Raw genomic sequence first — 114,280 nt, forward strand, 5'->3', positions numbered from 1 at the left:
GCGCTACATCGCCCGAGACCTCTACCGACGCCTCGAAAACCCACCCCAACCACTTGACGCACCATAGGAGCGTCCCGCCGCCGGGGGTGCAGGTCTTCACCGGCTACGGCATCAGCTCGATCCCGCAGATCGCGCTGATCAATGCTCAGAACCAGGCCCGCAACCTGGCCTACGCCGCGGGCTATCCGGAGCCGTTCATCCAGTGCTCCAACGGGGCGTCCTGGGTGAGCCAGTCGATGCCCAACTTCTACTCGGCGCAGGCCCAGATCATCTGCGCCGCCTGAAAGCTCCGCCGGGTGGCCGGGCTGAAGAGTTGATCGGCCCGGCGGTGATGTCGGAGCTCCCGTTGCTCTGGTGGCCCTCGGTGGCATGATCGGGAATTGGTTACGGCTGGTCGACCTTTCATGGCTGAAATTCCGGATTCGCCGCTGGTCTTGATCCGCGGGTTCGGGGTTCGAGTCCTGACGGCGCACCAACGAGCAAGGCCCTGGCCTGGCGGTTCACGCCGGGTCGGGGCCTTCTTCGCGTCCGGACGCTGGATGTGGTGCTTGCCTGTGCAGTGTCGCGGTTGGCCGCTCGCCACCCGCGATGAGAATCAATGCATTGTCAAGCATCGATGGGTTGACTGGATATAGACGAACGGTAATATATTTGTGAGTTCGGTCCGCCCCGGGCTGATCGGCGGCGGGAGTCTCTGATGGGTGTGCAACGACGGCGCAAGCCACGTCCGACCACGGCGGTCGGTGTGGCCGGATCACTCGTGGTGGGGTTGTTGGCCACCCCGGCGGTCGCCGGTCCGGCGTCAGCCGCCGACGGGCTCACCCTGGCCGTGGACGCGTCCGCCGCGCGGCACGCGATCAGCCCCGACATCTACGGCATGAACGGCGGCGACCCCGCGCTCGTCGCGGAACTCCGCACGCCGGTGGCCCGCTGGGGTGGTAACGCGAGCAGCCGCTACAACTTCAAGAACCACACCTACAACACCGGCAGCGACTGGTACTTCGAGAACATCGTGGCCGGGCCGGACAACACGGTTGAGGCGTTCGTCCAGCGAAACCGGGACCAGGGGACGAAGCAGGTGGTCGCCGTGCCGTTGATCGGATGGGTGGCGAAGGACTCGCCCTCGTCGCACCCGTTCGCCTGCGGCTTCCCGGCCACCCGTTTCCCGGAGCAGGACTCGTTCGACCAGTGGGACCCCAACTGTGGCAACGGCCGGCACGCCGACGCGAACCTGGTCGGGGCGGTCCCCTCGGACACCTCGATCCCGGCCGACGCGTCGTTCGCGGGCGAGATGGTGTCCCATCTCGTGAACCAGTTCGGCCCGGCCGCACGGGGCGGCGTGCCGATCTACGAACTCGACAACGAGCCGGTGTTGTGGAGCTCCACCCACCGCGACGTGCATCCCGATCCGGTGAGCTACGACGAGTTGGGCGGCAAGGGCACGGCGACCGCCGCGGCCGTCAAGGCCGCCGACCCGCGGGCGGCGGTGCTCGGGCCGTCCGGCTGGGGCTACTGCGAATGGGTGGCGTCCGGCGTGGACGGATGCGCGCCGGGTGCGGACGCGGCGGCGCACGGCGGGCTCAACCTCTCCCAGTGGTATCTGAAGAACATGAAGGACTTCAGCGACGCCCATGGCGGGAAGCGCTTCCTCGACTACTTCGACCAGCACTACTATCCGCAGATCAGCGGCGGTACGGACCCGGATGCCAACGCGCTGCGGCTGCGCTCCACCCGGTCGTTGTGGGATCCGACGTACGTGGACGAGTCGTGGATCGGTCCCGGCGGGGTGAACGCACCGCCGTTGCAGTTCATCCGCCAGATGAAGGCGTGGGTCGCGCAGTACTACCCCGGTACGAAGGTCGCCATCACCGAATACAACTGGGGCGCGCTGGACGACATCAACGGCGCGCTCGCGCAGGCCGACGTGCTCGGCATCTTCGGGCGTGAGGGTCTGGACCTGGCCACCATCTGGGGCGAGCCGAAGCCGACCGACCCCGGTGCGTACGCGTTCCGGATGTATCGCAACTACGACGGTGCCGGGAGCAGATTCGGGGACGTGAGCGTGTCGGCGGTCAGCAGCGACCAGGGGAAGCTCGCGGTCTACGCCGCGCAACGCTCGTCCGACAAGGCGCTCACCCTGATGGTGGTCAACAAGACGGGCGACGATCTCACGTCACGGCTGGCGATCGCCGGATTCCACGGCAGGGACAAGGCGCAGCGGTTCAGCTACGGTCCGGCCGATCTCACCTCGATCGTCCGGGGTGAGGATCTCCGGGTGACCCGTGGCGGCGTCAGCGCGACGTATCCGGCGAACTCCGTGACGCTGCTCGTCCTGCCGCAGCGCCGACACTGAACCCGGCGGACCGATGCCGGTGGATCCTCGGGTACCGACTCCGGGATCGTGAGATGCCGGTTCGGTGACCCGAGGACTCCGGATCCGAGCGAGGTGTGCAATCCGTAGGGGCGGGCCCGTTGCCGGGCCCGCCTCGAACGTGTCGTCCTGCGCTACCAGGTCAGCGGCAGGGTGCCGATGAACCGGGTGAGCGCGCCGGCGATCAATTGGTCGTCGCGCCGCGACGGGTGCCAGTCGCAGCCCAACTTGTCCAGGCCGAGCGCGTTGTCGTCGTAGTAGAGCGAGCGGACCCGGGTGTCGCCCGCGTCCGTCCGGGTCCGGACGACCTGCTGCACGGAACTGGCGAGCGGCGTGCCGGACAGGTCCGGGTAGGTCAGCACGATGAACGTGTCGGGGCCGTACCGGGCCCGCAGCTTGTCGAGGAAGCCCAGGTACGCGGTCCGGAAGTCGGCGGCGAGCTGGTCGGGGGTGCTCCACCGCTCACCGGCGTGCAGGGCGGTGGAGAAGTCGTTGATGCCCAGGCCGACCACGACCAGTTGCGGTTGCCAGGTGGCCGGCTTCTGCCACACGGTGCTGTTCCAGAGCGCCTGGAGGTCGGTCTCGTAGTAGGTGCGGAAGTTGTCGGTGCCCCCGCCGTTGTAGTTGCGCACCATGCCCAGGCCGGACCAGGCGATGAGCTGGAAGTCGGCGTCCAGGCTCTGTGCGGTGAGCGCGCCGAACGTGACGTCGGCGTTGGAGTTGCGGGTGACGCCGCCGTTGGCGGAGCAGTCCCGGGTCGTCGACATGTTGCCGTAGCCGGCGGTCCACGAGTCACCGATGAACTCGATCTGTCGGCTGCGGGTGGCGGGCCTGGCCAGGATCACGCCACCGGGTTCGGCGACGAGACCACCGAACTCGCCGGCGGCCCACGGGCTCTCGGTGCGTTTGACGAGCCGTACGGTGTGGACGGCGTCGGTGAGGTTCCGGACCCAGTAGGTGGTCTGCCCGGGGGTGACCAGGGTGGCGACGGTCGTGCCGTCGATCTGGACGGCGTAGTCGTTCTGGCTGTCGTTGAGCACGATCCCGACGCTGGTGCCCCGGAACCGCCCTTCGAAGTAGGTGCCGGGCCAGGTGTACTGGACGCTGCTCCCGACCGTCCGGACGCGCCCCACCGTGTTCGTCTGCGCGGCCGACGGCGGCGGCGGGCTGGTGGGCGGCGGGGTAGGCGTGGTGGTGGGTGGCCAGTGGGTCTCTGGCGGGCCGGTGGGCGGTGGCGGGTCGGTGGTCGGCGCCGGGGTGGTCGGTGCCGGCGTGGTGGGGGTCGGGCTTCCGGTGCACGGCACGCCGTTGAGCGCGAAGTCGGTCGGCGCCGGGTTCGCCGAGTTGTTCCACGAACCGCTGAAGCCGAACTGCGCGCCGGCGTCGGTGCCGAGGTTGCCGTTCCAGCCGGTGTTGGTCACGGTGACCCGGCCGCCGGACTGGGCCACCGTGCCGTTCCACAGTTGCCCGACCACCTGCCCGGCGGTGAACGACCAGGTCAACCGCCAGGTGGTGAGCGGATCGCCGAGGTTGGTGAGGTTGACGTTCGCGCCGAAGCCGCCCGGCCACTGGCTGGTGACGGTGTAGGCGACCCGGCAGCCGGCGGCGGCCTGCGCGGAGACGGTGGTGGTGAGTGCGGCGGTGACGGCGACGGTGACGGCGGTGGACACCGCCACCGCCGACCGGAGCCGGGTACGGGTGGGTGGCATCTGTGCTCCTCCGGGCGACGGGGTGACGGGCGCGCTACGCGCCGGAGCAGGTGATTCCGCTCGGGGCGGGGGAACTGCTGCCGTTGGCGAGGAAGCCGAAGCTCGTCGACCCGCCGGCGTTCAGGGACCCGTTGTAGGCGGCGTTGCGCACGCTGACCGGGCCGCTGGCGCCGGTGGCCACGCCGTTCCACACGTTGCTGATGCTCTGTCCACCGGCCAGGGTCATCCGCACCGTCCAGCCGCTGATGGCCGCCGTGCTGCTCACCGTCACCTCGCCCTGGAAGCCGCCGGTCCAACTGCTCACCAGGCGGTAGGTGGCGGTGCAGACACCCGAGGGGTCCGGCGGCGGCGTGGTCGGCGGCGGCGTGCTGGGCGGCGGCGTGCTGGGCGGCGGCGTGCTGGGCGGCGGGGTGCTGGGCGGCGGGGTGGCGCCGTCCGGGGCGACCGCTCGGCCGGTGGCCGGCGAGATCATGCCGGCGCACAGGCCGCGGTTGGCGAGATCGCTGACGATCCGCGGGATGGCCGCGATCGTGTTCGCCGGCCAGTCGTGCATCAGGATGGACCCGCCGGCCTGGAGCCGGCTGGCGTTCTGCACGATCTGGTCGGTGCTGGCGTTGTTCCAGTCCTGGGAGTCCACGTCGGCGTTGATCTCGGTCAGCCCGAACTGGGCCTCGACCGCCCGCAGCGTGGCGTTGGACTCCAGATAGGGCGGCCGGAACAGCTTCGGGGCCGTGCCGGTGGCCTGCTGGATCGCCTGCTGCGTCTGGGAGATCTCCGAGGCCATCTGCGCCTGGCTGAGCTGGGTCATGTGCGGGTGCGTCCAGCTGTGGTTCCCGATCCACATGCCGGCGTCCCGCTGCGCCCGGACCAGCGCCGGGTTGCTCTGCGCGTTCTGGCCGACGTTGAAGAACGTCGCCCGTACGCCGGCCGCCCTGAGCGTGTTGATCAGTGTGGTGGTGTTGCCCGGGGTGGGCCCGTCGTCGAAGGTCAGGGCCACGTAGCCGGTGCAGGCGGCGGCCATCGAGGGCGCGGCGGTGACGGCCAGTCCGGACGTCACGGCGGCCAGCAGCGCGGCGGTGGCCGCCGCCACCAGCGCCGGGCGACGCGCGGATCGGGTGGGGGCAGCCGTCGGTCCGGCCGGGAAGGGTGTCATCGGTTTCTCCCGCTGGCGTTCGAGGTGCTGCTCGGCGCCGTCACGGATCGCTCCACGGGAGTCGGTCCGCGACGTGGCTCAGCGGCCCGCAGGCAGCGACGTCGGGTGGGTGCCCACGGTTCGCCCGCATCGGCGCACCGTGAGGTTCGGCCTGTGGCCAGCCCGGCTCCGGTGGAGATTATGCCGCTATGCTTCGACGATCGTCAATTCCTGGAGGCTCCTCGAATGAAGATCGTTGCGTTGTCCTGCACCCAGAAGCGCCTGCCGTCGGTGACCGACGCGCTGCTGGAGGCAGCGATCAGCGGCGTCGTCCGGGAGGTCGACGGCGCGGAGATCCAGCGGATCCGGTTGATCGACCATTCCATCGCCATGTGCGAGGGCGAGGACACCTGTCTCGATCCCGAGGTGGGCCGGTGCCCGATCGACGACGACTTCGCGCACGTCGTCGAGCTGGCCGAGGGTGCGCAGGCGATGCTGCTCGCCATGCCGGTGTACGCGGGGAACGTGCCCGCCGTGCTGAAGATCTTCCAGGAGCGCCTGAAGAGCTTCATGAACGCCCGGCAGCGACCGTTCGGCAACCTGCTGGTCGGGACCATCGTGCATTCGCGCACCATGCTGACCGAACCGGCGCTGGGCGCGTTGTTCCCGTGGTACCTGCGGCTGCGGAACAGGAATGTGGCGTCGGCCTGCTTCACCCGTAACGATCATCAGGACCTGACCCGCACCGCGGCGTTCGACATGTGTGTGGCGGTGGGCCGGCAGCTCGGCATGACGCTCGCCGGCAGCGGGTCGCCGGCCGACGAGCGCACGTTGCTGCCGGTGGTTCAGCCGCCGGCTCGTCCGCGCTGCGGCGACCCGTCCGTCTCCTCGCCCGGGACGTGAGACTCCGCGCGCCAGGTGCACCCGTCGCCGGCCCGCACGCACGACACCCTGACGTCCGGTTCCAGGTAGCGGGCGGCGATGGTCTCGTGGAGGGGCTGGCAGTACGTGCACGGTGAGGAGAGCGTCAGCACGACGCCGGCGCGGGCGGCCTTTCTGCGGTAACGCAGGATCCCGCAGTCGGTGTTGCGCAGGACGGTGCCCGAGGGCTGACGCTCGCTGGTCACCGCCGAGTCGTACAGCAGCAACTGACGTTGCAGCCGGGTCATGAAGTGGTCGGTGGCGGACACCCCGGCGGGCCGCTGTGCCCGGAGCAGCGCCGCGGTGATGCGGGAGTTCGCCCGGATCCACGCGGTCAGGCCCGCTTCGCCGTGCTCGCCCAGCACGAACTCCTCGGCGGCGGCCTGGGCCTCGAAGAACCGCTGGCGCCACAGGTCGACCTTCTCGTCCGGGTCGAGCGGGGACGGCTGACCGGTCACGCGGCCCTCCCGGTGGCGTCGTCCAGTTCGGCGAAGACCTCCTGGGCCACGCGCAGCCCGTTGTTGGCGACCGGCCAGCCACCGTAGTACGCGAGCTGGATGATGACTTCGACGATCTTCTCCCGCGACATCCCGAGGTGCAGGGCGGCACCGATGTGGCCGCGCAGCTCCCAGTCGGTCCGGGCCAGCGCGACAGCGGTCAGCGCGACCAGTTCGCGCTCCTCGACGCTCAGGTGCGGGCGTGTCCAGATCTCCCCGAACAGGTGGTCGACCGTGATCCGCAGGAACTCCGGGTAGGAGCCCGGGCGCGGCTCACGTCCGAAGACCTGCTGGAACATGGCCTCACCCCGCTCGTGGCGGTCAGCCGGCTGATCCATCGTCAACTCCTTCGGGTCGGACGAACGGTGGTCAACGTGCCCGACGCCACGAAGGCGACGGCCAGCAGCGCGGCCCCGCTGGCGAAGGCGGCCGGAACGTTCACCCGCTCGGCGACGAGCCCCACGACGACCGGTCCGGCCACGGCGCCGATGTCGGTGCACATCGAGAAGCCGGCGACGCCGCTGCCGGCCCGGCCGGCCACGACGTCACCGACCAGCGCGGCCGGCGCGGCGTTGAGCAGCGCCGATCCCGCGGCGTACCCGCAGAGCAGCGCGACGAGCCAGGCGTACCGGTCGACGAACGCCAGGGCGGTGACGGAGGCCGCCGCCACACCGGTGCCGGTGATCATGGCGGCCCGGCGGCCGGCCCGATCGACCATCCGGCCGGCCGGCATGATCAGCAGCGCCTGGACGGCGGCGGACAGGGTGAACGCCCATCCCACCCATGACACGTCGTGTCGCCACGCCACCACGACCAGCGTGGGGACCAGTGCGCTGCGCAGTCCGAACAGGACCCAGCCCTGCGCCAGCGCGGCGAGGCAGGCCACCACGTAGCGTCGGTCCCGCAGCAGCGCCGGTAGTCCGATCACCGGACGGCCGGGCTCCGCGCCGGCGGTCCGGCCGGTGCGCAGCAGCGCCGGCGTCAGCACCGCGGCGGCCAGCAACATCGTGGCGTACGCCAGGAACGGCGTGGCGAGGGTGACGAGCGCGAGGAGCCCGCCCAGGGCCGGTCCGCAGATTCCGCCGAGCAGGAAGCCCGCCTCGAACACGGCGCTGGCCCGCCCCCGCCGGTCCGCCGGCGCGACCGCCAGGAGCATCGCCAGCGCGGACACCGAGAACAGCACCGAGCCGACGCCGCCGAGCCCCCGGAACACGAGCAGTTGCCCGTAGGACGAGGCGTTCGCCGTCAGCGCCGAGGAGACCGCACAGAGCAGCAGGCCGGCGACCAGGACCCGCCGCTCCCCGAACCGCACGCCGAGCCGGCCGCAGAACGGGCTGGCGACCAGCCGCATCAACGCGAACAGGGCGACGAGCGCGCCGATCCGGGTCGGCCCGGCCCCGAACGTCGCCGCATACACCGGGAGCACCGGGAGCACCAGCCCCAGGCCCAACATGACGCATCCGCCGACGACGCTGAGGACGTAGACCTCGCGCGGGAGACCCGGTCGGACGGCGGCGACCGGTGGGACGCTGCCCGGAACGACTGTCTTCACGGCCCGGTCACAGGATGATGCTGAGCTTTCCGTGCTCGACCAGCGTCTCGTGGTCCAGCACCACGACCCGGCGCCGGGCCCGGAACGACCCGCCCTCGGCGACCAGCTCGAACCGGTACTTCCCGACGTAGGCGTCGGAGCGCCCGTGCCCGAACCGGTGGACGACGACATTCGCCGCCACGTCGAGGTGGGTGCCCCGGTCGGTCAGGATCTCCACGTTGCCGACCAGCCGGTTCGTCCGCGATCGTGGGTTCTCGCACCACACCTCGCCGGTGAGGAGCTGGTCGATGCGCTGGCGCAGGCGGGCCGCGTCGTCGTCGATGAGCCCGATGACGTTGGCCCCCTCGTCGCGGACGTCGGTGGCCGGCACCCGGTAGCGGATGTCGTCGGTCAGCATCTCGTCGTACCACTCGCGCAGGCGCCACTCGTCGAGCAGCCGCGCCTCCCGGAAGAGGAACTGGTTCACCCGGTGCCACAACCGCACCTGGGCCGATTCGTCGACGGTCAGCTCGATGGTCATCGCGGTTCCGCCCCCTGCCGCTCCGCCGGCCGAGCGATCTCGTGGTGATCGTCGTCGCCGTGCATCAGCCGATCCCACCGGCGCCAGAACTCGCGGGCGGGAAGCTCGTCCGTCGTCTCCGGTACGGCCCTGTTCATGCCGCGTGACAGGTCCGAGTAGCGGACCGACCGGTTGAGGTAACCCCGCTGGCACGACTCGATGATCTCGATGTCGTCGGGGGTGGCGAAGCCGGCGGGACCGAGGAACGTCAGGTAGTGGCTCTTGCGGAGCTCCCGGATGTCCGGATCCTCGTCCTTCGGGGCCAGCGCGACCGAGGTGATGGCCATCCGGTCGGGGGCGATCGGGTCGATCTTGCGGATCGTGATCGCGATCGCGTCGATGATCATCAGGTTGGGAAAGATCAGCAACGCGCGGTTGGTGCCGGTGATCCGCTCGGCGCGTTCGGCGCCGAACCGGTCGACGAACCGGGCGGCCGTCGCCTCGATCCGCGGCCGGACCTCCGGGCTGAACATCGGCGTCCAGTACGCGAGCGGGCGGGCCGCCGCCGGTGGCAGCTCGTTGGCGCCGTGTCCCAGCCCGAGGGCGCAGCCGAAGCCGCCTCGCCGTCGTGGTGGCACCGACCCCAGCGACTCCATGTAGCCGACGTAACGCTTGTGCAGGGCCCGGAAGTGGTAGATGTCGACGCTGTTCTCCATCATGAGCTTCCAGTTGGCCCGCGCGCCGTGGAGCTGCGCGCCCTGGATCACCTCCATCCCGACCTCGGACTGGTCGTCGATCAGATCGAGGTACTCCGTCGCGCCCGCCAGGTACTCGGTCAGGGTGCGCCGCTGTCCCGGGTCGAAGGTGACGAACACGAATCCGCGGTAGGCGTCACCACGGTGCTGCGTGAGGCCGTGGTCCGCCTTCCGGAAGCCCGGTCCGTACCCGTCCGGGATCGGGACCCCGACCAGGTCGCCCCGGTTGGAGAAGGTCCAGTCGTGGTAGGGGCACCGGAACGACCTGGCCTGCCCGGCCGGCTCCGCGCAGATCAGCGCCCCGCGGTGCGGGCAGCTGTTCGCGAACACCCGGATCACCCCGTCGGATCCGCGCGCCATGACCACCGGCCGCCCGCCGACGTCACGTGCCACGTAGGAGCCCGGTCCGGGCACCTCCGACTCGTGTCCGACGTACAGCCAGCAGCGGTCGAAGATCCTGGTCATCTCCTGGGCGGCCAGCTCACCGTCGGTGTACGCGCGGCGGTCCACCAGGAAGGAGTCGCGCTCCCGGTCGTCGATCACGATCGGGTCGCCCGCCGGTCGCCGCGGCGCGGTCGTCACCGCTTCTCCTCGCGCCGTGGCGTCCCGGCCGTGTCGAGGACCAGCTCCGCCGTCCGCGCGGCGGAGTCGCCGCACTCCGGTTGTGCGGCGCGCAGCCGGGCCCGGTGGTCCCGGGTCGGGTCGAGCAGGTCGGTGACGGCGTCGGTGACCGCCTGCGCGGTGACGTCGGCCGGCGCCAACGCGGTCCCGAAGCCCGCGCTGCCCACGAAGTGCGCCTGCACCGGCTGATCCACCGCCAGCGGGATCACCAGCATCGGTGTCGCCGCGCGGATCGACTCGGCCACGGAGTTGTACCCGCCGTGGGTGACGAACACGTCGGCGCGTTCGAGCACCTCACGTTGCGGCAGGTACGGGGCGGTGAGCACGTCGTCGGGCAACGCGAGGTCCTCGGCGAGGTCGCCGACCGCGGCGATCACCTGGGCGCCGGTGGCCGCCGCGCCGGTGATGACCGTGCGCAGCAGGTCGGGTCGCCGGTAGAAGATCGTGCCGAAGGAGACGTACACCACCGGGCGGCCCGGCTCGATCCGGTCGAGGCCGGCGAAGGCGACCTCGTCGCCGCGGGTCCCCGCCGCGCCCGGCAGCCCGATCAGCTGCCCGCCGTCGTCGGTCACGCCGTCGTTTCCGACGAGCGCGGGAATCGTCGGCATCAGATTGAGAATCGGCGATCGCGCCGAATGGGTCCGGGCCGACCACCGCACCCCGTGCCGGGTCAGATAGTCGCCGACCTGCTCGTCGTAGGCCCAGCGTCCCCGTCGGTGTTCGCGCGGGCAGACGCCACCCAGGTTGGCCCAGATCATCCCGTACGGAATGCCGGAGGCCTCGGCGCCGACCATGGCCGACGCGGTGACCGGCAGCGAGTCGACGAGCACGAAGTCCGGTGCCGTCGCGCGCAGCGCGTCGATCGTCTGGTCCGCCACCGGGGACGCCTGGAGCATCGCGCCGATCTTCGCCGGATCGTCGCTCCACGGCGCCATCTCGACCTTCCCGATCAGATGGACCGGCGTGGTGCCGAGGGCCTGGCGACGCTTGTCGTCGAGCATGCCTCCGTCCGCTGACAACAGCAGCAGCGTGACGTCGCCGCCGGCGGCGCGGAGCGCGTTGACCACCGGAACGTACGGGTTCAGATGACCGTGCTGCGTCGTGGTCAGGAGGGCGACGCGCATCAGATCTCCGATCCGTCGGGAGAGCGGTATCAAATCGTCCTCAAGCACGCGGAAAAGGTGCGTCAGCGAAAGGAAAAGCTGAAATGCGGCCCGTTTTCCGGCGTTCCGCAAAGCCTGCCGGGACAAAGGATCGATGTCAATGCCTTGTGTCTGTCACCCGTCGTGGGTCGACGCGTACAAACGTCGTCGGGGCTTCGGATAATCGGCACTTGAGTGTTTCGGCCGAGTCTGAGCAGTTGGACGCATTTGGTCGACAAAAGGCAATGCCGGGCGCGCTCTCGCCGATGCCTTTGGCGACCCCGCCACCTCGCCGACCCGGAGGGCAATCTGATCGGCCTCGCCGCCCTGCCGGGACGCGTCCGCCGGGCGCCCGTCCGCCGCTGAGCGACCGGTCCCCGACAGAGCACGGGCATCGTGGCGTCGCGCCCCTACAGTCCCCTCCATGAAGTGGACGGTGCGTTTCACGACCGGGCTCGCCGTACTGGTGACGGCCCTGGTGGCCGGGGCGGTGAGCGCCGCCGCGGCGCCCGCCGACGGCGGCCTCGGCCTGGCCCTGCGCCCACCGACGGCGGACTACCGCGCCGGCGACCAGGTCCGCCTGGATCTCACCGTCACGAACACCACCGCAGCGGCGTGCGCGCTGCCCACCCAGGCCGCCGGCACCGTCCAGGTGACCGGGGTACGCCGGGACGGGCGCGACCTCACGCCGGTGCTCGCCCGCAGCTTCCACGACGACGGGATCGCCGCCGCCGCCACCGCCGGCCTGACCACGGTCGAGCCGGGCGCGACCGCGACCGTGACGCTCACCGGCGTCCGGGTGCACGACGGCGACGCGCCTGGCGACGTGGTGCTCCGGTCGGTGGCCGCCACTGCGGACGGCGGCGGCCTGGACTCGCTCTGGCCGGTCGGCGCAACCGGCCGGTACGAGGTCACGGCCGGCTACGTGACGCTGCCGGTCACCGGTGCGGCGAACCCCTGCCCGGGCGCGACGGAACTGCGGACCACCACGTTCACGATCGGCGACGGCGGCGCGCCCGTCCGCCGCTGGCTCTGGCCGGCCGCCGGGGCATTGCTGCTGGTGCTCCTCGTCGCCGCGCTGGTGGTCCTGCTGTGGGTACGCCGTCACCGTCGGCCGGCCGCCGCCGGCGTGGCACTGCTGCTCGTCGCGGTCGGCGCGCTGGTCGGCGGCGGGTCGCGGCCCGCCCGGGCCGACTACTCGGTCGACCCGACCGCCGGCGTGCCGGTCAGCGGCGTCGACTTCCAGGCCGCGGTCGACGGCTGCCTGGCCGCGTTCGCGCTGCCCGGCGGCGACCCGGCCGGCCTGCTGCCCCGGTTGAAGGACAAGAAGAGCCCCAAGGTGCGGATCATCCCCACCCCGGGCGGCTCGGGCGCGTTCGAGACGCCGGAGAGCGCCGACGGCAAGGGCTCGTCCACGGTCACCTGGAATCCGGCGTCCACCGACCCATATGAAGACGGGGTGGCCCGGAACCCCTGCGCCGCGCTCTACCACGAGCTGAACCACGCCGACGACATCTCCCGCGACGCGGTCCCGGCGGGCCAGTGCGGGAGCACCGGAATCCCCACCGCGGAGGTGAAGGCGACGCTCGCGGAGAACCGCTACCGGGCGGCGAAGGGCCTGCCGCCGCGCACCCAGTACAAGGGAAACCCGCTGCCGAAGAGCCTCGACGAGTGCAAGAAGCCGGCGAAGAAGACGCCCCCGCCGAAGGGCCCGGTCAAGCTCTGCGAGGACGGAGCCGACTGCGGCGGCAGCAACGGCGACCCCCATCTGGTCACCTTCGATCGGGTCTACTACGACTTCCAGGCCGTCGGCGAGTTCACGCTGGTCGCCGCCGTCGGCGGTGACCCGCTGGAGGTGCAGGTCCGGCAGGCGCCGATGGCCGGCACCCGCACCGCCTCGGTCAACTCCGCGGTCGCGTTCCGGGTCGGTGCCCACCGGCTGGCGCTCACCCTCACCGACGGCGCCACCCGGGTCCACGTCGACGGCGCGCCGCTCGCCGCGCCGCCGGAGCGGACCGACCTGGCCGGCGGCGGCAGCCTCACCCGCCGTCCCTCCGACACCGGACCGACCGACGGGTACGACGTCACCTGGCCGGACGGCTCCGCCGCCGCGGTCGACCAGATCGGCCGGTACGGCTACCGCGTGCTGGTCCGGCTCGCCGACGGTCGGGCCGGAAAGGTGCGTGGACTGCTCGGCGACTTCGACGGCGACCCCGCCGACGACATCGCGCCCGCCTCCGGCCCCGCCCTCACCCAGCCGGCGCCGTTCGCGAAGCTCTACCCGGCGTACGCGGACAGTTGGCGGATCACCGCGGACCGGTCGCTGTTCCCCTACGGCGACGGGGAGGACACCGGCACGTTCACCGACCGGAGCTTCCCCGAGCGGCAGGTGACCGCCGGTGACCTCGACCCGGCCCGCCGCGCCACTGCCGAACAGGTCTGCCGGTGGGCCGGCGTCACCGCCCCCGGCCCGCTCGCCGAGTGCGTCTTCGACGTCGCGGTCAGCGGGCGCCCCGAGTTCGCCGTCGCCGTCGCCACCACCGAACGCGTCGCCCCGCCGGCCGCCGCGCCGATCACCGCCGTACCGGTGGCCACCGCCAGCCTGACGCCGGGCGGTGCGCCGCTGACGTTCGCCGGCCGGGCCGGGGACGCCGTCTTCGTCGACGCCACCGCCCCCGGCATCGACGACCGCTGCTCGCCGTACCTGCTCGTCGACCCCGGTGGGCGGGAGATCGCGAGCGGCTGCAACATCAACGGCGCCGGTTACGTCGACCGCGTCGACCTCCCCACCACCGGCACGTACGCGATCCGGGTCGCCGCCGTCCCCGGCGACGCCGGCCGTGCCGCCGTCCGGGTCTACCTGGCCCGGGACAGCGGCGGCACGCTTCAACCGAACGGCCCGGCCGTGACCGCGACCGTCGAACAGCCCGGTGCCCGGGCGCAGTACCGGTTCACCGGCCGCAAGGGGGAGCGGGTCTTCGTCGAGGTGCCCGAGAGCACGCTGCCCGACCAGTGCTCCCCGCTGGAGTTGCGGGACGCCGAAGGGCAGTTGCTGCGCAGCGGCTGTGTGATCAACGGCATCGGCGAGGTCGACGGCACGCTCCTGCCCGCCGACGGGACGTACACGGTGCTTGTCGACCCGGTCGAGCGCGGCACCGGCACGGCCACGCTGCGCGTGGTCACCGGCCGGGACCGGGACGCGACGATCATGGTCGGCGGGCCGCCGGTCGTCGCCGGGATCGACCGGCCCGGGGCGGTCACCGGCTACCGGTTCACCGCCGCCGCCGGCACGTCGGTGACGGTCACCGCGACCGCCGCGACGCTGCCCGACCAGTGCGGCACGCTGGTGCTGAGCGCCCCGGACGGCAGCACGCTCGCCACCGGGTGCGTGATCAACGGGGCCGGCGGGATCGACTCGACCACGCTGCCGGCGGCCGGGGAGTACACGCTGTCGGTGGATCCGTCGGGGGCCGCGACCGGGGAGGTCACGCTGGCGGTGCGATGAGGTGGCCCTGCCGTCGAGGGCCGGCGCGGAGGCTGCTAACGTTCCGTCCCGTTGTCGGTGAGCGCCGCTAGCTCAACTGGCAGAGCAGCGGACTCTTAATCCGCGGGTTCGGGGTTCGAGTCCCTGGCGGCGCACCAACGATCAAAGCCCTGACCTGGCAGTTCCACAGGTCAGGGCTTTCTTCGTACCCACCGCGGCAAGACCGCCGGGCTGACCGCGCCTCGGTCACTCCCCGGTGTTCTCCGGGGGTCCGTCGCGCCCGCGCCCGGAGGGCTCCTCGTCAACGACGTTGCTGGTCCTCGTGCCGACGAGCGACGGGTCCACGTCCTCGGGTTCGATGAGCCCGGCGACGTGGCCGGAGGCACGCACGACCTCTCCACCGGCGACGAAGCTCCGCATGCCCGTCTCGCCGGTGGTACGGAGCGGAACGGCGAGGGTGCCCGATCGGCGCCCGCTCCGCCAGTCGAGCTCCAGCCGCCACCGCACGTCGCTGTTCTCGGTCACCGCCCGCACCACAAGCGTCCTCGGCACGGTGACAGCTTCGAAGGCGGGCCACACCAGCGGCTGATCGAAGTCGAGGAGCAGATTGACCATCGGCCGCAGCCGGCCCCCGGCGTCCGCCGGGGCGGACGATTCGGGGCCGCACATGAGGGAATCGACGGAGCCGCGGTGATGAGGTTCTCGGGACTCCACGACCGCGCGGACTGCGGTGATCTCTCCGGCGGGTGCGGTGAGGTCGACCGAGACGACGTGCAGGTTGGTCGGCAGGAGGACCGGCTGGGCGGCGCGCCCGGACTCCGGCGGAAGCAGTAGGGCGGTGTCGATGTGGGTGAGGGCGTGGCCCTTGACGGGCTCGTGCCACGCGGCGGCGACGACGGAGAACGTCTCGTCGAGATAGATCTTGCCGGTGGGCGCTGTCACGGTGGGGCTGATCCGGAACGGGTGCCGGCTTGCGAGGGCCGTCGCCGCTCCGGGCACGCGCCGCAGCATGGGTCCGGAACCCGGCGGCCAGCCCGACCAGGGCACGGGCCGGGACGGGACGCCGGGTCGTGCCGCCAGACACGCTCCGAGCGCGTTGAGCATGCCCGGCAGTTCGGCATGGCGGACGTCGGCCCGGAACTCCATCCGGCGGACGCACCAGATGGCGAACTCGGTCGCCTGTTCGCGTGCCGCGACATCGCCGTGCCGGTGGAAGCGGCGGAGCAGGGAGGCCACCACGTCCTGGGCGACCGGCGCGAGACCCGGCGGCATCCCGGCGGACGGCATGCGGGTGAGGGAGGACAGGAGCGCGCGGACCGCGTCCCGATCCGCATCCCGCCCCTCCGCCTCGTAGGCCAGCACCCGGGACAGGAGCAGCAGGATCGTCCGATCCCCGGCGGACGGGTCGTCAGGTCGCTCGTGCATCGCCATCTCGCAGGCCCGCGCGGCCCGTCTCGCGAGCCCGGCGTCCCGCTCCATGCCCGCCAGGAAGGGCAGCACCCGGGCGGCGTGATCCCAGTGCCGGCCGGCGGCCGGCGAGCCGGACGGGGACAGCGTCGCGGCGCGCTCGTTGGCCTGCCCGAAGGAGTGCATCAATTCGACGCCGGTGTCGTCGTCCACATCGAGCAGGCCTCTCAACGCGAGAGCGAGGTTGCTCCAGATCATGAAGTGGTCGCCCGGTACCCGGTGGAGTAGTTGCCGGTGCAACTGCACGTACCACTGCATGTCCGCCGGTGAGGTGTGGTCGATCGTGCCCAGCAGGGACTGCGCGACGGAGATGAGCCGGTCGCCGACGTCGGCCTGGTCCGGATCGCGCACCGCCGCCTCCACCAGCAGCCCGTACGCCTCGCCGAGGGCTTCCCGGTCGCGGGTCCACCGGTAGCGGGCGACGTGCACATGCGACAGGTTGAACAGCAGGCCGGGCAGGGCCGGGAAGCCACCTGCGCGGGCCCGCGCGACTGCTCGCTCCGCCAGCGCGCGCGCCTCGTCGAAGTCGGCCTGGCGACCACTGTGCAGATAGCGCTCGTAGGGAACCGCGAACGAGTTGGCCAGGGCTGCTGTTTCCGGGTCCAGGGGTGCGGTCATCGGTCGTCCGCCAGACCGGCGGTGGAGAAGGGCTCGCCGTCGAGGTCGATCGGCGCGACCCCGTGCCGACCGTCGCAGGTCCAGTGCAGGTCCAGCCGCCAACGCACGAGTTCGCCGGAGGCATGCGCGATCAGGGCGAAGACCTCCGGATCGTCAGCGGTCACCTTGAAGGGAAAACCGGACGGGCCCTCGGCGAGCAACCGCGGCGGATCCGCACTCAGCCACAGGTGGAAACGGCGAACCGGCAGCTGGCCCAGATGGTGCACCGGACGTGCCTCCGGAAGGGGTTGCCGGGACAGCACGACGGGTTCCATCCGACGCAGGATGACCGCCTGCGACCCGCTGGTCTCGATGGTGATGTCGACGGCATGACCGCTACGCGGCACGATCAGCGAGCCGACGTCCTCGCGGATCCTGAGATAGTTCCCCACGTCCAGGCGGGCGCTGACGGTCAACGGCGGACCCTGCACCGTCCTGACCGGATCGTCGGCCACCGGTCCGGTTGCCGGTTCGGCCGCCGACCGTCGCCACAGCCACGCCAGCGCCGACACCACCACCGCAGCCGCGGCCGTCCCGCCGAAAATGGTGCTGGACCACTGATCGGCCTTGTCCCGGCCCTCACGGACCAGGAACCAGCTCAGCCCGACGGCCGCCACCAGGGTCACCGCGACGACGAGCGGAAACCAGAAGCTACGACGCCTCCACACCGGCACGGTGCCATCATCCCTGTCCGGGAGAGCGTCCTCAACCGGCTACGAGGTCACCCGCGCACCGGCGGTAGCCACCGGTCTGTCCGGTAGCCGACGGAGCCGTACCCGTCGAGGTCTCGTCGGCTGCTCCCGGGTGACGGCCTGGAATGCTTCGGCCATGCCTTCCTTTCCACCCACCTTCGCCGACCGGGTCGTCGCGTTGCCGGCCGGCGCCCAGTTCGAGGCGTTCCTCGACGAGCACCGGGACGCGCTCAACGGCTGCCTGGACGGGTTGACCGAGGCCCAGGCCCGCCGGTCGCTGGTGGCTTCCCGGACCACGTTGCTGGGTCTGGTGAAGCACGCGACCTTCGTGGAGAAGGTCTGGTTCGACGAGGCCGTCACCGGCCGGTCGCGCGCCGAGATCGGCATCCCGGAGCGGTCGGAGGAGTCGTTCGTCCTCGACGACGACGACACGATCGCCACGGTGCGGCAGGCGCACCGCGACGCCTGCGCGGCGTCCCGCCGTGCCACGTCGTCCCTCGGCCTGGACGACGTCCTGCGTGGACATCGCCGGGGCCCGCTGCCGCTGCGCTGGGTGTACCTGCACGTGCTGCGTGAACTCGCCCAGCACTGCGGGCACGCGGACATCCTCCGTGAGCAGCTCCTCGACGGCTGACCTCCCGCGCGGGCCCGGTCGCGCCGCGGCTCGAGCTGAAGCTCAACGCGGTCGCCAAGGCGTGCGGCATCGGGCAGGGGACGTTGTACCGGCACTTCCCGACCCGGGAGGACCTGTTGGCCGAGGTCTACCGCCAGGAGGTCGACGAGCTGGTCGCTGCCGCCCCGCGACTGCTGGCCCGACACCAGCCGGTGGGCGCGCTCGCGGCCTGGTTCGACCGGGTGGCCGCGTACGCCCGGGTCAAGCGCGACGTGTTCGCGGCCACCTGGCGCGGCCTGGCCGCGCACAGCCTGGGCCCGATCGGCGAGGCGGTCGAGCTGCTGCTCGCCGCCGGCCGTGCGGCGGGCGCCATCCGCCCCGACGCGGACGCCCGCGACGTCATCGTGCTCATCAGCTGGCTGTCGCGTCTGGACGACGCCGAACTCGACGCCCGCGGGTCCCGGCTGCTCGCCATCCTGGTCGACGGGCTCCGGGCGGGCCCCGCCTGAGCCGGTGCCCCGCCGGGGTGTCCGTCCGGCGACCGCACGGTGCGGGCCGGCCGGGACCGGACGCTTCGGCGCGTCAGGCCGGCTGCGGCGTGAAGAAGCGGACGAGGTCCTCGGCCGCGGTGGGCGACAGCATCATCGCGTGCACCCGGGCGGACATCTCGGCGATCGGCTGGATCCTGCGGAACATCGCCTCCTCGTAGGCCCGGATCGCCGCGTCCGGGTCGGCGGGGGCGTCGACGAGCGCGGCGGCGAGTTCCGCCCCGTCGAGCATGGCCTGGTTGGCGCCCTCGCCGACCGGCGGCATGAGGTGGGCGGCGTCGCCGACGAGGGTGACGCCGGGCCGGTGCGTCCAGCGGGTGCCGGCGGGCATGGCCTGGATCCGGCGGAGGATCGGCGGCCCGTCGCCGGCTTCGACGAGTGCGGTCAGGCGAGGGCTCCAGCCGTCGAAGAGGGCCAGCAGGTCGTGCTTGGTACGGCAGGTGTCCGGGTGCCGGTCGTCCGCGGGCAGGGAGATCCCGACCCGGATGCTGCCGTCGCCGAGGCGTTGCGCGGACAGGATCTGGCGTACCCCGACGCCCCAGAGGTTGCCGGGGCCGACCAGCTCGGCGATCTCCGGGTGGCGCCGGTCCGCGTCGTCGATGCGGAGCTCCACCGCGGTGGACACGGCGGCGAGGGGAGCGTCGGTGAGCAGCGACCGGACGACCGAGCGGGCGCCGTCCGCGCCGACGAGGAGATCGCAGTCGTCGCGGTGGCCGCCGTCGAACGTCAGCCGGAAACCGCCGTCGGGCCGGGGCGCCGCCGCGACGAGCCGGTGCCGCCACCTGACCGTGTCGGCGGGCAGCGAGTCGAGCAGCAGGTCCCGCAGTGCGGCGCGGTCGATCTCGGGGCGACCGTCGAACGAGCCGGGCTGCGGCACGTGGTGCAGGAGGGTCCGGCCGGCCGGGTCGAGGATGCGGTGTTCCTCGCCCTCCGGCCGCGCCTCGGACCGGAACCGGCCGGTGAGGCCCGCCTCGTCCAGGGCCCGCTGGCCGGACTCGGGGTGCAGGTCCAGCATCCCGCCCGGGGAACGCGTCGTGCGGTCGGCCTCGCGCTCGTGGACCACCGCGTCGATGCCGTGCCGGTGCAGGATCCGGGCCAGCGTCAGGCCGCCCAGGCCACCGCCGGCGATCGCGATTCGCATCGCCACCTCCTTTAACGTACGATGTATTTCATGGATACACCGTACGGTAGCGTACCGTTGCCGGTCTGGGAACGCCCCGAGCCGCAGCCGCGGGCGGCGCCCGTGCCGTTGAGCCGGGCGAAGATCGCCGCCGTCGCGATCCGGCTCGCCGACGCCGACGGCCTCGACGGGGTGTCGATCCGCAAGCTCGCCAAGGCGCTCGACGTCGGCCCGATGCGGCTCTACGACTACGTGCTCAACCGGTCCGAGCTGCTCGACCTGATGGTCGACGCGGTGTACGCCGAGATCGCCGAGGCCGACCGGCACGACGGGTGGCGCGACACGGTGCTGGCCGTCATGCACCGGACCCGCGAGGCCGCGCTCGCGCACGAGTGGTTCGTCGACCTGCTCGGCGCGCGTCCCCACCTGGGACCGCACGCGCTCGCCGTGGGCGAGGCGACCGCGGCGGCGCTCGCCCGGGCCCCCGCCGTGCGTGGGATCGACGATCTGCAACGGGCCCTGGGCGCGCTCAACGCGTTCGTCGTCGGGGCGCTCCGCCGGGAGATCACCGAGCGACGCACCGCCCGGTCGACCGGCACCGACGTGGCCGCCTGGCAGAGCGCCCTCGGGCCCTACCTGACCCGCATGCTCGACACCGGTCGTTATCCGACAGTCGCCCGGCTCGTCGTCGAGGGCGCCCACCTCGACGCCGCGGAAACGTTCCACCACAACCTGGTCACCGTGCTGGACGGCATCACCGGCCGGCCGTGACGGCTGCCGGGCGGGGTCAGGTGGACCGCTTCGGGAGCAGCAGCTCCTCGTGGTCGAGTTCGCGCTCCAGCACGCGGAGTTCCTCGTCGGGCAGCCGGCCGGAGTCCCGCCAGCGGACCAGCTCCTCGCGTTGCGCGTCGATGGTCGCCCGGCGGACCCGCAGCGCCGTCTCGTACGCCGGTGAGGTGGGCATCTCGGACGAGCCGCTCTGCTCGATCAGGTCGAGCCGGCCCCGGTAGCGGGCCAGGCGGGTCAACAGTTGGGCCCGGATGGTGTTGACGGCGACGCCGCTCTCCGGATCCTCGGCGGCGACCGCGTCGAGGCGGGCCAGGGCGGCCTCCACCGCGGCGGAGCGGGCCTCGTTGCGTACCCGGGCCTGGTCGGCCTCGTTGGCGCGCAGGCCGAGCCGGCGCACCAGCGGCGCGAACGTCAGGCCCTGCCCGACAAGCGTCACCAGGACGACCACGAACGTGCAGAACAGCAGCAGGTCACGGTCCGGGAACGGGGCGCCGCCGTCGGTGGTGAGCGGCAGCGTGAAGATCGCGGCCAGGCTGATCACGCCGCGCGTACCGGACCAGCTCAGCGCCGCCACCTCCCGGGCGGTCAGCCGGTCGGCGTTGCGGTCGGCGCGGGCGACCTGCCGGGCGCTCGCCGGCTCGTCGGCGTCGTCCGGCTCGGCGATGCCACCGAGCCGGGTGTGCAGCGACCGGGGGAGCGACTGGGTCAGGACCAGCCAGGCGGGACGCAGCAGCAACACCACGCCGACGGACACCGCGACGGCGGTGACGATGGTCGAGGTGTCGTACTGGCGCAGGTTCTTGACGACCTCGGGGAGCTGCTGGCCGATCAGCAGGAAGACGAACCCCTCCAGGAGGAAGTCGACCAGCCGCCACACCGCGTTGGTCTGGAGCCGGGCCGCGCCGGACCCGAACTGGGGCGTCTGGTGGCCGACGATCAGCCCGGCGACCACCACCGCGAGCACGCCGGAGACGTGCAGCTCCTCGCCGATCAGGTAGGCGACGAACGGGGTCGCGAGCGAGATCGCGTTGGACAGCAACGGGTCCGCGGTGAGCGGTCGGGCCAGCCGCTTCGCCCAGGCGACGGCCGCGCCCACGGCGACGCCGCCGACCGCCGCGACGACGAACTGCGCGACGGCGCCGGGGAAGGAGAACTTTCCGCCGACGGCGGCGGCCACCGCGACGCTGAGCATGGTCAGCGCGGTGGCGTCGTTCAGCAGCCCCTCACCCTGGATGATCGTGACCATCTTGGGCGGCAGGTTGACCCGGCGGCCGACCGCCAGGGCCGCCACCGGGTCGGGCGGCGCGACGGCGGCGCCGACCGCGATCCCGGCGGCCAGCGTCGCGCCGGCGACGAACAGGTGGAACCCGATGCCGACGAGCAGCCCGGTGAGGAGCACCAGCACCACGGAGAGGCTGACCACGATGCGCAGGTTGCGGCGCAGGTCGAGCAGGGAGGAGTCCAGCGCCGCGCTGTAGAGCAACGGCGGCAGCACGACCATCAGGACGAGGTCGGGGTCGAGGCCGATGTTGGGGCCGGGGAGCAGCGCGTACGCGATGCCGATGAGCGGCAGGAGCGCCGCCGCCGGCAGACCGGTGCGGGCCGCCACCCACCGTACGGCGACGATGACCGCGACGGCGGCGAGCACGAACAACAACGTCGAGTGGATGCTCACCTCGACCGACCCTACCCACGCCTGCGATCATCATGCGATGCGGGGAGCGGCATGAGCATCACGTCGGTGATCAACTACAAGGGCGGGGTCGGCAAGACCACCATCACCGCGAACCTCGGCGCCGAGCTGGCCGCCCGTGGCCGCCGGGTCCTGCTGATCGACCTCGACCCGCAGGCCAGCCTCACCTTCTCGTTCTATCCGGCGGACGAGTGGGAGAAGGACCTCGCGTACGAGAAGACGATCCTGCAGTGGTTCGGCTCGGTGCTGGCCGAGGAGCCCACCGGCCCGCTGCACCCGTACGTGATCACGCCGGAACCGGCCAACGCGTTGCTGCCCGACGAGGGCCGGCTCGACCTCGTCGCCTCCCACCTGGGCCTGGTCGACGTCGACCTGGACCTCGCCGCGGCGCTCGGCGGGTCGCGCTTCCAGCACGGCAGCCCGCACTTCCTGCCGCTGCACCGGGCGTTGGCCGACGCGCTCGCCGCCGAGGAGTTCGCCGGGTACGACGACATCCTCATCGACTGCGCGCCGAACTTCACCATGGTCACCCGGACCGGCATCGTGGCCAGCGAGCACATCCTCACCCCGGCCCGGCCCGACTACCTGTCCACGCTCGGCATCGACTACCTGCGCAGCAAGGTCTCCGAGCTGGTCCGGGACTTCAACCGGGTCGCCGCGCCCGGACCGACCATCGACCCGCAGTACCTGGGCGTGGTGTTCACTATGATCCAGTACGCCGCGGGCGGGCCGATCAACGCGTCCCGCAACTACATGCGGCACACCGACAGCCTGGAGGTCCCGGTGTTCCGGCAGACCGTCCGGGAGAACAAGACCCTGTTCGGCACCGCCGGTGAACGGCGGCTGCCCGCCGTGCTGGTGCCGAACGCCAACGAGACGGTGCAGCACGAGCTGCGGCAGCTGGCCAGCGAGTTCCTGGCCCGCACCCGCCTGTAGAAGGAGACTCCCGGTGTCCAACCCCGCCGACCTCGCCCACGCCGTCCTGCTGCGGGTGGCGGAGTTCGTCCGCGCGCTCCCCGCCGACCAGCTCACCGCGTTGGCCGACGGCACCGCGAAGCTGGCCGTGGTCGACCGGACCCGGGCCGCCGCCCGGCCGGCCACCACCGCGTCGGCGGGCGTGGACACCGACCGGGTCCGGGCCGACCTCGCCGCGATCGGGGACCGCGCGGCCGGCGTCCGCTACCTCGCCGACCTGAAGCTCACCGTGGCGAAGCTGCGGGCGCTCGCCGGCGAGCTGGGCATCGCGGTGCCCGGCAAGGCCCGGAAGGCCGACATCGAGCACGACATCGTGCAGTGGACGGTGGGGCGACGGCTGGACTCGGCCGCCGTCAGCCGTCCGCCGGCCGCTCGGGGCTGACCGCGCCCCCCGGCCGTTCGGGGCTGCCTCCGGCCTCCGGCTGTTCGGGGCTGCCTGCGGTCTCCGGCAGCAGCGTCCGCACCTCGGCGAGCACCTCGGCCCAGAACGCGGCCGGGGCGGCGCTGCGCACCTGCCCGGCCAGGTGTTCGGCGAGCCGCCGCGCCTCCCGCCTGCTGAACGGCGCGTCCGTCGGGCCGCCCACCCGCTGCCGGGGCCGGGCCGGCGCGTCCAGCGGCACCGGGTCGCCGGTGCAGACGATGTCGAGGTGCCCGGTGGTGCGCGTCAGCGCCACGTAGAGCAGCCGGTGACCGCGTTCGTCGCCGGCCACGATCTCCTCCGGCTCGACCACCACCACCGCGTCGAACTCCAGGCCCTTGGCCTCCTGCGGACTGACCAGGTTGACCGCGCCGCCCAGCTCGCCCCGGTCGGCGCTGCTCCAGGCCATGTCGTTCGCCGCCAGCGCCGCCTCGACCGGGCGTCGCTGCCGGGGCGGGCAGACGATGCCGACGAACCGGCCGGCCTCGGCGTGCTCCCGCGCCACCGCCACCGCCCGGGCGGCCAGCTCGGCCAGGCCGACCCGGTGCACGCCGGTGTCGGCCGGGCCGTCCCGGACCACCTCCACCGGCGGCACGCCCGGCGCGGCCACCGGCAGCAGCGCCGCCGCCGTCGCGTACGCCTGTCGGGGTACGCGGTAGCCGTACCGCAGTGGGGCGATCCGGGCCGGGTGCACGGTCGGCAGGTGCGCGAGCACCTCGTCCCACGAGTCGCGCGCCCACCTGCCGGTGGACTGGGCGAGGTCGCCGACCACCGTCAGCGACCCGGTGGCGCTGCGTCGGGCCACCGCGCGCAACTGCATCGGGGACAGGTCCTGTGCCTCGTCGACCACCACGTGCGCGTACCGTCGGCCCGGCCCGTCGATGAGGAACGCCAGCTCGTCCAGCAGCGGCAGGTCGGCCGCCGACCAGGTCTCCCGGGACAGCCGGTCGGCGCCACGCCGGTGCAGCGCCGCCACCTCGGCCGGGGCGAACGCGTCCCCGGCGGCGGCCCGCAGCCGGGCGGTGGAGCCGAGCAGGTCGCGCAGCAGCCCGGTCGGCGTCTGCTGTGGCCAGAGCCGCTCGACGAGGTTGCCGACCGCGTCGGACCGGGCCGGGTCGACGCCGGTGCGGGCCGCCACCAGGGCGGCGAGCCGGTCACCGAGCAGCCGGCGCCGGCCGGCGTACGGCAGGGCGGCAGCCCTAGCCACGGCGAGCGCCTCGGCCACCTCGGCGCCGGGCAGCGTGACGAACCGACCGCCGACCAGCAGCCGCTCGGCCGGGTCGGGGACGCCGACCCGGGCGTCCAGCGCGCGGGCCAGCAGGTCGGCCATCCGGGCCTCGCCCTTGATCCGGGCGACCGCGTCGGACTCGGTCCGCCCGCGTGGCACGTCCGGGGCGAGCCGGTCGACGTCGCGCAGCTCCACCCCGTCGTCGCCGAGGGCGGGCAGGAGCTGGCCGATGTAGCGCACGAAGGTCGGGTGCGGCCCGACCACCAGCACGTCCGCGGCGGAGAACTCGGTGCGGTGCTGGAACAGCAGCCAGGACACCCGGTGCAGCGCCACGGCGCTCTTGCCGGTGCCGGGACATCCCTCGATCACCAGCACCTGGTCACGCGGGGCGCGGATCAGCGCGAACTGGGCGGCCTGGATGGTGGCCACGATGTCCCGCATGGTGCCGGTACGGCCCCGGCTCAGCTCGGCCAGCAGGTGCGCGTCCACCGCCTCGGCGATCTCGGCCAGGATGGTGTCGGTCAGGTCGTCGATGGTGTTGCCGGTGCAGGTGAAGGCGCGCTTGCGGCGGATCCCGGCGGGATTCTCCGGGGTGGCCTCGAACCAGCCGGCGGCGGCCGGGGCCTGCCAGTTGACCACCAGCACCTCGCCGTCGGCGTCCCGGATCAGGTGTCGCCCGACGTACCGGGTCCCGCCGGCCTCGTCGTCGATCCGGCCGAACGCCACCGCCTCGTCGGCCGCGCCGAGCGCCCGGCCGGCGGCGTCGGCGTAGCGGCGCAGGTGGGCCGCGGCGGTGGCGTGGGCGGCGGCGGACGGCAGCCGGGCGAGGTGGTCGCGGCGCTGGTCGCGGCGCTCGGCCGCGGTGTCGAAGTATTTCTGCTCGGCGGCGATGTCGGCTTCCCTGGACGCCACGCAGCCCTCCTTCACGCCGGTGTGGACCGGTCCGGCCGACGGGACTCGGTCGGGGCTCACCGTACCGGCTCGGTCCGACGTCACGGGCACCTCACCCGCCGGCAACAGCATTGACATACTTCACTGCTCGGCCTAGGGTCTGGTCGAATCGATTCGAGTCGCGCTGTGGCGTTCCCGCGGCGACGGCGGGCGGTTCGGGTCGCGATCGGGCACGTGCGGTGCGGGTGCCGCCGCCGACGCGACGGCCGGCTGGTCGCGCACCGGGCATGCGGACCAGGGGCGAAGTCCGGGACAGCTACGCCGCGCGCGGCGGACCCCGTCGTGCGCGTTCTCCCCGTGCCGGCCGGCGGAGTGGCGGTACGGGGGTCGTCGTCGATCCCCGTACCGGACAGGTTCCCACCAAGTGGCGAAGGAGCCGCGTCATGAGATTACGCAGCACCGTCTTCGGGCCCCTCGCGGCCGTGGCGGTCCTGGTCGTGGTGGCCGCGACGACAGTGGCGGGCGGCCCGGGCGGCTCCGCCTCGGCCGCGGCGTCCGGCGCGCTCGCCGGGACCGCCGGCTGTGGCCGGGCGCCCACGCTGACGAGTGGTCCCCGGACCATCCAGAGCAGTGGCCAGAACCGCAGCTTCATCCTGCGGATCCCCGACAACTACGACCGGAACCACGCCTACCGGCTGATCTTCGGATTCCACTGGAACGGCGGCACCGCGAACGACGTCGACTCCGGCGGGGCGGACCGGGAGGCCTGGTCCTACTACGGCCTGCGACAGCAGGCGAACAACAGCACCATCTTCGTCGCGCCCCAGGGCAACGGCAACGGCTGGGCCAACCCCGGCGGTCAGGACGTCACCTTCGTCGACGACATGATCAGGCTGATCGAGGGGGACCTGTGCGTCGACACGACGCAACTCTTCGCGCTCGGCTTCAGTTACGGCGGCGGCATGAGCTATTCGCTGGCCTGTTCCCGGGCGGGCGTGTTCCGCGCCGTCGCGGTCTACTCCGGCGGCCAACTCAGCGGGTGCGCCGGCGGCACACAGCCGATCGCGTACCTGGGGATCCACGGCATCGGTGACCCGGTGCTCAACATCTCCGCCGGACGCTCGTTGCGGGACACGTTCGTGCGCAACAACGGCTGCACCCCGCAGAGCCCGCCGGAGCCGAGGGCGGGCAGCCTGACGCACATCACCACCACCTACGCCGGCTGCCGGGCCGGCTATCCGGTGGTGTGGGCCGCGTTCGACGGCGGGCACACCCCCGGCCCGGTGGACGGCGGCGGGGACAGCGGCGCCCGGACCTGGACGAAGACCGAGGTGTGGCGGTTCTTCACCCAGTTCGGCGGCACCGACCCGACGCCCACCCCGACGCCCACCCCGACGGTCAGCCCGACCACTCCGCCGCCGGGCGGCACGTCGATCGTCCGCAACGCCGCCGCCGGTCGGTGCCTGGACGTCAACGGCGGCTCGCAGGCCAACGGCGCGGCGGCGATCATCTGGGACTGCCACGGCCAGAGCAACCAGTCCTGGACCTCGACGGCGGCCCAGGAGCTGCGGGTCTTCGGCGGCAAGTGTCTCGACGTCAACGGCGCCGGCACCGCCAACGGCAGCTCCGTGATCATCTGGGACTGCAACGGCCAGTCCAACCAGCAGTGGCGGCTCAACGCGGACGGCACCATCACCGGGGTCGGATCGGGCCGGTGCCTGGACCTGGTCGGCGCCGGCACGGCCAACGGCACGCGGACCGAGATCCGGGACTGCACCGGCGCGGCCAGCCAGCGGTGGAGCCGCGCCTGAGCCGTTGACCGACACCTGTGTGAACGCTAACATATGACGTCTTATAGATTGACACTGATCGATTAAGTGGGACCGGGAGGCGGATCGGATGTTCAGCACAGTGAGTCGTCCACGGAGATCGTGGCGGGCGGTGATGTCGGCGGCGGCGGCATCGGTCCTCGCGGCGGCGGCCGTTCTGACCGCGTCCGCCTCCCCGGCCCAGGCGGCCACCGCCATCACCATCAACGGGTCGTCCGGCGGGCGGACGCTCGACGGCGTCGGCGCGGTCAGCGGCGGCGGCGGAAACAGCAGACTGCTGATCGACTACCCCGAACCGCAGCGCAGCGACATCCTCGACTACCTGTTCAAGCCCGGCTACGGCGCCGCGATGCAACTGCTCAAGGCGGAGATCGGCGGCGACACCAACTCCACCTCCGGCGCCGAGCCCAGCCACGAGCACACCCGGGGCAGCGTGAACTGCAACCGGGGCTACGAGTGGTGGCTGATGGAGCAGGCCAGGCAACGCAATCCCAACATCGCGCTGGCCGGCCTGGCCTGGGGTGCGCCGGGCTGGATCGGCAACGGCAACTTCTGGTCCACCGACTCGATCAACTACCTGGTGGGTTGGCTGGACTGCGCGGCGACGCACGGGCTGACCATCAACTACCTGGGCGGATGGAACGAGAAGGGCTGGAACACCACCTGGTACAAGAACCTGCGGTCCACGCTCAACGCCCGCGGCTACGGCAGCGTGAAGATCGTCGCCTCGGACGACTGGGGGTGGGGCGCCGCCGACGACTCGCTGCGTGACCCGGCGTTCGCCGCCGCGGTGCAGGTCTTCGGCAGCCACTACGTCTGCGGCTACCGCGGCGCCCAGAGCAGCTGCCCCAGCTCCGCCAACGCCATCTCGACCGGCAAGCCGCTGTGGGCCAGCGAGAACGGCTCCGACGACTACAACGCCGGCGCGCCGGCGCTCGCCCGGGGCATCAACCGGGGCTACCTCGACGGCAAGATGACCGGCTACATCAACTGGCCGGTGATCGCCGCCATCACCCCGAACATCCCCTGGGCGACCACCGGCGTCGCGGTGGCCCAGCAGCCCTGGTCCGGGGCGTACTCCATCGGCAAGAGCACCTGGGTGATGGCACACACCACGCAGTTCGCCGCCCCGGGTTGGCGCTACCTCGACGCGTCGAGCGGCTATCTCGGCGGCAACCGCAACAACGGCAGCTACGTCTCGCTCAAGTCCACCAACAACAGCGACTACAGCACCATCATCGAGACGCAGGACGCCGGCGCGGCCCAGCAGCTCGACTTCACCGTCACCGGCGGGCTCTCCACCGGCACCGTGCGCGTCTGGGCGACGAACGTCAGGTCCAACAACAGCGCCGACCACTTCGTCCGGGGCAGCGACATCACCCCGAACGGCGGGCGCTTCTCGCTCACCGTCCAGCCCGGCTACGTCTACAGCATCACCACCACCTCCGGGCAGGGCAAGGGCACCGCGGTCAGCCCGGCGCAGGGCAACCTGAAGCTGCCGTACAGCGACAACTTCGACAGCTACGCCACCGGTCGCGAGGCCAAGTACCTGATGGACCAGCAGGGCTCGTTCGAGATCGCCGGGTGCGCCGCCGGGCGGACCGGCCAGTGCGTCCGCCAGATGTCCGAGCAGGCGCCGATCTACTGGACGACCGGCCAGGCCGAACCGTACGCCCTGCTGGGCGACCTGACCTGGCGCAACTACACGGTCTCCTCGGACGTGCTGCTGGAGAAGCCCGGTTACGTCCAGCTCATCGGGCGCGGCAACACCTACAACCACCAGGGCCCGCAGAACATGAACGGCTACTACTTCCGGGTCACCGACGGCGGCGCCTGGTCCATCCGGAGCAACAACACCAGCGGCAACTGGCGCACCCTGGCCAGCGGCAACACCTCGGCGCTGGGCACCGGACGCTGGCACAACCTGTCGTTGAAGCTCAACGGCAGCACCCTCACCGCGGCGGTCGACGGCACCACCGTCGGCACCGTGTCGGACTCCGCCTGGGTCGCCGGCCAGATCGGGTACGGCACCGGCCAGGGTGTCACCGCCCAGTTCGACAACCTCTCCATCACGCCGGGCGACGGTTCCAGCAGCCCGACCGGAGAGATCCGCAGCGCCAACGCCAACCGCTGCCTGGACGTCAACGGCGCCAGCCAGGCCGACGGCGCGGTGGTGCAGATCTGGGACTGCAACGGCGGCGCCAACCAGCAGTGGACGGTCGGCACGAACAACCAGCTCACCGTGTACGGCAACAAGTGCCTCGACGTGGCGGGCACCGCCTCCGGCAGCCGGGCGCGGATCATGACCTGCACCGGCGGCAGCAACCAGCAGTGGCGACTCAACGCCGACGGCACCATCGTCGGCGTCGGCTCGGGGCTCTGCCTGGACGTCAACGGCGCGGGCACCGCCAACGGCACCGCGGTCCAGATCTGGACCTGCAACGGCGGCAGCAACCAGCAGTGGGTACGCGGCTGACCCCGCCACCCCTCGCCGACCCGGCCGTCCCGTCACGGGGCGGTCGGGTTGGCGCGTCCCTCCTACGATGACGGTCATGGATGTCGCCGCGGTGACGAACGTGGTCGTGGCCGCGATCTCGGTGCTCACCGTCGTCGTCTCGGCGTTCTTCGCGCTCCGGCAGCTCCGGCTGGCGCAGGGCGCGAACCACACCCTGGTCGCGATCGAGCTGCTCACCCGGGACCGGATGAGCGACACGTTCCTGGACAGCCAGCAGTTCGTGCTCACCGAGCTGCGGACCGCCTGCCCGCGCGGCGTGCCGGTCAGCGAACTGCCCGCCGACGCCCGCAAGCACGTGAACCGGATCGCGCTCTACTACAACGGGCTGGGCCAGATGCTGGCCTTCAAGGTGGTCGAGCCGGCGTTGCTGCTCGGCACCGGTGGATACCGCGCCCGGGAGGCGTGGGCCGTGCTGGAGCCGTACATCCTCGCCGAGCGGGCGGAGCGCGGTGAGTCGTACCTGTCCAACTTCGAGCATCTCGCGGTGCTGGCGACCGAGACGCCGTGGCCGGTCGCGGTGCGCAAGCTGGGCCTGCGCCGGTTCGACCACTACCCGGCGGATGTGGGTCGGGTGCCCCGACCGGCCGACGGACCGGAAACCTGAGCGTCTCCTCGCCCCGGGCCGACTACCATCCGCGCGGCCGACGCCAGCAACGTCGATCATGAGGTTGGCGGCCCGATTGGAGATCGACATCGCCGCCAACCTCATGATCGACGCGATCCGGGAGGGCGAGTTGCGTCAACCGGGGGTTGACGGGGGTCGGGCGTCAACCTATGGTTGACGCATGGACGAGACCGAACCGCTCAAGATGAGCCACCCGGTGCGCCTCGACGACCTGATCGAGGGCATCAAGAAAGCCCGCCCCGACGCACTCGACCAACTGGCCGACGCGGTCCTCCTCGCCGACCACCTCGGCGACGTCGCCGACCACCTGATCGGGCACTTCGTCGACCAGGCGCGTCGCTCGGGCGCCTCGTGGACGGAGATCGGCCGCAGCATGGGGGTGAGCAAGCAGGCCGCCCAGAAGCGTTCCGCCGCCAAGGCCGAGACCGCCGCCGCGCTCGACCCGAACGCCGGGTTCGGCCGGTTCACGCCGCGCGCCCGCAACGTGGTGCTGGCCTCGCAGGAGGAGGCACGGGCCGCCGGCCACGCCGAGATCACCCCGGAACACGTGGCGCTGGGGCTGCTCGCCGAACCGGACGGGCTGGCCGCCGCGTTGGTCAAGGCGAAGGGCGTACCCCTGGAGATGTTCCGGGAGGCCGTGGCCGCGACCCTGCCGGCGAAGGTCGACCAGGTTCCGGACCTGATTCCCTACGACGCGCGCGCCAAGAAGGTCCTGGAGCTGACGTTCCGGGAGGCGCTGCGGATGGGGCACAACTACGTCGGGACCGAGCACATCCTGCTGGCCCTGCTGGAGGAGGAGGGGGCCGACGGCGTGCTCGGTGGCCTCGGCCTGACGAAGGAGGCGATGGAGTCCGCGGTGGAGGGCGCGCTGGCGGAGCTGGCCCGTAAGCGGGCCTGAACCGCGTCGGGGGCCCGGCCCCCGCGGCGGGGGGCCCCCGCCGCCGCCCCCCCCCCCCGCGCCCGCCCCCCCGGCCGCCCCGCGCCGGGGCCCGCCCCCCCCCCACGTCCGGGTGTCAGTCGGCGGCGGGGAATCCGTAGCGGGCGGCGTGCTCCGGGTCGGCCGGGTCGACCTGGCGGATGCCGGCGTCGGCGAGAAGCTTGTTCACCTCGTCGAGCCGGTCCCGGACCAGCCGGGCCTCCTCCTCGGTGACCCGGCCGCGGTGCGGCCGGCCGGCGTGCTCGATGGTGCCGTAGTCGATCTTCTCGGCGGTGCGCCGCGCCTTCGGCGGCCGGACCCGCTCGGCGGTCCGCAGCAACCGCGCCATCGGCACGTCGGTCGCCATCGCGTCGAACTCGCTGGCGGTCAGCACCACCCGGCGCGGCTCACCGCCGCCGTGCCGGTCGTGGATCTCCACCACGGCCACGTCCAGCGCCGCGTCGTCGATGCTCTCCACGTCGACCGGGGTGGCGTCCAGTTGCACGGGCCCGGCGACCAGGTCCGGGTGCTCCAGCACGACGACCCGGACCACCTCGTCGTCGGGGGACAGCACCTGGCCGGTGAAGTCGGAGACGTGGATCGTCTTCTTGCCCATGCGCGGAGCTTCTCCTGTCGTAGGCCGGAAATCGGACCACAAGACGCTACCGCACAGGCGTACGAAGGCCGGTACGACCGCCGCCCGGTGTGTCGCCGCCCGCGTCGCTCAGAGACTGCCCCGCGGCGCCACCCACTCGGTGGGTTGGCCGGTCAGCGCGGCGATCCGGTCGTAGTCGGCGTCGTAGTGCAGCACCACCGCGCCGTGGAGTTCGGCGGTGGCCGCGATGACGAGGTCGGGCAGGCGGAAGTGGCGGTGCTGGCTGTCGGCCGCCAGGAGGCGATGGACCGACAGGGCGCGGTCCATCGCCTCCGTGGTGACGTCCAGCCAGCGGTGCCCGCGCAGTGCCTGCCAGAGGATCTCGTAGCCCTTGGGGCTGGGCGCGTTGTTCAGGTACTCCAGGGAGGTCATCTGGCACGCCGCCAGCCGTCCTTCCGCCAGCAGCGTCTCGAAGCGCTTCCGAACCGAGGGGTGGCGGCCCTGGAGCACGTACACCGAGGTGTCGGCCAGATAGATCCGACCGGCCATCAGGCCGCGGCCTCGCCCTCTCGCGCGTGTTCGGCCAGCCGGCTCAGATCGCGACCTCCGCCGTGCCGCCACGCCTGTTCCGACCTGGTGAAGTCCATCTCGACCTGGTCGAAGGCCGCGACGATCTCCTTGGCCTGTCGCCGGACCGCGAACGCGTGGAGCGCGGCGTTGATGGTGGCGACCTTGGTGTCCGTGCCCAGAGCCTCCCGGGCCGCCTCGAGCCACTCGTCGTTCACGTCCACGGTGATGCGCGTCATGCCGCCGACCATACACCGGAAAAGTCGCACAGGACGCACCAAGGAATCAGGTGTCGTGGTGCGTCACGTCGTCGTGAGGCCGCGCCAGGCGGGGGTGCCGGCCGGCTGCGCGTTCAGCTCGGCCCAGCAGGGCCCCCGGTGTCGGGCCTCGCGGTAGGCCGGCTGCGCCGGGAAGCGGCCGGGCGCGTCGGCGGCCCGCCAGCTCCGCGCCGGGTCCTGCTGGAATCGGTCATTCGGCTTCTGAGGCATGACCACTACCGTCCCAGAGAAACTTGTCCATGTATGAAAGTGAATATGACGCGGGGTCGAGGCGTTCGGTTCCGCCGAAGCGTCAGATTCCGGCGGCCGGCAGGCGGACCACGAATCGGCATCCGTCGCTGACGTTCTGGACCTCTACCCGCCCGCCGTGCGCCTCAACCAACCCGCGCACGATCGCCAGCCCGAGCCCGCCGGACCCGCTCGGCTCCACCGCCGCCGGCGTACGGGCCGGCTCGCCACGGAACGCCACGTCGAAGACGCGGGGCAGATCGTCCGCCGGAATGCCGCCGCAGGTGTCCGCGACCGCCAGCCAGGCGGTGTCGACGTCCCGCCCCGCGTCCACCGTCACCGTGCCGTCGGCCGGCGTGTAGCGGATCGCGTTGAGCAGCAGGTTGCCCACCACCCGCGCCAGCTCCCGCTCGCTGGCCGTCACCGCCGGCCAGCCCGACTCGGGGGCGACCAGCCGGATCCGGCGGGCGGCGGCCAGCGGCGCCGCGCCGGCCAACGCGTCGGAGACCACGTCGCCGAGCGCCACCGTGGACAGCGACAACCGGAGCGCGCCGGCGTTGATCCGGGACAGCTCGAACAGGTCGTCCACCAGCCGGGTCATCCGGTCGGTCTCGATCCGGATCCGGCGGTGGTACTCGGCCACCGTCACCGGCTCGTCGACCACCCCGTCCTCGAGCGCCTCGGCCATCGCCCGCAACCCGGCCAGCGGGGTCCGCAGATCGTGCGAGACCCAGGCGACCAGGTCGCGGCGTCCCTTCTCGATGAGGCGTTCCCGGGCCCGGGCCTGGTCCGCCCAGACCGCGGCGGCGGCCAGCCGGCGGCCGAACAGCCAGCCCACCGCCAGGCTCACCACCGCGGCGGCGGCGAGCGTGGTCAGCACCACCTGGAGGTCGTGCGGGGAGAGGAACATGGCCTGGGCGACCACCGCCACCCCGGCGGCCACCGCGCCGACGGTCGTGGCCAGCAGCACCGAGATGTGCACGGTGATCGACCGGCCGCGCAGCACCCGCAGCGCCACCGCGCCGGCCAGCCCGACCGCGAGCGCCGCGGCCAGCGACGCACCGAAGATCAGCGCGAGGTCACCCATCGGCCGGCTCGTACCGGTAGCCGACACCCCAGACGGTGACGATGCGTCGGGGACTGGCCGGGTCGGCCTCGATCTTCTCCCGCAGCCGCCGCACGTGCACGGTCACCGTCGACTGGTCGCCGAAGCTCCAGCCCCAGACCCGCTCCAGCAGCTCGGCCCGGCGGAACGCCCGCGCGGGATGCCGCATCAGGTGCGCCAGCAGGTCGAACTCGCGCAGCGTGAGGGCCAGCTCCCGGCCGTGCAGGCGGGCCACCCGGGGCCCGGTCTCCACCTCCAGGCCGCCGTCCGTGAGCAGCTCCGGCGGCACGCCGGCCGGCTCGCCGCCGGCCCGGCGCAGCACCGAGCGCACCCGCAGCACCAGCTCGCGCGGGGAGAACGGCTTACCCAGGTAGTCGTCCGCGCCCAGTTGCAGGCCGAGGATCCGGTCCGCCTCGTCGCCGCGCGCGGTCAGCATGACGATGGGTACGCCGTCCGGCCGCTCCCGCAGCCGCCGGCACACCTCCAACCCGTCGAGCACGGGGAGCATCAGGTCCAGCACCACCAGGTGCGGCGGGCGGCGGGACACGGCGTCCAGGGCCGCCGCCCCGTCCCCGGCGTGCTCGACCTCGTAGCCGGCGTGCTCCAGGTAGCGGCAGACCACGTCGGCGACCGTCCGGTCGTCGTCGACCACCAGCACCCGCTGCCCCACGGTGCACCTCCTGCCGACCGGGAGGTCAGCGTAGCCACGGGCGGGCGCGTGATCCATTGCCAGGTTCTTACGGTCGGCGGCGACCGGGCGGGCCCGGTGGGCGTACCGTGATCATGTGCTCGACCGACGGCTCTTCCTGCACCTGGCGACCTGGTTGGGGCAGTGGCCGGCGGGGCCCGGGTTGCACGTGGTCCGGTCCTGGCGCCGCGCCCGCCCGGCCTGGGACGGGCGGCTGCGCCCGGCGATCGGGGTCGCGGCGGGCGGCAGCGCGATCCTGTCGGTGGCGCCGGCCCGGGTCGAGGCGGTCCGCTCGCTGGTCGCCGGGCGGCCGATCGAGGAGTGGCTGCCCGCGCTGCCGGCGACGGTCGGCACCCCGGAACTCACCACGAACCGGGGCGTGTTCCGCTGGTGCACCGACCCGGCGCCGCTGCCCGACGTGGGGGAGTGGTTGCCGCCGACGGTGCCCGGCGCGCCGCCCTGGCTGGGCCTGTTCGACACCGACGTGCTGGTGGTCCGGGACGACGCCGGCGCGTACCTGGCCGGCGTGGGCATCAAGCGACACGACGCGTACGGGCACGAGCTGGCGGTGGGCACGGTGCCGGCGGCCCGGGGGCGTGGGCTGGCCCGGCGGCTGGTCGCGCAGGCGGCCCGGCGCGTGCTGGCCGAGGGCGCGATCCCCACCTACCTGCACGACCCGGGCAACCGGGCGTCCGCCCGGGTGGCCGAGGCGGCCGGGTTCCCGGACCGGGGCTTCACCTCGTTCGGCGTCTTCCCGCACTGACCGTTGACGTGGGCGCGGACCGTGGATCCCGGGCCGGATCCACGGTCCGCTGCCTCTCCCCCCGGCCCCGACACTGGTAACGCTAGGTGAACGAATGTGTCCGGACAAGACGCGGACCTTGTCCGGTTGTGGACTTGACCTGCGGAATCGTTGCTACCGTCGGGTGGTGGATCAGTGACGCAGTGTGTTGATGAGTGTGACTGCCTGGCGGGTGACCGGACGCAGCACCCGAAGGCGTGACAGCGCCACGAGCCGGTCGACCAACGGGACCACGCCGTCGATGAGCTGCCGGGTCTTGGCCTGGCCGGGCGAGCGGTCGTGCACCCAGTAGAGCACCACGCCCAGGTAGCCGAGCCAGAGCAGTTCCGGCAGGGCCGCCCGCAGCTCCTCGTCCAGTTTCGCGGTGGAGCCCGCGAGCACCTCGCGGAAGAGCGCCATCGACGCCTCGCGGGGCGCCGACGACTCGGCGGAGAACGGGCTGAGCGGCGAGGTCGGCTCCGCCGCCGTCTTGAAGAAGGTGCCGGCGAACGAGTGGTACGGGCTCAGCACGTCCACGCCGGCGTGCAGCACGCCGGCCAGCCGCGGCGCGAGGTCCCGCTCCCGGGCGAGCACCGGCGCGGCGGCGGTCCGGTGCTCACGCTGGGTGTCCGCGTAGAACTCCTGGATCAGGTGTTCCTTCGAGCCGAAGTAGTAGTAGGCGTTGCCCACCGCCACGCCGGCCTCCTGGGCGACGGCCCGCATGGTGGTGCGCGCGTACCCCCGTTCGCGGAACAGCCGCATCGCGGTGTCCAGGATCAGCCGGCGGGTCTGCTCACCCCGGGCGGTCGCCCCACCGCTCGGGCCACCCGCACCGCTCGTCGGCGCACTCTGCTCGGTCATCGTCGTCACCGTATCCCGGTTCCCGGACGCGTTCGCGGACCGCGGCGGCGGCCGCCACCACCCGCCGGGCCAACGGCAGCAGGTGCGGGCGGGCCAGCCGTTCGGCGGTGGCCCGGTGCCCGGCGAGCGCCCAGAGGCAGGCGAACCAGGCACCGTCGCCGGTCCAGACCGCGCCGGTGTCGGCGACCACTGTCAGTTCCCGCAGCGTGGCGTCGTGGTCCAGCCCGGGGAAGTGCTGCCGGGCCCGCGTCGACCCGGCCGCCACGAACGTCAGCGGTACGAGTTGGTCGCGTGCGGCGAGCCACCGCCGGGCGGACCGGCACAGCGGGCAGCCCGCGTCGTAGAGGACGGTGAACCCGCGGATTCCACCGGCCCCGTGCCCGGTGGAATCCGACGAGTGCCCGCCGGGGGTGGACGTCACCGGGCCGGCGGGTTCGGGCCGGCGGGCTGGACCGGTCGCGGGCCGCCCTGCGGCGGGTGCGCGGCGCCCTGCGGCGGGAAGACCACGCCGGGCGGCGGGAGCATGCCGGCCGGCGGGAGCGGCGGGTGGCTCGCCTGGTGGCGCAGCCGGCCACGCCGGTAGCGGCCGAGGGCGAACACGTTGAAGAAGTGCAGGGCGCCCAGGACCAGGAGCACCATCCCCACCTTCAGGGACAGTTGCTCCAGCGCCTGACTGGCGTCCCCGATCGGGTCGGACTCCTTCATGGCCACCGTGACGTAGCCGAGGTTGAGCAGGTAGAAGCCGACCACCAGCAGGCTGTTGACCGCCTCGGCCAGCCGGCTGTCGGGGAACACGTCCCGCAGGAAGACCAACCCGTTGCGGGAGAGCGTCCGCGCCACCCAGACGGTCAGCCCGATGCTGACCGCGAGGTACGCCAGGTACATCCAGACCTTCGCATCCATCCCCGTCGCCTTTCTTGAACGCGTTCAAATTTGCGTCGCGCTGAGCGTACGACGTCTTTTGAACGTGTTCAAGTCGACGGTGCCCGAAACGCGCGCCGGCCCGCCGTCGGTGGACGGCGGGCCGGCGGGAACGGACGGATCAGTCGGTCAGGCCGAGCACCCGGGCGGCGGCCCGGCCGTTGGCGTGGCTCGCGCCGTAGGTGGCGACGAACGCGCGCGCCCCGGCCGGCCGCCAGGCCCCCGGCCAGCCCATCTCCACCACGGTCACCGGATGCGTGGCGGCCAGCGCCTCGACCAGCTCCCGCGCCCCGGGCAGCCGGTGCAGGTGCCGCCCGACCAGCACCACCGGCCGTTCGCCGGCGAGCCGGCCCAGCTCGCCCGGGTCGGTCTCGCCGGCCACCGCGCGCGCCTGCTCGACGCCGGCGGCCAGGTGCGGACCCAGCCCCCACGGCACCCGCCCCTCGGCGATCGTGGCGGCGGCGTGCACCTGCACCACCAGCGGGGCGCCCGGACCGGGCAGGTCGCCCTCGACGCGCACCGCCCGCAGCGCGGCGGCGTAGCCGAGGCCGTCGGCGGCCGGGGCCGGGGCGTCGGCCGGCCCGGCCCGGCCGGCGAGCGCGGCGGTCCGGCCGGCGGCCTCCTCCACCCGGGCGCGGTCCAGCCGGCCGTCCCCGAGCGCGGCGACGATCTCGGCGGCGACGCGTTCCACCAGGGCGGCGTCGACCTGGGCGCCGATGCAGAGCAGGTCGGCGCCGGCGGCCAGCGCGCGGACCGCGGCCGGACCCACCCCGCCGGCGGCCAGCGCCGCGCCCTTCATCTCCAGCGCGTCGGTGATCACCGCGCCGGTGAAGCCGTACTCGCCGCGCAGCAGGTCGTGCAGGACCGCCCGGCTGAACGTGGCCGGGCCGTCGCCGGTCAACGCCGGCACCCGGATGTGCGCGGTCATCACCGCGCGGACGCCGGCGTCGACCACCGCGGCGAACGGCGGCAGGTCCCGCTCCCGCAGCACGGCCGGCGGCACGTCGACAGTGGGCAGCTCGTGGTGGGAGTCGGCGACCGTCGCGCCGTGCCCGGGGAAGTGCTTGGCGCAGGCGGCCACGCCGACCGACTGGAGGCCGGCGACCGCGGCGGCCGAGTGCACCGCCACCCGCTTCGGGTCCGCGCCGAACGAGCGGGTGCCGATCACCGGGTTCTCGTCGGCGGTGTTCACGTCGACCGTGGGGGCCAGGTCGAGCGTGAGGCCGAGCGCGGCCAGCTCCGCGCCGATCGCCGCGTACACCGCCCGGGTGAGGTCCGGGTCGTCGACCGCGCCGAGCGCGGCGTTGCCCGGGTACGGGCTGCCGGTGGCGTGGGCCAGCCGGGTGACGTCGCCGCCCTCCTCGTCGATCGCGACGATCACGTCCGGGCGGCCGGCGCGCAGCGCCGCCGTGGACGCCGCCACCTGGGCCGGGTCGTGCACGTTCGTGCCGAACAGGGTGTGCCCGGCGAGCCCGTCGGCGAGCAGGTCGACCGCCCAGCCCGGCGGCACCGGGCCCGGGTACGCGGCCAGCAACGTGCCCAGCGCGAGCCGACGGAGTCCTGGATCCAGCCCCACTGTCGTTCCCCTTTCCCTGCCGGGTCGTCCGACCTCCGTCGGACGGGGTGGCCGATACGCTAACGGGCACCCTTCGGCAGGCGTTTTATGGTTAGCAACCTTACGAAAAAAATTGAGGACGTTGGCATGAGTGCGACCCGGCTGCCCGGCACCCCCCGACTGTTGCGGGCGCTCAACGACCGTGCGGCGCTGGAGCTGCTGCTCGAACGTGGTCCGCTGACCCGGGCCCGGATCGGCGAGCTGACCGGGCTGTCCAAGGTGACCGCCTCCCAGCTGGTCGAGCGGCTGGAGGAGCGCGGCCTGGTCGCCCGGGTCGGCGAGCAGGCCGGCGGGCGGGGCCCGAACGCCCAGCTCTACGCGGTGCGTCCGGGCAGCGCGTACGTGGTCGGCGTGGACGTCGGCGCGGAGCGGGTGGTGGCGGCCTGCGCCGACATCACCGGCACCGTCGCCGGCCGGGTCGAGCAGTCCACCAAGGACACCGACGACCCGGTCGGGGTGGTGCACAACGCCGTGGTGCAGGCCGCCAGCAGCGCCGGCGCGGAGCTGTCCGCGGTCCGGCGCGTCGTGCTGGGCACCCCCGGCCTGGTCGATCCGCAGACCGGCGACATCACGTTCGCGTTCAACCTGCCGCGCTGGCACAGCGGCCTGCTCGCCGCGCTCCGGGAGGACCTGGACACCCCGGTCGTGTTCGAGAACGACGTGAACCTCGCCGCGGTGGCCGAGGCGCAGTCCGGCGCCGCCCGGGGCACCGCCGACTTCGTGCTGGTCTGGGTGGACGCGGGCGTCGGCCTGGCGATCATGCTGGGCGGCCGGCTGCACCACGGCAGCAGTGGCGCGGCCGGTGAGATCGGCTACCTGCCGGTGCCCGGGGTGCCCATCCCGCGCGACGTGTCGCGGCGGGCCAAGCCGGCGTTCCAGCAGCTCGCGGGTGCCGACGCGGTGCGCGCCGTGGCGGCCGAGCACGGCTTCGCCACGCCGGACGCGGCCGAGCAGGGCGTCGCGGCGGCGCGGGCGGCCGAGGCGGTGCAGGCCGCCATCGCCGCCGGCGAGGCCGGTGGCCCGGTGCTTGACGAGCTGGCCCGCCGGCTGGCGCTCGGCGTGGCGAGCACCTGCGTGGTGCTCGACCCGCCGTTGGTGGTGCTCGCCGGCGCGGTCGGTCGGGCGGGCGGGGCCGCGCTGGCCGAGCGGGTGCAGCAGGAGGTCGCGGCGATCACGCTGGTCCGCCCCCGGGTGGTGAGCACCGGGCTGACCGAGGAGCCGATCCTGCGCGGCGCGTTGCGTACCGCGCTCGACGCGGTCCGGGACGAGGTGTTCGGCTCGACGGTCGGCTGACCGCCGACCTGTCACCGCACCGGCCGCCATGTGAAGGAATTCTTCACGCCGTAGGCAAAGTCTGCAAGGAGTTGCCGGCGATCTCCGGTCGACTCGCGTCGGCGCGGCCCGGCCGGACCGGGCCGCGCCGACGTGCTCAGATCAGGTCACGGCGCCGGAACACCGCGAACGCGGCGGCCACCAGCGCGGCGGTGAGCCCGAGCAGGACCACCAGGCCCGCCGGCCAACCCAGCGTGTACGAGCCGTCGCAGAAGCCGGAGATCCCGGTGCTGCACGCGTTGTCGTCCCAGAACCGCACCTGACCGGCGAGCCACGCCCCCAGGTAACTGGAGAGCATGAACCGGTCCGGTCGGCCGACCTGGAGGATCTGGAATACCAGCCGCGCGCCCAGCTCCCACACCACCACGTACGCGGCCACCGTGCCGAGCGCCGCCGAGGTGTGCCGGCCCAGCGTGGCGACGGCGAACCCGAGCGCCGCGGCGAGCAGCACCAGCACCACGCCCCGCGCCCAGACCGCGCCGAGCCCGGCCCAGAACTCGCCGCTCATCCGGCCGGTCAGCCCCGACGCCTGACCGATCAGCCAGAACGCCCCGAGGTACGCCACCGACGCCAGCACGGAGAGCCCGAGCAGGCCACCCAGCAGCGTGCCGAGCTTCGCGGCGAACACGGTCGGCCGGCGGGGCCGCCACAGCAGCAGGTTGACCACGCCGCCGGAGTTCAGGTCCGCCCCGATGTAGGAGGCGCCGACCAGGAACCCGAACAGCGCCAGGAACGCGATCAGGAAGTAGAGCAGCGGCTTCGCCTCCTTGGCGAAGACGAACACGCCGCTGAGGTAGTCGGACGCGGTCGGCAACTGCTCGGACTGCGCCGGGTCGATCTGGGCGCAGTCACGCGGCAGGTAGTCGTTCTCGTCCGGGGCGAGCGTGCCCGCCTTGATCCGCAGGCACCGGTCGTGCGCCAACTCCAGCCGGCGCACCTCGTCCGTCGCCTGCGACTGGGCCCGGCTCAGCTCCACCTCGGTCGGCCGGTGCGAGCCGCCCAGCGTGGTCACCACCGTCACCGCGAACGCGACCGCCAGCAACACCACCATGAGCTGCACGAAGCGCCGGGCGGCGAGCCGCTCCAGCTCGGCACGGACCAGGTTCACGCGTCCACCTCCCGGCTGCCCCGGACGTCGAGATCGATCACACCGTCGTACGCCGGCGCGCCGTCCACCTGGCGCGGCACCGCCACGTGCTCGTCGCCGCCGGTCAACTCCAGGAAGACGCTCTCCAGGTCGGGTCGGAGCGGAACCAGCTCCCGCACCCACATGCCCTGCTCACCCAGCGTGCGGCTGATCACCTCGGGGTCCTCCACGCCGGTCACCACCAGATGGTCGGCGTGCCCGGCCACCGACAGGCCGGCCCGGCCCAGCAGCAGCGCGGCCGGCTCGGGCTCGGCCACCCGGACCCGCCACTGGTGCTTGTCGAAACCGGCAAGCACCTCGTCGACCCGGCCGGACGCGACCCGCCGCCCCCGGCTGACGATCGTCACGTGGTCACAGATCAACTGGATCTCGGCGAGGATGTGGCTGGACAGCAGCACGGTCACCCCGGACGCGGCGAGCGACCGGGTCAGGTCGCGCATCTCCCGGATGCCGGCCGGGTCGAGCCCGTTCGCCGGCTCGTCGAGGATCAGCAGCTCCGGGCGCTTGAGCAGGGCCGAGGCCACCGCCAGCCGCTGCTTCATGCCGAGCGAGTAGCCCTTGACCCGCTCCTCGCCCCGGTCCCGCAGGCCGACCTGCTCCAGCACCTCGTCCACCCGGGAGGTGGGCACGCCGCCGGCGAGCGCCAGCAGCCGCAGCGTGCGGTGCGCGGTGAAGTTGCCGAAGAACTGCGGACTCTCCACGATGGCGCCGACCCGCCCGGCCACGTCCGGCAGCCGCTCCGGGGAGCGGGCGCCCAACACGCGCATCTGGCCGGCATCCGGCCGGACCAACCCGAGCAGGGCCCGCAGCGTGGTCGTCTTGCCCGAGCCGTTCGGCCCGAGGAAGCCGTGCACCTGGCCCGCCTCGACCAGCATGTGGAAGTCGTCGACGGCGACCCGGCGCCCATGACGCAGCGTGCGGAACGTCTTGCGGAGACCGGCGATCTCGATGACCGCGCTCATCCGCCTGCCTCCCGGCAGCGGTCGGGCATGAGTCGTCCTTCCTCAGGCGGTGACCAACGACACGGCGCCCCACCCTATGGCGGCGGCGCCGCCCGTGGGGGGCGCCGGGCCGGGTGCGTGGTTGGATGGGGCGGTGACTGGTGACCTGATCCCCGGCGCCGTGGGCGCCCCCGCCCCCTCGACCGTGGACGCGGATCTGGTGGTCAGCCTCGACGGGGTCGGCGTCACGCGCTCCGGCACCGCGCTGGTGCGCGACGTCGACTGGCGGGTCGAGCTGGACGAACGGTGGGTGCTGCTCGGCCCGAACGGCGCCGGCAAGACCACCCTGCTCAACCTGGCCGCCGGCCGGCTGCACCCGAGCAGCGGCGTCGCCCACGTGCTCGGCGAGCGCATCGGCCGCACCGACGTCAACGAGCTGCGTACCCGGATCGGCCTCTCCACCGCCACCCTCGCCGAGCGGATCCCCGCCGACGAACGGGTCGTCGACGTGGTGGTGACCGCGGCCTGGTCCGTGGTCGGCCGCTGGCGGGAGAGCTACGACCGCACCGACGAGGCGCGGGCCGCCGCGCTGCTGAGCCAGCTCGGCGTCGGCCACCTCGCCGAGCGCGGCTACGGCACGCTCTCCGAGGGCGAGCGCAAGCGGGTGCAGATCGCCCGCGCCCTGATGACCGACCCGGAGCTGCTGCTGCTCGACGAGCCCGCCGCCGGGCTCGACCTGGGCGGTCGGGAGGACCTGGTGGCCCGGCTCGCCGAGCTGGCGTACGACCCGGACGCGCCGGCCATGGTGCTGGTCACCCACCACGTCGAGGAGATCCCGCCCGGCTTCACCCACGCGCTGCTGCTGCGCGAGGGCGGCGTGGTGGCGCAGGGCCTGCTCGCCGACGTGCTCACCGCCGACAACCTGTCCAAGACCTTCGGCCTGCCGTTGGTCGTCTCGCGGACCGGCGACCGCTGGACCGCCCGCGCCGCCTGACCGACGGGAACCCACCGTGCCACAGACCCGGATCGCCGTCGTCGGCAGCGCCAACATGGACCTGGTCGGCACCGCCGCCGCGCTGCCCCGGCCGGGGGAGACGGTGCTCGGCAGCGACTTCGTGATGCTGCCCGGCGGCAAGGGCGCCAACCAGGCGGTCGCCGCGGTCCGCGCCGGCGCGTCCTGCGTCTTTCTCGGCGCGATCGGCTCGGACGCGTTCGGCGTCACCCTCCGGGCCCGGATCACCGCGGCCGGCGTCGACACCGGCCACCTCCGGGTGACGTACGGGCCGTCCGGTGTCGCCCTGGTCATGGTCGGCGGCGCGGGGGAGAACGCGATCCTGGTCACCCCGGGCGCGAACGAGGCGTTCACCGGGCCGACCGAGGACGAGCTGGCCGCCATACGCGAGGCGGACGTGCTTGTCGCGCAGCTTGAGGTGCCGGTCGAGACGGTGACCGAGGCGGCGCTGGCGGCCCGGTCCGCCGGCACCCGGGTGGTGCTCAACGCGGCGCCGGCCCGGCCCTTGCCGCCCGAGCTGCTGGCCGCGACCGACCTGCTGGTGGTCAACGAACCCGAGGCGCAGGCGTTGACCGGCCGCGGTCGGGACGAGCCGGCGGCGCTGCTCGACCTGGTGCCCCGCGCGGTGCTCACGCTCGGCGGCGACGGCGCCTGGTACGTCGACCGGGACCGTCCGGCGTTGCACGTGCCGGCGCTACCGGTGGACGTGGTCGACTCCACCGCGGCCGGGGACGCCTTCACCGCCGCGCTGGCGGTGGCCTGGGGCGAGGGGCGTGACCTGGTCGAGGCGGTGCGCTGGGCGGCGGCGGCCGGGGCGGCCTGCGTCCGCAAGCTCGGCGCCTCGGTGGCCCTGCCCCACCGCGCGGAGATCGACGCGCTGTTCGGCGGGCGTCAAGGAGGGGCCCCCGCTTAACGCTTCCGGTATAGGCGGGGCCCCTTCCTAACCCTCGGCGCGCTCGCCGCGGCGGCGGAGCATGCCGAGGCCGGGGATGCCGGCCACCGCGAGCTTCAGGTCCCGGGTGACGTCCAGCAGGTCGTGCAGGTCGGGGCCGACCCGGTCCAGCGTGGCCAGGATCGGCAGCACGTCCGAGGTCAGGTGCTCCTTCAACTTCGGCAGTTCGTCGACGAGCCGGATCGCAGCGGTCACCTCCTCCGGGCTGAGCTGTTCCACGAACCGGGCCGCCATCGGCGCGGCCCGGCGCAGCGTCGCCTCGTACGCGGCCAGCAGCTCGGTCGCGGTGCCGGCGGCCTGCTCGGCGGTGGCCACCGTGCCGGCGGCCCGGGTCGCCACCGTGTCCGCCTCGGCCACCACGCCGGCGGCGGCCCGCGCCACCCGGTCCGCCTCGCCGACCACCGTGGCGGCGGCGGCCGAGACGCGTTCGGCCCCGCCGACCACCACCGCCGCCGCGGCGGCCACCTCGGTCGCGGTGTCGATCGCGGTGGTGGCGGCGGCGCTGATCACGGCCACCTCACGCACCGCGCCCTCGGCGTCGGTGAGCACCCGGTCGGTGCGGTCGAGCGTGCCCTCGATCCGGTCGACCACCCCGTTGATCCGCCGCACCAGCGCCTCCACCTCGTCGAGCACGGCGAAGGCGCGGGCCGGCACGCCGGCGAACGCGGCGGCCGAGCCGAGCGCCTGGTCCAGGGCGGAGCGGGTGAGGCCGACGACGGCGCCGGGCCGGGGAAGTGGGATCGCCATGCCGACAAGTGTGCGTCGCGCCGGCCAGCGCCGCCCGCCGGCCGCCGGGCGGCGGCCGCCGGGCGGCGTCCGTGTCAGGTGGCACGCGGGCAACGAGGCATCCGGGTGCGGAGACCCGGAGCAACGCCGGCTCTCCCGCAGCGCGGGCGTGCCGCGTAGGGTGCCGGCATGCCCGCCCCCGGCCCGGCCCCGCGGCGACTCCTCGTGCTCGGCGCGCTCGCCCTGCTCGCCGTCGTGCTCGGCATGCTGCTGCTGGTCCGCGCGGACGCCGGACTGAGCACGCGGCGGGCCACCGTCGCCGGGGTGCCACTCACCGAGGTTCGCCAGTCCGGGACGGGCGGCGACCGTCGACCGGGGGTGGTGATCGCGCACGGGTTCGCCGGCTCCGCCCGGCTGATGCGCCCGCTGGCCGACTCGGTGGCCCGGCACGGCGCGGTCGCGGTGCTGCTCGACTTCGCCGGGCACGGCGCCAACCCGGTCGGGCTGCCCGGTGCGGGTCGGGACGACGAGCGGGCCCGGGCGGTCCTGCGGCACGACCTGGACGTCGCGTTGGCCTGGCTGCGGAGCCGGCCGGACGTCGACCCGGACCGGATCGTCCTGGTCGGCCACTCGATGGGCGCCGGGGCGGTCACCCGATACGCGGTCGACCACCCGGAGATCACCCGGACCGTGGCGATCTCGCTGCCCGACGCGGACGACGTGCCGCCCGGCTGGGCGGGCCGCCTCACGGTGGTGGTGGGCGGGCTGGAGTTTCCCGACTTCGGCCGGGCGGCCGAGGCGGCGGCGGCCGGCGGGCCACCGGGGGCGCGGGAGCGGGTGGTGGCACCCGGCACCGAGCACATCTCGGTGCTCTTCGCGCCGCGTACCCACGCCGCGACGCTGGCCGCCATCCCGGGTCGCCCGGGCGGTCCGCCGCCGGCCCCGCTGACCCGCCTGGCCGGCGGCGGGCTGCTCCTGCTCGGCCTGGGCCTCGGCTTCGTACCGCTGGCCTCGCTGCTGCTGCGCGGCCCGCCGCCCGCCGCGTCGCCCGGCGGACCACGCTCCCGGCCGGGTCGGTGGCTCGCGGTGGCGGTGCCGGCGGCCGGGCTCGGCGCGGTCCTCGCCGCGCCGCTGCCGACCGACCGGCTGCCGCTCGCGGTCGGCGGGCACGTGGCCGTGTTCCTGCTGCTCACCGGCGTGCTGCTGGTCGCGGCGCACCTGAGGTTCCGGCCACGTCGGCGGCCGGCAAGCCACGCCCGCCGGCCGACGCGCGCCGCCGGAGTGGCGGCGGTGCTTCTCGGGTACGCGGTGCTCGCCGTCGCGTTGCCGCTGCACCTGGGGTTCACGTCGACGGCACCGGTCGGCGCCCGCTGGTGGCTGCTGCCCCTGGTGACGCTCTGTTGCCTGGCCTTCCTGCTCGGCGCCGAGCTGGTCACCGAGGGCCGGGGCGTGGCCTACGCGGCGGTCGGCGGGCTCGCGGTGGTGGTCCTGGCCGCAGCGGCGGTGACCGGCCTGGCGCCCGGGTTCGTGCTGCTGGTGGTGCCGCTCTTCGCGGCGCTGGTGGCCTGGCAGGCGGCGTGGGCCGGGGTGCTGCGCCGGCGCGGCGCGCCGTGGTGGCTGCCGGCGGCGGTCGGTGCGGTGGTGCTCGCCTGGCCGATCGCCACCACGCTGCCGCTGACCTGAGCCGGGAGGGGGTCAGCGCGTCGGCCGGGCCACCCGCAGCGCCCACCAGATCAGCGGCACCTGCATCGGCACCCGGCCGTAGGCGACCGCCCGCCTCACCGGCCGTCGCCGTCGCCAGTCCCAGGCCATCTGCGCGTTGGCCGGCAGCACCGCGACGAACAACGCCGCCGCGGCCAGCCCGCCCCGTCGTCGGGTCGCCGGATGCGCCACCGCCGCCGCCACGGCCAGCTCCGCGACCCCCGAGGCGTACGTCCAGAAGCGGGCCGGCCCGGGCAGGACGCGCGGGACGATCGGGTCGTAGAAACCGGGGCGGGCGAAGTGGGTGACGCCCGCGGCGGCGAGCAGCCCGGCGAGCGCGACGGCCTCGCCGCGACGGTGGGTCATCGTCGGTCTCCCTGCTGTTCGACGGCGCGCTGCACGGCCCGGTAGATCTGCCCGAACCGTAGCGCGTCGGGCGTACGGACCAGCATCGTCTCCCGCCCGTGGACCTGCACCCACAGCTCGTGCACCCGGTTGCCCCGCTCGTAGGAGCGGTCCAGCCAGCCCAGCGGCACCTCCAGGAACGGGGTGAGCACGAGCCCCACCACCACGAACGCGGCCAGGATGATCAGGGCGAGCTTCCAGTCGCCCCGGTCCTGCGCGGCCCAGGCCAGCGACAGCACGCAGACCAACGCCACCAGCGGCGGCAGCGACAGCAGCAGGACCAGCACGCCCCGGCCCAGGACCCGGCCCCGGACCGCCATCGTGGTGGTGCCGCGGGCGTGCCAGACGTACGTGATGTCGGCGAGCGCGACGACCTGCCCGCCGGCGTGGATGGTCTGCGAGGTGACCTGTACCGCGTCGTCCCGGTAATAGAGGGTCATAAATCAGCGTAACCACTCGCGGGCGGCGGTCAGTCGTTCGTGCCATCAGCTCGAAAGGCGGCGTGCGGGTCACCTCCGACCGGCGGCCCGCGTCGGCCTACGGCCTGCTGCGCGGGCTGGGCCTGGTGCCGGACGACCCGATCACGTTCTGAGCGGCGCCGGCACCGGGACCGGCACCGGGACCCGAGGGCACGCGCTCCATGGCCCGCTGCACCGCCCGGTAGATCTGGCCGAAGCGCAGCGCGTCGCCGGTGTGCAGCAGCCGCACCGGCTGGCCCCGCCAGGTGGCCCACATCTCCAGCTCGCGGCTGCCCCGCACGTACGAGCGGTCCAGATGTTCGAAGAGCACGTCGGCGAGCGGCCCGACCGCGAGGCCGACCAGCACGGAGGCCCCGACGATGGCGATGGTGACGGTGAGCGAGCGGTGCAGCCAGACCGCCAGCGCGATGCCCAGCAGCGCGGCCACCAGCGGCCCGGCGAGCGCCGCGCCGATCGCGCCGCGCCCGGCCAGCACCCGCCAGGAGCGGCTGCCCCGGCGGTGCCACACCATGGTCAGCTCGGCCAGCGGGTAGCTCTGCTCGTCCACCCGCAGCGTGGTGGACGTGACCCGGACCGACCGGTCGTCGTAGTAGGTGGTCATGGCGTCACTCCCGGTGTCCGGCGGCTACCGCACTGTCTACCCCAACGACGTGGGTCGTAAGGTTGGCACGCTACTTCGACGAGGAAGTGAGGGCGGCGTGGGCGAGTTCGTCAGGCTGGAAGTGAAGGACGGCATCGGGACCATCCGGCTGGAGCGGCCACCGATGAACGCGCTCAACACGCAGGTGCAGGAGGAGTTGCGCGCCGCCGCCACGGCGGCCACCGCCGACGCCGAGGTCCGCGCCGTCATCGTGTACGGCGGGGAGAAGGTCTTCGCGGCCGGCGCGGACATCAAGGAGATGGCCGACATGTCCTACGTGGACATGGCGGAGCGGGCGGCCGACCTGTCCAGCGCGCTGGGCGCGATCGCGCGCATCCCCAAGCCGGTGGTCGCCGCGATCACCGGGTACGCGCTCGGCGGCGGGTGCGAGCTGGCGCTGGCCTGCGACTGGCGGATCGTGGCCGCCGACGCGAAGCTCGGCCAGCCGGAGATCAAGCTCGGCATCATTCCGGGCGCCGGTGGCACCCAGCGGCTGGCCCGCCTGGTGGGCCCGGCCCGCGCCAAGGATCTGATCATGACGGGCCGGATGGTCGACGCCGACGAGGCGCTGCGCATCGGCCTGGCCGACCGGGTGGTGCCGGCCGCCGAGGTGTACGACGCCGCGGTGGCGTACGTGAAGCCGTTCCTGACCGGGCCGGTGCAGGCGCTGCGGGCGGCGAAGGTGGCGGTCGACGGCGGTCTGGACATGGACCTCACCTCCGGTCTGGCCTGGGAGAGCCAGCTCTTCGCTGCGCTGTTCGCCACCGACGACCGGCGCGAGGGCATGGCCGCGTTCGTGGAGAAGCGCAAGCCGGGCTTCACCGGCCGCTGACGCGAAGGTTGTTCACATCCGGTCTACCGGCCAGTAGCGTGTGACTCCGGTCGCGCGACGAAGGGGAGTGGCATGACGGAACGCCTCGAGGGGCACGGCGGCGAGCTGGCGCTGGCGGCGCTGCGGGCGCACGGCGTACGGGAGATGTTCACGCTCTCCGGCGGGCACGTCTTCCCGCTCTACGACGCCGCGCACAAGTCCGGCTTCCCGCTCTACGACGTGCGGCACGAGCAGTCCGCCGTGTTCGCCGCCGAGGCGGTGGCCAAGCTCCAGCGCCGTCCCGGCCTGGCCGTGCTCACCGCCGGCCCCGGCGTCACCAACGGCGTCTCCGGCCTGACCAGCGCGTTCTTCAACGCCTCGCCGGTGCTGGTGCTGGGCGGGCGCGCGCCGCAGTTCCGCTGGGGCTCCGGCAGCCTCCAGGAGATGGACCACCTCCCGCTTGTCGCGCCGGTGACCAAGCACGCCGAGACGGTGTTCAGCGCCGACGACATCCCGCGCGCGGTGTCGGCGGCGTTGACCACCGCGCTCACCCCGCACCGGGGCCCGGTCTTCCTGGACTTCCCGCTGGAGGCGGTCTTCTCGGTCGGCGACGCCGACCTGCCGGCGGTCACCCCGCCCGCACCGATCGAGCCCGACCCGGACGAGGTGGCGAAGGCGGCCGGCCTGATCGCCGGCGCGTCCCGGCCGGTGATCATCGCCGGCTCCGACGTGTACGCCGGCGACGCGGTCGACGCGCTGCGTGCCGCTGCCGAGGCGTTGCAGGTGCCGGTGTTCACCAACGGGATGGGCCGGGGCGCGCTGCCGCCGACCCACCCGCTGGCGTTCGCCAAGGCCCGCCGGGTCGCGCTGAAGGGCGCCGACGTGGTCGTGGTCATCGGCACGCCGCTGGACTTCCGGCTCTCCTTCGGCGACTTCGGCGACGCCACGGTGGTGCACGTGGTGGACGCGCCCAGCCAGCGCGCCGGGCACGTGCAGCCGGCCGCCGCGCCCGCCGGTGACCTGCGGCTGATCCTCGGCGGGTTCGCCGAGCACAGCGGCGACCGGGCCGACCACGCCGACTGGATCGCCGAGCTGCGGACCGCCGAGGACGCGGCGAAGGCCCGTGACGCCGAGGAGATGGGCGCCGAGACCGACCCGATCCGGCCGGCCCGGGTCTACGGCGAGCTGCGCAAGGTGCTCGCCCCGGACGCCATCACCATCGGCGACGGCGGCGACTTCGTCTCGTACGCCGGGAAGTACCTGGAACCCGCGCAGCCCGGCACCTGGCTCGACCCCGGCCCGTACGGCTGCCTCGGCACCGGCCTGGGCTACGCGATGGGCGCCCGGGTCAGCCACCCGGACCGGCAGATCTGCGTGCTGATGGGCGACGGCGCGGCCGGCTTCTCGCTGATGGACGTGGAGTCGCTGGCCCGGCAGAAGCTGCCGGTGGTGATCGTGGTCGGCAACAACGGCATCTGGGGGCTGGAGAAGCACCCGATGCGCGCCATGTACGGCTACGACGTCGCCGCCGACCTCCAGCCCGGCCTGCGCTACGACAAGGTGGTCGAGGCGCTCGGCGGCGCGGGCGAGACGGTGGAGAAGGCCGCCGACCTCGGCCCGGCGCTGGGTCGCGCGTTCGACGCCGGCGTGCCGTACCTGGTCAACGTGCTGACCGACCCGGCGGACGCGTACCCCCGCTCGTCGAACCTGGCCTGACCACGACCGTGACCGCCGCCGCCGGGTGACCGGCGGCGGCGCGTGGCGTGTCAGACCTCCGGGCGGTCCCGGTCGTCGGGGCGGTCCCGCAGCTCCGCCTCGCGGCGGCGCAGGTCCTCCTCCCAGCGGCGGAGGCGTTCCTGGTCCTCGTCGCGGGAGCGCTTGTCGAGCGAGGCGAGGAAGTCGGGGTCGTCGTCCGGGGCGAGCGGCCCGCGGACCGGCGCGGCGGGTCCCCCGAACCCGGTGCCGCCGGCCGGGCCGGTCGGGCGCTCGCGACCGGCCACGAACCAGGCGATCGAGCCGACCACCGGGAAGAACAGGATGACCAGCACCCAGATCATCCGGGGCAGCGCCTTGACCTGCCCGTCCTCGGCGGAGAGGCAGCTGATCAGCGCGCACACGGCGAGCACGACCTGGACCAGGAAGAGCAGTACGTAGAGGCGGGCCATGCCCCATGATGGCCCACCCGACGGGGTCAGTGCACCCGGCCCAGCACGTGCACCACGCCGAGCAGGGCCAGCGCGGCGGCGCCGAGCGCGGTCAGCGGCATGGACAGGCGGCCGAGCCGGCGCGGGCCGGTGCCGGTGGCGCGCCGCCAGTCGACCACCAGCACGGCCAGCCAGACCGCGACCGCCGCCCCGGCCGGCACCGCGTCCCGGACGCGGCCGGTGAACGCCGGCCGGAGCTGGAGCAGCAGCACGACGGTCAGCGTGAGCAGCGTCCGCCGCCAGGCCAGCCGGGTGCGTTCGACCGGGAGACCGGCGTCGGCCGGGCGGTGCTGGCTGGGCATGCCCTCACGGCCCTCGCTTCGCTCGGTGCGTTCGCTCATGCCGGGGCACCCCGGAGCAGCACGGCGGCCACCAGCAGCAGCGCGCCGACCGCGACGATCAGCGCCAGCACGGCGGGGAAGCGGGACGCCGGCAGCTCCTCGCCCAGCCGGATGGCGCGTTCGGTGCGGGCCCAGTGGTCCACCGCCCGGATCGACACGGTGGCGCCGAGCAGCAGCAGCCCGACGGCGAGCACCTCGCGCAGGTGGGCCAGCGGGAGCGGCGGGAGGAACTGCGCGGCGGCCAGCCCGCCCGCGACCAGCGCCAGCCCGGTCCGCAGCCAGGCCAGGAACGTCCGCTCGTTGGCCAGCGAGAAGCGGTAGTCCGGCGTGCTGCCGACCGAACGCAGCTCCCGCGGGTCGAACCAGCGCTTGATCGACTCCCACACGGCACCGATTATCCGCTTTGCCACCGGCCTAGCCTGAACCGATGACCGATCTTGACGCACGCGCCCTGCGCGACGCCTACGACACGCAGGTCCGTCCGGAGCTGCCGGACCCGGTGCCCGCCGGGGTGACCATCGAGCGGGACGGCCCGCTGTTCCGCGTGCTCGGGCTGGACCAGCGCGGCTTCCTCACCTACCGGACGCTCGACGGCCTGGCCGGCGCCGAACTGGACGCGTTGATCGCCCGGCAGGTCGAGCTCTTCCGGGCCCGTGGCGAGGCGGTCGAGTGGAAGCTCGCCGGCCACGACGAGCCGGCCGACCTGGGCGACCGGTTGCGCGCCGCCGGCTTCGTCCCGGAGGACGAGGAGACCGTCGTGGTCGGCCCGGTGGCGCCGCTGGCCGCCGCCGTCCCGGTCCTCCCCGAGGGGGTACGCCTGCGCGAGGTCACCGGTCACCCCGACCTGGAGCGGATCGCCGCCATGGAGGAGGAGGTCTGGCACGACGACCGCGGTCACCTGGTGCACGGGCTGGCCCGGGAGATCGAGGCGGACCCGCAGTCGATCACGATCGTGGTGGCGGAGGCGGGGGAGACGGTGATCAGCGCCGGTTGGATCCGCTACCAGGCCGGTACCGGGTTCGCCAGTCTCTGGGGCGGCTCGACGCTGCCGCGGTGGCGTCGGAAGGGCGTGTACCGGGCGCTGGTGGCGTACCGGGCGCGGCTGGCGCAGCAGCGCGGCCGGACGTTGGTGCAGGTGGACTGCTCGCCGGACAGCCGGCCCATCCTGGAGCGGCTGGGGCTCGTTGCGGTCACCACCACCACGCCGTACGTCTACACTCCGTGATCATGGACCGGTTGACGGAGGACGAGCAGCTCACCCTGAAGACCGGCGCGTTCGGGGCGGTGTTCCTGGTCTCCAACGCGGTGCCCGGGGTGCTGGCCATGGTGCGCGAGAGCATCGCCGCCTCCGGTGCGCTGGCCGACGTCGGTGGCGTGGTCAAGGAGGCGCTCACCACCGGCCCGCTGCCGCAGTTGCCCCGCGACTCCGCGCTGGAGATCGAGTCGGTGGTGCTGCCCGCGCTGGGCCGGGCGGTGGAGATCCTGCGGGCCAAGTCGCCGGGCGACGTCGAGGCGTACCGGTCGGTGGTGCTGGCGGCGGCGGACCAGGTGGCGGCGGCGCACCGGGGCGTGGCGCCGGCCGAGGCGGCGGCCATCGACAAGATCCGGGTGGCGCTGACCGAGGTGGCGTGACCACCACAGGTTACGGTGAGTTGCGTCACTCCGGGCTCCCGGGGAGTCGATGCTACTTGCGGGTAACATTGCCCCGTGGGCAAGTGCACAGCGGCCTGCGGTTGACCGAGCGTTAAGTCACGCGGCAGGCTGCGCCCGTGACCGGGCGAGTGATCGCTACACCAAACAGGAGGGTCGTCGAAGCGCGATGAACATCGTCGTACTCGTCAAGCAGGTGCCCGATTCGGGCGCGGACCGCAACCTGCGTCCTGACGACAACACCGTCGACCGCGGCTCGGCGAACAACGTCATCAACGAGATGGACGAGTACGCCATCGAAGAGGCGTTGAAGATCAAGGAAGCGCACGGCGGTGAGGTCACCATCCTGACCATGGGTCCGGACCGGGCGACCGAGTCGATCCGCAAGGCGCTCTCCATGGGGCCGGACAAGGCCGTCCACGTCGTCGACGACGCGCTGCACGGCTCCTGCGCGGTGGCCACCTCGAAGGTGCTCGCCGCCGCCCTCGGGCAGCTCAACGCCGACCTGGTCATCTGCGGCGCCGAGTCCACCGACGGTCGGGTGCAGGTCATGCCGCACATGATCGCCGAGCGGCTGGGCGTGGCCGCCCTGACCGGCGCGCGCAAGCTCACCGTCGACGGCTCGACGCTGACCGCCGAGCGGCAGACCGAGGAGGGCTACGAGGTGGTCACCGCCTCGACGCCGGCCGTGGTCTCCGTCTGGGACACCATCAACGAGCCGCGCTACCCGTCCTTCAAGGGCATCATGGCCGCGAAGAAGAAGCCGGTGCAGACGCTCTCCCTGGGCGACCTGGGCGTGGCCCCGGCCGAGGTGGGCCTCGACGGCGCCACCAGCGCCGTGCTGGAGCACACCAAGCGCCCGCCGCGCTCCGGCGGCGAGAAGATCACCGACGAGGGCGAGGGCGGCGTCAAGCTGGTCGAGTTCCTCGCCACCGAGAAGTTCGTGTGAGAGGTCTGGACATGTCTGAGGTTCTCGTCGTCGTCGAAGCCACGAAGGAATTCGGCGTCAAGAAGGTCACCCTGGAGATGCTCACCCTCGCCCGCGAGCTGGGCACCCCGAGCGCGGTCGTGCTCGGCGGCGCCGGCGCCGCCGAGGCGCTGAGCGCCAAGCTGGGCGAGTACGGCGCGGAGAAGATCTACGCCGCCGAGGGCGAGGAGATCGACGGCTACCTGGTGGCCCCGAAGGCCACCGTGGTCGCCGAGCTGGTCAAGCGGGTGCAGCCGGTCGCCGTGCTGCTCGCCTCGTCGCAGGAGGGCAAGGAGATCGCCGCCCGCCTGGCGGTCAAGCTGGACAACGGCATCCTGACCGACGTGGTCGCCCTGGCCGCCGACGGCACCGCCACCCAGGTCGCGTTCGCCGGCTCCACCATCGTCAAGTCCAAGGTCACCAAGGGCCTGCCGCTGGTCACCGTCCGGCCGAACTCGCTCAACCCGACCCCGGCCGCGGCCACCCCGGCCGTCGAGCAGCTCACCGTGTCGGTCACCGACGCGGACAAGCTGGCCAAGGTCGTCGAGCGGGTCGCCGAGCAGAAGGGCTCCCGCCCCGAGCTGACCGAGGCGTCGATCGTCGTCTCCGGCGGTCGCGGCGTCGGCAACGCCGACAACTTCAAGCTGGTGGAGGAGCTGGCCGACCTGCTCGGCGGCGCGGTCGGCGCGTCCCGCGCGGCGGTCGACTCCGGCTTCTACCCGCACCAGTTCCAGGTCGGCCAGACCGGCAAGACGGTCTCCCCGCAGCTCTACGTCGCGCTCGGTATCTCCGGCGCGATCCAGCACCGGGCCGGCATGCAGACGTCGAAGACCATCGTCGCGGTGAACAAGGACGGCGAGGCGCCGATCTTCGAGCTGGCCGACTACGGCGTGGTCGGCGATCTGTTCAAGATCGTCCCGCAGGCCGCCGAGGAGATCCGCAAGCGCAAGTGACCCGGCGTTCCCCGGGGGCGCCTCGTGGCACCCCCGGGCTCGCAAGGCGCAGATACACGGAAAGAGTGGCCATTCCGCGAAGGATGGCCACTCTTTCCGTGTATCTGCGCGTCATTCGCTCGCTCGGGCGGAGCGTGCGTCGCGCCGTAGGGAGCTGATCGGCGGGCCGGGGAGCTGAGCCGGCCCGCCGATCAGCCCGTCAGGGTGCCCCTCAACAGGCTGTCGCCGGAGTGGCGGGTGTTGTTGTCGTACTGCTCGGCGCTGATGTCGACGACGGTGAAGGTGCTCAGGTCGACGTTGCGGGGGATCGGCAGCAACGCGTCCCCCGACCCGTTGCTCAACGTGCCCACCGAGAACATCTCCATCGTCTTCGGATCGATCAGCCAGACCTCGTAGTACCCCGGAACGCTCGGGAGATTCGCCACGTGCAGATGCAATTGGTTGTCCCCGAGCACCCGGGCGTCGCCCGAGGCGTCCTTCGGCGTCGCGCCGAACGCGGCCAGCGGCGCACTGGCCAGCACCGTCGGCTGCGGCGCCGGATCGTCGCCGCCGGTGCCGAGCACCGCGACGGTGCCCGCGACACCGATCACCGCGGCGGCGGTGGCGGTGACCGCGGTGCTCGCCCACCTCGGCCAGCGGCGGCCACGGCGTGGGCGGACGACGGTCGTCGACCGGTCGCCGACGGCGGCCGGATCGCCGAGGTCGGCGGGATCGCCGGTACGCGGCGGCCGGCGGCCGTTCAACGTGGGCAGTTCCTCGGCGGCCCGGATCTCGGCGACGATGCCCTGCCAGACGTGCTCCGGCGGATCGGGCAGCTCGGTCAGGCCCTGGGTGCCGGCGCCGAGCCCGGCGACGTGCCGGAGCGTCTCCAACTCGCCCCGGCAGTGCCCGCACGCGACGAGGTGGGTGGATTCTCCGTCGGCCGCCTCGCTCTCACCGAGCGCCAGAAAGACCAGCCGGTCGTGGTCCAGGTGCTGCACCGTCCACCTCCCATCTGCGTTTCAGGCTCTGCATGCCGCGCCGGATGTGACTCTTGACCGTGCCGAGCGGCACTCCGGTCACGGTCGAGATCTGCTGGTGTGTCAGGTCGTCGTAGAACGCCAGCTCCAGCATCCGCCGTTGCTCGTCGGGGAGCCGGGCCAGCTCGTCGGCGACCACCAGCCGGTCGACCACCGTGTCCGGGTCGGGGCCGGTGTCCACCGGCTCGGGCAGTTGCTTCACCGTCTCGACCACCCGGGTCTCCCGGGCCGCGGCGCGGATCCGGTCGACCACCTTGCGTCGCCCGATGCCGAGCAGCCAGCCGATCAGTGATCCCTTCGCCGGGTCGAACGTCTCCCGGCCGAGCCAGGCGGCGACGAACGTCGCCTGCGTCACGTCCTCGGCGTCACTGCGGTTGACCAGCGTCGTGGTGGCCAGGTGCAGCACCGCTCGGCCGAATCTGTCGTACGCCTCGCGCAGGGCAGCCTCGTCGCCGTCGCGGAACCGCGTCGCGAGATCGTCCTCGACCGGCGGCTCGGGGCCCTGCCTCGCCGCCGTCACCGGGCGGCTCGCCATCCGTGGGGCATGCCGAACTGTAACTCCCACCGCCCCCGCCCCACTCCCGGTGTGTCCGACACGACGCTCATCACCTCCTCCTTCGTCGGCGAGGGGCCCGACGGATGCGTCCGCGGCCGGAAAAAGAAAACGGATCCGGCGCGCATCCGGGAACGGCGGGGCCGGCGTAACCCGTTCTGCAAGCCAGGCCTGACGAATCAGCACCAACCACCAGGAGGCACTCAAATGCAGCACGCCATGTTCCGTCGGGTCGCCGCGGGCGGCGCGGTGGCCGCCCTCACCTTCGCCGGCGTCGGCGCCGCCACCATGAGCCCGGCCTACGCCGCCTCGTCGAAGGTCTCCGTGGTCCACGGCATCCCGGACACCCCGGTCGACGTCTACGTCAACGGCAAGAAGACGCTCGACAACTTCAAGCCCGGCGACGTGGCCGGCCCGCTCACCCTGCCCGAGGGCGAGTACGACATCGCCCTGACCAAGCCCGGTGAGGCGGTCGACAAGGCCATCCTGAAGGTCGACGACGCCGAGGTGCCGGGCGGGGCGAACATCAGCCTCGCCGCCCACCTGAGCGCCGACGGCAAGCCGCAGATCACCCCGTTCGTCAACGACGTGTCCAAGGTGGGCGCCGGCAAGGCCCGGCTGATCGTCCGGCACACCGCCGCCGCGCCGGCGGTGGACGTGCGGGCCGGCGGCAAGCCGGTCTTCGAGGGGCTGACCAACCCGAAGGAGGCCAAGGCCGACGTGGCCGCCGGCACCGTCAAGGCGGACGTGGTGCTCGCCGGCACCGACACCGTCGCCATCGGCCCGGCCGACCTGAACCTGAAGGAGGGCACCGCCACCATCGTCTACGCGATCGGCTCCGCCGAGGCCAAGAACCTCGACCTGGTCGCGCAGACCATCAGCGGCCTGCACTCCGCGCCGGGCGGCGTGCCCAGCGGCACCGGCGGCCAGGCCGGCACCGGCGTGGACACCTGGTGGTACGTGCTGGCCGGCGCCGGCGTGCTGCTCCTGGTCGGCGGCGGCGCGCGGGTGGCCACCGCCCGGGCCGGTCGCCGGTGACGGTGCGCAACCGCGGGGCGCTGGCGGCGATGGCCGCCGGCGTCGCCGCGCTCACCGTGGCGACGCTTGTGGCGTGCGGGTCGCAGCCCGCCGAGGACGTCGGCGCCGACGAGGCAGCGGCGCTGGCCAGCGCCACCCCCAGCGCGACGCCGGCGGCGACACCGACCGGGGACGCGTCGGTGCCGGTGAACGCCGGCACGCTGCCGGCGGACGGCAAGGCCGTGCCACCGGTACGGCTGAGCATCCCGCCGATCAAGGTCACCGCCTCGGTCAACCCGGTCGGCATCAACGAGCGCACCAACGAGTTCGAGGTGCCGCCCAGCGTGGACCAGGTCGGCTGGTACCGCTACGGCCCGGGGCTGGAGGCCGACGCCGGCTCGGTGGTCATCGCCGGGCACGTGGACAGCGCCGAGCAGGGCAAGGGGGCGTTCTTCCGGCTCCGGGAGCTGGACCGGGGGGACACCTTCACCGCCACCGGCGCGGACGGGAAGGACCGTCGCTACCGGGTGGTGGCCCGGGAGGAGTACACCAAGACGAAGATCCCGCTGGCGCGGTACTTCGCCCGCGACGGCAGCCCGCGACTCACGTTGATCACCTGCGGCGGCCCGTTCGACCCGAAGACCCGGCACTACCGCGACAACATCGTCGTCACCGCGGTTCCCGCGTGAGCGCGAGGAGTGAGCCGTTCTTGCGAGCCCCGCAGTCGCGAACGAAGAGCGGCCCCGCATGAGCGTCCGGACCGCCCGTCCCGCCTCCGCACGGGACGGGCGGTCCGGCCAGCGGTGGCCCGCCCACCGGCCGTTAGGCTGAACGGTGATGGCATACCTGGATCACGCGGCGACGACCCCGATGCTCGACGAGGCACTCGAGGCGTACGTCGCCACCGCCCGCGAGGTGGGCAACGCGTCGTCGCTGCACGCGGCCGGCCGCCGTGCCCGGCGGCGGGTGGAGGAGTCCCGCGAGCGGGTGGCCGCCGCGCTCGGTGCGCGCCCCTCCGAGGTGATCTTCACCGGCGGAGGCACGGAGAGTGACAACCTCGCCGTGAAGGGCATCTTCTGGGCCCGCCGCGACGCCCGGCCCGAGCGGGTCCGGGTGGTCTCCAGCGCGGTCGAGCACCACGCCGTGCTGGACGCGGTGGACTGGCTCGTCGGGCACGAGGGCGCGGAGGCCGGCTGGCTGCCGGTCGACGCGACCGGCCGGCTCGACCCGGAGCGGCTCCGCGCCGAGCTGGCCGAGCACGGCGACCGGGTGGCGATGGTCACCGCGATGTGGGCCAACAACGAGGTCGGCACCGTCCAGCCGGTGGCCGGGCTGGCCGCGGTCGCCGCCGAGCACGGGGTGCCGTTCCACACCGACGCGATCCAGGCGGTCGGTCAGGTGCCCGTCGACTTCGCCACGACCGGGGTGTCCGCGCTCACCGTGACCGGGCACAAGCTCGGCGGCCCGACCGGCGTCGGCGCGCTGCTGCTGGCCCGCGACGTCGCGGCCGTCCCGCTGTTGCACGGTGGTGGCCAGGAGCGCGACGTCCGCTCCGGGACGCTGGACACGGCCGGCATCGTCGCGTTCGCGGTCGCCGTCGAGGCTGCGGTGAAGGGCCAGCAGGAGTACGCGGCCCGGGTCGCCGCGCTCCGCGACGAGCTGGTCGAGCGGGTCCGTCGGGCGGTGCCCGAGGTGGTCTTCAACGGTGACCCGGCGGACCGCCTCCCCGGCAACGCGCACTTCTCCTTCCCCGGCTGCGAGGGGGACGCGCTGCTGCTGCTCCTCGACGCCCAGGGCATCGCCTGCTCGACCGGGTCGGCCTGCTCGGCCGGCGTGGCCCAGCCCTCGCACGTGTTGCTGGCCATGGGCGCCGACGACGACCGGGCCCGCTCCTCGTTGCGTTTCACGCTCGGTCACACCAGCAGCGGCGCGGACGTGGACACGCTCATCGCCGCGTTGCCGGCCGCCGTCGAGCGGGCCCGCCGCGCGGCCGCCCTCCGTACCCCCCGCTGACCCGGATACCCTCGGTACGGACGAGGGGAGTGGGCCGGTGAGGGTTCTGGCGGCGATGTCGGGCGGGGTGGACTCCGCCGTGGCGGCGGCGCGTGCGGTGGAGGCGGGGCACGACGTGACCGGCGTGCACCTGGCGCTGGCCCGTAACCCGCAGACCTACCGCACCGGCGCCCGGGGCTGCTGCACGCTGGAGGACTCCCGGGACGCCCGGCGGGCCGCCGACGTGCTGGGTATTCCGTTCTACGTGTGGGACATGGCGGACCGGTTCCACGACGACGTGGTCGACGACTTCGTCGCCGAGTACGCGGCCGGCCGTACCCCGAACCCGTGCCTGCGCTGCAACGAGAAGATCAAGTTCGCCGCGGTGCTGGACCGGGCCGTGGCCCTGGGCTTCGACGCCGTGGTGACCGGCCACCACGCCCGGCTCGGCCCGGACGGCCTGCTGCGGCGCAGCGTCGACGCGGCCAAGGACCAGTCGTACGTCCTCGCGGTGCTGACCCGCGCGCAGCTCGACCGGTCGGTCTTCCCGCTCGGTGACTCGACCAAGGCCGAGGTGCGCGCGGAGGCCGCCCGGCGCGGCCTCGCCGTGGCCGACAAGCCGGACTCGCACGACATCTGCTTCATCGCCGACGGCGACACCCGCGGCTTCCTGGCCGAGCGGCTCGGCGAGGCCCCGGGCCAGGTGGTGGACGCGCTCACCGGCGCGGTCGTCGGCAACCACAGCGGCGCCTACCAGTACACCGTCGGGCAGCGACGCGGGCTGCACCTGGACCGCCCCGCGCCGGACGGCCGGCCCCGCTACGTGCTCTCCATCACCCCGAAGACCAACACGGTGACGGTCGGCCCGGCCGAGGCGCTGGAGGTCTCCGCGGTGCGCGCGGTCCGCCCGGTCTGGACCGGCGGCCCGCGCCCGGACGGGCCGGTCGAGTGCGAGGTGCAGCTCCGGGCGCACGGAGACGTGGTCCCGGCCGCCGTCTCGGTCGACGCCGACGGCCTGCACGCCGCGCTGCGCCGACCGCTGCGCGGGGTCGCCGCCGGCCAGGCGATCGTGGCCTACCGGCCGGACCCGGCCGGCGACGTGGTCCTCGGCTCCGCCACCATCGCCGCCTGACAGATCGCCGCCCGGCTGCCCGCCCCGGCGGGCTGTCCTCGTGACGGGTCCGGCACCTCCGGCGACGCGATGCCGTTGACCAGGCGGATCACCCGTTGACCAGGCGGATCACCCGGCACCGACGAAGCCGGCGCGGAGCCTGCCGCCACCCCTGCAAACTTGATGGCGTCGATGAGTCGCCCTCGACCCGCGCTCGGCCCGGCTCTTCGATGACGCGGTTCGGCCGCTGTCCGGCGCGCTGACCCATCCGTGCCATCAAGTTTGTAGGCACTTCGTCAGTGACCGCCGGACGCTCCGGTGGCTATCCGCGCCCGTCCGGCGCCCCGACTCGCCGCGACTGTGCGCCCCGACTGTGCACCCCGGCTGTGCACCCCGGCTGTGCACCCCGGCTGTGCACCTTCGGCCGTCCGGCCGCTGCCGTGGCCCGGTCCCGGCCCGCGCTGTCCGCCGGGGGCGGCCCAGTCGATAGGCTTCGGCGGTGACTGATCAGCAGTGGCCCTGGCCGGCCGGAGCGGCGACCGGAATCGGTTCGCTGCCCGGCACCGACATCGCCGAGGCGCAGCGGATCGTGCTCGGCGAGCTGCCCGCGTTGCCGCATCTGCCGGAGCTGCCCGCCCGGGGCCCGGGCGCGGATCTCGTGGGCCGCACCGCCGGGCTGCTCGTCGAGCTTCCGGTCGAGCTGTACGCGGCCCGCTGGCGGATCGCACTGCGCCCCGGCCGGGACCTGCGCCGCGCCCGTGACCTGATGGAACGCGACCTCGACCAGCTCGCCGAGCAGGCCGAGGAGTACGCCGGCCCGGTCAAGGTCCAGGCCGCCGGCCCGTTCACCCTGGCCGCCACGCTGGAGCTGCCGCTCGGCGGCCGGGTCCTGCGCGACCCGGGCGCGGTGCGGGACCTCGCCGGCTCGCTGGGCGAAGGGCTGCGCGGCCACCTGGCGGCGGTGAGCCGACGGCTGCCCCGCGCCACGGTGCTGCTCCAGCTCGACGAGCCATCCCTGCCGGCGGTGCTGGCCGGGCGGGTGCCCACCGAGAGCGGCCTCGGCACCCACCGGCCGATGGAGGCCGAGGTGGCCCGCGCGCTGCTGCGCGGCGTGCTCGACGCGGCCGGCGTCCCGACGCTGGTGCACTGCTGCGCGCCGGACGTGCCGCTGGAGCTGATCCGTTCCGCCGGCGCGGTCGGCGTCGCCCTCGACCTGTCCCTGGTCAAAGACCTGGACCCGCTCGGCGAGGCGCTCGACGCCGGGTTCGGGCTGCTGGCCGGTGCCGCGCCGACGCTGCCGCCGTCGTCCGGCCGGGCGCCCACGTCCGCCGAGGTCGCCGACCGGGTCCGCCGGCTCTGGGACCAGCTCGGCTTCCCCCGTCGGCGGCTGGCCGAACAGGTGGTGGTCACGCCCGCGTGCGGGCTGGCCGGCGCCACCCCGGCGTACGCGCGGGCCGTGCTGGCCGCCTGTCGCGACGCCGGCCGGCGGCTCGCCGAGGAGTGACGTTTCCTGTCGTACGCCGGGGGCAGGATGGCCGGCATGATCGGACGACTGCGTTCCACCGTGATCGACTGTCCCGACCCGCGTGCGCTGGCCGGCTTCTACGCGGAGCTGCTCGGTCTCCCGCTGATCGAGGACAATTCCGACGGCGACGACTGGGTGGTCCTCGGCGGCGCGCCCGGGCACCAGCCGCGGCTCGCCTTCCAGAAGGCGCTCGACCTGCGGGCACCCGACTGGCCCGACCCGGAGCGGCCGCAGCAGTTCCACCTGGACGTGACGGTGGACGACATCGAGGCGGCCGAGAAGGCGGCGCTGGCCCTCGGCGCGCGGCGGCTGCCCGGCGAGGGGGAGGGCTTCCGGGTCTACGCCGACCCGGCCGGCCACCCGTTCTGCCTCTGCTGGGACTGACCGCACGGGGCTTGCGCGGCCGGTGCATGATCACCACCGTGACCGCCTCCACCGACCGACGCGCCGCCGGCTCGCTCTTCGGCCTGGCCTACGGCGACGCCCTCGGCAAGCCGACCGAGTTCCTCACCGTCACCGAGATCGTCCGGCGCTACGGCCCGGCCGGTCCCCGCGAGCTGGAAGGTGACCCGGCACTGGTCACCGACGACACCCAGATGGCGCTGGCCGTGGCGTGGGCGTTGCACGACGCGCCCGCGTACACGGCGGAGGCGGTGGAGCCGCTGCTGCGGCAGCGCTTCCTCGACTGGGCGGCCAGCCCGGAGAACAACCGCGCACCGGGCATGACCTGCCTGCGGGCCTGCGCCGAGCTGAGCCGGGGCACCCGCTGGCAACAGGCCACGGTCGCCGGTTCGAAGGGCTGTGGCGCGAACATGCGGGTCACTCCGGTCGGGTTGCTCGACGTCGACCTCGACACGCTGGCCGGGCTGGCCCAGCTCCAGGCCGGCCTCACCCACGGGCACCCGACCGGGCTGGCGGCCAGCGAGCTGACCGCGTACGCGGTCCGGCTGCTGCGCGACGGCGCGGCGCTGCCGGCGCTGCCCGGCCTGCTCACCGAGCGGGCCCGCGAGCAGCGCACGGTCTACCGGGGCGAGTGGCTCGGCGACCTGTGGCAGCGTCCGGGCGTCACCGACCCGGTGGAGTTCATCGCCCGCGGCTGGGACGACTGCCTGCGGGTGCTCGGCCGGCTGGAGGCGGCACTGGCCCGCCCCGACGACGGCGGTGACCCGTGCCGGCTCACCGGCGAGGGGTGGATCGCGGAGGAGGCGCTCGCGACCGCGCTGCTCTGTGCGCTGCGGCACCCGGACGAACCGGTCGCCGCGCTGGCCCGGGGCGCCACCACCGCCGGCGACTCGGACTCCATCGCCGCGCTGGCCGGGGCGTTCCTCGGGGCCGCGTACGGGATGGCCGCCTGGCCGGCCGGCTGGTCCGCCCGCATCGAGTACGCGGACCAGCTCACCGCCCTGGCCGACCCGCTGGACTGACCGGCGTCCCGCGCTACGCGGTGAGGTGGGGCAGGCGGCGGACGCCGCGCCACACCTCGGGGTCGCAGTCACCGGCGCGGTCCGCGAACGCGTCGAGCGGCACCCGGATCGGTTCGCTGACGTCGAGGAAGCTGTCGTGGTCCGCGCCCGGGTCCCAGGTGCGGGTCGGGATCCGCACGTGGTCGTCCCGGTCCGACTTGTCCTGGCTGGTGATCTTCAGCACCCCGGCCGCCCGGCCGTCCACCCGCAGCACCAGGCAGGGGCGCACCTTCGAACCGGTGCCGTCGGCGTACGGCACGTCGGCCCACCAGATCTCCCCGGGCCGTGGCCGGTCCCCGGCCGGACGGTCACCGCCACGCGGCTTCGGCGGGGCGGCCACCCGCCCACCACCGGGCCGGCTGCCCCGACCGCGTCCGGGCCGGTTGTCCCGTCCGCCACCGGGCCGGCTGCTCCGCCCGTCGGCGGCGCGGCGGCGCCACTCGCTCCACAGCCAGCCCGCCGCCACACAGGCCACGATCACCAGTGCCCAGATCAGCGCGTCGCGCATCCGTGCCCGCCTTCCGTCCGCTTCGGCTTCCGTCCGCTTCGGCCCAGCGATCGTCGCACGGTTGCGGCCCGTCCGCTCCGCGGCGCGGCACGCGTCTCCCTGGCGGCGGGTCGCCCTGCTCAGCGCGGGTGGGCGGACGGTTGTCACAGCCGACCGTTACGGTTCGGGGGTAGCACGAGCACGGGAGGTCGACAGCGTGTCCGATGGTGGCGGCGTGTCCGAAGAAGCGGTTCCCCCGACGGTCGACGCCGCCCAGAAGGCGGCGGCCGGCGTCGAGCCGACCCCGGAGGCCCGGGAGCGGCACGCCACGCTGAGCCAGGAGCTCACCGAGCACCAGTACCGCTACTACGTGCTGGACGCGCCGACGATCACCGACGCCGAGTTCGACAGGCAACTGCGCGAGCTGGAGGCGCTGGAGGCGGAGTTCCCGGCGTTGCGCACCCCCGACTCGCCCACCCAGCGGGTCGGCGGCACGTTCTCCACCGACTTCACCCCGGTCACGCACGCCGAGCGGATGCTCTCGCTCGACAACGCGTTCGCCGACGAGGAGCTGGCCGCCTGGGCCGAGCGGGTCGAGCGCGACGCCGGTGGCCCGGTGCCCTACCTCTGCGAGCTGAAGGTCGACGGCCTGGCCATCAACCTGACCTATGAGAAGGGCCGGTTGGTCCGGGCGGCCACCCGCGGCGACGGCCGCACCGGTGAGGACGTCACCGCCAACGTCCGCAGCATCAAGGGCGTGCCGGCCCGGCTGACCCCGTCCGACGACTTCCCCGACGTGCCCGAGCTGATCGAGGTGCGCGGCGAGATCTACTTCCCGGTGGCCGGGTTCGCCGACCTCAACGCGAGCCTGGTCGAGCAGGGCAAGGCGCCGTTCGCCAACCCGCGCAACGCCGCCGCCGGCAGCCTCCGGCAGAAGGACCCGCGGGTCACCGCCGGTCGGCCGCTGCGCCTGATCGTGCACGGCATCGGCGCCCGCAAGGGCTACCGGCCGTCCGCGCAGTCCGAGTCGTACGCCGCGCTCAAGGCGTGGGGGCTGCCCACCAGCGACCGCTGGAAGGTGGTGGCCGACCTGGCCGGCGTCGCGGAATACATCGCCTGGTACGGCAAGCACCGGCACGACGTCGAGCACGAGATCGACGGCGTGGTGGTCAAGGTCGACCCGGTCTCCATCCAGGGTCGCCTCGGCTCGACCAGCCGCGCGCCGCGCTGGGCGATCGCCTTCAAGTACCCGCCGGAGGAGGTCAACACCACGCTGCTCGACATCGACGTCAACGTCGGGCGCACCGGCCGGGTCACCCCGTTCGCCGTGCTCCAGCCGGTCCTGGTGGCCGGCTCCACGGTCGCGCTGGCCACCCTGCACAACGCTCGCGAGGTCGAACGCAAGGGTGTGCTCATCGGTGACACGGTGGTGCTGCGCAAGGCCGGCGACGTCATCCCCGAGATCCTCGGCCCGGTGGTCGACCTGCGGCCGGCCGACGCCCGCCCGTTCGTCATGCCGACCACCTGCCCGGCCTGCGGCACGCCGCTCGCGCCGGCCAAGGAGAGCGACGTCGACATCCGCTGCCCCAACGGGCGGACCTGTCCGGGGCAGATCCGCGAGCGGGTCTTCTACCTGGCCAGCCGCAGGGTGCTCGACATCGAGGCGCTCGGCGAGAAGGGCGCGGCGGCGCTGCTGGACGCGCAGATCATCACCAACGAGGGCGACCTGTTCCAGCTCGACGCCGAGCAACTCGCCCGCTCGCCGTTCTTCGTGAACAAGGACGGCAGCCTCGGCACCAACGCCACCAAGCTGCTGGAGAACCTGGCCGAGGCCAAGGAACGGGACCTGTGGCGGGTGCTGGTGGCGTTCTCCATCCGGCACGTCGGCCCGACCGCGGCGCAGGCGCTCGCCCGGCACTTCCGCTCCGTCACCGCGATCGAGGAGGCGTCCGAGGAGGAGCTGTCCTCGGTGGACGGCGTCGGCCCGACCATCGCCGCGAGCCTCAAGGAGTGGTTCGCCGTCGACTGGCACCGCGACGTGGTGCGCAAGTGGGCCGCGGCCGGCGTCCGCATGGCCGAGGAGTCCGCCGACGAGGGGCCGCGCCCGCTCGACGGGGTCACCGTGGTGGTCACCGGCACGCTTGCCGGGTTCAGCCGCGACGAGGCCGCCGAGGCGATCCAGAGCCGGGGCGGAAAGGTGACCGGCTCGGTCTCCAAGAAGACCGGCTTCGTGGTGGTCGGCGACAACCCCGGCACCAAGGCCGACAAGGCGGCCACGCTGAAGCTGCCGATCCTCGACGAGGACGGGTTCCGGGTGCTGCTGGAGTCCGGTCCGGAGGCGGCCCGGGCGGTGGCCCGGGTGGAGGAGTGACCGCCGCCGGGGTGACCGCCCGGCGGCGTATACCAACTTAATTACGACTAGCACCGATTCGTGACTGTCGTGTCGGGGAAAACGGTCCGTAGGGCGTTTCATTGGCGTACGGCGCGTGACGGCGCGCGCCAGGACCGTGCCCGGGAGGTGCGATGGCGACCGACGACCCGCGCAACTCCGTCCCGCCGGGGCGGACCGGGCCGTTCTTCGGCTTCGTCGGTGCGGTAGGCCTCGTCGCCCTGCTCGTCTCGGTCGGGCCGCTTGCCGCGCTGCCCGGCCGGCTGACCGAGCTGCCGGTCGCGTTCTGGACGATGGCGGCGCTCGCCGTCGTCTGCGACGCCCGCCCGTTCGTCCCGCCCGGCCGGCGGCAGACCTCGGCGGTCTTCCCGTCCACCTGCTTCACCTTCGCCATCCTGCTCGGCTGGGGGCTCGGCCCGGCGGTGGCGGTGCAGGCCGTGGCGGTGGCCGTCTCCGGCTGGCGTCTCGGGTACGCCGCCTGGCGCACCGGCTTCAACGCGGCCCAGTACGCGTGCGCGCTGGCCGCCGCGTACGCGGTCACCAGGTTCGGTCCGGGCGAGCTGTTCGGCGGCGGCCGGCTGCACTGGACGGACGTGGCAGCGGTGGGCGGCGCCACGGTGGCCTGGTTCGCGGTCAACTACGGGCTGGTCAACTCCGCCATCCGGCTGCGCTTCGGGGACCGGTGGTGGCCCAACGTCCGGCTCGGGCTGGCCTACGAGCTGCTCTCCACCGGCTCGCTGCTGCTGCTCGCGCCGGTGCTGGTGGCCGCCGCGCGGGCCAGCGCGGCGCTGATCCCGCTGGTGCTGGTGCCACTCTTCGCGGTCTACCGGATGGCCCGGCTCTCCGCCGAGCGGGAACAGCTCGCCGACGTCGACCCGCTGACCGGGCTGCCCAACCGCAAGGCGTTGCTCAGCGAGGTGGTCGAGCAGGTGCACCTGCACGCCGAGCGGGCCGCCCGGGGCGAGCCGGACGCCCACGTGGCCCTGCTGCTGCTCGACCTGGACCGGTTCAAGCACGTCAACGACGCGCTCGGCCACGCGGTCGGGGACCGGTTGCTGGTCGAGGTGAGCGCCCGGCTGATCGACGTGGTCGGCGAGCACGAGATGGTGGCGCGGCTCGGCGGCGACGAGTTCGCCATCGTCGTGCCGGGGCTGACCGGCGTCGAGGAGGCCCGGGAGCGGGCCGACCGGGTGGTCGCCGCGCTGGCCGAGCCGGTGCCGTTGGACGGGCTGCCACTGGACGTGGGCGGCTCGATCGGCGTCGCGCTCTTCCCCGAGCACGGCGAGGACTTCGCCACCCTGATGCGGCACGCCGACGTGGCCATGTACGACGCCAAGCACCGCACCGACACGGTCGCGGTCTACGCGCCGGAGTCCGATCACAACTCGGCCGAGCGGTTGAGCCTCCTGGCGGACCTGCGCCGGGTGTTGGAGTCCTCGCCGTCGTCCTCCGGTGAGCCGGTGGGCGTACGCGGCGGGGACGGCGCGGCGCTGACGCCGGGGCTGCCCGCCGCCCGGCCGGCGCATCCGGGTCGGCCGGACGGCGGGCACCCGGTCCACGACGCGCGGCCGGCTCGTGAGGGCCGGTCGGGGCAGGAGGGCCGGCCGGTCCACGCGGACGGTCGGGGCGCGGAACGGCCCGGCGTCGTCCCGGCCCGCCGACGGCTCCGGTGGCGTCGGGAGCGTGTCGAGGCGCGCTCCGACGACGACCTGATCGAGCGGATCCTGACCGGCGCCGACCCGACCCGCCGCCGGGCCGACCGGGTCCCCGACCCGGTTCGTTCCGGCGCTGACCCGGCGTCGGCCGCGGCGGCCCCACCGGCGTCGGCCGCGGCGGCCCCACCGGCGTCGGCGGAGGTGGCGCCGGCTGTGTCGACCGCGTCGGCCCCGGCCGGCGGACCCGCCGTGGAGGCCGCCCCGGCCGCCCCGGCCGCCCCGGCCGCGCGGCTCGCGGAGACCACGGCCGCGTCGGCCGCGGAGGCCGGCGAGATCACCATGTACTACCAACCGCAGATCGCCATCGCCACCGGCGAGGTGGTCGGTGTGGAGGCGCTGCTGCGCTGGCGGCACCCGCGCCGGGGCATGGTCGACCCGGGGGAGCTGATCCAGGTCGCCGAGCAGAGCGCGGTCATGCGGCTGCTCACCCGCCGGGTGGTGGACGACGTGGTGGAGCAGCTCGCGAAGTGGTCCGCGGCCGGGCTCACGTTGCGGGCCGCGCTCAACGTCAGCGTCCGGGACCTGCACACCGGCGAGATCGCCGACCAGATCGCCGACCGGCTGACCCGGTACGGCGTCCCGCCCGAGCGGCTCCAGGTGGAGATCACCGAGGGTGCGCTGATGGCCGACCCCCGTCGGGTGCTGGCCAGCATCACCCACCTGCACCGGATCGGCGTCGGGATCGCGCTCGACGACTTCGGCACCGGATACTCCTCCCTCCAGCACCTGCGCCGGCTGCCACTGTCCGAGGTGAAGGTGGACCGGTCGTTCGTGCTGGGCATGGCCGACGACCCGGACGACGCGGCGATCGTCCGCTCGATGATCGAGCTGGCCGGCGCGCTCGGCCTGCGGGTGGTCGCCGAGGGCGTGGAGGACGAGCGCACCTGGCGGCTGCTGCACGCCGCCGGCTGCGACGTGGCGCAGGGCTGGTTCCACGCCCGGCCGATGCCGGCCGAGGACCTGATCGCCTGGCTGTCGCGTTACCGCCCGGTCCGCCCGACCGCGGTGGACGGCGACGGGCGGGGCGGGCCGGCGGCGGAGGGGGAGTCGAAGGCGTCGTCGTGACGGCGGGACAATAGACTCGCTCCGGTCACCGCGCGTCATCGTGCTCCGTCAGGCGCGCGGCCGGCACACGCAGACGTCTGAAGGACAGCCACGAAGGGGGCACCCGATGGCCGCCATCTCCCGCGAGGAGGTCGCGCACCTCGCGCGACTGTCGCGGCTCGCCGTCACCGAGGAGGAGCTGGACATGTTCGCCGGCCAGCTGGACGTGATCCTCCAGTCGGTCGCGCAGGTCGGCGAGGTCGCCGCGGCGGACATCCCGCCGACCTCCCACTCGGTGCCGCTGACCAACGTGCTCCGCGAGGACGTGGTGACGCCGAGCCTGACCCCGCAGGAGGTGCTGTCGGGTGCGCCCGACGCCGAGGAGCAGCGGTTCCGCGTTCCGCGGATCCTGGACGAGGATGTGGCATCGTGACCGACCTGACCAGGCTCAACGCCGTCGACCTCGCCGGCCTCGTCGCCAACGGTGACGCCTCGGCGGTCGAGGTCACCCGCGCCCACCTGGACCGGATCGGTGCCGTCGACGACCGGGTGCACGCGTTCCTGCACGTCGACAGCGACGGCGCGTTGGCCGCCGCGCGGGCCGTGGACGAGCGCCGCGCCGCCGGCGAGGAGCTGGGCCCGCTGGCCGGCGTCCCGGTCGCGGTCAAGGACGTGCTGACCACCAAGGGCGTGCCGACCACCGTCGGGTCGAAGATCCTGGAGGGCTGGCGTCCGCCGTACGACTCGACGATCGTCGAGCGGCTGCGCGCCGCCGGCACGGTGATGCTCGGCAAGACGAACATGGACGAGTTCGCGATGGGCTCGTCCACGGAGTACTCCGCGTACGGGCCGACCCGGAACCCGTGGGACACCGAGCGCATCCCGGGCGGCTCCGGCGGCGGCAGCGCGGCGGCGCTGGCCGCGTACGAGGCGCCGCTGGCGATCGGCTCGGACACCGGCGGCTCGATCCGTCAGCCCGGCGCGGTCACCGGCACCGTCGGCGCGAAGCCCACCTACGGCGGCACCTCCCGGTACGGCCTGGTGGCGTTCTCCTCGTCGCTGGACACGCCCGGCCCGTGCGCGCGTACCGTGCTCGACGCCGCGCTGCTGCACCAGGTGATCGGCGGCCACGACCCGCGCGACTCCACCTCGATCCCGGCCCCGGTGCCGGACGTGGTGGGCGCGGCGAAGCTCGGCGCGAGCGGTGACCTGACCGGCGTCAAGCTGGGCGTGGTCACCGAGTTCACCGGCGAGGGCGCCGAGCCGGGCGTGATGGCGGCGTTCCGCGAGTCGGTCGAGGCGCTGGCCAAGCTGGGCGCCGAGATCGTCGAGATCTCCTGCCCGCACTTCAAGTACGCGCTGCCGGCCTACTACCTGATCGCGCCGAGCGAGTGCTCCTCCAACCTGGCCCGCTTCGACGGCGTCCGGTTCGGCCTGCGGGTCGGCGACGACGGCAACCGGTCGCTGGAGGAGGTCATGTCGCTGACCCGCGAGGCCGGCTTCGGTCCCGAGGTGAAGCGGCGCATCATGATCGGCACGTACGCCCTCTCGTCGGGCTACTACGACGCCTACTACGGCCAGGCGCAGAAGGTGCGCACGCTTATCACGCGCGACTTCACCAGCGCGTTCGATCAGGTGGACGCGCTGATCTCGCCGACCACGCCGTTCGTGGCGTTCCCGATCGGCGCGCGCACCTCGGACCCGTACCAGATGTACCTGGCGGACCTGTTCACCATCCCGACGAACCTCTACGGCGGTCCGGCCATCTCGGTGCCGTGCGGGTTGTCCGACGGGCTCCCGGTGGGTCTGCAGATCATGGCGCCGACCATGGCCGACGACCGGATGTACCGGGTGGCCGCCGCGTTGGAGTCCAGCGTCGGCGCGTTCACCCCGCCGGCCCTGTAGCACCACCGCCGATCGGCGTCGACGGGTTCCCGTCGGCGCCGGTCGGCGTTCCCGGCTGCACCGGTGCCGCGTCGAGGTAGCGGCGGGCCTCCCGGATGCCGCGCCAGCGCCACCAACCCGTGCCCGCCCAGAGCAGGACGAGGACCGCGGCGGTCACCCGGGTCGAGGGGCCGGCGTCGCCGAGCAGCACGATCCCCTGGGCCGCGATGCCCAGCGCGCAGAGCCAGAGGTACCAACGCTGGTCGATGCGGCGGTCGGCCTCCCGCCGGGCGGCGGCGTCGACCCCTGGATCGGTGGCCCGGCCCGCGCGCAGCGCGGCCCGCACCGCGGCGGTGGGGCTTCCGACAGGGGTACGCATCCGCGGCACCAGCCGCCGGCCGAGCAGCAGCGCCAGCCCCGCGCCGACGAACGCGGGCACGGCGGTGAGGACGAACAGCGCCACCACGTCCTGGAAGTCGTACTCGCCGTCGGTCGCCCAGATGGCGATCGCCAGTGCGGGGATGCCGAACGCCACCGCGCCGGCCACCAGCACCACCCGGGTCGTCGCCGGCCCGTTGCGCACCGGTCCGGCCCGATCGGCGTCCGGCCCGGTCACCGCCGCCCGCGCCCGCGACGGGTCAGCACCAGCGCGACGGCGACCGCCACCAGCCCGGGGAGCACGGTGGCGGCCAGCATCAGGGCCACGTTGTCGGGATTGCGGTCGTCGCTGGACAACCACTGCGCCCAACTGACCAGAACGGCCAGCAGCCACACCGCGGCGACGGCCAGCAGCACCGTCCTGGCTCGCGTGCCGCGTGCCGTCGAGACGTTCCCCGTATTCGTCATGGTCGACACGTACCCCGGTGTCGGTTTTCGCATGCCGGCGTGGCGGGCCCCCGCGCGGCGATCTCGAAGCCCGGCAGCGGGGTGGCCGGCCCAGCCGATTAGGCTGGACCGGTTCTGTCCGGATCGCGCCTGGAGCTCAGATGACGACGACACTGCCCGCGTACGACGAGGTCGTCGCGCGCTACGAACCGGTGATCGGCCTGGAGACCCACGTCGAGCTGGGCACGAACACCAAGATGTGGTGCGGCTGCCCGACCGACTTCGGCGGCGAGCCGAACACCCGGGTCTGCCCGGTCTGCCTGGGCCTGCCCGGTTCGCTGCCGGTGGCCAACAAGGCGGCCATCGAGGCGACCATCCGGATCGGCCTGGCGCTGAACTGCTCGATCGCCGAGTGGTGCCGGTTCGCCCGGAAGAACTACTTCTACCCGGACATGCCGAAGAACTTCCAGATCAGCCAGTACGACGAGCCGCTCTGCTTCGACGGCCACCTGGACGTCGACGTCGACGGCGAGCTGGTGCGCATCGGCATCGAGCGGGTGCACCTGGAGGAGGACACCGGCAAGACGCTGCACGTCGGTGGTGCCACCGGCCGCATCCACGGCGCCACCGAGTCGCTCGTCGACTACAACCGGGCCGGCATCCCGCTGGTCGAGATCGTCACCAAGCCGATCCCCGGCACCGGCGCGCTCGCCCCGGAGATCGCCCGCGCGTACGTCGCCGAGCTGCGCGACGTGATCCGCTCGCTTGGTGTCTCCGACGTGCGGATGGAGGAGGGCTCGCTGCGCTGCGACGTCAACACGTCGTTGAACCTGCCCGGCGCGGAGTGGGGCACGCGGACCGAGACCAAGAACGTCAACTCGCTGCGCTCGGTCGAGCGGGCGGTCCGGTCGGAGATGCTGCGCCAGGCGTCGGTGCTGGACGCGGGCGGCCGGATCGTCCAGGAGACGCGCCACTTCCACGAGGACACCGGCGACACCACGTCGGGCCGGTCCAAGGAGACCGCCACCGACTACCGGTACTTCCCGGAGCCGGACCTGGTGCCGCTCGCGCCGGACACCGCCTGGGTGGCCGAGCTGAAGGCCGCCCTGCCGGAGCTGCCGCGGCTGCGCCGCAAGCGGATCCAGCAGGACTGGGGCCTCTCCGACCTGGACATGCAGTCGGTGGTCAACGCCGGCGCGGTCGAGCTGATCGAGGCCACCGTGGCGGCCGGCGCCACCCCGGCGGCGGCCCGCAAGTGGTGGCTCGGTGAGCTGTCCCGGCGGGCCAACGAGACCGGCGTGGAGCTGGCCGACATCGGGGCGACCCCGGCGCAGGTGGCCGAGCTTCAGGGCCTGGTCGACGCCGGCAAGCTCAACGACAAGCTGGCCCGCACCGTGCTGGAGGGCGTGGTGGCCGGCGAGGGCTCGCCGACCGAGATCATGACCGCCCGCAACCTGGAGGTCGTCTCGGACACCGGCGCGCTCACCGCCGCCGTGGACGAGGCGATCGCCGCCAACCCGGCCATCGCCGACAAGATCCGCAGCGGCAAGGTGGCGGCGGCCGGCGCCCTGGTCGGCGCCGTCATGAAGACCACCCGCGGCCAGGCGGACGCCAAGACCGTCCGCGAGCTGATCCTGGAGCGTCTCGGCGCTGCCTGACACGTGTTAAAAGGGGCCCCCGCCTATGCAGAATGCGTTAAGCGGGGGCCCCTCCTTACCCCCCACCCCGCAGAGGGCGTCAACGGCGACGCCCGGATGGAGCAAGCGTGAACACCGACGTCCTCGACGAGATCCAGCGCCGGGTGCTCTGGCTCGCCACCCGCATCGTCGACGCGGCCAACCATGACCGGGACACCGGCGACGGGGTGAAGGTCGGCGGCCACCAGGCGTCGAGCGCGTCGCTGGTGACCGCGATGACCGCGCTCTGGTTCCAGCACCTGGACGCCGAGGACCGGGTCGCGGTGAAGCCGCACGCCTCCCCGGTGTTCCACGCCATCCAGTACCTGCTCGGCAACCTGGACCGGTCCTACCTGCCGAAGCTGCGCGCCCGGGGCGGGCTCCAGTCGTATCCGTCGCGGACCAAGGACCCGGACGAGGTGGACTTCTCCACCGGCTCGGTCGGCCTGGGCGCCGCCGCGCCGCTGTTCGCCGCCGTCACCCGCCGCTACGTCGACGCGCACTTCGGCGCGCGCCCGCACTCCCGTTTCATCGCGCTGATCGGCGACGCGGAGCTGGACGAGGGCAACATCTGGGAGGCGGTCGCCGACCCGGCCACCACCGGCCTGGGCAACGTGATGTGGCTGGTCGACTTCAACCGCCAGTCGCTGGACCGGGTCGTCCCCGGCATCCGGATCAACCAGTGGCGCGGCCAGTTCGAGGCCGCCGGCTGGCACGTCATCGAGGTCAAGTACGGCCGCCGGCTCGCCGAGGCGTACGCCCGGCCGGGCGGCGCGGCGCTGCGCGACTGGATCGACCGGATGCCGAACGAGCAGTACCAGTCGCTGTTCGGGCTGGCCGGGCCGGTCCTGCGCAAGCAGTTCCTGGACGGCGCGCCGGACGAGGTGACCGCGTTCGTCGCCGACGTCCCGGACGACGAGCTGGGCCCGCTCGTCACCGACCTGGGCGGGCACGACGCGCAGGCGCTGCTCGACGCGTACGCCCAGTGCGACGCGGTCACCGACCGGCCCAGCGTGGTGTTCGCGTACACGGTGAAGGGCTGGGGGCTGCCGATCGCCGGCAACCCGCGCAACCACTCGGCGCTGCTGAGCACCGAACAGGTGGCCGCGCTGCGGACGGCGCACGGCCTGACCGCGGAGACCGAGTGGGACCGCCTCGACCCGGCGTCCCCGGCCGGCATCTGGGCCGGCGAACGCCGGGAGGCGCTGTCCCGCGCGCCGCGCGAGCGGGCGCTGGGCGTCACCGTGCCGGAGTCGACCCGGGTACGCGCGAACAAGCCGGTCTCCACCCAGGAGGTGTTCGGCCGGGTGCTCGTCGACCTGGCCCGTGACCCGCAGGTGGCGCCCTACCTGGTGACCACCGCGCCGGACGTGGCCACCTCGACCAACCTGGCCGGTTTCATCAACAAGACAAGTGTGTTCGCCCCGACCGAGCAGCGTTCGTGGACCGAGGACCGGATGCTGCGCTGGACGGAGAGCCCCGCCGGGCAGCACATCGAGCTGGGCATCTCCGAGATGAACCTGTTCCTGCTGCTGGGCCAGCTCGGCCTGTCGTGGGACCTGTCCGGCCAGCCGCTGCTGCCGGTCGGCACGGTCTACGACCCGTTCGTGCTGCGCGGGCTCGACGCGTTCCTGTACGGCACCTACTCGGGTTCCCGGTTCGTGGTGGCCGGCACCCCGTCCGGCATCACGCTGGCGCCCGAGGGCGGCGCGCACCAGTCCACCATCACCGCGTCGGTGGGCCTGGAGCTGCCCGGGGTGACGTTCCTGGAACCCGCGTACGCCGGCAGCCTGGACTGGCTGCTCTGCGACGCGCTCGGGCAGATCGCCGGCGGCGCCGCGCCGGCCGTCACCGCCGCGCCGGCCGAGGACGGGGCGTACTACTTCCGGCTCAGCACCCGCCCGATCGACCAGGCGCCGTTCGAGGCGGCGCGGGCCCGGCTCGGTGACGCGGTGCTGCGCCGGCAGGTGGTGGCCGGGGCGTACCGGCTCGTCGACGCGCACCAGGCGTACCCGGATCTGGCGGACGCCCCGGTCGTGCAGCTCGCCGCCTCCGGCGCGGTGCTGCCGGAGGTGCTGGCCGCCGCCGCGGAGCTGGCGGAGGAGGGCGTGGCGGCGCACGTGGTGGACGTGACCAGCCTGGACCGGCTCTACCGCGCGTGGCAGCGGACGCTGCGTCAGGGCGTGCGGACCGCCACCGTGCCGAGCGTGCCCGGCGCGCTGCGGTCGGCGTTCGCCGACCGGGTGCCGGTGGTGACCGTGCAGGACGCGGCCTCGCACGCGATGGCCTGGCTCGGTTCGGCGGTCGGCGCCCCGGCGGTGCCGCTCGGGGTGGACGAGTTCGGTCAGTCCGGCACCGTCCGGGAGCTGTACGAGCTGCACGACCTGCTGCCCGGCAGCATCGTCAACGCGGCGCTGGCCGCGCTCGCGTTGCGCTGACCCGGCCGGACGGTTGCGCGGCGCCGGCGACACGGCGCCGTGGTGAGGAGTGAGCGGGCCGCGCGGTGGCGGAGCGTGAGCGGCGGGCGTCGTCGCGCAGCGTGCTGGCCGAGCGGAGCGATTGTGGGACCGCGCACGGCCTTTGCTCTGCAGCCATATCCGCAGCACGGCCCTGACCTGCGTGCAGGTCGGGGCCGTCGCGCGCTGCCGGTCGCCGGCCCGGTGACACTCGGTGCCTGCTGCGTCGATGGCTGCAGAGCAAAGGGGGCGCAGGCCGACACCCGTCCCGATGCCGCCGTCACCAAAAGTAACGGGTCGGTGCGGTCAGCTGGGGGTCGGTGCCGGGGTCGCGCTCGGCGACCCTGATTCCGGGGCGCCGCGGGTCGGTGTCGGGGTGACCGGCACCTCGTCCCCCTTGGCCGGATCCCTGATGACGTGCCGTTCCAGGTTGACCTGCGACTGCCCGGTGCCGCCCACGGTGATCTCGTCGTACGCCTGGAGCAGCTTCTGCTGGTCGAAGTAGAGCACCGTCATGGCCAGCGGCGTCGGCTTCTCGCCCTCCAGCCCGCGCAGCCCGGCCCCACCGGTCGAGCCCTCCACCATCAGCGTCGTCGGCTGCTCGCCCGGCACCTGCGGCAGCTTCGACACCTGGCGGGCGTGGGTGTGCCCGGAGAGCACCAGCGGGCAGGTGCCGGAGAGCGGCCCGGCCGATGCCGGGTCGTGCACCAGCGCCACGTCCACCTTCCGCGGTGACTTCTCCACCGTGGCGGCGAGCTGCTCGCCGGCGCCGATCACCTGGTCGGCCACCGCCGACGTGAGTCCGCTGCCGGCCGGCGAGGTCTCCTTGTCCGGGGTGAACCGCGGGTCGCCGATGCCGGCGATGGTCAGCCCGGCCACGGTCGTGGTCGAGTTGTTCAGCACCACGGCGTTCGGCTGCTGGGCCACCGCCGCGGCGGTCCGCGGCGAGTCGTGGTTGCCGCGGATGTAGACGTAGGGCTTCTTGAGCAGGCCGATCGAGCCGACGTAGGACGCCTCCGGCTCGCTGCCCCAGTCGGTGAGGTCGCCGGTGTCGATCACGACGTCGATGCCGAACTGCTCGACCACCGTGCGGATCAACTGCCACCCGGTCGGGTTGAGGTGCATGTCCGAGACGTGCAGCACCCGGGTGGTGCCCGGGGACGGCTGCACCACCGGCAGCGCCGAGACCGTGGTGTAGAGCTTGCTGACGTTGCCGACCAGCCGCTGGAGCTGCTCCGCGTACTTGGTGTAGTCGTTGGCGATCCGCCGCGCGTCACCCACGATCGCGGGCGCGTTGACCAGCAGCCCCTCGTACCGCGGTTCCTCGATCGCCTGTGGCCGCAGGGTGGCCGCGCCCAGGCCGAGACTGCCGGCGGTGATGACCAGCGCCAACCCGCCGGCCCAGGCGGTCCGCCGCACGTCGCGGAAGACCAGCCCGGCCAGGAGCAGGGTGGCCAGCACCGCCGCGGCGAGCGTCCGCAGGCCGAGCCGCATCACGCCGTCCCGGACGTCCTGCACCGCCGACTGGCTGGCCCGGCTGATGCTCGCCGGATCGTCGATGAGTGCCTCGGTGCGCCGCTGGTCCAGGGAGCCCACCTCGACGGTCAGGTACGCCGGCCCGTCGTGGCTGTCCAGCAGCAACGCGCCCAACGGCGGGATGTCGACGGTGGTGCCGCCGCTCAGCGACGGGCTGAGCTTCAGCTCCGCCCGGAACGGGCCGATGTCGGTGCCGACGTGGCCGCCGGCGTACGTGCCGACCACGATGCCGCCGAGCGTGACCGCGAGCAGCGCCAGCGCCACGCCGACCCGGCGCAGCCGGTGGCCCGGCCGCCAGGCCGCGAGGCGGCGGGCGCGTCCGGTCACCGGGGACGTCGGGTTCCCGGCGCGCTGCTCTTCGTTCTCCTGGCCGTCCATGCTGAAATCCTGACCTGCCCAGTGCGTGATCTTGGCAAACCTGTCCGAAGCGGCTCAGCTCCGGCCGGCGCCGCCGTCCGCGAGGACGAGCCGCAGGATCCGGTCGTCCTCGGCGGCCGGCCGGCCCCGGCCGTCCCGGTTCGAGGTGCTCACCCAGATCGAGCCGTCCGGCGCCACGGCGGCGGCACGCAGCCGACCGTACCTGCCGGTGAGCAGCTCGCGCGGCTGGCCCAGGACGGTCCCGTTGCCGGCCAGCTCGACCAGCCACAGCCGCTGCCCGCGCAGGCACGCGGCGACCAGCAGCCGCTCCACGGCGGCCAGGCCGGAGCAGGACGCGTCGCCGGTGCGCCACTGCACGACCGGGTCCACGTAGCGGTTGTCGTCGCCGCGCCCCTCGACCTGCGGCCAGCCGTAGTTGCCGCCCTGGTTGATCTGGTTGATCTCGTCCCAGGTGTTCTGGCCGAACTCCACCGCGTACATCCGCTTGTCCGGCATCCAGGCGAAGCCCTGCACGTTGCGGTGACCCGAGGACCACACCGGCGAACCGGCGGTCGGGTTGCCCGGGGCCGGCTTGCCGTCCGGGGTGATCCGGAGGATCTTGCCGCCGAGGCTCTTCGGGTCCTGCGCGTTCGCGGTGCGCCCGGCGTCCCCGGTGCTCACGTAGAGGAAGCCGTCCGGGCCGAAACCCAGGCCGCCGCCGTCGTGGTTGCCGGCCTTCGGGATGCCGGTGAGGATCGGCGTCGGCGTCTGACCCAGCCGCAGCTTCGCGACCCGGTTGTCGGCCTCGGCCGTGTAGTAGACGAAGATCATCCGGTCCTGCGCGTACTTCGGGGAGACGGCGATGCCGAGCAGACCGCCCTCACCGCCGGCCGCCACGCCGGGCACCGTCTGCACCGGCCGGACCGCCAGCCCGTCCGGCCCCGACTCCGGGCCGACCTGGACGATCCGGCCGCTGTCCCGCTCGGTGACCAGCGCCGCGCCGTCGGGCAGGAACGCGATCGCCCACGGCACCGCCAGCCCCTTCGCCAGCACCGTGGCCACCACCTGCTGGCTCGCCCCGCCCGGGCTGGCCGTGCTCGACGGCGTCGGCAGGTTGGGCGGCTCGCCGGCCGGATCCGGCTCGGGCTCGCCGAGCGCGCAGCCGGCGGTGCCCAGCAGCAGCGCCGCGCAGGACGCCGCCAGCGCCGTCCGGAGGCGGCGGGCGCGGGGGTACGGGAGTCGCGGGCTCACCCGGCCCAGCCTAGCCGGACGTGGCGGCGAACCGGGCCGGACGACGCGGTGCGGGCCGGACGCTCATCCGGCGCGCAGGGCGAGCACGGCGACGTCGTCCTCGCGGCGGTGCGCGGCGGCCAGCAGCCGGTCGCAGAGCACGGCCAGCGGCACGTCGGGACCGTCGGCGGCGAGCCGGTCGAGCAGCTCCGCCTGCCCCTCGTCGATCGGCTGGTCCCGGCGTTCGATCAGGCCGTCGGTGTGCAGCAGCAGCGTGTCGCCCGGCGCGAGCGTCAGCGTCCGGCCGGTGCGCCGGGGCGGACGGACCAGACCGAGCAGCGGACCGCGTCCCTGCGCCACCGACACCGTGCCGTCGGCGCGGATCAGCAGCGGCGGCGGGTGCCCGGCGTTGCACCAGCGGACCCGGAGCCCACCGTCGCCGGGGCGGACCCGGGCCAGCACGGCGGTGGCGACCGTCGGCACCCGGAGCCCACCGATGGCCCGGTCGAGGTTGGCCACCAGCTCCTCCACCGGATCGTCGCGCCCGTACGCGTTGCCCCGGACCAGGTTCCGCAACTGGCCCATGGTGGCGGCGGCCTCGATGTCGTGGCCGGCGACGTCACCGATGGCGGCGATCAGCTCGCCGTCGGGCTGGACGAACGCGTCGTACCAGTCGCCGCCGACCTCGACCCGGTCCGCCGCCGGCAGGTAACGGGCGGCCAGCTCCATCCCGGACACGGTCGGCAGCACCGGCAGCATGCTGTGCTGGAGCACCTCGGCCACGTGCCGCTGCTCGCCGTAGAGCCGGCTGTTGCCGACCGCCTGGCCGGCGCGTACCCCGATGTCCTGCGCGGTCCGCAGGTCGCTCGCGTCGAACCCGCGCCGGCCGGCGCGGTTGACAAGCGTGACGGTGCCGATCACCCGGTCGCCGACGGCGGTGATGGGCACCGTCAGGTGCGAGCCGATGCCGAGCCGTTCGGCCAGCGGCACCAGCTCCGGACGGGTGGTGCCGCGCGCCACGTCCCCGATGCCGGCGGCGCCGCGCATCACCGGCCGACCGGAGCGCAGCACCGAACGGATCAGCGACTCCGGGCCGAGCCCGGTGGTCAGCAGCGTGGCGAAGCGGGCCAGGTCGGCGCGGCGGTCCCCGTCCCGGTGCACGCCGGAGACGCTGCGCGGCCGGCCCGCCGGGTCGACCAGCGTGATCAGGCACCAGTCGGCCAGCAGCGGCACCATGGCGTGCGCCAGGCGGTCGACCGCGGTGGCCACGTCGAGCGTGCCGCCGAGCATCTCGCTCATCCCGGCCAGCATCGCGAGCCGGTCGTGGGCCTCCTCCGCCCGGCGGCGGGCCTGTTCGGCGCTGCGGACCGCGATCCGCAGCCGCAACTCCGACGAGCAGGCGGCGGCCAGGTCGGCGAGCGTACGCAACTGCTCCCTGGTCCAGGCGCGGGGCTTGCTGTCGATGGCGCAGAGCGAGCCGAGCACCCGCCCCTCCAGGTCGGTCAGCGGCATGCCCGCGTACGCCACCACGCCGAGGTCCTCGATGGCGAGGTTCAGCCGCACCCGTGGGTAGAGCCGGGCGTCGGGCAGCACCATCGGCACCTCGATGTCGACGACGTGCTGGCAGAACGAGTGGCTGAGCGGGGTCTCCCGGCGGTCCGCCCAGGGCTGCGGCAGCCCGGTCGCGCCGGGGAAGAACTGGCGGTCCGCGTCGACCAGGGAGACCAGCGCGACCGGCACGTCGAGCAGGTCGCCGACCAGCCGTGCGAAGCGGTCGAACGCCTCGTCCGGCACCGCGTCGAGGCGCGTCTCGTCGAGGGACCGCAGCCGGTCGGGATCGGTCAGCGCCGGAATCGGCGCCGCCTTCCGCTCCGGGTCGTCCTCGCTCATCGCCCCCCTGTCGTGCGCACCGTGACGCCGGCCGGCGTCCCGCCCCCGATTAAACCCTGTCGCACGTGTGTCCGACCCCCGGCGGGGCGTTCGTCACGGCCGCCGCGGCGTCGACCTGCGGGTACGGATATCGTCGGCGGTCGTGAAGGCATGGATTCCGCACCCCGACGGTCGTCGCCTGCTCGGCGAACTGCCGCCCGCCGTCACCGTGGAGGTGCTGACCGATCCGGCCCGGCTCCCGTCGTCCCCGGCCGGGGTGCGGTTCTGGGTGCCGCCGTTCCTGGCCGGCCCGGACGCCGGCGCGCTCCTGGCCGACCTGCCGGACGTCGAGGTGGTGCAGTTGCTCTCCGCCGGCGCGGACGCGTGGGCGGGCCGGATGCCGGCCGGCGTGACGCTCTGCGACGCCCGCGGCGTGCACGACTCGGCCACCGCCGAGTGGGTGGTCGGCGCGATCCTGTCCGCGCTGCGCGGGTTCGCGCCGCTGGCCCGCGCCCAGGCCCGCCGGGAATGGGCGTACGACGAGGTCGCCCCGACCGACGAGCTGGCCGGCAAGCGGGTGCTGATCGTCGGCGCCGGCTCGATCGGCGCGGCGGTACGCGCCCGGCTCGCCCCGTTCGAGGTGAGCTTCACGCTTGTCGCCCGTACCGCCCGCCCGGACGAGGACGTGCACGGGGTGGCCGACCTGCCCGCCCTGCTGCCCGCCGCGGACGTGGTGGTGCTGCTGGTGCCGCTGACCGGGCAGACCCGGGGTCTGGTCGAGGAGCGGTTCCTCGCCGCGATGCCGGACGGCGCGTTGCTGGTGAACGCCGCGCGGGGGCCGGTGGCCCGGACGCCGGCGCTGCTCGCCGAGCTGGCGTCGGGGCGGCTCCGGGCCGCGCTGGACGTCACCGACCCGGAGCCGCTGCCGGCCGACCATCCGCTGTGGGAGCTGCCGAACGTGCTGCTCACCCCGCACGTCGCCGGCTCGGTGCGCGGTCTGCTGCCGCGCGCGTACCGGCTGGTGGGGGCGCAGTTGCGCCGCTTCGTGGCCGGGGAGGAGCTGACGAACCGGGTGGTGGACGGCTACTGACCGGCGTCGTCGTCGGGCTGCTCCCGACCGGTGCCGTCGTCGGGCTGCTCCCGACCGGTGCCGTCGTCGAGCCGTCCCCGGCCGGTGGTGCCGTCGGGAAGGCGCTGCCCGGTGGCGGCGACCAGCCGGGGGAGGTCGGCGGCGCGTACCGCGGGCAGCACGAGCACCTGCCCGTCGTCGAGCCGGACGACGGCCCGGCCGCGGGCGTCGCCGGCCAACTCGGCGACCCGGTCCCAGGGCACCCGTCGCTGCCCGACGAGCGCCCGCAGCCGTAGCTCCCGGGCGTCGGCGTCGGTGCCGGACCGCCACGCCCACAGCCCGATCCCGAGCGGCACCAGCAGCACCCAGAGCAGCCACCACCGGGCGGTGGCCAGCGGCAGCGCGCCGATCAAGGCGACGATGGCGGCCACCAGGATGGCCTGGTTGGGACGGAAACGGACGGTGTCGGCGCGACTCACGCCCCGATGATCGCATCCGCCCAGCTCACCCCCCGCCCCTGCCCCCTGCCCCCCGCCCTGCCCCCCGCCCTGCCCCCCGCCCTGCCCCCCGCCCTGCTCCCCGCCCTGCCCCTCGCCCCGTGATCATGAAGTTGGCGGCAACCTCCGTCCGTTTTGTCGCCGTCAACTTCATGATCGACCGAGCGGGGCGCTCGTCGGTCCGGTGGCTGGGGGCGGCGTTCGTGGGGTGGGGCGGGGGGCTTGGTGGGGAGATGCGCCTCTGGTGCTTGCGGGCCTAGATTGGTGGGGGTGTTGGATGTGACGCGCGTCACTATGAACGTGCCGTCACCGGCCACTTCCGGGATCGTTCTTAGGCATGGCCGCAGTGGTCCCCGCCGATGCGACCGCGCCCGACCCCGCACGCCGCACCGCAACAGCACCGCCCCGTGCCCCCTCACGAAGGCGACCGCCGTGCCCGTCATCCCCTCCGCCGGACCCCGCCGGCGGCCACCGCTGCCCGACCTGACCGTGTCGCTCATCGGAATGTCCTTCCTGCTGGCGGGCGTCGCTGGGCTCGTGCCCGGTCCGGCCGCCGCAGCGCTCGCCGTTGCCGGCGCCTCCGCCCTCGCCTGTGTCCGGCTCGCCTGGCTGGCGGGCGTCCCGCCCACACCGGCGCCGACTCGTCACGCCGTCCCGGCGCACAGCCCGCTGCCCTCGGCCCGGACGCGTCGCCGTGCAGCAGGCGCCGAACCCCTGACGCCGGCGCGGCACGCCGCCCCGGGCTCCGCCGATCCGGCATGGGGGCAGCGCGCCGTTCCGCACGTTGACGGCCCGGCGTCGGGGCAGCGCGCCGTTCCGCAGGTTGACGGCCCGGCGTCGGGGCAGCACGCCGTTCCGCAGGTCGACGGCCCGGCGTCGGGGCAGCACGCCCGTCCGCGCGTCGACGGCCCGGCGCAGTACGCCCTTCCGCATATCGCCGATCCGGCGTCGGCCTGGCTGGTCCGGGGCGTGTCGGGCGCCGACCCGTCGGCGTCGGCACCTCACGCCGTGGCGGGCGCCGGCCATCCGACGTCGGCGCCGCGCGCCGTTCCGGGTCGGCCGAAGACCTGCCTCGGCGTACCGGGGGCGGGCGGCTCCGGGCCGCCGGAGCGGGCCGCCGCCCCGGGCCGGGCCGAGGCGACCGGCCGGGCGGGCCCACCCGGTCCGGGCGCCGCGACCGGGCGGCAGGCCCGCCGGGTAGCGCTGTCCCGGCGGGTCGCCGCGATTCTCGACGCGGCCGTCCTGGTCGCCGGGCTCACCGTCGCGGTGCTGCCGCTGAGCGACCCGGCGCACCGGCTGCCGGTGGCGCTGGTCGGGCTCGGCCTCACCGCGCCGCTGCACGCCGCCGCGCTGCTCCGCCTGCCGGGTCGGTCCCGGCTCCCCGCCCGGGAACGGCTGCGCCGCACCGTCGACGTGCTCGCGCTCGGCGTCAGCCTGGTCTTCGCCGGCTGGATGTTGCTGCCCGCCGGCCCGGTGCCGCCGGTCGCGTGGGTCGCCACCGGTGGCGGGTCGGTGGCGTTGGCCGTGCTCGCCATGGCGGCGGTCTCCGAACGCCGGCGTCGGCCGGGCGCCGCGTGCTGCCACGCCGGCGCCGGGCTCACGCTGGGCGGGTTGGCGCTGCTGGTGGTGCTGCTCGCGTACGACGCCCCGGATCGCGCGCTGTCGGCAGTCGCGCCGCCGGTGCTGGCCGGTGCGCTGCTGATCGCCGCCGGCGCCCGGCGTACCTCGGCGGGGGAGCGACCGCACCACGGGGCCGCGCCGGCCGCGTGGCCCCGGCTCACCGCGCCGGCCGGCATCGCCGCGCTCGCGGCCGGCGTGCACCTGGGCACGGCGGGCGAGTTCACCCCGGCGGCGATGGCCCTGGGCCTGGCGGTCATCCCGCCGATCATGGTGGGTGAGCTGCTGGCCGCCGCCGACCAACGCCGCCGGGTGGAACGGCTCGCGGCCAGCGAGGCGTGGCTGCGGCGGCTGGTCGGCGTGGGCGACGACGGCGGTGAGCCGGCGTTGTTGACCCGGGCCGAGCTGGTGCGGGCGCTGTCCCTGCGCAGCGGCGGCGCGCTGCTCCTGGTGGACGTGCACGGCGACGAGGCGGCCCCGCCGGACGGGCCGGCGCTGGCCGAGGTGGGGCGCCGGCTGCGCGCCGGCTGCGGTCCGCACGACCTGGTCGCCCACGTCGGCGACACCGGGTTCGCCGTGCTCACCGACCTCGGGCCGGTGCCCGCGTACGCGCTGGGCACGCGGCTGCTGACGGCGCTCGCCGAGCCGTACCCCCGGCCGGAGGGCGGCACCCCGCTCCGGGTCAGCGTCGGGCTGGCCGAGACCACCGGTGGCGACCCGGAGGACGTGCTGCGCCAGGCCGACCTGGCCCGGCGGCGGGCGGCGCAGCTCGGCCGGGAGCGGATCGAGTGGTACGACGCCTACCTGGAGGAGCAACTGGTCCGCCGGCTCGACCTGGAACGGGAACTGCCCGGCGCGGTGGCCCGGGGCGAGCTGGACCTGGTCTACCAGCCGGTGGTGGCGCTGGCCGACCGGATGCCGGTCGGCACCGAGGCGCTGCTGCGCTGGCGCAGCCCGGCGCTGGGCACGGTGCTGCCGGCGGAGCTGCTGCCGGTGGCGGCCGACCTGGACCTGCTCGGTGAGGTCGGGTGGTGGGTGGTGGACCGGGCCTGCCGGCAGCTCGCCGCCTGGTCGGAGGGGGGCCGCGAGCTGTGGATGGCGGTCAACGTCACGCCCCGGGAGCTGGCCGCGACGGACTTTGTGGCGCGGACCGCGACCGCGTTGGCGGCGTACGACGTGCCGCCGGAACGGCTGGTGGTGGAGGTGGCTGAGCCGGCGGTGGGGGCGGAGTTGCCCACCGTGACGGCGCGGCTGGCCGGCCTGCGGTCGCTCGGGGTGCGCACCGCGCTCGACGACTTCCGCGCCGAGCACGCCTCGCTCGCCCAGCTCCGCCGGTTGCCGATCGACCTGCTCAAGGTGGGCCCGCACCTGGTGGCGCCGGGCGGGGACGGGCAGCGTCCACTGATCGACGTGGTGGCGAACCTCGGCGACCGGCTCGGCGTGGAGGTCGTGGTGGAGGGGCTGGAGTCGGACGGTCAGGTGGCCGGCGCCCGCCGGGCCGGCTGCCGGTACGGCCAGGGCTTCGCGCTGGCCCGGCCGGCGACCGCGGAGCGGGTGGAGGCGTGGTTCGAGGAGTTCCCCTCGGCGTCGCGATGAGGAGCTGACTTAACCGGTTCAGCGCTGGCGTGGCGGGGCGGTGCTGCCGCGCGGCGTCAGGTGGGCGGTCTCGTCCTGCAACTCGGTCACCGGCTCCCCGGCGATCACGGCGAGAAGCTGTCGGGCGGCGTGCGACCCGTACGCCGGGATGTCCCGGCCCAGCGCGGTCAGCGGCGGGTGCACGAGCTGGCAGAGCGGTGAGTCGTCCCAGGCGACGATGGAGAGGTCACCGGGGACGGCCAGCCCCATCTCCTGCGCCACGGACAGCCCGGCGATGGCCATCACGTCGTTGTCGTAGATCACCGCGGTCGGGCGGTTGGCGGAGCTGAGCAGCCGGCGGGTGGCCCGCGCGCCCTCCTCGCCGGTGTAGTCGGACCAGACCGTGCTCGCCTCGTCCAGCCCGAGCCGCCGGCACACGTCGGTGAACGCGTCGGTGCGGATCTCGGTGTGCAGCAGCGAGGGGAGCCCGCCGACCCGGGCGATCCGCCGGTGCCCGAGCGCGACCAGGTACTCGACGGTCTCCACCAGGGCCGCCGCGTCGTCGGACCAGACGCTGGCCAGGGTGCCGGTGTGCCCGGGACCGCCGATGACCACGGCGGGCAGTTGCAGCTCCTCCAGCGCGGGCACCCGCCGGTCGTCGGTGCGCAGGTCGCAGACGAAGACGCCGTCGACGCGGCGCTCGGCCCACCACCGGCGGTAGACCGCGATCTCCGCCTCCTGGTCGGTGACCACCTGGAGCGTGAGCGCGTACGAGCGGGCGGAGAGTTCCGCCTCGACGCCGCTGATCAGCTCCATGAAGAACGGCTCGATGCCCAGTATCCGGGCGGGCCGGCACAGCGCCAGCCCGACCGCCTTGGCGGTGGCGCCGGAGAGCGCCCGCGCGGCGCTGCTCGGGCTGAAGCCGATCTCGGCGGCGATGGCCAGGATGCGCTGGCGGGTCGCCTCGGAGACGCCGGGCTGCCCGTTCAGCGCGTACGAGACCGCGCCCTTGGAGACCCCGGCGCGCCGGGCGACGTCGGCGATGGTCGGCCGCTTCACCGCAGCGTTCCTCCACTGTGTCCAGCCCTCGCGGGCGCCTTCCGGCCGCCGGGTGGCGGCGGGGAGTGACGCTACTGCACCGGGCCCGTCGGCCGGTCGGCGCGGCGGCCCGCCGGCGACTGAACCGCACAGTTGGTCACTTGTGCGGTTCAGCGTACGGGCATCCGGCCCGGTGTCCACCATCCCGGCGCTCCCGAAACTGCTCCGGAAAGCGCTCCACCACGCATGGTCGCGCTCCCATCCGGTCCGGAAGGTTACGGGACGGCCTCGCTGTTAACCGGCCGTTGACAGTGCAAAGAGCGAACCGTACGGTGGCCTCACTTATCCGGTTCAGTCAACGTCTCTCGATCTCGGGAGCGTTCCCATTTGGCGCGGAGGATGACATGAAACGGTCCTGGACGCACTGGGCGCGCACGGCCGCCGTCGGTGCCGTCAGCCTGGTCATGGTCGCCGCCTGTAGCGGCAAGAGCACCACCGGCGGCGCGGACGCGGCCGACGGCCAGGTCACGTTGAAGATCAATTTCTGGGGTGACTTCGGCCTCCAGGACCTCAAGACGAAGTACGAGGCCGACCACCCCAACGTCAAGATCCAGCTCAACTCGGGCGAGTACAACGCCCAGCACGAGGACCTGCAGAAGAAGCTCGTCGCCGGCAACGGCGCGCCGGACATCGCGGCGATCGACGAGGGCTTCATGGTCCAGTTCCGCAGCCAGTCCGACAAGTTCGTCAACCTGCTGGACAAGGGCGCCGGGTCGTACGAGAGCAAGTACCTGCCCTGGAAGTGGAAGCAGTCGCTGTCCGCCGACGGCAAGACGCAGATCGGTCTCGGCACCGACGTGGGCGGCCTCGCCATGTGCTACCGCACCGACCTGTTCAAGGCCGCCGGCCTGCCCACCGACCGCGACCAGGTCTCCGCGCTGTGGCCCACCTGGGACAAGTTCCTGGAGGTCGGCCAGCAGTACACCGGCAAGACCAAGAAGAAGTTCATCGACGCCGGCACGAACCTGTTCAACCCGATCCTCGGGCAGCAGCAGGTCGGCTTCTACAACGACCAGGAGCAGCTCCAGATGGAGCAGGGTCCGAAGGTCGCGTTCGACTACACGGTCAAGGCCGTCCAGGGTGGGCTCTCCGCCAACCTGGTCAGCTTCCAGGCCGACTGGGACAAGGGCTTCACCAGCGGCGCGTTCGCGGTGCTCGCCTGCCCGGCGTGGATGCTCGGCCACATCAAGGACACCGCGCCCGGCACCCAGGGCAAGTGGGACATCGCCGCGGTGCCCGGCGGCGGCGGCAACTGGGGTGGCTCGTTCCTGACCATCCCCAAGCAGGGCAAGAATGTCGACGAGGCGTACAAGCTGCTGGAGTGGCTGGTCGCGCCGGAGCAGCAGATCGAGATCTTCAAGAAGGTCGGCAACCTGCCGTCGCAGCCGGCGCTCTACGCCGACCCGGCCATCGCCGACTTCAAGAACCCGTTCTTCAACGACGCCCCGGTCGGCCAGATCTTCCCGAAGATGGCGCAGGGACTCACCCCGCAGTACCTGGGCAAGAAGAACGGCCCGACCCGGGTCGCGGTGGAGAACGTCATCCGCCGGGTGGAGAACAAGTCGCTGAAGCCCGACGCCGCCTGGACCGAGGCGGTCAAGGAGGCCGACAAGGCCGCCAAGTCCTGACGCACCACAGGTGCCGGAGCGGACCGACCCGCTCCGGCACCGCCGTACCCGTCCACCCCCACCTCGGCTCTGGAGTGATCCGATGTCCAGCACCCGTGCCGCGCCCGCGCCGCCGCGCCGCCGACCCGCGCCGGAGCGCGGCCGTCGCGGGGCCGACGAGCGGCGGTTGACCTGGCGCAACCGGCTGTACCGCTTCGACATGCGCTACATGCCGTACCTGATGATCGCGCCGTTCTTCCTGCTCTTCATCGTGTTCGGGCTGTTCCCGCTGCTGTTCAACGCGGTGGTCTCGCTGCGCAACTATCGCCTGGACGACCCGACGCTGCCCTACTGGGCCGGCGTCGAGAACTTCAGCCGGCTCATCGCCGACGAGGACTTCTGGAACGCGCTCTACAACACCTTCGGCATCTTCCTGCTCTCCACCGTCCCGCAACTGCTGCTCGCGCTGCTGGTCGCCTCGCTGCTCAACCGGCAACTGCGGGCGCAGACCTGGTGGCGGGTCGGCGTGCTGCTGCCGTACGTGACGCCGATCGTGGCCTCGACCATGGTGTTCAGCGTCTTCTTCTCCCGCGACTTCGGCATGGCCAACTGGGCGCTCGGCCTGCTCGGCATCGGCGGCGCCGACGACCCGATCGACTGGCGGGCCGACAAGCTGCACGCCTGGATCGCCATCGCCACCATGGTCAACTGGAAGTGGATCGGCTACAACGCGCTGCTCTACCTGGCCGCCATGCAGTCCATCCCGCGCGACGTCTACGAGGCCGCCGCGATCGACGGCGCCGGCCAGTGGAAACAGCTCTGGCGCATCACCGTGCCGATGATCCAGCCGGTGGTCGTGTTCACCGTGATCCTCTCCACCATCGGCGGGCTCCAGCTCTTCACCGAGCCGATGCTGTTCGACCCGAACGCCCAGGCCGCCACCGGCGGGCCGAACGGCGAGTGGCAGACCATCGCCCAGCTCATCTACAAGGTCGGCTGGAAGGACCTCAACCTCGGCTACGCCGCGGCGATGTCCTGGGCGCTGTTCCTGATCATCCTGGTTGTCGCCGGGATCAACTACCTGCTGACGAACCGACTCTCCGGAGGGCGTAGATGACGGCCCTTGCCTCCCCGCCGACCCCGCGCAAGCGCCGGCCCATGGCCCGCGCCCCGCAGGAGACGCCGGCCGGGTTCTGGACCTACCTGCTGCTCGCGGTCAGCATGCTGTTCGCCGCGTTCCCGCTCTACTGGATGTTCGTCATCGCCACCAGCAACGACGAGGCGCTGGCGAAGCTGCCACCGGCGATCGTGCCGGGCGACCGGTTCCTGACCAACGTCGACGAGGTCTTCTCCCTCCAGGACGTCTACTTCGCCGCCTCGCTCGTCAACAGCGTCATCGTGTCGACGCTGGTCACCGCCTCGGTGCTGTTCTTCTGCTCGCTTGCCGGGTTCGCGTTCGCCAAGCTGCGGTTCAAGGGCAGCGGCGCGCTGATGCTCTTCGTGGTGCTCACCCTGACCGTGCCGAACCAGCTCGGCATCGTCGCGCTCTACATCGTGATGGGCAAGCTCGGCTGGAACGGCACGCTGCTCGCGGTCATCGCGCCCGGCCTGGTCACCGCGTTCGGCGTGTTCTACATGCGGCAGTTCATCGTGAACACCGTCCCGGACGAGCTGATCGAGTCGGCCCGGGTCGACGGCGCCACGATCATGCGGGTGTACGCGACGATCGTGCTCCCCGCGATCCGCCCGGCCCTCGCGGTGCTCGGCCTGCTCACGTTCGTGGCCACCTGGAACGACTTCCAGTGGCCGCTGATCACGTTGAGCGGCACCGACTACCCGACCTCGATGGTGGCGATCTCCGACCTGGCCAGCGGCAACTACGTGATCTACCGGCGGGTGCTGGCCGGCGCGTTCATCGCCACCGTCCCCCTGCTGCTGATGCTGTTCATCGGTGGACGCCAGATCGTCCGCGGAATCATGGAAGGCGCGGTGAAGTCGTGAGCCGTTCCACGCTGCTGCACGAGGGTTGGACGCTGCGGGCCGAGCCCGGCGCGCAGGTGCCGCCGCAGATCGCCGGGGCCGAGGTGCCGGCCACGGTGCCCGGATGCGTGCACACCGACCTGCTCGCCGCCGGTCTCGTCCCCGACCCGTACCTCGACGACAACGAGAACCGGCTGCTCTGGATCGGGCGCACCGACTGGGTCTACCGGACCACGTTCGCCTGGCAGCCGGGCGAGGACGACCGGGTCGACCTGGTCTGCGGCGGCCTGGACACGGTGGCCACCGTGACGCTCAACGGCGTCGAGGTCGGGCGCACCGAGAACCAGCACCGTTCCTACCGGTTCGACGTCCGCGCGCTGCTGCGCCCGGGCGACAACACCCTGGCCGTACGCTTCGACTCGCCGTACCGCTACGCCCAGGCGCACCGGGACCGGCTCGGCGACCGGCCCAACGCGTACCCGGAGCCGTTCCAGTTCATCCGCAAGACCGCCTGCAACTTCGGCTGGGACTGGGGACCGACGGTGGTCACCGCCGGCATCTGGCAGGAGATCGGCCTGCACGCCTGGTCCACCGCCCGGCTCGCGGCGGTCCGGCCGCTGGTCACCGTCTCCGACGGCGTCGGCCGGGTGGAGCTGCACGTCGACGTGGAGCGGGCCGGCGACGAGCCGCTGACCGTACGCGCCGACGTCGCCGGCGTCACCGCCGAGGTCACCGTGCCGGCCGGGGAACGCACCGCCGCGCTGGCGCTCACCGTGCCGAACCCGGCGTTGTGGTGGCCGGTCGGCTACGGCGACCAGCCGCTGCACGACCTCCACGTCACGCTGCACGCCGCCGACGGGCGGGACCTCGACGCCGCGTCCCGCCGGATCGGCTTCCGCTCGGTCCGCCTCGACAGCACGCCCGACGCCCACGGCACCCCGTTCACGCTGCACGTCAACGACCTGCCGATCTTCGTCAAGGGGGTCAACTGGATCCCCGACGACGCGTTCCCCAACCGGGTCACCCGGTCGCGCCTGGCCGACCGGTTCGGTCAGGCGGTCGGGGCGAACGTCAACCTGCTGCGCGTCTGGGGCGGCGGCCGGTACGAGTCGGACGACTTCTACGAGCTGGCCGACGAACTCGGCCTGCTGGTGCAGCAGGACTTCCTGTTCGCCTGCGCGGCGTACCCGGAGGAGGAGCCGTTCCGCACCGAGGTCGAGGCCGAGGCGCGGGAACAGGTGGCCCGCCTCGCCGGCCACCCGTCGCTGGTGCTCTGGACCGGCAACAACGAGAACATCTGGGGCTGGCACGACTGGGACTGGCAGGAGCCGCTCGCCGGCCGGACCTGGGGGCGCGGCTACTACCTGGAGCTGCTGCCCGCGATCGTCGGCGAGCTGGACCCGACCGTCCCGTACTGGCCGGGCAGCCCGTGGTCCGGCACCGAGGACCGGCACCCCAACGACCCGGCGCACGGCACCATGCACATCTGGGACGTCTGGAACGACGACGACTACACCAAGTACCGCGAGTACGTGCCCCGGTTCGTCGCCGAGTTCGGCTACCAGGCCCCGCCCGCGTACGCGACGCTGCGCCGGTCCCTCTCCGACGAACCGCTCGCGCACGACTCGCCCGGCATGAGCCACCACCAGAAGGCGATCGACGGGGACCGGAAACTCCAACGCGGGCTGGACGCCCACCTGCCGCCCCCCGCCGACTTCGACGACTGGCACTACTACACCCAGCTCAACCAGGCGCGCGCCATCCAGCTCGGCGTCGAGCACTTCCGGTCCCACCGGCCAATCTGCACCGGCACCATCGTCTGGCAGCTCAACGACTGCTGGCCGGTCACCTCCTGGGCCGCCGTCGACGGCGACGGCCGGCGCAAACCCCTGTGGTACGCGCTGCGCCGCGCCTACGCCGACCGGCTGCTCACCGTGCAGCCGCGCGACGGCGGGCTGGCGCTGGTCGCGGTCAACGAGACCGGGCAGGCGTGGACCGGGCCGGCCACTGTCACCCGGCTCACCGTCACCGGGGAGCCGAGGGCGAAGACCTCGGTCGACCTCGACGTCCCGGCGTACTCCTCGGTGGTGCTGGCGCTGCCGGCGGAGCTGACGCGGCCGGACGAGGCCCGCCGTGAGCTGCTGGTCGCGGACGCCGGCGACACCGCGGAGCGGGCGCTGTGGTTCTTCGCCGAGGACCGCGACATCACCTGGCCGGCGGCGGAGTGGGACGCCACCGTCGAGCCGGTGGACGGCGGCCAGCGGGTCCGGGTGACCGCCCGGACCGTGCTGCGCGACCTGACGCTCTTTCCCGACCGGCTGGACCCGTCCGCGCAGGTCGACACCGCGCTGGTCACGCTGCTGCCGGGGGAGAGCGCGGTGTTCACGGTGCGTGCGCCGCGCCCGCTCGACCGGGCGGCGCTGACGCGCCGCCCGGTGCTGCGCTGCGTCAACGGCTGAAGGAGGGGCCCCCTGTTAACGCATTCCGCATAGCAGGGGGCCCCGCTTAACACCGACGCACCGTGTCATCGCCTCGAAACGGCTTTGTCATCCACCGTTTCCGCCGCCCGGACGCGACATCGATTACGGTCACCGGACCACCGATTTCTACGAATGGGAGAGCCCTGTTGACGATCGGACGAATGTTTCGTTCAGGTGCCGCAGCCGCCGCGGCGGCCGGCCTCGCCGTCGCGCTGGTGTTCGCCGGCTCGACCCCGGCATCGGCCATCTTCGGCGGCACCACCAGCGGGGTGCTCCGCGGCCAGGTCAACATCTGGGCCGACGACGGAGACAGTTACCTGTGCACGGGGACGCTGATCGGTCAGCGTTGGGTGCTCACCGCCAAGCACTGCTTCTACGGCGAAGACACCGACTCGCTCCAGATCTGGACCGGCGACCGCAGGCCGAAGTACGGCGAGGGAGTCCCGGTCATCGGCTGGGCGGGCCACGACAAGTACGACGTCGCGATCGTGGAACTGCAGTGGTCCGTGCGCAACGTGCAGCTCATCGCGAAGTACAACGCCAACTCGCTCCTGAAGACGGGCATCCAGGTCGCCGTGCGGGGCTGGGGCCGGGATCAGCCGAACGTCCCCTCATCTGCGCCGACCTCGTCGCTCCGGGTCTGCTCCATGAAGGTGGACGGGTCCGCCGTGGACGAGATGCGGCTGACTCCCGTCGACGGAATTCCACAACAGGGAGATTCGGGCGCGGGCGTCTGGCAGGGCGACCGCGTCTACGGGATCTACTATGCAACGACGGGCCTTTCCTACGGCCATGCCACCCAGACGTCGGTGGTCGCCGGGTGGATCGAAGCCATGACGGACATCCCCGGAGTGAGCTGACCACGCAGCCTCACCCGTTCCTCGTCGCTCCTTCGTCGCCCGCCGCCGACGGGGCGTCGAGGTCGGGGCTGTCCTGCGAGGAGATGGCGGTCGAGACGAGACTCGCGGCGACCGGCTGCACCGGCGTGACGTCGTCCGGCGTACGCAGGCGCGGCGGGGCGGGCATCCACGGCTTCAGGTTCTGGATGATCTGTTCGTAGAAGTCGTCGATCGCGCGCAGCACGGAGTCGATGAAGGCGCCCCGCCCGCTGCCCCGCTTGGTGCCCGCCGCCGTGCTCTGGGCGACTCGGAACGCCCGCAGCTCACGGGCCGGGTCGGTGATCAGCATGCTGGGCTCGGCGCGGACCTGACGCAGCAGGTCCGTCGCGCCACCCCCGCGGGCGTGCAGGACGAACGCCTCGATCCGTACCGTCTCCGGCGCGTCCCTGAGTTGGCGGACCAGCCAGTTCACCCTGGTGGTCGGCCTGCCGGTACGCGGAGCGTCCACGTCGACGTGGCAGACGATCTGCCCGGCCCGCAGGTCGGCGGTGACGTGGAGGTGGCCGACCGCGCCCGGAATCCGGATGCTTCCGGTCAGGCTTCCGGTGGTGACGAGCTGGTTGACGAGCGACTGGGTGCGTGCGGCCGGGTCGGCGAGGTCACGGCGGCTCAGCGCGGGCGTGACGTCGGTGCCCAACTGCCGGCCGAGGCGTAGGCAGGCGTAGCGGATCAGGGCGTCGAAGCGGCCGGCCACCTCCGCCGCGCCGCCGTCGCCGGCCCGCAGCGTTCCGGCCGACACCCCATCGCGTACGGAGACCCAGGCCGGTCCCATGTCGCTGAACTCCAGTGCGCCCGAACGTGGGTGTTCGAGGTACCTGATCAGCTCGCCCAGAATCCACGCCTGGTCCGGGTCGGCGATGCCGCGGTACTCCTTCTGGATCACCGCCTGGGTCAGGATCTCCGTCCAGGGCAGGTGGTAGAGCGCGACCTTGCGCAGCTTCCGGCGATCGATCGTGGTCGGATGCTGGCCCGGCACCGGGGCGATCTCGTTGGAGATCGTGATGAGAGCGTCGAAGCCCTGCTCGCGGGCGATGTCCAGGTACGCCTCCACCTGCTCGGTCCGCAACGCGTTGCTGCCGGTCTTCACCTCCACCAGCGCGGTCCACTGTCGCTGCCCCCGCGTGACGCGGATGAGGCCGTCCGGAAAGAGCTGCTGGTTGCCGAGCTTGAACGGCACCTCGATGAAGGTCTGCACCGTGCCGGCCGGTGCGCCGAGGGACTGGGTGAGCACCCGCCCGAACTCCCGTACCGCGCTCATCACCGCCAGCAGTGCGGATGTGGCCCGGCGTTCCTGCTCCTCCGCGCCGTTGATGCCGGACGTGGGGATCAGGCGGGCCGCGAGCCAGGTCTCCTCGGACATGCGGACACTCCTCGTGAAGGCGGTGGTACGAGAAGTTACCTGCGGGCCGGGCCGGAAAGCGGCGTGATCGTGGGCGCGTACGCATGGAAAGAGCTGTCCGGGTCGGGTGCCGGACGATCCGCCCGGCCCGGATCGGGCTGCCGGACGGAGGCGTCCGTGTCAACGGTTCGGCCCTTACCGGCTCTTCCGTCCGTTAGCTGACTGCGATTTCCGGCCGCCATCACGGCGTGGATCCGAGATCTGACCGCACCGGGCCGAGGAAACGACTGACAGCGACCACGGTGGCGACCTCCACTGGTGGTGGACCGAAGCGGTCCGTCGAAACGGTCCGTCCGGACCCTGTCGTCAGCCGAGGTCGCCATGGCCACTCCCATCCCGCCGCCGTTCCACGTCCGCCTCGGCACGCCGGAGGACCCCGGGTCGGTCCACGGCCTCGCCCTGGCCGGGACGGTGCTGCTCGCCACCCACTACGGCGCGTCCGGTCGGGGGAAGCTGCACGTGCTCGACCCGCGCACGCTCGCCCCGGTCGCGGATCCGGTGCCGGTCGGCCACTACCCGCGGGCGGTCGCCTGGCACCCCGGCCGGCGGACCGCGTACGTGATGAACTGGGGCAAGGAGAGCTACAGCGTCTCGGCCTGCGCGCTGGACACCGGCCGGGTCGAGGAGATCCCGATCGGGTTCGGGCTGATCGCGGTGGCCGTCGACCCGGCCGCCGACGTGCTCTACACCGCCGACTGGGCGCATCGGCGACTCTTCGCCATCGAGGCGGGGGACCCGGCCCGGCGCCGGATCATCGCCCTGCCGTCGCGGCCGGTGCGGCTCGCCGTCGCCCCGGACGGCCGCGTCCACGTCTCCCTCTCCGACCAGGCGGCCACCCCGCCGGTGGACGCGCTCGCCGTGGTCGAATCGGACGGTACGGTGCGTTCCACGCCGGTCACGCCGTCGCGCCTCCAGCCGGGGCCGGTGGCGGTCGGCCAGGACGGCCTGATCTACCTGGCCTCCCTCGGCGGCGGCTCGGTGCACCCGCTGGCCGGCGTGCACGCCCCCGACACGGGGGAGCGGCTGGGGGCGGTGGGCACGGCGGCCGGGTCGCGGGACCTCGCCGCGCACCCGCACCTGTCGCAGGCCTGGGCCGCCACCGATCGGGGCGCCCAGTTCATCGACGCCACCGGCCCGTACCAGCCGCACACGCTCGAACCGGTGGTCACCGGCCCCAGCCCGTACGGCGTCGCGGTGGGCGCGGACGGCGGGGTCTACGTGGGCGACAACGTCGAGGGCACGGTGTCGCTGATCCGGCCGGACCTCACCGAGCTGCCGCTGGCGGCGGTGTCCACACTGCTCACCGACGCCGGCTACCCGGTCGCGGGCGGGCTGGGCGGGGCGCTGCGGGCGTACCAGGAGTTCCACGAGCTGCCGGTGACCGGGCGTCCGGACGCCACCACCGTCGCGCACCTGACCGCTCCCGGCTGCGGCAACCCGGACCCGGTGGCGGCGGTGCCGAGCTTCCACGTGCTCAACCACTACCGGCACACCAACCTGACCTACCACCTGGGCGACATGCACATGCCGAACGCCCGGCCCGGCTTCACCGACGAGCTGAAGGAGGAACTCGTCCGGGTCGCGTTCGCCGAGTGGAACAAGGTGCTCGGCGCCGACTGGTACGGCCCGTTCGACTTCGAGCGGGTCGACGACCCGGCCCGGGCGGACATCCTCATCTCCGTCGGCGACGACCCGGTCTTCCACGAGTCGAACTGGTTCAGGTCGGTGTACGCGGTCACCAAGTGGTACGCCGGGCAGAACTGGCCGGCGGAACGGGCCCAGCTTCCGATGATCTTCAATCGGGAGATCAACTGGGATGCCCCCGGCTACTTCGACACCACCTGGTACAACCCCGACTTCCGGCACGTCGTCACGCACGAGCTGGGCCACGCGCTCGGCCTGCACCACGGCAAGAGCAAGAACGTCATGTACCGCAACGCCACCTGGTACCGCGTCCCGAAGTCCGACGACCGGGCCGGCATCCACCACGCGTACGGCCGGCTGCCGTTCCTCTCCGGCACCGGCATGCAGGTGCTGCCCGGTGTCGACCACATCGCCCTCCAGGACTGCGAGCAGCATCTCCTGGTGCACTACCCGGCCGACGCGGACACCTGGACGTACACCCGGCTCACCGCCGACCTCGGCGCGCCGCTGATGGCCCGCGGCCACGCCCCCAGCCTCTTCTTCGCCCACGACGGCGTGCCGTCGTACGTCTACCGGGGCGCCGGTGACCACCTGCACCAGCTCTGGTACGACGGCGGCGAGTGGTGGTGGAACGACCTGAACGTGGAGACCGGCGGCGCGCCCCCGATCGCCGGCTCGCCGTACGCCTACCGCAACGGCGACACCCAGCGGATCGTCTACGGCGACCCCGACGGCCGGATCATCCGCCTCTCCGAGACGCCCGGTGCGGGCTGGACCTGGCAGGACATCTCACAGTCGGGCGCGGGCACCCACAACGGCAGCATCATCGGGTACGTCGACCAGGCGACCGGCCTCGACGCGGTGGCGTACCGGGACAACGAGGACGGGCTGCGCCTGCTCCAGGAGCACGCCGACGGCTGGAGCCACATCTCGCTGACCTGGGCGACGCAGGCCGAGAACCCGACCCCGTTGGAGGCCATGCCGATCTTCGGGTCGGCCCGTGCCGGTGAGGCACACCGCCTGTTCGCCCTGGACTACCGCCTGGACATCCGGATGTGGGAGCCGGGCGGCGACGGGGTGTGGCACACCCGGTCGCTCACCGCCGAGCTGGGGCTGCCGCCCACCCGCGCGATGACCGTGCAACGGCTGTTCAGCGTCGACGAGGTCGACCTCACCTGGGTGATCGTCTGCTCCGACCACCAGGGCGGCCTGCGGGAGATCGTCTCCGACGGCGACGCCTGGCAGGTGCGGGACATCCCGACCGGTGACCTCCCGCCCGGCCGGACCGGAATCTCGGCCTGGGTGGGCGACACCCGCCGCTACCTCACGTACACCGCCGTCAACGGCAACACGGCGCTGCTGTACCGCCCCAGCAGCGACGTGGTCGCTGGCGAGTGGCAGGCCCACAACCTCACCCGCGAATCCGGCATCATCTGACCCCCGGTAAGGAGGGGCCCCCTGTTAACGCATTCGGTATAGGAGGGGGCCCCGCTTAACACGCTGGTGCGGGCCGCTGCCGGGCGCGGGTGAGGAGGGGGTGCGGCGAGTCGCGTCATCACCACGAAACCTCATTGTCATCCGGTGCTTCTGCCGCCCGTGCACGACATTGATCTATGGTCACCTGATCAACATCAATGGGTGAATGGGAGAACCTTGTTCATGATCGGACGTTTGATCCGTTCAGGTGCCGCCGCCGCTGCGGCAGCCGGCCTCGCGGTCGCGCTGGTGCTCGCCGGCTCGACGCCGGCATCGGCCATCTTCGGCGGCACCACCAGCGGGGTGCTCCGCGGCCAGGTCAACATCTGGGCCGACTCCGGAGCGAGATACAAGTGCACCGGGACGCTGATCGGTCAGCGTTGGGTGCTCACCGCCAAGCACTGCTTCGACGGCGAAGACCCCGACAGGTTCCAGATCTGGGCCGGCGACCGCAGGCCGAAGTACGGCGAGGGAGTCCCGGTCATCGGCTGGGCGCCCAACGACAAGTACGACGTCGCGGTGCTGCACCTGCGATGGTCCGTGCGCAACGTGAACCTCATCGCGAGGTACAACGCCAACTCGCTCCTGAAGACCGGCACCAACGTCGCCGTGCGGGGCTGGGGTCAGGATCAGCCATCCGTCCCCTCGTCGGCGCCGACCCCCTCGCTCCGGGTCTGCTCCCTGTCGGTGGACGGGTCCGCCGTGGACCACATGCGGCTGACTCCCATCGACGGAATCCCGGTGAAGGGAGATTCGGGCGCGGGCGTCTGGTCGGGCGACCGCGTCTACGGGATCTACTACGCGTACGCGCCGGACTATTCCTACGGCTATGCCATCCAGACGTCGGTGGTCGCCGGGTGGATCGAAGGCATGACGGACATCCCCGGCGTGGCCTGACCACGCACCGGCAGATCGTGCGGCACCCGCGCGCCAGCGAATGCGCCCCATCCCAGCGGCGTATGTAAGGAGGGGCCCCCGCTTAACGCATTCGGTATAGGAGGGGGCCCCGCTTAACTCAGGTCGGCAGGGCGGCACTCAGTTCGGCAGGGCGGCGAGGCCGGCCAGCAACTCCCACCGTTCGGCGTCGGTGAGCACCGCGTACGCCGGCTCGTCGCGGCGGTCGGTGTCGGCCTCGATCGGCGCGCGCTCCGGCCCGTCCGGCAGCGCGCGGATCTCCTCGGCGGTCAGCCCGGCGGCCCGCCACGCGGCCCGGTGCGCGTCCGCCCGGTGGTGCCGCAGCGAGCCCAGCCGGGTGACGAGCAGCAGCGCCGGGGACGCGCCCGCCGGCTCGTACGGCGGGGACATGGCCCGGAACGCCGGCCCGCCGGTGGCCTGCGCGTGCGCCAGCACCCGGCCGACCAGGTCCGCGAGCCGGGGCACGATGCTCAGGCCGGGCAGCACTCCGGGCAGCGTCCCCCACAGTTCCTCGGCGGCCTCGCCGGTGGCGCGCTGACCGAACGACGCCAGCTCCCGGCCCTGCTCGGTCAGGTGCCAGGCCCCCTCGTCGTCGCGGACGAAGACGCCCTGCGCCAGCTCCCGGCTCAGGTCGACGCCGGTGTAGATGAGGCCGTCGGCGAGCGCCTCGGCCGGCGTCGGCCGGGCCAGCACGCCGGAGAAGAGCGTGTTCTCCATGCCGAGTTCGTGGCCGCGTTCGGCGTAGAACGCCGCCATCCGGGGGCGCGCCTTCAGGCGGGCGCCCATGTAGACCCGGTCGATCGCCGGTCGGATCAGTCGCGCATAGCTCACCGTCGTCTCCACGTCGCCGGACGTTACCGGTGAAAGGTGTTAAGCGGGGCCCCCGCCTATGCGCGAGGCGTTAAGCGGGGGCCCCTCCTTGCACCTACTCGGGGACGCGGCGGTACGCGCCGTCGCTGGCCGAGGTGGCCATCGAGGCGTACGCGCGCAGCGCCGCCGAGACCGGGCGCTGCCGGTCGGCCGGGGTGTACGGGCGGTCGCGCTTCTCCTCGGCCACCCGGCGCGCGGTCAGCTCGTCGGCGGGCACGTTCAGCTCGATGGAGCGGCCCGGGATGTCGATGACGACCTCGTCGCCGTCGCGCACCAGCGCGATCAGCCCGCCGGAGGCCGCCTCCGGGGAGACGTGCCCGATGGACAGGCCGGAGGTGCCGCCGGAGAACCGGCCGTCGGTGAGCAGCGCGCAGGCGCGCCCGAGCCCCCGGCCCTTCAGGAACGAGGTGGGGTAGAGCATCTCCTGCATGCCGGGGCCGCCCTTCGGGCCCTCGTAGCGGATCACCACCACGTCGCCGGCGACGATCTGCTTGGCCAGGATGGCGGTCACCGCGTCGTCCTGCGACTCGAAGACCTTGGCCGGGCCGCGGAACGTCAGGCACTCCTCGGGCACCCCGGCGGTCTTCACCACGCAGCCGTCCGGCGCCAGGTTGCCGTGCAGGATGGCCAGCCCGCCGTCGGCGCTGTAGGCGTGCGCGAGGTCGCGGATGCAGCCGCCGGCCGCGTCGGTGTCCAGCGACGACCAGCGGTTGGTGGTGGAGAACGGCTCGGTGGTGCGCACCCCGCCGGGCGCGGCGTGGAACAGCTCGACCGCCTCGGGCGTGGCCGAGCCGCCGCGCACGTCCCAGTCGGCCAGCCACCGGTCGAGGCTGGGGGAGTGCACCGCGCGCACGTCGCGGTGGAGCAGGCCGGCGCGGTCCAGTTCGCCGAGGATGGCGGGGATGCCGCCGGCCCGGTGCACGTCCTCCATGTGGTAGTTCGGCGAGTTCGGGGCGACCTTGGCCAGGCACGGCACCCGCCGCGAGACGGCGTCGATGTCGGCCACGTCGAAGTCCAGCTCGGCTTCGCGGGCGGCGGCGAGCAGGTGCAGGATCGTGTTGGTGGAGCCGCCCATGGCCACGTCGAGCGCGACCGCGTTCTCGAACGCGGCCCGGCCGGCGATCGCGCGCGGCAGCACCGAGGCGTCGTCCTCGTCGTACCAGCGCTTGGCGATCTCCACGGCGGTGCGGCCGGCCTCGACGAAGAGCGACCGGCGCGCGGCGTGGGTGGCCAGCGTCGAACCGTTGCCGGGCAGCGCCAGGCCGATCGCCTCGGTCAGGCAGTTCATCGAGTTGGCGGTGAACATGCCGGAGCAGGAGCCGCAGGTCGGGCACGCCGAGCGCTCGATCTCGCCGAGCTGGTCGTCGGTGACCGCCTCGTTCGAGGAGGCGATCATGGCGTCGATCAGGTCGATCTTGGAGTGGACGACGCCCTCGATCGCCACCGTCTTGCCGGCCTCCATCGGGCCGCCGGAGACGAACACGGTCGGGATGTTCAGCCGCAGCGCGGCGAGCAGCATCCCGGGGGTGATCTTGTCGCAGTTGGAGATGCAGACCAGGGCGTCCGCGCAGTGCGCGTTGACCATGTATTCCACCGCGTCGGCGATCAGCTCGCGGCTGGGCAGCGAGTAGAGCATGCCGCCGTGGCCCATGGCGATGCCGTCGTCGACGGCGATGGTGTTGAACTCCCGACCCACGCCGCCGGCCTCGGCCACCGCGTCCGCGACCAGGCCGCCGAGGTCCTTGAGATGGACATGACCGGGTACGAACTGGGTGAAACTGTTGGCGATGGCGACGATCGGCTTGCCGAAGTCGTCGTCGGTCATCCCGGTGGCCCGCCAGAGGGCCCGGGCGCCGGCCATCGTCCGACCGTGGGTGGATGTCCTCGACCGCAGCTCAGGCATGTCCACCAGTCTGACACCGCCGGCCCGGTGACTTCCGGGCGTACACCCTGTGTCCCAACAGTTGCACACCCGGTCCCCCACGGAGGGCACGGATCCGGCAGAGTTGAACGCGTGCAGTCGTCCCCGGGGATGGTCGCCGTCGCGGCGCTGAGCGGTTGCGCCGCGGCCGGCGCCGTCGCGCTGCTCGCCGCGTCGGCCCGGCGCCGCACCGGCCCCCGTCGGCAGGCCCACCTGCTGCTGGCCGTGGCCGGCGGGACCGCCCTGCTCAGCCTGCTCCTCGGCCTGGGCGGCCTGCTGCTCGCCGGGGACCACTGGGCGCACCGGCAGGGCCAGCGCACCGGCTGGGCCACGCTCGTCGCGGCGTCCACCACCGTGGCCGCGGTGGGCCTCGGCGCCGCGCTGCTGCGGTTGCCCGGTGCGGCGGCGACCCGGGCCGCCACCGCCCGGCTGCTGCTCGACGGCGTGATCATGGCGACCGCGCTGTGGTTCGTCGGCTGGGTGGCGTTCAGCGCGCCGACCCGGCTGCTCGGCGACGCCACCCCGGTCGCCTGCCTGCCCATCCTGCTGGCCACCGTCAGCGCCGCGCTCACCACCGGGCTGACGCTGATCCTGGTGCTGCGCGCCGCCCCGCCGCGCGGCTGGCTGACGCTGCTCGGCGGCGGCGCGATCGCGGTGACCGCCGGGGGCCTGGGCGTGGCGGCCGGGCTCTGCCAGGGCGGCCCGGGCATGCTGCTGGCCGGCGCCGTGCTGACCGCGGCCGGCCTGGTGGCCACCGCCGTCGCCGGGCGTCGGGCGGACGCGACGCGGTTCGACGTCGACCTCATCCGCCGCGACGGCGAGTACGCGTTCGTGCCGATGTTCGCCATGGCCGCCTCCGCGATGTACCACCTCACCCAGGGCGGCCGGTTCGACGGGTACGGCATCGTGACCGGCAGCGTCGAGGGGTTCGCGCTCGTCGCCCGGCAATATCTCGCCCTCAACGACGTGCGCGGCTACGCCGTCCGGCTGGCCGAGCGGGAGGCGCACTTCCGTGAGCTGGCGCACACCGATCCGCTCACCGACCTGGCCAACCGGCGCGGGCTGCTGCGGGCCCTGCACCGGTGCGCCGAGACGGGGGTGCCCTGCGTGCTGCTCGGGCTCGACCTGGACGGCTTCAAGAACGTCAACGACATGCGCGGGCACGACGTCGGCGACGCGGTGCTCGCCGAGGTGGGTCGGCGGCTGCGCGGCAACCTGCGGCCGGGCGATCTGGCCGCCCGCCTCGGCGGCGACGAGTTCGCGGTGCTGATGCACGGTTCGGCCGAGCCCGGGCCGGTCGCCGAGCGGCTGCTCGGGGTGCTCGGCCGCCCGTACGAGGAGGCGGACGGGCCGGTCTTCCTCTCGGTCAGCATCGGGGTGGCCGGCAGTCCCGGCGACCACGACGTCGAGCTGTTGCTGCGCAACGCCGACCTGGCGTTGCGCTACGCCAAGCAGCGCGGCAAGAACCGGATCGAGCGCTACGACGCCACGTACGACCAGTTGCTGAGTCGGCGCACCCGGCTGGAGCACGAGCTGCGCGGCGCGATCGAGCGCGACGAGCTGCGGCTGGTCTTCCAGCCGGTGGCCTCGCTGCCCTCGGTCCGGCCGGTCGGCGCCGAGGCGCTGCTCCGCTGGCGCCACCCGGAGCTGGGCAACGTCCGGCCGGACGAGTTCATCCCGCTGGCCGAGGAGTGCGGGATGATCTCCAAGCTCGGCGCGTGGGTGCTGCACCAGGCCTGCTACCAGCTCTCCCGCTGGCTGGCCGACGGGCACGACGTCTGGGTGTCGGTGAACGTCTCGCCGCGCGAGCTGCACGCCCCGCAGTACGTCGTCCAGGTGGCCGACGCGTTGCGCGCGCACCACGTGCCGCCGCAGCGGCTGGTGCTGGAGGTGACCGAGCACGCGGTCGCCACCGACCTGGACGAGCTGATCCGGCGGCTGACCGCGTTGCGGCTGACCGGCGTCCGGATCGCGCTCGACGACTTCGGCGCCGGCTACTCCTCGCTGGGGCAGCTTCGGCGGCTGCCGATCGACATCCTCAAGATCGACCACAGTCTGGTCGCCGAGCACGAGCCGGTGCGGCCGGTGGGCCGGGAGGGGCCGGCGTTCGCCCCGATGGTCGACATCGTCATGCGCCTCGGCCACCAGCTCGGGCTGGAGGTGATCGCCGAGGGGGTCACCAACCCGACCGAGCTGGCCGCCGTGGTGGCCGCCGGCTGCCGGTTCGGTCAGGGCGCGCTCTTCGGCTGGGGGGTGCCGGCCGAGCACCTGGAGGCGATGCTGGAGGCGGCCACCGCGCCCGGCAACCGGCCCGCCGCGATCCCGCCCGCGCCGCCGTCCCCGCCGTCGCGTACGCCGTCGCCGTTGCTGCCCCGGCTGCGCAACAACCCGCCCGCCCCGCGCCCCGCCGTGGAGGCGTCGCCGCAGGTGACGGCCGGCGTGGAGGGGGTTTCGACGACCGACACGCCCACGTCCGTGAACCAAAATGTGGGATCAGTTGACTCATCGCGTGAGATGCGTCAGGCTTAGCCGCATGTCGTCGAACCGGTCGCTGCGAGTACTTACCTGAGCGCACTCTCCTCCCGAGAGTGCGCTGGCCCCGTGCATCCTGCACGAGGGCTTTTTTGTTGCCGTCGGACCATCGCCGGGGCGCCCGCCGTCCCATCCTGACAACCGCGTCACCCACTCACAGCCGAAGGCCTGAACCGCCATGACGAGACCCACGCCAGAGACCCTCGCCCACTCCGCCCGACGAGCCCGCACGGGCACCGGCGCGACCGGCGACGCCGACCACGCCCCCGCCGCCCGCACCGGCGCCGCCCCCGCCGCGAGCCGGGCCGTCCCGGCCGGCGCGGACCCGGCCGGCACACCGGTACGGCAGCCCACCACCGCGCAGGTCTCCGGCGCCGGCTCGCTCGTGCGCTCGCTGGAGGCGCTCGGCGTCGACGTGGTCTTCGGCATCCCGGGCGGCGCGATCCTGCCCGCGTACGACCCGCTCTACGACTCCACCGTCCGGCACATCCTGGTCCGCCACGAGCAGGGCGCCGGGCACGCGGCCACCGGCTACGCGCAGGCCACCGGCCGGGTCGGCGTCTGCATCGCCACCTCCGGCCCGGGCGCGACGAACCTGGTCACCCCGATCGCGGACGCCTACATGGACTCGGTGCCGATCGTGGCGATCACCGGCCAGGTGGCCCGGCCGTCGATCGGCACGGATGCCTTCCAGGAGGCCGACATCCAGGGCATCACGCTGCCGATCACCAAGCACAACTTCCTGGTGCAGACCGCCGACGAGATCCCCCGGGTGCTCGCCGAGGCGTTCCACCTGGCCGCCACCGGCCGGCCCGGCCCGGTGCTCGTCGACATTCCCAAGGACGTCCTCCAGGCGCCGGCCACGTTCTCCTGGCCGCCGACGCTGGACCTGCCCGGCTACCGGCCCACGCTGCACCCGCACGGCAAGCAGATCCGCGAGGCGGCCCGGCTGATGACCACGGCCCGCCGGCCGGTGCTCTACGTCGGCGGCGGCGTGCTCAAGGCCGGCGCCACCGAGGGGCTGCGCCGGCTGGCCGAGCTGACCGGGATCCCGGTGGTCACCACGCTGATGGCGCTCGGCGCGTTCCCCGACTCGCACCGGCAGCACCTCGGCATGCCCGGCATGCACGGCACCGTCGCCGCGGTCTACGGCCTCCAGAAGGCCGACCTGATCGTGGCGCTCGGCGCCCGCTTCGACGACCGGGTGACCGGCAAGCTGGACTCGTTCGCGCCGGACGCCGCGGTGGTGCACGCCGACGTCGACCCGGCCGAGATCGGCAAGAACCGGCACGCCGACGTCCCGATCGTGGGCGACGCGCGACACGTGATCGACGAGCTGATCGCGGCGGTCACCGCCGAGCAGGCCACCCACCCGGCCGCCGACCTGGCGGACTGGTGGCACCAGCTCGACGACCTGCGCGAGCGGTACCCGCTCGGCTTCGAGGAGCCGGCCGACGGCACGCTCTCCCCGCAGTACGTGATCAAGCGGTTGGGCGAGATCGCCGGTCCGGACGCGATCTACGTGGCCGGTGTCGGCCAGCACCAGATGTGGGCCAGCCAGTTCATCTCGTACGAGAAGCCGAACACCTGGCTGAACTCCGGCGGGCTGGGCACCATGGGCTACGCCGTGCCGGCCGCGATGGGCGCCAAGGTGGGCCGGCCGGAGACCACGGTCTGGGCGGTGGACGGCGACGGCTGCTTCCAGATGACCAATCAGGAGCTGGCCACCTGCGCGCTGGAGGGCATCCCGGTCAAGGTCGCCGTGATCAACAACGGCAACCTCGGCATGGTCCGGCAGTGGCAGACGCTGTTCTACGGGGAGCGTTACTCCAACACCGAGCTGGGCACGCACAAGCACCGCATCCCGGATTTCGTCAAGCTCGCCGAGGCGCTCGGCTGCGTCGGGCTGCGCTGCGAGAACGCCGCCGACGTGGACAAGACCATCGAGGCGGCCATGGCGATCACCGACGCGCCGGTGGTCATCGACTTCGTGGTCGGCAAGGACGCGATGGTCTGGCCGATGGTGGCCGCCGGCACCAGCAACGACGAGATCATGTTCGCCCGGGGCGTCCGCCCCGCGTTCGACGAGGACGACATCTAAGTCATGACCGAATGCACCGAGCGAAGCGAGGGCCATGAGGGCATGACAAGGAAGGCACAGCTATGACACTGCACACGCTGTCCGTGCTGGTGGAGAACAAGCCGGGTGTCCTGGCCCGGGTCTCCGGGCTGTTCTCCCGGCGCGGGTTCAACATCGACAGTCTCGCCGTGGGCGAGACCGAGAACCCGGACGTCTCCCGGATCACCATCGTGGTCAACGCCGAGTCCTCGCCGCTGGAGCAGGTGACCAAGCAGCTCAACAAGCTGGTCAACGTACTCAAGATCGTTGAGCTGGACGCGCAGGTCTCGGTGGCCCGGGAGCTGCTGCTGGTCAAGGTCCGCGCGGACCGCAGCGCCCGCGCGCAGGTGCTGGAGACGGTCGGCCTGTTCCGGGCCCGGGTGGTCGACGTCGCGCCGGACACGTTGACCATCGAGGCCACCGGCACGCCGGACAAGCTCGACGCGCTGCTGCGCGACCTGGAGCCGTTCGGCATCAAGGAGATGGTCCAGTCCGGCACGGTGGCCATCGGGCGCGGTTCCCGCGCCATCACCGCCGGCCCGGCGCTGCGCGCCGCCTGATCCGTACCCACCAGTTTTTCGACGGGCCGACGGGCACCGCCGTACGAAAGGGAAGTCAATGAGCGTTGAGGTTTTCTACGACGACGACGCCGACCTGGGCGTGATCCAGGGTCGCAAGGTCGCCGTGATCGGGTACGGCAGCCAGGGCCACGCGCACGCGTTGTCGCTGCGTGACTCCGGCGTCGACGTGGTGATCGGCCTGCCCGCCGGGTCGAAGAGCCGGCCCAAGGCCGAGGAGCAGGGCCTGCGGGTGCTCAGCCCGGCGGAGGCGGCGGCCGAGGCCGACGTGATCATGATCCTGGCGCCGGACACCGCCCAGCGGGGCCTCTACGCCGACGCCATCGCGCCGAACCTGGCCCCCGGCAAGGCGCTCTTCTTCGGCCACGGCTTCAACATCCGGTACGGCCTGATCACGCCGCCGGCCGACGTGGACGTGGCGATGGTCGCCCCGAAGGGCCCCGGTCACCTGGTCCGCCGCCAGTACGTCGACGGCAAGGGCGTGCCCTGCCTGGTCGCCGTCGAGCAGGACCCCAGCGGCAGCGCGTTCGCCCTGGCGCTTGCGTACGCCAAGGCGATCGGTGGCACCCGGGCCGGCGCGATCCGGACCACCTTCACCGAGGAGACCGAGACCGACCTCTTCGGCGAGCAGGCGGTGCTCTGCGGCGGCGCGGCGGCGCTTGTGCAGACCGGTTTCGAGGTGCTCACCGAGGCCGGCTACGCGCCCGAGGTGGCCTACTTCGAGTGCCTGCACGAGCTGAAGCTGATCGTCGACCTGATGTACGAGGGCGGCATCGCCCGGATGCGGTACAGCATCTCCGACACCGCCGAGTACGGCGACCTGTCCCGTGGTCCCCGGGTCGTCGACTCGCGGGTCAAGGACGAGATGCGCAAGATCCTCGGCGAGATCCAGTCCGGCGAGTTCGCCCGCGAGTGGGTGGCCGAGGACGAGGCCGGCCGGCCGAACTTCGCCAAGTGGCGGGCCGAGGGCGCGGCGCACCCGATCGAGGAGACCGGGCAGAAGCTGCGCGCCATGATGAGCTGGGTGGACCGCCCGATCACCGAGACCGCCTGACCGGACACACCGCCCGACCGGGCCCACCGGGCGACCCGCGACCCGACGCTCTCCCCGGCGTCGGGCCGCGGGTCGTCGCCGTCGGCACGTGAACCGGCGATGTCCGGCACGTGACGAGCGCGTGTGAGGGCCCTCACCCCGTGGTCCGGGACCCGGAGGGCGGGCCGACACCTACCATCCTTGGTGTGGTGCTCCACGCGGCACCCGACGGCCATGGCACGGATCGGCGCAGGGCGCAGCGCGGCGCCCCGACGCCCCAGGCCAACCGATACCGAGCGTCTACGAGGACCGATGAATCCTGTCGTACTGATCGCCGAAGAACTCGCCCCCGCCGCCATCGAGGTGCTCGCGCACGACTTCGACGTGCGCCACGTGGACGGCACCGACCGTCCGGCCCTGCTCTCCGCGCTCTCCGAGGCCGACGCGGTGATCGTACGTAGCGCCACCCAGATCGACGCCGAGGCGGTCGCGGCGGCGCCCCGGCTGAAGGTGGTCGCCCGGGCCGGCGTCGGCCTGGACAACGTCGAGGTGCCGGCCGCCACCGCGCGTGGCGTCATGGTGGTCAACGCTCCCACCTCCAACATCGTCTCCGCCGCCGAGCAGGCGGTCGCGCTGCTGCTCGCGGTGGCCCGCAACACCGCCAGCGCCAGCGCCGCGCTCAAGGCCGGCGAGTGGAAGCGGTCGAAGTACACCGGCGTGGAGATCCAGGGCAAGACCGTGGGCGTGGTCGGCCTCGGCCGCATCGGCGTGCTGTTCGCGCAGCGCATCGCCGCGTTCGGCACCCGGCTCATCGCGTACGACCCGTACATCCAGCCGGCCCGCGCCGCGCAGCTCGGGGTGCGTCTGGTCGGCCTGGAGGAACTGCTGCGGGAGAGCGACTTCATCTCGATCCACCTGCCGAAGACGCCGGAGACGGTGGGCCTGATCGGCGAGAAGGAACTGGCGGTGGTCAAGCCGGGCGTCCGGATCGTCAACGCCGCCCGGGGCGGGCTGGTCGACGAGCAGGCGCTCGCCGACGCGATCGCGGAGGGCCGGGTCGCCGGCGCCGGCGTCGACGTGTACGCCAAGGAGCCCTGCACCTCGTCGCCGCTGTTCGCGTTCGACAACGTGGTGGCCACCCCGCACCTGGGCGCCTCCACGAACGAGGCGCAGGACAAGGCCGGCCTGGCGGTGGCGAAGAGCGTCAAGCTCGCGCTCCAGGGCGAGTTCGTGCCGGACGCGGTGAACGTGCAGGCCGGCGGCGTGGTCGCCGAGGATGTCCGGCCGCTGCTGCCGCTGGCCGAGAAGCTGGGCCGGGCGTTCACCGCGCTGGCCGGCGGCGTGGCCGCCAGCGTCACCGTCGAGGTGCGCGGCGAGATCGCCGGCCACGACGTGTCGGTGCTCAAGCTCGCCGCCACCAAGGGGCTGTTCAGCTCCGTGGTGGAGGAGCAGGTCACCTACGTCAACGCGCCGCACCTGGCCGCCGAGCGGGGCGTCGAGGTCACGCTGGCCACGCCGACCGAGACGGTGGACCACCCGAACCTGGTGACGGTGCGCGGCGCGCTGCCGGACGGGCGGACCGTCCGGGTCTCCGGCACGGCGGTGCACACCGGCGCCCGGGACGTGCTCAAGCTGACCGAGGTGGACGGCTTCGACGTGGAGATCGGCGCGGAGGGCATCCTGGTCTTCCTGCGTTACGTCGACCGGCCCGGGGTGGTCGGCACGGTCGGCACGCTGCTCGGCGAGGCCGGCGTCAACATCGCCGCCATGCAGGTGGCCCGGCGGGAGGCCGGCGGCGAGACGTTGATGACGCTCACCGTCGACCAGGCGCTCGGCGCCGACCTGCTCACCTCCGCGGCCGACTCGATCGGTGCGGTCGCGGCCAGCGCGGCCGACCTGCGCGACGAGTAGTCCGCACCGGACGGATCGGGGCCCGGCCGCTTCGGCCGGGCCCTTCGTCGTACGGCGGACGCCGGTCGCGTCGGTCAGGACCGGACGCGGGCGGGCGGCGGGTAGACCGAGCCGTCCTGCGCGTCGAAGAGCATCAGGTCGTGTTCGCCGGCCAGCCGCTCGATGTCCAGCAGGACCTGGTCCGGGCAGGCGGGGTGCAGGTTCATCTCGACGTGGTCGGCGGCCGCGTGCAGCGGTGCGACCTCCCACGGCGTGCCCGGCCGGGCCGGCCGGTCGGGGTAGCTCGCCGTGATCGCCCGGTAGAAGCCGACCACGCGCGGGTCGGGGTGCTGCTCGCCGTGCCATCCCTCACGGCACTGCCGCACGGCCGCTCGCACCTGCTCCGGGGTGGCCCCGTTCGGCAGGGCCCACACGCTCAGATCGAAACTCACGGCGGACAGCGTGCCATCCCGGGCGGCCGGCGTCACTTCCGCCCCGCCCCGAGGGTTCACCTGCTGATTGTCGACACCGGTCCGGCGGCGTCCGCTGTGGAGACTCTTGCGTCGAGTTGCGTCGATTCGCTAGCGTACCGGTGCGGTTTCCGGCTGAGTCGATGTCCCGGCCCGTCTTCGGGTGACGCGGTCGGGTGCCCGGCCTGTCGGCCCGCACCCCTCGATTGCGCGAGCCACGCGCATTCGTCGCTGACCGGCCCCCACGGTCGTTGCCGAGACCGCGGGGGCCGATCGCGGTTCCACGCCCCGGATGCGAGCGGGGCGCGACCGCGCGTCAGCGGCGCTGGTGCGCGAAGAGCGCGCGGTAGTCCGAGCCGTCGCGGAACCAGGCCAGGCCGGCCGGGCCGGCGGCGTACAGCGCGGTGGCGTAGGCGTCGGCGATCGCCAGGTCCGGGCCGACCACGGTGGCGGCGACCAGTCGTTCGGTCGGCTCCCCGGTGTGCGGGTCGACGACGTGCCCCCGCCGCCCGGTGACCCCGGAGGTGCCGACCGCGCCGGCGGTCATCTCCAGCACCAGCGGCGCCCGGCGGGCCTCGGTCGGGTGGTGCACCGCGACCCGCCACGGGCCGCCGTGCGCGGCGTGGCCGCGTACCGTCAGGTCGGCGCCGCTGAGCACGGCGTAGTCGTGGATGCCGGCGGCGCGCAACCGCGCCGCGGCCCGCTCCACGGCCCAGCCGCCGAGCAGGCCGCCCGGGTCGAAGCCGCCCGGCACCGCCCAGGCGTCGAACCACCCGTCGGTCGCCGCCCGCATGGCGGCGCAGCGGTCCACCAGGTCGGCCAGCGGGGGGTACGAGTCGGGGCTGATCTCGTCGCGCCGCAGCCGCGACACCAGGCTGTCCGGCTGGTTCGGGCCGTAGGTGAGGTCGACGGCGCGCAGTTCGGCGACGGCGTCGCGGAGCGCCTCGCCGACGCCCCGGTGACCGAACCAGTCCGGCGCGTTGAGCAGCAGCGTGTACTCCGCGGTGGAGGTGCTGACGGTGTGCCGGACGCTGATCCGGTCGTAGGGGGTGGTGCCGTCGCGCTCCACCCGGTGGCTGCGGGCGCCGAGGCGCAGGTCGGGGCGGGGCTGGCGGAAGCCGGTCTGGTCGACCCAGCGGGTCCGGGGTTGTTCGTCCGCCCAGTGTGCCCGCCGCTGGTCGATCCGCATGACACCCGCCCCCTCGCTGGCCGCCGCACCGTCGCGGCGATGCCGGTGCCGGGCTCCCGTCGACCCGGTCGACTCGACCCTAAGCAGTGGAGATGACCGCACCATGAATGCCGGCTGGGAGCCTCCTGTGCATCGGGCTTCCCGGATGGTGGAAGACTCGTACCGGGAGGCGGGACGGCGACGTACCGTTGCGCAGAACGACGAGGTGAGGAGCGCCAGGTGGCACGCATCGCGGTGGTGGCCGGTGACGGCATCGGTCCCGAGGTGGTCGGGCAGGCCCGCAAGGTCCTCGACGCCGTGCTGCCCGGCATCGAGGCCACCGAGTACGACCTCGGCGCCGCGCGCTGGCACCGCACCGGCGAGGTGCTCCCCGACAGCGTCCTCGACGAGCTGGCCGGCCACGACGCCATCCTGCTCGGCGCCGTCGGCGACCCGACCGTGCCGCCCGGCGTGCTGGAGCGCGGCCTGCTGCTCAAGCTCCGCTTTGCCTTCGACCAGTACGTGAACCTCCGGCCGTCCCGGCTCTGGCCCGGCGTGACCGGCCCGCTGGCTGCCGTCAAGCCCGGCGAGGTGGACCTCGTGGTGGTCCGCGAGGGCACCGAGGGGCTCTACGCGGGCGCCGGCGGCAGCCTGCACCGGGGCACCCCGGCCGAGGTGGCCACCGAGGAGAGCCTGAACACCCGGCACGGCGTCGAGCGGGTGATCCGGGACGCGTTCGCCCGGGCCGGCCGCCGGGAGCGGCGCAAGGTCACGCTGGTGCACAAGACCAACGTGCTCACCCACGCCGGCTCGTTGTGGTCCCGCGCCTTCGCCGAGGTGGCCGCCGAGCACCCCGACGTGACCACGGAGTACCAGCACGTCGACGCCGCCGCGATGTTCCTGGTGACGAACCCGTCCCGGTACGACGTGGTGGTGACCGACAACCTCTTCGGTGACATCCTCACCGACATCGCCGCCGCGGTGACCGGCGGCATCGGGTTGGCCGCCAGCGGCTGCATCAACCCGGAGGGGCGGTACCCGTCGATGTTCGAGCCGGTGCACGGCTCCGCGCCGGACATCGCCGGCAAGGGCGTCGCCGACCCGGTGGCCGCCGTGCTCTCCGCCGCGCTGCTGCTCGACCAGCTCGGCCACGCCGACGCCGCCGCGCGGGTCACCGCCGCGGTCGCCGCCGAGCTGTCCGGGCGTACCCCCGGCACGCCGCTGCGCACCGACGAGGTCGGCGACCGGCTCGCCGCCCACGCGGTAGCCTGACCGGGCCGATCCTGCTGGCGGCCCGGTTCCGGGCCGCCAGACCCGTTTCCGGGCCAGCTCCCCCCGATTGGCATCGTCGATGTGCGGGGCCGGAGCTATCCGCTGAACGACCGTTCGGGGTAAGTTTCTGGCACCAGTGACGTCGGTGTGCGACCCCCGCATGCCGTGGACCCGCAGGGAGGTCAGCGCGATGAGCGGTGGTGACAAGCTCGATTTCGAGATCCGTCCGAATCCCGCGCCGGTATCCGCCGCCGACCGGGCCGCCCTGCTGGCGAACCCGGGGTTCGGCCGGGTGTTCACCGACCACATGGTCACCATCCGCTACGCCGACGGCAAGGGCTGGTACGACGCCCGGGTCGAGGCGCGCGCCCCGATCCCGATGGACCCGGCCGCCGCGGTGCTGCACTACGCGCAGGAGATCTTCGAGGGCCTGAAGGCGTACCGCACCGGTGACGGGTCGGTGA

99 protein-coding genes, 1 tRNA gene and 1 pseudogene (1 of these 101 cut by a window edge) are annotated in these 114,280 nt (G+C 73.4%); 54 read left to right on the forward strand and 47 right to left on the reverse strand.

All coding sequences use genetic code 11. The annotated features are described in order from the left end of the window. Positions 1–53: 53 nt before the first annotated feature. Positions 54–284 (forward strand): hypothetical protein, encoded by a 231-nt coding sequence (locus tag ACLQ2W_RS26105; RefSeq protein WP_425789533.1) that lies wholly within the window; start codon positions 54–56, stop codon positions 282–284. Between the two features lie 413 nt (positions 285–697). Further along, on the forward strand, positions 698–2,353 hold the full coding sequence (locus ACLQ2W_RS26110; RefSeq protein WP_425789535.1) for a glycoside hydrolase family 44 protein: 1,656 nt from the start codon (positions 698–700) through the stop codon (positions 2,351–2,353). 152 nt (positions 2,354–2,505) lie between these two features. On the opposite strand, the gene ACLQ2W_RS26115 is transcribed toward ACLQ2W_RS26110, so the two are convergent. Beyond that, positions 2,506–4,080 (reverse strand): cellulose binding domain-containing protein, encoded by a 1,575-nt coding sequence (locus ACLQ2W_RS26115; protein WP_425789537.1) that lies wholly within the window; start codon positions 4,078–4,080, stop codon positions 2,506–2,508. Between the two features lie 34 nt (positions 4,081–4,114). Next, positions 4,115–5,233: a polysaccharide deacetylase family protein gene (locus ACLQ2W_RS26120; protein WP_425789539.1), complete on the reverse strand. Its 1,119-nt coding sequence runs from the start codon at positions 5,231–5,233 to the stop codon at positions 4,115–4,117. Between the two features lie 153 nt (positions 5,234–5,386). Between ACLQ2W_RS26120 and ACLQ2W_RS26125 the strand changes: the two genes are divergently transcribed. Further along, positions 5,387–6,115 (forward strand): flavodoxin family protein, encoded by a 729-nt coding sequence (locus tag ACLQ2W_RS26125; protein ID WP_425789541.1) that lies wholly within the window; start codon positions 5,387–5,389, stop codon positions 6,113–6,115. On the opposite strand, the gene ACLQ2W_RS26130 is transcribed toward ACLQ2W_RS26125, so the two are convergent. From ACLQ2W_RS26130 to ACLQ2W_RS26155, 6 genes are read right to left on the reverse strand one after another with little or no spacing between them, the layout of a single operon-like run. After that, positions 6,058–6,591: a hypothetical protein gene (locus ACLQ2W_RS26130; protein ID WP_425789543.1), complete on the reverse strand. Its 534-nt coding sequence runs from the start codon at positions 6,589–6,591 to the stop codon at positions 6,058–6,060. The genes ACLQ2W_RS26125 and ACLQ2W_RS26130 overlap by 58 nt on opposite strands. After that, a complete protein-coding gene (locus ACLQ2W_RS26135; RefSeq protein WP_107156245.1) occupies positions 6,588–6,968 on the reverse strand; it encodes a carboxymuconolactone decarboxylase family protein in 381 nt (126 codons plus the stop codon). The genes ACLQ2W_RS26130 and ACLQ2W_RS26135 overlap by 4 nt, the downstream gene beginning before the upstream one ends. A 2-nt stretch (positions 6,969–6,970) precedes the next feature. Then, entirely contained in the window at positions 6,971–8,182 is a 1,212-nt protein-coding gene (locus tag ACLQ2W_RS26140) for an MFS transporter (RefSeq protein WP_425789545.1), read from the reverse strand. Positions 8,183–8,189: 7 nt separating this feature from the next. Further along, positions 8,190–8,702, reverse strand: a complete 513-nt coding sequence (locus ACLQ2W_RS26145) for an aromatic-ring-hydroxylating dioxygenase subunit beta (RefSeq protein ID WP_425789547.1) — start codon at positions 8,700–8,702, stop codon at positions 8,190–8,192. Further along, entirely contained in the window at positions 8,699–10,018 is a 1,320-nt protein-coding gene (locus ACLQ2W_RS26150) for an aromatic ring-hydroxylating oxygenase subunit alpha (protein ID WP_425789549.1), read from the reverse strand. The genes ACLQ2W_RS26145 and ACLQ2W_RS26150 overlap by 4 nt, the downstream gene beginning before the upstream one ends. Next, a complete protein-coding gene (locus ACLQ2W_RS26155; RefSeq protein WP_425789551.1) occupies positions 10,015–11,181 on the reverse strand; it encodes a glycosyltransferase in 1,167 nt (388 codons plus the stop codon). Before ACLQ2W_RS26155 ends, ACLQ2W_RS26150 begins: the two co-directional genes overlap by 4 nt. A 442-nt stretch (positions 11,182–11,623) precedes the next feature. Here ACLQ2W_RS26155 and ACLQ2W_RS26160 point away from each other — a divergent pair, with 442 nt between their 5' ends. Together ACLQ2W_RS26160 and ACLQ2W_RS26165 are read left to right on the forward strand one after the other, a co-directional pair. Then, positions 11,624–14,704, forward strand: coding sequence for a VWD domain-containing protein (locus tag ACLQ2W_RS26160; protein ID WP_425789553.1), 3,081 nt, complete (start codon positions 11,624–11,626; stop codon positions 14,702–14,704). Positions 14,705–14,765: 61 nt separating this feature from the next. Continuing rightward, positions 14,766–14,841: transfer RNA gene (locus ACLQ2W_RS26165), tRNA-Lys, on the forward strand. Between the two features lie 88 nt (positions 14,842–14,929). Here ACLQ2W_RS26165 and ACLQ2W_RS26170 read toward each other — a convergent pair. Together ACLQ2W_RS26170 and ACLQ2W_RS26175 are read right to left on the reverse strand one after the other, a co-directional pair. After that, positions 14,930–16,768 (reverse strand): hypothetical protein, encoded by a 1,839-nt coding sequence (locus ACLQ2W_RS26170; protein WP_425789555.1) that lies wholly within the window; start codon positions 16,766–16,768, stop codon positions 14,930–14,932. Next, a complete protein-coding gene (locus ACLQ2W_RS26175) occupies positions 16,765–17,481 on the reverse strand; it encodes a hypothetical protein (RefSeq protein ID WP_425789557.1) in 717 nt (238 codons plus the stop codon). The genes ACLQ2W_RS26170 and ACLQ2W_RS26175 overlap by 4 nt, the downstream gene beginning before the upstream one ends. Positions 17,482–17,635: 154 nt before the next feature. Here ACLQ2W_RS26175 and ACLQ2W_RS26180 point away from each other — a divergent pair, with 154 nt between their 5' ends. Together ACLQ2W_RS26180 and ACLQ2W_RS26185 are read left to right on the forward strand one after the other, a co-directional pair. Continuing rightward, positions 17,636–18,133, forward strand: coding sequence for a DinB family protein (locus ACLQ2W_RS26180; protein ID WP_425789559.1), 498 nt, complete (start codon positions 17,636–17,638; stop codon positions 18,131–18,133). 35 nt (positions 18,134–18,168) lie between these two features. Next, a complete protein-coding gene (locus ACLQ2W_RS26185) occupies positions 18,169–18,621 on the forward strand; it encodes a TetR/AcrR family transcriptional regulator (RefSeq protein WP_425789909.1) in 453 nt (150 codons plus the stop codon). Between the two features lie 73 nt (positions 18,622–18,694). Here ACLQ2W_RS26185 and ACLQ2W_RS26190 read toward each other — a convergent pair whose 3' ends face one another. Further along, positions 18,695–19,801, reverse strand: a complete 1,107-nt coding sequence (locus tag ACLQ2W_RS26190; protein WP_425789561.1) for an FAD-dependent oxidoreductase — start codon at positions 19,799–19,801, stop codon at positions 18,695–18,697. A 30-nt stretch (positions 19,802–19,831) separates the two neighbouring features. Here ACLQ2W_RS26190 and ACLQ2W_RS26195 point away from each other — a divergent pair, with 30 nt between their 5' ends. Beyond that, positions 19,832–20,551 carry a TetR/AcrR family transcriptional regulator gene (locus ACLQ2W_RS26195; protein ID WP_425789563.1) on the forward strand — a complete coding sequence of 240 codons (720 nt, stop codon included), beginning with the start codon at positions 19,832–19,834 and terminating at the stop codon, positions 20,549–20,551. A gap of 16 nt (positions 20,552–20,567) precedes the next feature. On the opposite strand, the gene ACLQ2W_RS26200 is transcribed toward ACLQ2W_RS26195, so the two are convergent. Continuing rightward, positions 20,568–22,244: a Na+/H+ antiporter gene (locus tag ACLQ2W_RS26200; RefSeq protein WP_425789565.1), complete on the reverse strand. Its 1,677-nt coding sequence runs from the start codon at positions 22,242–22,244 to the stop codon at positions 20,568–20,570. Between the two features lie 51 nt (positions 22,245–22,295). On the opposite strand from ACLQ2W_RS26200, the gene ACLQ2W_RS26205 reads away from it, so the two are divergent. Then, complete coding sequence (locus tag ACLQ2W_RS26205; RefSeq protein WP_357301429.1) at positions 22,296–23,198, forward strand: ParA family protein; 903 nt, start codon at positions 22,296–22,298, stop codon at positions 23,196–23,198. Positions 23,199–23,211: 13 nt separating this feature from the next. After that, positions 23,212–23,619, forward strand: a complete 408-nt coding sequence (locus tag ACLQ2W_RS26210) for a hypothetical protein (protein WP_425789567.1) — start codon at positions 23,212–23,214, stop codon at positions 23,617–23,619. On the opposite strand, the gene ACLQ2W_RS26215 is transcribed toward ACLQ2W_RS26210, so the two are convergent. Then, positions 23,591–25,795, reverse strand: a complete 2,205-nt coding sequence (locus tag ACLQ2W_RS26215) for a HelD family protein (protein WP_425789569.1) — start codon at positions 25,793–25,795, stop codon at positions 23,591–23,593. The genes ACLQ2W_RS26210 and ACLQ2W_RS26215 overlap by 29 nt on opposite strands. A gap of 422 nt (positions 25,796–26,217) precedes the next feature. Here ACLQ2W_RS26215 and ACLQ2W_RS26220 point away from each other — a divergent pair, with 422 nt between their 5' ends. From ACLQ2W_RS26220 to ACLQ2W_RS26235, 4 genes are all read left to right on the forward strand, one after another. Beyond that, on the forward strand, positions 26,218–27,585 hold the full coding sequence (locus ACLQ2W_RS26220) for a ricin-type beta-trefoil lectin domain protein (protein ID WP_425789571.1): 1,368 nt from the start codon (positions 26,218–26,220) through the stop codon (positions 27,583–27,585). Positions 27,586–27,673: 88 nt separating this feature from the next. Continuing rightward, complete coding sequence (locus tag ACLQ2W_RS26225; protein WP_425789573.1) at positions 27,674–30,079, forward strand: ricin-type beta-trefoil lectin domain protein; 2,406 nt, start codon at positions 27,674–27,676, stop codon at positions 30,077–30,079. Positions 30,080–30,155: 76 nt separating this feature from the next. Further along, the gene (locus ACLQ2W_RS26230) at positions 30,156–30,722 is read left to right on the forward strand and encodes a DUF4760 domain-containing protein (RefSeq protein ID WP_425789575.1); all 567 of its coding nucleotides are present in this window, start codon (positions 30,156–30,158) and stop codon (positions 30,720–30,722) included. A gap of 181 nt (positions 30,723–30,903) precedes the next feature. Beyond that, positions 30,904–31,641, forward strand: coding sequence for a Clp protease N-terminal domain-containing protein (locus ACLQ2W_RS26235; protein WP_425789577.1), 738 nt, complete (start codon positions 30,904–30,906; stop codon positions 31,639–31,641). 115 nt (positions 31,642–31,756) lie between these two features. On the opposite strand, the gene ACLQ2W_RS26240 is transcribed toward ACLQ2W_RS26235, so the two are convergent. From ACLQ2W_RS26240 to ACLQ2W_RS26265, 6 genes are all read right to left on the reverse strand, one after another. Next, on the reverse strand, positions 31,757–32,275 hold the full coding sequence (locus ACLQ2W_RS26240) for a hypothetical protein (protein ID WP_425789579.1): 519 nt from the start codon (positions 32,273–32,275) through the stop codon (positions 31,757–31,759). 108 nt (positions 32,276–32,383) lie between these two features. Beyond that, positions 32,384–32,803, reverse strand: coding sequence for a PIN domain nuclease (locus ACLQ2W_RS26245; protein ID WP_281935950.1), 420 nt, complete (start codon positions 32,801–32,803; stop codon positions 32,384–32,386). Next, complete coding sequence (locus tag ACLQ2W_RS26250; RefSeq protein WP_281935948.1) at positions 32,803–33,060, reverse strand: type II toxin-antitoxin system VapB family antitoxin; 258 nt, start codon at positions 33,058–33,060, stop codon at positions 32,803–32,805. The genes ACLQ2W_RS26245 and ACLQ2W_RS26250 overlap by 1 nt, the downstream gene beginning before the upstream one ends. 63 nt (positions 33,061–33,123) lie before the next feature. Further along, positions 33,124–33,309, reverse strand: a complete 186-nt coding sequence (locus tag ACLQ2W_RS26255; protein ID WP_405092739.1) for a DNA repair protein — start codon at positions 33,307–33,309, stop codon at positions 33,124–33,126. 82 nt (positions 33,310–33,391) lie between these two features. Beyond that, entirely contained in the window at positions 33,392–34,414 is a 1,023-nt protein-coding gene (locus ACLQ2W_RS26260; protein ID WP_425789582.1) for a sensor histidine kinase, read from the reverse strand. After that, entirely contained in the window at positions 34,407–35,102 is a 696-nt protein-coding gene (locus ACLQ2W_RS26265; RefSeq protein WP_425789584.1) for a response regulator transcription factor, read from the reverse strand. Before ACLQ2W_RS26265 ends, ACLQ2W_RS26260 begins: the two co-directional genes overlap by 8 nt. A 115-nt stretch (positions 35,103–35,217) precedes the next feature. On the opposite strand from ACLQ2W_RS26265, the gene ACLQ2W_RS26270 reads away from it, so the two are divergent. Beyond that, complete coding sequence (locus tag ACLQ2W_RS26270) at positions 35,218–35,883, forward strand: GNAT family N-acetyltransferase (RefSeq protein WP_425789586.1); 666 nt, start codon at positions 35,218–35,220, stop codon at positions 35,881–35,883. Between the two features lie 171 nt (positions 35,884–36,054). Here ACLQ2W_RS26270 and ACLQ2W_RS26275 read toward each other — a convergent pair whose 3' ends face one another. The 4 genes from ACLQ2W_RS26275 to ACLQ2W_RS26290 form a co-directional block, all read right to left on the reverse strand. Next, entirely contained in the window at positions 36,055–36,762 is a 708-nt protein-coding gene (locus ACLQ2W_RS26275) for a TetR family transcriptional regulator (protein ID WP_425789588.1), read from the reverse strand. Continuing rightward, positions 36,695–37,183 carry a thiol-disulfide oxidoreductase DCC family protein gene (locus tag ACLQ2W_RS26280; RefSeq protein ID WP_425789590.1) on the reverse strand — a complete coding sequence of 163 codons (489 nt, stop codon included), beginning with the start codon at positions 37,181–37,183 and terminating at the stop codon, positions 36,695–36,697. The genes ACLQ2W_RS26275 and ACLQ2W_RS26280 overlap by 68 nt, the downstream gene beginning before the upstream one ends. After that, a complete protein-coding gene (locus ACLQ2W_RS26285) occupies positions 37,180–37,665 on the reverse strand; it encodes a hypothetical protein (RefSeq protein ID WP_425789592.1) in 486 nt (161 codons plus the stop codon). The genes ACLQ2W_RS26280 and ACLQ2W_RS26285 overlap by 4 nt, the downstream gene beginning before the upstream one ends. Positions 37,666–37,804: 139 nt before the next feature. Then, positions 37,805–39,259 (reverse strand): glycoside hydrolase family 3 protein, encoded by a 1,455-nt coding sequence (locus ACLQ2W_RS26290; RefSeq protein ID WP_425789594.1) that lies wholly within the window; start codon positions 39,257–39,259, stop codon positions 37,805–37,807. A gap of 126 nt (positions 39,260–39,385) precedes the next feature. Between ACLQ2W_RS26290 and ACLQ2W_RS26295 the strand changes: the two genes are divergently transcribed. Further along, entirely contained in the window at positions 39,386–40,591 is a 1,206-nt protein-coding gene (locus tag ACLQ2W_RS26295; RefSeq protein WP_281935934.1) for an ROK family transcriptional regulator, read from the forward strand. Positions 40,592–40,727: 136 nt separating this feature from the next. On the opposite strand, the gene ACLQ2W_RS26300 is transcribed toward ACLQ2W_RS26295, so the two are convergent. Then, the gene (locus ACLQ2W_RS26300; protein ID WP_425789596.1) at positions 40,728–41,738 is read right to left on the reverse strand and encodes an ABC transporter permease subunit; all 1,011 of its coding nucleotides are present in this window, start codon (positions 41,736–41,738) and stop codon (positions 40,728–40,730) included. Further along, positions 41,735–42,739, reverse strand: coding sequence for an ATP-binding cassette domain-containing protein (locus tag ACLQ2W_RS26305; protein WP_425789598.1), 1,005 nt, complete (start codon positions 42,737–42,739; stop codon positions 41,735–41,737). The genes ACLQ2W_RS26300 and ACLQ2W_RS26305 overlap by 4 nt, the downstream gene beginning before the upstream one ends. A 76-nt stretch (positions 42,740–42,815) precedes the next feature. Between ACLQ2W_RS26305 and ACLQ2W_RS26310 the strand changes: the two genes are divergently transcribed. Together ACLQ2W_RS26310 and ACLQ2W_RS26315 are read left to right on the forward strand one after the other, a co-directional pair. Further along, positions 42,816–43,712 (forward strand): ABC transporter ATP-binding protein, encoded by an 897-nt coding sequence (locus ACLQ2W_RS26310; RefSeq protein WP_357301531.1) that lies wholly within the window; start codon positions 42,816–42,818, stop codon positions 43,710–43,712. 16 nt (positions 43,713–43,728) lie between these two features. After that, positions 43,729–44,643 carry a ribokinase gene (locus ACLQ2W_RS26315; protein ID WP_425789600.1) on the forward strand — a complete coding sequence of 305 codons (915 nt, stop codon included), beginning with the start codon at positions 43,729–43,731 and terminating at the stop codon, positions 44,641–44,643. Positions 44,644–44,670: 27 nt separating this feature from the next. On the opposite strand, the gene ACLQ2W_RS26320 is transcribed toward ACLQ2W_RS26315, so the two are convergent. Next, a complete protein-coding gene (locus ACLQ2W_RS26320; protein WP_425789602.1) occupies positions 44,671–45,429 on the reverse strand; it encodes a hypothetical protein in 759 nt (252 codons plus the stop codon). A 168-nt stretch (positions 45,430–45,597) separates the two neighbouring features. Between ACLQ2W_RS26320 and ACLQ2W_RS26325 the strand changes: the two genes are divergently transcribed. Then, positions 45,598–47,091: a dienelactone hydrolase family protein gene (locus tag ACLQ2W_RS26325; protein ID WP_425789604.1), complete on the forward strand. Its 1,494-nt coding sequence runs from the start codon at positions 45,598–45,600 to the stop codon at positions 47,089–47,091. A gap of 12 nt (positions 47,092–47,103) precedes the next feature. On the opposite strand, the gene ACLQ2W_RS26330 is transcribed toward ACLQ2W_RS26325, so the two are convergent. The 3 genes from ACLQ2W_RS26330 to ACLQ2W_RS26340 form a co-directional block, all read right to left on the reverse strand. Further along, positions 47,104–47,475, reverse strand: a complete 372-nt coding sequence (locus tag ACLQ2W_RS26330) for a hypothetical protein (RefSeq protein ID WP_425789606.1) — start codon at positions 47,473–47,475, stop codon at positions 47,104–47,106. Beyond that, complete coding sequence (locus ACLQ2W_RS26335) at positions 47,472–47,954, reverse strand: DUF6232 family protein (RefSeq protein ID WP_281935921.1); 483 nt, start codon at positions 47,952–47,954, stop codon at positions 47,472–47,474. Before ACLQ2W_RS26335 ends, ACLQ2W_RS26330 begins: the two co-directional genes overlap by 4 nt. A gap of 97 nt (positions 47,955–48,051) precedes the next feature. Then, positions 48,052–48,594, reverse strand: coding sequence for a DUF6232 family protein (locus tag ACLQ2W_RS26340; RefSeq protein ID WP_425789608.1), 543 nt, complete (start codon positions 48,592–48,594; stop codon positions 48,052–48,054). A gap of 97 nt (positions 48,595–48,691) precedes the next feature. Here ACLQ2W_RS26340 and ACLQ2W_RS26345 point away from each other — a divergent pair, with 97 nt between their 5' ends. Together ACLQ2W_RS26345 and ACLQ2W_RS26350 are read left to right on the forward strand one after the other, a co-directional pair. After that, a complete protein-coding gene (locus ACLQ2W_RS26345; RefSeq protein WP_425789610.1) occupies positions 48,692–49,465 on the forward strand; it encodes an enoyl-CoA hydratase/isomerase family protein in 774 nt (257 codons plus the stop codon). A 72-nt stretch (positions 49,466–49,537) separates the two neighbouring features. Beyond that, positions 49,538–51,160, forward strand: coding sequence for an acetolactate synthase (locus ACLQ2W_RS26350; RefSeq protein ID WP_425789612.1), 1,623 nt, complete (start codon positions 49,538–49,540; stop codon positions 51,158–51,160). A 50-nt stretch (positions 51,161–51,210) separates the two neighbouring features. Here the strand turns inward: ACLQ2W_RS26350 and ACLQ2W_RS26355 are convergent, their stop codons facing one another. Genes ACLQ2W_RS26355 through ACLQ2W_RS26365 form a run of 3 tightly spaced genes read right to left on the reverse strand, consistent with a single transcriptional unit; the run spans position 51,211 to position 52,375 of the window. Continuing rightward, on the reverse strand, positions 51,211–51,609 hold the full coding sequence (locus tag ACLQ2W_RS26355) for a PLD nuclease N-terminal domain-containing protein (RefSeq protein WP_405092755.1): 399 nt from the start codon (positions 51,607–51,609) through the stop codon (positions 51,211–51,213). Positions 51,610–51,635: 26 nt separating this feature from the next. Beyond that, on the reverse strand, positions 51,636–51,989 hold the full coding sequence (locus tag ACLQ2W_RS26360) for a DUF202 domain-containing protein (protein ID WP_425789614.1): 354 nt from the start codon (positions 51,987–51,989) through the stop codon (positions 51,636–51,638). Further along, on the reverse strand, positions 51,986–52,375 hold the full coding sequence (locus ACLQ2W_RS26365; RefSeq protein ID WP_357301529.1) for a YidH family protein: 390 nt from the start codon (positions 52,373–52,375) through the stop codon (positions 51,986–51,988). Before ACLQ2W_RS26365 ends, ACLQ2W_RS26360 begins: the two co-directional genes overlap by 4 nt. Positions 52,376–52,416: 41 nt before the next feature. On the opposite strand from ACLQ2W_RS26365, the gene ACLQ2W_RS26370 reads away from it, so the two are divergent. The 4 genes from ACLQ2W_RS26370 (at position 52,417) to ACLQ2W_RS26385 (ending at position 55,559) form a co-directional block, all read left to right on the forward strand. Next, on the forward strand, positions 52,417–53,214 hold the full coding sequence (locus ACLQ2W_RS26370) for a GNAT family N-acetyltransferase (RefSeq protein WP_425789616.1): 798 nt from the start codon (positions 52,417–52,419) through the stop codon (positions 53,212–53,214). A 2-nt stretch (positions 53,215–53,216) separates the two neighbouring features. Continuing rightward, positions 53,217–53,621 (forward strand): hypothetical protein, encoded by a 405-nt coding sequence (locus ACLQ2W_RS26375; RefSeq protein ID WP_405092759.1) that lies wholly within the window; start codon positions 53,217–53,219, stop codon positions 53,619–53,621. Between the two features lie 187 nt (positions 53,622–53,808). Further along, positions 53,809–54,588: an electron transfer flavoprotein subunit beta/FixA family protein gene (locus ACLQ2W_RS26380; protein WP_107156198.1), complete on the forward strand. Its 780-nt coding sequence runs from the start codon at positions 53,809–53,811 to the stop codon at positions 54,586–54,588. 11 nt (positions 54,589–54,599) lie between these two features. Further along, entirely contained in the window at positions 54,600–55,559 is a 960-nt protein-coding gene (locus ACLQ2W_RS26385) for an electron transfer flavoprotein subunit alpha/FixB family protein (RefSeq protein WP_405092762.1), read from the forward strand. 191 nt (positions 55,560–55,750) lie between these two features. On the opposite strand, the gene ACLQ2W_RS26390 is transcribed toward ACLQ2W_RS26385, so the two are convergent. Both ACLQ2W_RS26390 and ACLQ2W_RS26395 read right to left on the reverse strand, forming a co-directional pair. Then, complete coding sequence (locus ACLQ2W_RS26390; RefSeq protein WP_425789619.1) at positions 55,751–56,539, reverse strand: anti-sigma factor; 789 nt, start codon at positions 56,537–56,539, stop codon at positions 55,751–55,753. After that, a complete protein-coding gene (locus ACLQ2W_RS26395; RefSeq protein WP_425789621.1) occupies positions 56,493–57,098 on the reverse strand; it encodes an RNA polymerase sigma factor in 606 nt (201 codons plus the stop codon). The genes ACLQ2W_RS26390 and ACLQ2W_RS26395 overlap by 47 nt, the downstream gene beginning before the upstream one ends. 240 nt (positions 57,099–57,338) lie before the next feature. On the opposite strand from ACLQ2W_RS26395, the gene ACLQ2W_RS26400 reads away from it, so the two are divergent. The 7 genes from ACLQ2W_RS26400 (at position 57,339) to ACLQ2W_RS26430 (ending at position 64,200) form a co-directional block, all read left to right on the forward strand. Further along, positions 57,339–58,169: a DUF4397 domain-containing protein gene (locus tag ACLQ2W_RS26400; RefSeq protein ID WP_107156195.1), complete on the forward strand. Its 831-nt coding sequence runs from the start codon at positions 57,339–57,341 to the stop codon at positions 58,167–58,169. Beyond that, positions 58,166–58,837: a class F sortase gene (locus ACLQ2W_RS26405; protein WP_425789623.1), complete on the forward strand. Its 672-nt coding sequence runs from the start codon at positions 58,166–58,168 to the stop codon at positions 58,835–58,837. Before ACLQ2W_RS26400 ends, ACLQ2W_RS26405 begins: the two co-directional genes overlap by 4 nt. A gap of 148 nt (positions 58,838–58,985) precedes the next feature. Beyond that, positions 58,986–60,161: a cysteine desulfurase family protein gene (locus ACLQ2W_RS26410; RefSeq protein WP_425789625.1), complete on the forward strand. Its 1,176-nt coding sequence runs from the start codon at positions 58,986–58,988 to the stop codon at positions 60,159–60,161. Between the two features lie 37 nt (positions 60,162–60,198). Further along, positions 60,199–61,272, forward strand: coding sequence for a tRNA 2-thiouridine(34) synthase MnmA (gene mnmA / locus ACLQ2W_RS26415; RefSeq protein ID WP_396775387.1), 1,074 nt, complete (start codon positions 60,199–60,201; stop codon positions 61,270–61,272). Between the two features lie 478 nt (positions 61,273–61,750). Next, complete coding sequence (locus ACLQ2W_RS26420) at positions 61,751–62,755, forward strand: methionine synthase (protein WP_425789627.1); 1,005 nt, start codon at positions 61,751–61,753, stop codon at positions 62,753–62,755. A gap of 36 nt (positions 62,756–62,791) precedes the next feature. Continuing rightward, positions 62,792–63,160: a VOC family protein gene (locus tag ACLQ2W_RS26425; RefSeq protein WP_281935890.1), complete on the forward strand. Its 369-nt coding sequence runs from the start codon at positions 62,792–62,794 to the stop codon at positions 63,158–63,160. A 26-nt stretch (positions 63,161–63,186) separates the two neighbouring features. Continuing rightward, the gene (locus tag ACLQ2W_RS26430; protein WP_425789629.1) at positions 63,187–64,200 is read left to right on the forward strand and encodes an ADP-ribosylglycohydrolase family protein; all 1,014 of its coding nucleotides are present in this window, start codon (positions 63,187–63,189) and stop codon (positions 64,198–64,200) included. Between the two features lie 13 nt (positions 64,201–64,213). Here ACLQ2W_RS26430 and ACLQ2W_RS26435 read toward each other — a convergent pair whose 3' ends face one another. Beyond that, entirely contained in the window at positions 64,214–64,747 is a 534-nt protein-coding gene (locus tag ACLQ2W_RS26435; RefSeq protein ID WP_425789631.1) for a type II toxin-antitoxin system PemK/MazF family toxin, read from the reverse strand. Between the two features lie 196 nt (positions 64,748–64,943). On the opposite strand from ACLQ2W_RS26435, the gene ligA reads away from it, so the two are divergent. From ligA to gatA, 4 genes are all read left to right on the forward strand, one after another. Continuing rightward, positions 64,944–67,097 carry an NAD-dependent DNA ligase LigA gene (ligA, locus tag ACLQ2W_RS26440; RefSeq protein ID WP_425789633.1) on the forward strand — a complete coding sequence of 718 codons (2,154 nt, stop codon included), beginning with the start codon at positions 64,944–64,946 and terminating at the stop codon, positions 67,095–67,097. 152 nt (positions 67,098–67,249) lie between these two features. Continuing rightward, positions 67,250–69,895, forward strand: a complete 2,646-nt coding sequence (locus tag ACLQ2W_RS26445; protein ID WP_425789635.1) for a putative bifunctional diguanylate cyclase/phosphodiesterase — start codon at positions 67,250–67,252, stop codon at positions 69,893–69,895. A gap of 106 nt (positions 69,896–70,001) precedes the next feature. Next, complete coding sequence (gene gatC, locus ACLQ2W_RS26450) at positions 70,002–70,307, forward strand: Asp-tRNA(Asn)/Glu-tRNA(Gln) amidotransferase subunit GatC (RefSeq protein ID WP_281935881.1); 306 nt, start codon at positions 70,002–70,004, stop codon at positions 70,305–70,307. Continuing rightward, complete coding sequence (gene gatA / locus ACLQ2W_RS26455) at positions 70,304–71,779, forward strand: Asp-tRNA(Asn)/Glu-tRNA(Gln) amidotransferase subunit GatA (RefSeq protein ID WP_425789637.1); 1,476 nt, start codon at positions 70,304–70,306, stop codon at positions 71,777–71,779. Before gatC ends, gatA begins: the two co-directional genes overlap by 4 nt. Here gatA and ACLQ2W_RS26460 read toward each other — a convergent pair. Then, positions 71,760–72,374 carry a hypothetical protein gene (locus ACLQ2W_RS26460; protein WP_425789639.1) on the reverse strand — a complete coding sequence of 205 codons (615 nt, stop codon included), beginning with the start codon at positions 72,372–72,374 and terminating at the stop codon, positions 71,760–71,762. The two genes, gatA and ACLQ2W_RS26460, sit on opposite strands and share 20 nt — an antisense overlap. Next, complete coding sequence (locus ACLQ2W_RS26465) at positions 72,371–72,604, reverse strand: hypothetical protein (RefSeq protein WP_425789641.1); 234 nt, start codon at positions 72,602–72,604, stop codon at positions 72,371–72,373. The genes ACLQ2W_RS26460 and ACLQ2W_RS26465 overlap by 4 nt, the downstream gene beginning before the upstream one ends. Before the next feature lie 140 nt (positions 72,605–72,744). Here ACLQ2W_RS26465 and gatB point away from each other — a divergent pair, with 140 nt between their 5' ends. Together gatB and ACLQ2W_RS26475 are read left to right on the forward strand one after the other, a co-directional pair. Further along, positions 72,745–74,241, forward strand: coding sequence for an Asp-tRNA(Asn)/Glu-tRNA(Gln) amidotransferase subunit GatB (gatB, locus tag ACLQ2W_RS26470; RefSeq protein ID WP_425789643.1), 1,497 nt, complete (start codon positions 72,745–72,747; stop codon positions 74,239–74,241). A gap of 107 nt (positions 74,242–74,348) precedes the next feature. Beyond that, positions 74,349–76,697, forward strand: a complete 2,349-nt coding sequence (locus tag ACLQ2W_RS26475; protein ID WP_425789645.1) for a transketolase-like TK C-terminal-containing protein — start codon at positions 74,349–74,351, stop codon at positions 76,695–76,697. 324 nt (positions 76,698–77,021) lie between these two features. Here ACLQ2W_RS26475 and ACLQ2W_RS26480 read toward each other — a convergent pair whose 3' ends face one another. The 3 genes from ACLQ2W_RS26480 to ACLQ2W_RS26490 all read right to left on the reverse strand — a co-directional run bounded on the left by ACLQ2W_RS26480 (position 77,022) and on the right by ACLQ2W_RS26490 (position 81,728). Beyond that, positions 77,022–78,629 (reverse strand): metallophosphoesterase family protein, encoded by a 1,608-nt coding sequence (locus tag ACLQ2W_RS26480; RefSeq protein WP_425789647.1) that lies wholly within the window; start codon positions 78,627–78,629, stop codon positions 77,022–77,024. A 54-nt stretch (positions 78,630–78,683) separates the two neighbouring features. Further along, entirely contained in the window at positions 78,684–79,859 is a 1,176-nt protein-coding gene (locus ACLQ2W_RS26485; protein ID WP_425789649.1) for a PQQ-dependent sugar dehydrogenase, read from the reverse strand. Between the two features lie 63 nt (positions 79,860–79,922). Next, positions 79,923–81,728 (reverse strand): SpoIIE family protein phosphatase, encoded by a 1,806-nt coding sequence (locus tag ACLQ2W_RS26490; RefSeq protein ID WP_425789651.1) that lies wholly within the window; start codon positions 81,726–81,728, stop codon positions 79,923–79,925. 142 nt (positions 81,729–81,870) lie between these two features. Between ACLQ2W_RS26490 and ACLQ2W_RS26495 the strand changes: the two genes are divergently transcribed. Continuing rightward, entirely contained in the window at positions 81,871–82,797 is a 927-nt protein-coding gene (locus tag ACLQ2W_RS26495; protein ID WP_425789653.1) for a 2-hydroxyacid dehydrogenase, read from the forward strand. A gap of 92 nt (positions 82,798–82,889) precedes the next feature. Here ACLQ2W_RS26495 and ACLQ2W_RS26500 read toward each other — a convergent pair. Further along, positions 82,890–83,255 (reverse strand): annotated as a pseudogene (locus ACLQ2W_RS26500) (PH domain-containing protein); the annotation flags it as partial. A 450-nt stretch (positions 83,256–83,705) separates the two neighbouring features. Here ACLQ2W_RS26500 and ACLQ2W_RS26505 point away from each other — a divergent pair. After that, positions 83,706–86,486 carry an EAL domain-containing protein gene (locus ACLQ2W_RS26505; RefSeq protein ID WP_425789655.1) on the forward strand — a complete coding sequence of 927 codons (2,781 nt, stop codon included), beginning with the start codon at positions 83,706–83,708 and terminating at the stop codon, positions 86,484–86,486. 18 nt (positions 86,487–86,504) lie between these two features. On the opposite strand, the gene ACLQ2W_RS26510 is transcribed toward ACLQ2W_RS26505, so the two are convergent. Next, the gene (locus ACLQ2W_RS26510; RefSeq protein ID WP_281935863.1) at positions 86,505–87,524 is read right to left on the reverse strand and encodes a LacI family DNA-binding transcriptional regulator; all 1,020 of its coding nucleotides are present in this window, start codon (positions 87,522–87,524) and stop codon (positions 86,505–86,507) included. 383 nt (positions 87,525–87,907) lie between these two features. On the opposite strand from ACLQ2W_RS26510, the gene ACLQ2W_RS26515 reads away from it, so the two are divergent. The 5 genes from ACLQ2W_RS26515 to ACLQ2W_RS26535 all read left to right on the forward strand — a co-directional run bounded on the left by ACLQ2W_RS26515 (position 87,908) and on the right by ACLQ2W_RS26535 (position 94,490). Further along, on the forward strand, positions 87,908–89,191 hold the full coding sequence (locus tag ACLQ2W_RS26515; protein WP_425789657.1) for an ABC transporter substrate-binding protein: 1,284 nt from the start codon (positions 87,908–87,910) through the stop codon (positions 89,189–89,191). 82 nt (positions 89,192–89,273) lie between these two features. Then, positions 89,274–90,287, forward strand: a complete 1,014-nt coding sequence (locus ACLQ2W_RS26520; RefSeq protein ID WP_425789659.1) for a carbohydrate ABC transporter permease — start codon at positions 89,274–89,276, stop codon at positions 90,285–90,287. Positions 90,288–90,328: 41 nt separating this feature from the next. Beyond that, entirely contained in the window at positions 90,329–91,171 is an 843-nt protein-coding gene (locus tag ACLQ2W_RS26525; protein WP_425789912.1) for a carbohydrate ABC transporter permease, read from the forward strand. Beyond that, positions 91,168–93,609: a glycoside hydrolase family 2 protein gene (locus tag ACLQ2W_RS26530; protein WP_425789661.1), complete on the forward strand. Its 2,442-nt coding sequence runs from the start codon at positions 91,168–91,170 to the stop codon at positions 93,607–93,609. Before ACLQ2W_RS26525 ends, ACLQ2W_RS26530 begins: the two co-directional genes overlap by 4 nt. A 167-nt stretch (positions 93,610–93,776) precedes the next feature. Next, the gene (locus tag ACLQ2W_RS26535) at positions 93,777–94,490 is read left to right on the forward strand and encodes a trypsin-like serine protease (RefSeq protein ID WP_425789663.1); all 714 of its coding nucleotides are present in this window, start codon (positions 93,777–93,779) and stop codon (positions 94,488–94,490) included. Between the two features lie 10 nt (positions 94,491–94,500). On the opposite strand, the gene ACLQ2W_RS26540 is transcribed toward ACLQ2W_RS26535, so the two are convergent. Continuing rightward, positions 94,501–95,889: a stress response protein gene (locus ACLQ2W_RS26540; protein WP_425789665.1), complete on the reverse strand. Its 1,389-nt coding sequence runs from the start codon at positions 95,887–95,889 to the stop codon at positions 94,501–94,503. 360 nt (positions 95,890–96,249) lie between these two features. Here ACLQ2W_RS26540 and ACLQ2W_RS26545 point away from each other — a divergent pair, with 360 nt between their 5' ends. Continuing rightward, positions 96,250–99,009: a matrixin family metalloprotease gene (locus ACLQ2W_RS26545; protein ID WP_425789667.1), complete on the forward strand. Its 2,760-nt coding sequence runs from the start codon at positions 96,250–96,252 to the stop codon at positions 99,007–99,009. A gap of 144 nt (positions 99,010–99,153) precedes the next feature. Beyond that, positions 99,154–99,945, forward strand: a complete 792-nt coding sequence (locus ACLQ2W_RS26550; protein ID WP_425789669.1) for a trypsin-like serine protease — start codon at positions 99,154–99,156, stop codon at positions 99,943–99,945. Between the two features lie 138 nt (positions 99,946–100,083). Here ACLQ2W_RS26550 and ACLQ2W_RS26555 read toward each other — a convergent pair whose 3' ends face one another. Both ACLQ2W_RS26555 and ilvD read right to left on the reverse strand, forming a co-directional pair. Then, a complete protein-coding gene (locus ACLQ2W_RS26555; RefSeq protein ID WP_425789671.1) occupies positions 100,084–100,806 on the reverse strand; it encodes a hypothetical protein in 723 nt (240 codons plus the stop codon). Positions 100,807–100,888: 82 nt separating this feature from the next. Beyond that, positions 100,889–102,736: a dihydroxy-acid dehydratase gene (ilvD, locus tag ACLQ2W_RS26560; protein ID WP_425789673.1), complete on the reverse strand. Its 1,848-nt coding sequence runs from the start codon at positions 102,734–102,736 to the stop codon at positions 100,889–100,891. Between the two features lie 111 nt (positions 102,737–102,847). On the opposite strand from ilvD, the gene ACLQ2W_RS26565 reads away from it, so the two are divergent. From ACLQ2W_RS26565 to serA, 5 genes are all read left to right on the forward strand, one after another. Next, entirely contained in the window at positions 102,848–105,283 is a 2,436-nt protein-coding gene (locus ACLQ2W_RS26565; protein WP_425789675.1) for a putative bifunctional diguanylate cyclase/phosphodiesterase, read from the forward strand. 181 nt (positions 105,284–105,464) lie between these two features. After that, on the forward strand, positions 105,465–107,387 hold the full coding sequence (locus tag ACLQ2W_RS26570) for an acetolactate synthase large subunit (protein ID WP_425789677.1): 1,923 nt from the start codon (positions 105,465–105,467) through the stop codon (positions 107,385–107,387). Positions 107,388–107,449: 62 nt separating this feature from the next. Further along, positions 107,450–107,965, forward strand: coding sequence for an acetolactate synthase small subunit (gene ilvN / locus ACLQ2W_RS26575; RefSeq protein WP_107156164.1), 516 nt, complete (start codon positions 107,450–107,452; stop codon positions 107,963–107,965). A gap of 58 nt (positions 107,966–108,023) precedes the next feature. Continuing rightward, positions 108,024–109,037, forward strand: a complete 1,014-nt coding sequence (gene ilvC / locus ACLQ2W_RS26580) for a ketol-acid reductoisomerase (RefSeq protein ID WP_425789680.1) — start codon at positions 108,024–108,026, stop codon at positions 109,035–109,037. Positions 109,038–109,328: 291 nt separating this feature from the next. Further along, on the forward strand, positions 109,329–110,927 hold the full coding sequence (gene serA / locus ACLQ2W_RS26585; RefSeq protein WP_425789682.1) for a phosphoglycerate dehydrogenase: 1,599 nt from the start codon (positions 109,329–109,331) through the stop codon (positions 110,925–110,927). 74 nt (positions 110,928–111,001) lie between these two features. On the opposite strand, the gene ACLQ2W_RS26590 is transcribed toward serA, so the two are convergent. Both ACLQ2W_RS26590 and ACLQ2W_RS26595 read right to left on the reverse strand, forming a co-directional pair. Next, positions 111,002–111,358 (reverse strand): hypothetical protein, encoded by a 357-nt coding sequence (locus ACLQ2W_RS26590; protein ID WP_199199609.1) that lies wholly within the window; start codon positions 111,356–111,358, stop codon positions 111,002–111,004. 334 nt (positions 111,359–111,692) lie between these two features. After that, positions 111,693–112,565, reverse strand: coding sequence for an FAD:protein FMN transferase (locus ACLQ2W_RS26595; protein WP_425789684.1), 873 nt, complete (start codon positions 112,563–112,565; stop codon positions 111,693–111,695). A gap of 219 nt (positions 112,566–112,784) precedes the next feature. Here ACLQ2W_RS26595 and ACLQ2W_RS26600 point away from each other — a divergent pair, with 219 nt between their 5' ends. After that, on the forward strand, positions 112,785–113,816 hold the full coding sequence (locus tag ACLQ2W_RS26600; protein ID WP_281935828.1) for a 3-isopropylmalate dehydrogenase: 1,032 nt from the start codon (positions 112,785–112,787) through the stop codon (positions 113,814–113,816). Between the two features lie 190 nt (positions 113,817–114,006). Next, on the forward strand, positions 114,007–114,280 hold the 5' portion of the coding sequence (locus ACLQ2W_RS26605; protein WP_425789687.1) for a branched-chain amino acid aminotransferase. The gene runs 824 nt beyond the window's last position; the window shows 274 of its 1,098 coding nt (coding positions 1–274); the start codon lies at positions 114,007–114,009; the stop codon falls past the right edge of the window.

This window comes from Micromonospora sp. DT227, assembly GCF_049841835.1.
Lineage (GTDB): Bacteria > Actinomycetota > Actinomycetes > Mycobacteriales > Micromonosporaceae > Micromonospora.

Coding starts and splice junctions, on each gene's coding strand:
- ACLQ2W_RS26595 (WP_425789684.1), bottom strand. CDS start 112,565: ATGCGGATCGACCAGCGGCGGGCACACTGGGCGGACGAACAACCCCGG.
- ACLQ2W_RS26320 (WP_425789602.1), bottom strand. CDS start 45,429: ATGGCGATCCCACTTCCCCGGCCCGGCGCCGTCGTCGGCCTCACCCGC.
- ACLQ2W_RS26135 (WP_107156245.1), bottom strand. CDS start 6,968: ATGGATCAGCCGGCTGACCGCCACGAGCGGGGTGAGGCCATGTTCCAG.
- ACLQ2W_RS26195 (WP_425789563.1), top strand. CDS start 19,832: ATGGATACACCGTACGGTAGCGTACCGTTGCCGGTCTGGGAACGCCCC.
- ACLQ2W_RS26410 (WP_425789625.1), top strand. CDS start 58,986: ATGGCATACCTGGATCACGCGGCGACGACCCCGATGCTCGACGAGGCA.
- ACLQ2W_RS26205 (WP_357301429.1), top strand. CDS start 22,296: ATGAGCATCACGTCGGTGATCAACTACAAGGGCGGGGTCGGCAAGACC.
- ACLQ2W_RS26145 (WP_425789547.1), bottom strand. CDS start 8,702: ATGACCATCGAGCTGACCGTCGACGAATCGGCCCAGGTGCGGTTGTGG.
- ACLQ2W_RS26235 (WP_425789577.1), top strand. CDS start 30,904: ATGGACGAGACCGAACCGCTCAAGATGAGCCACCCGGTGCGCCTCGAC.
- ilvD (WP_425789673.1), bottom strand. CDS start 102,736: ATGCCTGAGCTGCGGTCGAGGACATCCACCCACGGTCGGACGATGGCC.
- gatC (WP_281935881.1), top strand. CDS start 70,002: ATGGCCGCCATCTCCCGCGAGGAGGTCGCGCACCTCGCGCGACTGTCG.
- ACLQ2W_RS26295 (WP_281935934.1), top strand. CDS start 39,386: ATGAGTGCGACCCGGCTGCCCGGCACCCCCCGACTGTTGCGGGCGCTC.
- ACLQ2W_RS26180 (WP_425789559.1), top strand. CDS start 17,636: ATGCCTTCCTTTCCACCCACCTTCGCCGACCGGGTCGTCGCGTTGCCG.
- ACLQ2W_RS26120 (WP_425789539.1), bottom strand. CDS start 5,233: ATGACACCCTTCCCGGCCGGACCGACGGCTGCCCCCACCCGATCCGCG.
- gatB (WP_425789643.1), top strand. CDS start 72,745: ATGACGACGACACTGCCCGCGTACGACGAGGTCGTCGCGCGCTACGAA.
- ACLQ2W_RS26310 (WP_357301531.1), top strand. CDS start 42,816: ATGGCGGCGGCGCCGCCCGTGGGGGGCGCCGGGCCGGGTGCGTGGTTG.
- ACLQ2W_RS26160 (WP_425789553.1), top strand. CDS start 11,624: ATGAAGTGGACGGTGCGTTTCACGACCGGGCTCGCCGTACTGGTGACG.
- ACLQ2W_RS26515 (WP_425789657.1), top strand. CDS start 87,908: ATGAAACGGTCCTGGACGCACTGGGCGCGCACGGCCGCCGTCGGTGCC.
- ACLQ2W_RS26255 (WP_405092739.1), bottom strand. CDS start 33,309: ATGCCTCAGAAGCCGAATGACCGATTCCAGCAGGACCCGGCGCGGAGC.
- ACLQ2W_RS26330 (WP_425789606.1), bottom strand. CDS start 47,475: ATGACCCACCGTCGCGGCGAGGCCGTCGCGCTCGCCGGGCTGCTCGCC.
- ACLQ2W_RS26545 (WP_425789667.1), top strand. CDS start 96,250: ATGGCCACTCCCATCCCGCCGCCGTTCCACGTCCGCCTCGGCACGCCG.
- ACLQ2W_RS26350 (WP_425789612.1), top strand. CDS start 49,538: ATGACGGAACGCCTCGAGGGGCACGGCGGCGAGCTGGCGCTGGCGGCG.
- ACLQ2W_RS26115 (WP_425789537.1), bottom strand. CDS start 4,080: ATGCCACCCACCCGTACCCGGCTCCGGTCGGCGGTGGCGGTGTCCACC.
- ilvC (WP_425789680.1), top strand. CDS start 108,024: ATGAGCGTTGAGGTTTTCTACGACGACGACGCCGACCTGGGCGTGATC.
- ACLQ2W_RS26230 (WP_425789575.1), top strand. CDS start 30,156: ATGGATGTCGCCGCGGTGACGAACGTGGTCGTGGCCGCGATCTCGGTG.
- ACLQ2W_RS26370 (WP_425789616.1), top strand. CDS start 52,417: ATGACCGATCTTGACGCACGCGCCCTGCGCGACGCCTACGACACGCAG.
- ACLQ2W_RS26445 (WP_425789635.1), top strand. CDS start 67,250: ATGGCGACCGACGACCCGCGCAACTCCGTCCCGCCGGGGCGGACCGGG.
- ACLQ2W_RS26425 (WP_281935890.1), top strand. CDS start 62,792: ATGATCGGACGACTGCGTTCCACCGTGATCGACTGTCCCGACCCGCGT.
- ACLQ2W_RS26240 (WP_425789579.1), bottom strand. CDS start 32,275: ATGGGCAAGAAGACGATCCACGTCTCCGACTTCACCGGCCAGGTGCTG.
- ACLQ2W_RS26360 (WP_425789614.1), bottom strand. CDS start 51,989: ATGAGCGAACGCACCGAGCGAAGCGAGGGCCGTGAGGGCATGCCCAGC.
- ACLQ2W_RS26480 (WP_425789647.1), bottom strand. CDS start 78,629: ATGGACGGCCAGGAGAACGAAGAGCAGCGCGCCGGGAACCCGACGTCC.
- ACLQ2W_RS26435 (WP_425789631.1), bottom strand. CDS start 64,747: ATGCGCGACGCGCTGATCTGGGCACTGGTGATCGTGGCCTGTGTGGCG.
- ACLQ2W_RS26385 (WP_405092762.1), top strand. CDS start 54,600: ATGTCTGAGGTTCTCGTCGTCGTCGAAGCCACGAAGGAATTCGGCGTC.
- ACLQ2W_RS26335 (WP_281935921.1), bottom strand. CDS start 47,954: ATGACCCTCTATTACCGGGACGACGCGGTACAGGTCACCTCGCAGACC.
- ACLQ2W_RS26275 (WP_425789588.1), bottom strand. CDS start 36,762: ATGACCGAGCAGAGTGCGCCGACGAGCGGTGCGGGTGGCCCGAGCGGT.
- serA (WP_425789682.1), top strand. CDS start 109,329: ATGAATCCTGTCGTACTGATCGCCGAAGAACTCGCCCCCGCCGCCATC.
- ACLQ2W_RS26375 (WP_405092759.1), top strand. CDS start 53,217: ATGGACCGGTTGACGGAGGACGAGCAGCTCACCCTGAAGACCGGCGCG.
- ACLQ2W_RS26220 (WP_425789571.1), top strand. CDS start 26,218: ATGAGATTACGCAGCACCGTCTTCGGGCCCCTCGCGGCCGTGGCGGTC.
- ACLQ2W_RS26110 (WP_425789535.1), top strand. CDS start 698: ATGGGTGTGCAACGACGGCGCAAGCCACGTCCGACCACGGCGGTCGGT.
- ACLQ2W_RS26305 (WP_425789598.1), bottom strand. CDS start 42,739: ATGAGCGCGGTCATCGAGATCGCCGGTCTCCGCAAGACGTTCCGCACG.
- ACLQ2W_RS26190 (WP_425789561.1), bottom strand. CDS start 19,801: ATGCGAATCGCGATCGCCGGCGGTGGCCTGGGCGGCCTGACGCTGGCC.
- ACLQ2W_RS26155 (WP_425789551.1), bottom strand. CDS start 11,181: ATGCGCGTCGCCCTCCTGACCACGACGCAGCACGGTCATCTGAACCCG.
- ACLQ2W_RS26340 (WP_425789608.1), bottom strand. CDS start 48,594: ATGACCACCTACTACGACGACCGGTCGGTCCGGGTCACGTCCACCACG.
- ACLQ2W_RS26285 (WP_425789592.1), bottom strand. CDS start 37,665: ATGGATGCGAAGGTCTGGATGTACCTGGCGTACCTCGCGGTCAGCATC.
- ACLQ2W_RS26245 (WP_281935950.1), bottom strand. CDS start 32,803: ATGGCCGGTCGGATCTATCTGGCCGACACCTCGGTGTACGTGCTCCAG.
- ACLQ2W_RS26380 (WP_107156198.1), top strand. CDS start 53,809: ATGAACATCGTCGTACTCGTCAAGCAGGTGCCCGATTCGGGCGCGGAC.
- ACLQ2W_RS26400 (WP_107156195.1), top strand. CDS start 57,339: ATGCAGCACGCCATGTTCCGTCGGGTCGCCGCGGGCGGCGCGGTGGCC.
- ACLQ2W_RS26490 (WP_425789651.1), bottom strand. CDS start 81,728: ATGAGCGAGGACGACCCGGAGCGGAAGGCGGCGCCGATTCCGGCGCTG.
- ACLQ2W_RS26250 (WP_281935948.1), bottom strand. CDS start 33,060: ATGACGCGCATCACCGTGGACGTGAACGACGAGTGGCTCGAGGCGGCC.
- ACLQ2W_RS26170 (WP_425789555.1), bottom strand. CDS start 16,768: ATGACCGCACCCCTGGACCCGGAAACAGCAGCCCTGGCCAACTCGTTC.
- ACLQ2W_RS26430 (WP_425789629.1), top strand. CDS start 63,187: ATGATCACCACCGTGACCGCCTCCACCGACCGACGCGCCGCCGGCTCG.
- ACLQ2W_RS26225 (WP_425789573.1), top strand. CDS start 27,674: ATGTTCAGCACAGTGAGTCGTCCACGGAGATCGTGGCGGGCGGTGATG.
- ACLQ2W_RS26355 (WP_405092755.1), bottom strand. CDS start 51,609: ATGGCCCGCCTCTACGTACTGCTCTTCCTGGTCCAGGTCGTGCTCGCC.
- ACLQ2W_RS26325 (WP_425789604.1), top strand. CDS start 45,598: ATGCCCGCCCCCGGCCCGGCCCCGCGGCGACTCCTCGTGCTCGGCGCG.
- ACLQ2W_RS26540 (WP_425789665.1), bottom strand. CDS start 95,889: ATGTCCGAGGAGACCTGGCTCGCGGCCCGCCTGATCCCCACGTCCGGC.
- ilvN (WP_107156164.1), top strand. CDS start 107,450: ATGACACTGCACACGCTGTCCGTGCTGGTGGAGAACAAGCCGGGTGTC.
- ACLQ2W_RS26465 (WP_425789641.1), bottom strand. CDS start 72,604: ATGACGAATACGGGGAACGTCTCGACGGCACGCGGCACGCGAGCCAGG.
- ACLQ2W_RS26520 (WP_425789659.1), top strand. CDS start 89,274: ATGTCCAGCACCCGTGCCGCGCCCGCGCCGCCGCGCCGCCGACCCGCG.
- ACLQ2W_RS26570 (WP_425789677.1), top strand. CDS start 105,465: ATGACGAGACCCACGCCAGAGACCCTCGCCCACTCCGCCCGACGAGCC.
- ACLQ2W_RS26260 (WP_425789582.1), bottom strand. CDS start 34,414: ATGGGTGACCTCGCGCTGATCTTCGGTGCGTCGCTGGCCGCGGCGCTC.
- ACLQ2W_RS26525 (WP_425789912.1), top strand. CDS start 90,329: ATGGCCCGCGCCCCGCAGGAGACGCCGGCCGGGTTCTGGACCTACCTG.